General features: G+C 38.4%; 112 protein-coding genes (2 of these 112 cut by a window edge). 65 read left to right on the top strand and 47 right to left on the bottom strand.

What is annotated here, in order from left to right; genetic code table 11:
* The 3 genes in view from mutL to EHR07_RS18910 are tightly spaced (at most 59 nt apart) and all read left to right on the top strand, a layout consistent with a single transcriptional unit that may run on beyond the window.
* On the top strand, positions 1 to 125 hold the final stretch of the coding sequence (gene mutL / locus EHR07_RS18920) for a DNA mismatch repair endonuclease MutL (protein WP_135746586.1). It extends 1,705 nt beyond the left edge of the window; the window shows 125 of its 1,830 coding nt (coding positions 1,706-1,830); the start codon falls outside the window, past its left edge; its stop codon occupies positions 123 to 125.
* A 59-nt stretch (positions 126 to 184) separates the two neighbouring features.
* On the top strand, positions 185 to 790 hold the full coding sequence (locus EHR07_RS18915; RefSeq protein WP_409035750.1) for an RNA polymerase sigma factor: 606 nt from the start codon (positions 185 to 187) through the stop codon (positions 788 to 790).
* Positions 791 to 794: 4 nt separating this feature from the next.
* Positions 795 to 1,349, top strand: a complete 555-nt coding sequence (locus EHR07_RS18910; protein ID WP_135746610.1) for an LIMLP_12425 family protein — start codon at positions 795 to 797, stop codon at positions 1,347 to 1,349.
* Positions 1,350 to 1,352: 3 nt separating this feature from the next.
* Here the strand turns inward: EHR07_RS18910 and EHR07_RS18905 are convergent, their stop codons facing one another.
* Both EHR07_RS18905 and hpf read right to left on the bottom strand, forming a co-directional pair.
* Positions 1,353 to 2,225 (bottom strand): hypothetical protein, encoded by an 873-nt coding sequence (locus EHR07_RS18905; protein WP_135746584.1) that lies wholly within the window; start codon positions 2,223 to 2,225, stop codon positions 1,353 to 1,355.
* Between the two features lie 8 nt (positions 2,226 to 2,233).
* Entirely contained in the window at positions 2,234 to 2,521 is a 288-nt protein-coding gene (gene hpf, locus EHR07_RS18900; RefSeq protein WP_135568664.1) for a ribosome hibernation-promoting factor, HPF/YfiA family, read from the bottom strand.
* A 103-nt stretch (positions 2,522 to 2,624) separates the two neighbouring features.
* On the opposite strand from hpf, the gene EHR07_RS18895 reads away from it, so the two are divergent.
* From EHR07_RS18895 to EHR07_RS18885, 3 genes are all read left to right on the top strand, one after another.
* Positions 2,625 to 3,380, top strand: a complete 756-nt coding sequence (locus tag EHR07_RS18895) for a hypothetical protein (protein ID WP_135746583.1) — start codon at positions 2,625 to 2,627, stop codon at positions 3,378 to 3,380.
* Entirely contained in the window at positions 3,380 to 4,966 is a 1,587-nt protein-coding gene (locus EHR07_RS18890) for a glycoside hydrolase family 57 protein (RefSeq protein WP_135746582.1), read from the top strand. Before EHR07_RS18895 ends, EHR07_RS18890 begins: the two co-directional genes overlap by 1 nt.
* 68 nt (positions 4,967 to 5,034) lie before the next feature.
* The gene (locus tag EHR07_RS18885; protein WP_135746581.1) at positions 5,035 to 5,241 is read left to right on the top strand and encodes a hypothetical protein; all 207 of its coding nucleotides are present in this window, start codon (positions 5,035 to 5,037) and stop codon (positions 5,239 to 5,241) included.
* 66 nt (positions 5,242 to 5,307) lie between these two features.
* Here EHR07_RS18885 and EHR07_RS18880 read toward each other — a convergent pair whose 3' ends face one another.
* Positions 5,308 to 5,745: an SET domain-containing protein gene (locus EHR07_RS18880; protein ID WP_135746580.1), complete on the bottom strand. Its 438-nt coding sequence runs from the start codon at positions 5,743 to 5,745 to the stop codon at positions 5,308 to 5,310.
* 106 nt (positions 5,746 to 5,851) lie between these two features.
* Here EHR07_RS18880 and EHR07_RS19125 point away from each other — a divergent pair, with 106 nt between their 5' ends.
* The 11 genes from EHR07_RS19125 to EHR07_RS18830 all read left to right on the top strand — a co-directional run bounded on the left by EHR07_RS19125 (position 5,852) and on the right by EHR07_RS18830 (position 16,633).
* Positions 5,852 to 6,004, top strand: a complete 153-nt coding sequence (locus EHR07_RS19125; RefSeq protein WP_167483398.1) for a hypothetical protein — start codon at positions 5,852 to 5,854, stop codon at positions 6,002 to 6,004.
* Between the two features lie 23 nt (positions 6,005 to 6,027).
* Positions 6,028 to 6,495, top strand: a complete 468-nt coding sequence (gene ribH / locus EHR07_RS18875; protein WP_135568674.1) for a 6,7-dimethyl-8-ribityllumazine synthase — start codon at positions 6,028 to 6,030, stop codon at positions 6,493 to 6,495.
* On the top strand, positions 6,492 to 6,914 hold the full coding sequence (nusB, locus tag EHR07_RS18870) for a transcription antitermination factor NusB (RefSeq protein WP_100743287.1): 423 nt from the start codon (positions 6,492 to 6,494) through the stop codon (positions 6,912 to 6,914). The genes ribH and nusB overlap by 4 nt, the downstream gene beginning before the upstream one ends.
* 8 nt (positions 6,915 to 6,922) lie before the next feature.
* Complete coding sequence (locus tag EHR07_RS18865) at positions 6,923 to 9,025, top strand: tetratricopeptide repeat protein (RefSeq protein ID WP_135746579.1); 2,103 nt, start codon at positions 6,923 to 6,925, stop codon at positions 9,023 to 9,025.
* Entirely contained in the window at positions 9,022 to 9,825 is an 804-nt protein-coding gene (locus tag EHR07_RS18860; RefSeq protein WP_135746578.1) for a class I SAM-dependent methyltransferase, read from the top strand. Before EHR07_RS18865 ends, EHR07_RS18860 begins: the two co-directional genes overlap by 4 nt.
* A gap of 8 nt (positions 9,826 to 9,833) precedes the next feature.
* Positions 9,834 to 11,444: a DEAD/DEAH box helicase gene (locus tag EHR07_RS18855; RefSeq protein WP_135746577.1), complete on the top strand. Its 1,611-nt coding sequence runs from the start codon at positions 9,834 to 9,836 to the stop codon at positions 11,442 to 11,444.
* A gap of 80 nt (positions 11,445 to 11,524) precedes the next feature.
* Positions 11,525 to 12,520: an N-acetylmuramoyl-L-alanine amidase family protein gene (locus EHR07_RS18850; RefSeq protein ID WP_135746576.1), complete on the top strand. Its 996-nt coding sequence runs from the start codon at positions 11,525 to 11,527 to the stop codon at positions 12,518 to 12,520.
* A complete protein-coding gene (locus EHR07_RS18845) occupies positions 12,495 to 13,322 on the top strand; it encodes an LIC_10740 family protein (protein WP_135746575.1) in 828 nt (275 codons plus the stop codon). The genes EHR07_RS18850 and EHR07_RS18845 overlap by 26 nt, the downstream gene beginning before the upstream one ends.
* A gap of 386 nt (positions 13,323 to 13,708) precedes the next feature.
* The gene (locus tag EHR07_RS18840; protein ID WP_135746574.1) at positions 13,709 to 14,554 is read left to right on the top strand and encodes a flagellin N-terminal helical domain-containing protein; all 846 of its coding nucleotides are present in this window, start codon (positions 13,709 to 13,711) and stop codon (positions 14,552 to 14,554) included.
* A gap of 174 nt (positions 14,555 to 14,728) precedes the next feature.
* Positions 14,729 to 15,577: a flagellin N-terminal helical domain-containing protein gene (locus tag EHR07_RS18835; RefSeq protein ID WP_100743280.1), complete on the top strand. Its 849-nt coding sequence runs from the start codon at positions 14,729 to 14,731 to the stop codon at positions 15,575 to 15,577.
* A 201-nt stretch (positions 15,578 to 15,778) separates the two neighbouring features.
* Complete coding sequence (locus tag EHR07_RS18830) at positions 15,779 to 16,633, top strand: TIGR04452 family lipoprotein (RefSeq protein WP_135746573.1); 855 nt, start codon at positions 15,779 to 15,781, stop codon at positions 16,631 to 16,633.
* A gap of 106 nt (positions 16,634 to 16,739) precedes the next feature.
* Here the strand turns inward: EHR07_RS18830 and EHR07_RS18825 are convergent, their stop codons facing one another.
* From EHR07_RS18825 to EHR07_RS18815, 3 genes are read right to left on the bottom strand one after another with little or no spacing between them, the layout of a single operon-like run.
* Positions 16,740 to 17,753: a tRNA wybutosine-synthesizing protein 4 beta-propeller domain-containing protein gene (locus EHR07_RS18825; RefSeq protein ID WP_244288978.1), complete on the bottom strand. Its 1,014-nt coding sequence runs from the start codon at positions 17,751 to 17,753 to the stop codon at positions 16,740 to 16,742.
* A gap of 1 nt (position 17,754) precedes the next feature.
* Positions 17,755 to 18,693 (bottom strand): LA_0442/LA_0875 N-terminal domain-containing protein, encoded by a 939-nt coding sequence (locus EHR07_RS18820; protein WP_135746572.1) that lies wholly within the window; start codon positions 18,691 to 18,693, stop codon positions 17,755 to 17,757.
* A complete protein-coding gene (locus EHR07_RS18815; RefSeq protein ID WP_135746571.1) occupies positions 18,690 to 19,385 on the bottom strand; it encodes a hypothetical protein in 696 nt (231 codons plus the stop codon). The genes EHR07_RS18820 and EHR07_RS18815 overlap by 4 nt, the downstream gene beginning before the upstream one ends.
* A 298-nt stretch (positions 19,386 to 19,683) precedes the next feature.
* On the opposite strand from EHR07_RS18815, the gene EHR07_RS18810 reads away from it, so the two are divergent.
* The 3 genes from EHR07_RS18810 to EHR07_RS18800 are packed head-to-tail and all read left to right on the top strand — an operon-like array spanning position 19,684 to position 22,222.
* Entirely contained in the window at positions 19,684 to 20,970 is a 1,287-nt protein-coding gene (locus EHR07_RS18810; RefSeq protein WP_135746570.1) for an adenylate/guanylate cyclase domain-containing protein, read from the top strand.
* Entirely contained in the window at positions 20,967 to 21,824 is an 858-nt protein-coding gene (locus EHR07_RS18805) for an alpha/beta fold hydrolase (RefSeq protein ID WP_135746569.1), read from the top strand. Before EHR07_RS18810 ends, EHR07_RS18805 begins: the two co-directional genes overlap by 4 nt.
* Complete coding sequence (locus EHR07_RS18800) at positions 21,821 to 22,222, top strand: DoxX family protein (protein WP_135746568.1); 402 nt, start codon at positions 21,821 to 21,823, stop codon at positions 22,220 to 22,222. Before EHR07_RS18805 ends, EHR07_RS18800 begins: the two co-directional genes overlap by 4 nt.
* A gap of 46 nt (positions 22,223 to 22,268) precedes the next feature.
* Here the strand turns inward: EHR07_RS18800 and EHR07_RS18795 are convergent, their stop codons facing one another.
* The gene (locus tag EHR07_RS18795; protein WP_135746567.1) at positions 22,269 to 23,867 is read right to left on the bottom strand and encodes a DedA family protein; all 1,599 of its coding nucleotides are present in this window, start codon (positions 23,865 to 23,867) and stop codon (positions 22,269 to 22,271) included.
* Positions 23,868 to 23,962: 95 nt separating this feature from the next.
* Between EHR07_RS18795 and EHR07_RS18790 the strand changes: the two genes are divergently transcribed.
* Positions 23,963 to 24,505 (top strand): NAD(P)H-dependent oxidoreductase, encoded by a 543-nt coding sequence (locus EHR07_RS18790; protein WP_135746566.1) that lies wholly within the window; start codon positions 23,963 to 23,965, stop codon positions 24,503 to 24,505.
* Positions 24,498 to 26,351: a monovalent cation:proton antiporter-2 (CPA2) family protein gene (locus EHR07_RS18785; RefSeq protein ID WP_135746565.1), complete on the top strand. Its 1,854-nt coding sequence runs from the start codon at positions 24,498 to 24,500 to the stop codon at positions 26,349 to 26,351. The genes EHR07_RS18790 and EHR07_RS18785 overlap by 8 nt, the downstream gene beginning before the upstream one ends.
* Positions 26,352 to 26,360: 9 nt before the next feature.
* On the opposite strand, the gene EHR07_RS19120 is transcribed toward EHR07_RS18785, so the two are convergent.
* Positions 26,361 to 26,525, bottom strand: coding sequence for a hypothetical protein (locus tag EHR07_RS19120; RefSeq protein ID WP_167483397.1), 165 nt, complete (start codon positions 26,523 to 26,525; stop codon positions 26,361 to 26,363).
* 39 nt (positions 26,526 to 26,564) lie between these two features.
* Positions 26,565 to 27,077 carry a peptidylprolyl isomerase gene (locus EHR07_RS18780; protein ID WP_135746564.1) on the bottom strand — a complete coding sequence of 171 codons (513 nt, stop codon included), beginning with the start codon at positions 27,075 to 27,077 and terminating at the stop codon, positions 26,565 to 26,567.
* 100 nt (positions 27,078 to 27,177) lie between these two features.
* Here EHR07_RS18780 and EHR07_RS18775 point away from each other — a divergent pair, with 100 nt between their 5' ends.
* The 3 genes from EHR07_RS18775 to EHR07_RS18765 are packed head-to-tail and all read left to right on the top strand — an operon-like array spanning position 27,178 to position 29,406.
* Entirely contained in the window at positions 27,178 to 27,711 is a 534-nt protein-coding gene (locus EHR07_RS18775) for a rhodanese-like domain-containing protein (protein WP_135746563.1), read from the top strand.
* 46 nt (positions 27,712 to 27,757) lie between these two features.
* A complete protein-coding gene (locus tag EHR07_RS18770) occupies positions 27,758 to 29,026 on the top strand; it encodes a sensor histidine kinase (RefSeq protein WP_135746562.1) in 1,269 nt (422 codons plus the stop codon).
* Positions 29,023 to 29,406, top strand: coding sequence for a response regulator (locus tag EHR07_RS18765; RefSeq protein ID WP_135746561.1), 384 nt, complete (start codon positions 29,023 to 29,025; stop codon positions 29,404 to 29,406). The genes EHR07_RS18770 and EHR07_RS18765 overlap by 4 nt, the downstream gene beginning before the upstream one ends.
* A gap of 8 nt (positions 29,407 to 29,414) precedes the next feature.
* On the opposite strand, the gene EHR07_RS18760 is transcribed toward EHR07_RS18765, so the two are convergent.
* Complete coding sequence (locus tag EHR07_RS18760) at positions 29,415 to 30,641, bottom strand: lipoprotein LipL46 (RefSeq protein WP_135746560.1); 1,227 nt, start codon at positions 30,639 to 30,641, stop codon at positions 29,415 to 29,417.
* 51 nt (positions 30,642 to 30,692) lie between these two features.
* On the opposite strand from EHR07_RS18760, the gene EHR07_RS18755 reads away from it, so the two are divergent.
* From EHR07_RS18755 to ychF, 6 genes are read left to right on the top strand one after another with little or no spacing between them, the layout of a single operon-like run.
* Positions 30,693 to 31,937 carry an exo-beta-N-acetylmuramidase NamZ family protein gene (locus tag EHR07_RS18755; RefSeq protein ID WP_135746559.1) on the top strand — a complete coding sequence of 415 codons (1,245 nt, stop codon included), beginning with the start codon at positions 30,693 to 30,695 and terminating at the stop codon, positions 31,935 to 31,937.
* Between the two features lie 7 nt (positions 31,938 to 31,944).
* Positions 31,945 to 32,538: an LIC_11883 family protein gene (locus EHR07_RS18750; protein WP_135746558.1), complete on the top strand. Its 594-nt coding sequence runs from the start codon at positions 31,945 to 31,947 to the stop codon at positions 32,536 to 32,538.
* A 3-nt stretch (positions 32,539 to 32,541) separates the two neighbouring features.
* Positions 32,542 to 33,417 (top strand): DUF2797 domain-containing protein, encoded by an 876-nt coding sequence (locus EHR07_RS18745; protein WP_135746557.1) that lies wholly within the window; start codon positions 32,542 to 32,544, stop codon positions 33,415 to 33,417.
* On the top strand, positions 33,401 to 34,090 hold the full coding sequence (locus EHR07_RS18740; protein ID WP_135746556.1) for an RluA family pseudouridine synthase: 690 nt from the start codon (positions 33,401 to 33,403) through the stop codon (positions 34,088 to 34,090). The genes EHR07_RS18745 and EHR07_RS18740 overlap by 17 nt, the downstream gene beginning before the upstream one ends.
* A 10-nt stretch (positions 34,091 to 34,100) precedes the next feature.
* Positions 34,101 to 34,592, top strand: coding sequence for a hypothetical protein (locus EHR07_RS18735; protein WP_135746555.1), 492 nt, complete (start codon positions 34,101 to 34,103; stop codon positions 34,590 to 34,592).
* A gap of 48 nt (positions 34,593 to 34,640) precedes the next feature.
* A complete protein-coding gene (ychF, locus tag EHR07_RS18730; RefSeq protein WP_135746554.1) occupies positions 34,641 to 35,738 on the top strand; it encodes a redox-regulated ATPase YchF in 1,098 nt (365 codons plus the stop codon).
* Positions 35,739 to 35,873: 135 nt separating this feature from the next.
* Here the strand turns inward: ychF and EHR07_RS18725 are convergent, their stop codons facing one another.
* Genes EHR07_RS18725 through EHR07_RS18700 form a run of 6 tightly spaced genes read right to left on the bottom strand, consistent with a single transcriptional unit; the run spans position 35,874 to position 41,737 of the window.
* Positions 35,874 to 36,410 (bottom strand): hypothetical protein, encoded by a 537-nt coding sequence (locus tag EHR07_RS18725; protein WP_135746553.1) that lies wholly within the window; start codon positions 36,408 to 36,410, stop codon positions 35,874 to 35,876.
* A gap of 18 nt (positions 36,411 to 36,428) precedes the next feature.
* Complete coding sequence (locus EHR07_RS18720) at positions 36,429 to 36,998, bottom strand: RNA polymerase sigma factor (protein WP_135746552.1); 570 nt, start codon at positions 36,996 to 36,998, stop codon at positions 36,429 to 36,431.
* Positions 36,995 to 38,023 (bottom strand): hypothetical protein, encoded by a 1,029-nt coding sequence (locus EHR07_RS18715; protein WP_238778050.1) that lies wholly within the window; start codon positions 38,021 to 38,023, stop codon positions 36,995 to 36,997. The genes EHR07_RS18720 and EHR07_RS18715 overlap by 4 nt, the downstream gene beginning before the upstream one ends.
* Positions 38,020 to 39,363: a CHAT domain-containing protein gene (locus EHR07_RS18710; RefSeq protein ID WP_135746551.1), complete on the bottom strand. Its 1,344-nt coding sequence runs from the start codon at positions 39,361 to 39,363 to the stop codon at positions 38,020 to 38,022. Before EHR07_RS18710 ends, EHR07_RS18715 begins: the two co-directional genes overlap by 4 nt.
* A 9-nt stretch (positions 39,364 to 39,372) precedes the next feature.
* Positions 39,373 to 40,503 carry a cysteine desulfurase family protein gene (locus tag EHR07_RS18705; RefSeq protein WP_135746550.1) on the bottom strand — a complete coding sequence of 377 codons (1,131 nt, stop codon included), beginning with the start codon at positions 40,501 to 40,503 and terminating at the stop codon, positions 39,373 to 39,375.
* A complete protein-coding gene (locus EHR07_RS18700) occupies positions 40,481 to 41,737 on the bottom strand; it encodes a hypothetical protein (protein ID WP_135746549.1) in 1,257 nt (418 codons plus the stop codon). The genes EHR07_RS18705 and EHR07_RS18700 overlap by 23 nt, the downstream gene beginning before the upstream one ends.
* Positions 41,738 to 41,775: 38 nt before the next feature.
* On the opposite strand from EHR07_RS18700, the gene EHR07_RS18695 reads away from it, so the two are divergent.
* The 3 genes from EHR07_RS18695 to EHR07_RS18685 are packed head-to-tail and all read left to right on the top strand — an operon-like array spanning position 41,776 to position 45,729.
* Entirely contained in the window at positions 41,776 to 43,776 is a 2,001-nt protein-coding gene (locus EHR07_RS18695) for a tetratricopeptide repeat protein (protein ID WP_135746548.1), read from the top strand.
* On the top strand, positions 43,773 to 44,561 hold the full coding sequence (locus tag EHR07_RS18690) for a hypothetical protein (protein ID WP_135746547.1): 789 nt from the start codon (positions 43,773 to 43,775) through the stop codon (positions 44,559 to 44,561). The genes EHR07_RS18695 and EHR07_RS18690 overlap by 4 nt, the downstream gene beginning before the upstream one ends.
* Positions 44,562 to 44,580: 19 nt before the next feature.
* Complete coding sequence (locus tag EHR07_RS18685) at positions 44,581 to 45,729, top strand: CapA family protein (protein WP_135746546.1); 1,149 nt, start codon at positions 44,581 to 44,583, stop codon at positions 45,727 to 45,729.
* Here the strand turns inward: EHR07_RS18685 and EHR07_RS18680 are convergent.
* On the bottom strand, positions 45,684 to 46,466 hold the full coding sequence (locus tag EHR07_RS18680) for a hypothetical protein (RefSeq protein WP_135746545.1): 783 nt from the start codon (positions 46,464 to 46,466) through the stop codon (positions 45,684 to 45,686). The genes EHR07_RS18685 and EHR07_RS18680 overlap by 46 nt on opposite strands.
* A gap of 92 nt (positions 46,467 to 46,558) precedes the next feature.
* Between EHR07_RS18680 and rpsF the strand changes: the two genes are divergently transcribed.
* The 14 genes from rpsF to EHR07_RS18610 all read left to right on the top strand — a co-directional run bounded on the left by rpsF (position 46,559) and on the right by EHR07_RS18610 (position 60,214).
* Positions 46,559 to 46,834 carry a 30S ribosomal protein S6 gene (gene rpsF / locus EHR07_RS18675; RefSeq protein WP_135746544.1) on the top strand — a complete coding sequence of 92 codons (276 nt, stop codon included), beginning with the start codon at positions 46,559 to 46,561 and terminating at the stop codon, positions 46,832 to 46,834.
* A complete protein-coding gene (locus tag EHR07_RS18670) occupies positions 46,827 to 47,267 on the top strand; it encodes a single-stranded DNA-binding protein (protein ID WP_135746543.1) in 441 nt (146 codons plus the stop codon). Before rpsF ends, EHR07_RS18670 begins: the two co-directional genes overlap by 8 nt.
* A gap of 72 nt (positions 47,268 to 47,339) precedes the next feature.
* Positions 47,340 to 47,624 (top strand): 30S ribosomal protein S18, encoded by a 285-nt coding sequence (gene rpsR, locus EHR07_RS18665; RefSeq protein WP_012389070.1) that lies wholly within the window; start codon positions 47,340 to 47,342, stop codon positions 47,622 to 47,624.
* A gap of 9 nt (positions 47,625 to 47,633) precedes the next feature.
* The gene (gene rplI, locus EHR07_RS18660; RefSeq protein WP_135746542.1) at positions 47,634 to 48,080 is read left to right on the top strand and encodes a 50S ribosomal protein L9; all 447 of its coding nucleotides are present in this window, start codon (positions 47,634 to 47,636) and stop codon (positions 48,078 to 48,080) included.
* 21 nt (positions 48,081 to 48,101) lie between these two features.
* On the top strand, positions 48,102 to 49,445 hold the full coding sequence (gene dnaB / locus EHR07_RS18655) for a replicative DNA helicase (RefSeq protein ID WP_135746541.1): 1,344 nt from the start codon (positions 48,102 to 48,104) through the stop codon (positions 49,443 to 49,445).
* 12 nt (positions 49,446 to 49,457) lie between these two features.
* A complete protein-coding gene (gene aspS, locus EHR07_RS18650) occupies positions 49,458 to 51,263 on the top strand; it encodes an aspartate--tRNA ligase (protein WP_135746540.1) in 1,806 nt (601 codons plus the stop codon).
* A 1-nt stretch (position 51,264) separates the two neighbouring features.
* Complete coding sequence (locus EHR07_RS18645; protein WP_135746539.1) at positions 51,265 to 52,272, top strand: PhoH family protein; 1,008 nt, start codon at positions 51,265 to 51,267, stop codon at positions 52,270 to 52,272.
* Positions 52,269 to 54,635, top strand: a complete 2,367-nt coding sequence (locus EHR07_RS18640) for an HD family phosphohydrolase (RefSeq protein WP_135746538.1) — start codon at positions 52,269 to 52,271, stop codon at positions 54,633 to 54,635. The genes EHR07_RS18645 and EHR07_RS18640 overlap by 4 nt, the downstream gene beginning before the upstream one ends.
* The gene (gene ybeY, locus EHR07_RS18635; protein WP_135746537.1) at positions 54,632 to 55,099 is read left to right on the top strand and encodes an rRNA maturation RNase YbeY; all 468 of its coding nucleotides are present in this window, start codon (positions 54,632 to 54,634) and stop codon (positions 55,097 to 55,099) included. Before EHR07_RS18640 ends, ybeY begins: the two co-directional genes overlap by 4 nt.
* A complete protein-coding gene (gene recO, locus EHR07_RS18630) occupies positions 55,100 to 55,849 on the top strand; it encodes a DNA repair protein RecO (protein ID WP_135746536.1) in 750 nt (249 codons plus the stop codon).
* Complete coding sequence (locus EHR07_RS18625; RefSeq protein ID WP_208739881.1) at positions 55,846 to 56,100, top strand: hypothetical protein; 255 nt, start codon at positions 55,846 to 55,848, stop codon at positions 56,098 to 56,100. Before recO ends, EHR07_RS18625 begins: the two co-directional genes overlap by 4 nt.
* Before the next feature lie 2 nt (positions 56,101 to 56,102).
* Positions 56,103 to 57,878 (top strand): arginine--tRNA ligase, encoded by a 1,776-nt coding sequence (gene argS, locus EHR07_RS18620; RefSeq protein ID WP_135746535.1) that lies wholly within the window; start codon positions 56,103 to 56,105, stop codon positions 57,876 to 57,878.
* A 10-nt stretch (positions 57,879 to 57,888) separates the two neighbouring features.
* Positions 57,889 to 59,145, top strand: coding sequence for a nicotinamide-nucleotide amidohydrolase family protein (locus tag EHR07_RS18615; protein WP_135746534.1), 1,257 nt, complete (start codon positions 57,889 to 57,891; stop codon positions 59,143 to 59,145).
* Between the two features lies 1 nt (position 59,146).
* Positions 59,147 to 60,214, top strand: a complete 1,068-nt coding sequence (locus EHR07_RS18610) for a hypothetical protein (RefSeq protein WP_135746533.1) — start codon at positions 59,147 to 59,149, stop codon at positions 60,212 to 60,214.
* Between the two features lie 84 nt (positions 60,215 to 60,298).
* Here the strand turns inward: EHR07_RS18610 and EHR07_RS18605 are convergent, their stop codons facing one another.
* From EHR07_RS18605 to EHR07_RS18555, 11 genes are all read right to left on the bottom strand, one after another.
* Entirely contained in the window at positions 60,299 to 61,315 is a 1,017-nt protein-coding gene (locus tag EHR07_RS18605) for a response regulator transcription factor (RefSeq protein ID WP_135746532.1), read from the bottom strand.
* Complete coding sequence (locus tag EHR07_RS18600) at positions 61,312 to 62,469, bottom strand: LIC_12097 family sensor histidine kinase (RefSeq protein ID WP_135746531.1); 1,158 nt, start codon at positions 62,467 to 62,469, stop codon at positions 61,312 to 61,314. The genes EHR07_RS18605 and EHR07_RS18600 overlap by 4 nt, the downstream gene beginning before the upstream one ends.
* Position 62,470: 1 nt before the next feature.
* Positions 62,471 to 63,139: an LIC_12096 family protein gene (locus EHR07_RS18595; RefSeq protein WP_135746530.1), complete on the bottom strand. Its 669-nt coding sequence runs from the start codon at positions 63,137 to 63,139 to the stop codon at positions 62,471 to 62,473.
* Positions 63,099 to 63,431, bottom strand: coding sequence for a preprotein translocase subunit SecG (secG, locus tag EHR07_RS18590; protein ID WP_002974121.1), 333 nt, complete (start codon positions 63,429 to 63,431; stop codon positions 63,099 to 63,101). The genes EHR07_RS18595 and secG overlap by 41 nt, the downstream gene beginning before the upstream one ends.
* A gap of 9 nt (positions 63,432 to 63,440) precedes the next feature.
* Entirely contained in the window at positions 63,441 to 64,190 is a 750-nt protein-coding gene (gene tpiA, locus EHR07_RS18585) for a triose-phosphate isomerase (RefSeq protein WP_135746529.1), read from the bottom strand.
* 1 nt (position 64,191) lies between these two features.
* Positions 64,192 to 65,382 carry a phosphoglycerate kinase gene (locus tag EHR07_RS18580; RefSeq protein ID WP_135746528.1) on the bottom strand — a complete coding sequence of 397 codons (1,191 nt, stop codon included), beginning with the start codon at positions 65,380 to 65,382 and terminating at the stop codon, positions 64,192 to 64,194.
* A gap of 1 nt (position 65,383) precedes the next feature.
* Complete coding sequence (gene gap / locus EHR07_RS18575) at positions 65,384 to 66,391, bottom strand: type I glyceraldehyde-3-phosphate dehydrogenase (RefSeq protein WP_100727225.1); 1,008 nt, start codon at positions 66,389 to 66,391, stop codon at positions 65,384 to 65,386.
* A gap of 349 nt (positions 66,392 to 66,740) precedes the next feature.
* Positions 66,741 to 67,679: a DUF4401 domain-containing protein gene (locus EHR07_RS18570; RefSeq protein ID WP_135746527.1), complete on the bottom strand. Its 939-nt coding sequence runs from the start codon at positions 67,677 to 67,679 to the stop codon at positions 66,741 to 66,743.
* Positions 67,676 to 68,602, bottom strand: coding sequence for a DUF2157 domain-containing protein (locus EHR07_RS18565; protein WP_135746526.1), 927 nt, complete (start codon positions 68,600 to 68,602; stop codon positions 67,676 to 67,678). The genes EHR07_RS18570 and EHR07_RS18565 overlap by 4 nt, the downstream gene beginning before the upstream one ends.
* Positions 68,580 to 69,110 carry a signal peptidase I gene (lepB, locus tag EHR07_RS18560; protein ID WP_135746606.1) on the bottom strand — a complete coding sequence of 177 codons (531 nt, stop codon included), beginning with the start codon at positions 69,108 to 69,110 and terminating at the stop codon, positions 68,580 to 68,582. Before lepB ends, EHR07_RS18565 begins: the two co-directional genes overlap by 23 nt.
* On the bottom strand, positions 69,103 to 71,607 hold the full coding sequence (locus EHR07_RS18555; RefSeq protein ID WP_135746525.1) for a methyl-accepting chemotaxis protein: 2,505 nt from the start codon (positions 71,605 to 71,607) through the stop codon (positions 69,103 to 69,105). Before EHR07_RS18555 ends, lepB begins: the two co-directional genes overlap by 8 nt.
* Before the next feature lie 65 nt (positions 71,608 to 71,672).
* On the opposite strand from EHR07_RS18555, the gene uvrC reads away from it, so the two are divergent.
* The 4 genes from uvrC to EHR07_RS18535 are packed head-to-tail and all read left to right on the top strand — an operon-like array spanning position 71,673 to position 79,431.
* The gene (gene uvrC / locus EHR07_RS18550; protein WP_135746524.1) at positions 71,673 to 73,514 is read left to right on the top strand and encodes an excinuclease ABC subunit UvrC; all 1,842 of its coding nucleotides are present in this window, start codon (positions 71,673 to 71,675) and stop codon (positions 73,512 to 73,514) included.
* Positions 73,515 to 73,550: 36 nt separating this feature from the next.
* Positions 73,551 to 76,385: an LIC11755 family lipoprotein gene (locus EHR07_RS18545; RefSeq protein WP_135746523.1), complete on the top strand. Its 2,835-nt coding sequence runs from the start codon at positions 73,551 to 73,553 to the stop codon at positions 76,383 to 76,385.
* 26 nt (positions 76,386 to 76,411) lie between these two features.
* A complete protein-coding gene (locus tag EHR07_RS18540) occupies positions 76,412 to 77,809 on the top strand; it encodes an LA_2168 family protein (protein WP_135746605.1) in 1,398 nt (465 codons plus the stop codon).
* On the top strand, positions 77,806 to 79,431 hold the full coding sequence (locus EHR07_RS18535) for a phospholipase D-like domain-containing protein (protein WP_135746522.1): 1,626 nt from the start codon (positions 77,806 to 77,808) through the stop codon (positions 79,429 to 79,431). The genes EHR07_RS18540 and EHR07_RS18535 overlap by 4 nt, the downstream gene beginning before the upstream one ends.
* 4 nt (positions 79,432 to 79,435) lie before the next feature.
* Here the strand turns inward: EHR07_RS18535 and EHR07_RS18530 are convergent, their stop codons facing one another.
* From EHR07_RS18530 to EHR07_RS18510, 5 genes are all read right to left on the bottom strand, one after another.
* A complete protein-coding gene (locus EHR07_RS18530) occupies positions 79,436 to 79,621 on the bottom strand; it encodes a hypothetical protein (protein ID WP_004783670.1) in 186 nt (61 codons plus the stop codon).
* Positions 79,622 to 79,664: 43 nt separating this feature from the next.
* Complete coding sequence (locus EHR07_RS18525) at positions 79,665 to 80,906, bottom strand: MFS transporter (protein WP_135746521.1); 1,242 nt, start codon at positions 80,904 to 80,906, stop codon at positions 79,665 to 79,667.
* 58 nt (positions 80,907 to 80,964) lie between these two features.
* Positions 80,965 to 81,948 carry an LBF_2017 N-terminal domain-containing protein gene (locus EHR07_RS18520; protein ID WP_135746520.1) on the bottom strand — a complete coding sequence of 328 codons (984 nt, stop codon included), beginning with the start codon at positions 81,946 to 81,948 and terminating at the stop codon, positions 80,965 to 80,967.
* A gap of 7 nt (positions 81,949 to 81,955) precedes the next feature.
* Positions 81,956 to 82,744: a FecR family protein gene (locus EHR07_RS18515; RefSeq protein WP_135746519.1), complete on the bottom strand. Its 789-nt coding sequence runs from the start codon at positions 82,742 to 82,744 to the stop codon at positions 81,956 to 81,958.
* Positions 82,745 to 82,902: 158 nt separating this feature from the next.
* On the bottom strand, positions 82,903 to 83,445 hold the full coding sequence (locus EHR07_RS18510) for an NUDIX hydrolase (protein ID WP_135746518.1): 543 nt from the start codon (positions 83,443 to 83,445) through the stop codon (positions 82,903 to 82,905).
* 121 nt (positions 83,446 to 83,566) lie between these two features.
* On the opposite strand from EHR07_RS18510, the gene EHR07_RS18505 reads away from it, so the two are divergent.
* The 5 genes from EHR07_RS18505 to EHR07_RS18485 all read left to right on the top strand — a co-directional run bounded on the left by EHR07_RS18505 (position 83,567) and on the right by EHR07_RS18485 (position 89,482).
* A complete protein-coding gene (locus EHR07_RS18505; RefSeq protein ID WP_135746517.1) occupies positions 83,567 to 84,163 on the top strand; it encodes a glutathione S-transferase family protein in 597 nt (198 codons plus the stop codon).
* Between the two features lie 68 nt (positions 84,164 to 84,231).
* Complete coding sequence (locus EHR07_RS18500; RefSeq protein WP_208739895.1) at positions 84,232 to 86,247, top strand: ATP-dependent helicase; 2,016 nt, start codon at positions 84,232 to 84,234, stop codon at positions 86,245 to 86,247.
* Positions 86,247 to 86,939: an LIC12587 family lipoprotein gene (locus EHR07_RS18495; RefSeq protein WP_135746515.1), complete on the top strand. Its 693-nt coding sequence runs from the start codon at positions 86,247 to 86,249 to the stop codon at positions 86,937 to 86,939. Before EHR07_RS18500 ends, EHR07_RS18495 begins: the two co-directional genes overlap by 1 nt.
* 57 nt (positions 86,940 to 86,996) lie before the next feature.
* Positions 86,997 to 89,129, top strand: a complete 2,133-nt coding sequence (locus tag EHR07_RS18490; RefSeq protein ID WP_135746514.1) for an LIC_12586 family protein — start codon at positions 86,997 to 86,999, stop codon at positions 89,127 to 89,129.
* The gene (locus EHR07_RS18485; RefSeq protein ID WP_135746513.1) at positions 89,114 to 89,482 is read left to right on the top strand and encodes a hypothetical protein; all 369 of its coding nucleotides are present in this window, start codon (positions 89,114 to 89,116) and stop codon (positions 89,480 to 89,482) included. Before EHR07_RS18490 ends, EHR07_RS18485 begins: the two co-directional genes overlap by 16 nt.
* Here the strand turns inward: EHR07_RS18485 and lpxB are convergent.
* The 11 genes from lpxB to EHR07_RS18430 form a co-directional block, all read right to left on the bottom strand.
* A complete protein-coding gene (lpxB, locus tag EHR07_RS18480) occupies positions 89,456 to 90,667 on the bottom strand; it encodes a lipid-A-disaccharide synthase (protein ID WP_135746512.1) in 1,212 nt (403 codons plus the stop codon). The genes EHR07_RS18485 and lpxB overlap by 27 nt on opposite strands.
* On the bottom strand, positions 90,636 to 91,502 hold the full coding sequence (locus tag EHR07_RS18475) for an LpxI family protein (RefSeq protein WP_135746511.1): 867 nt from the start codon (positions 91,500 to 91,502) through the stop codon (positions 90,636 to 90,638). The genes lpxB and EHR07_RS18475 overlap by 32 nt, the downstream gene beginning before the upstream one ends.
* Before the next feature lie 9 nt (positions 91,503 to 91,511).
* Positions 91,512 to 91,742, bottom strand: coding sequence for an FmdB family zinc ribbon protein (locus EHR07_RS18470; RefSeq protein WP_135746510.1), 231 nt, complete (start codon positions 91,740 to 91,742; stop codon positions 91,512 to 91,514).
* Positions 91,743 to 91,753: 11 nt separating this feature from the next.
* Entirely contained in the window at positions 91,754 to 93,208 is a 1,455-nt protein-coding gene (locus EHR07_RS18465; protein ID WP_135746509.1) for an SH3 domain-containing protein, read from the bottom strand.
* A 21-nt stretch (positions 93,209 to 93,229) separates the two neighbouring features.
* Positions 93,230 to 94,771: a TolC family protein gene (locus EHR07_RS18460; protein ID WP_135746508.1), complete on the bottom strand. Its 1,542-nt coding sequence runs from the start codon at positions 94,769 to 94,771 to the stop codon at positions 93,230 to 93,232.
* Between the two features lie 56 nt (positions 94,772 to 94,827).
* Positions 94,828 to 95,718, bottom strand: a complete 891-nt coding sequence (sucD, locus tag EHR07_RS18455) for a succinate--CoA ligase subunit alpha (protein ID WP_135746507.1) — start codon at positions 95,716 to 95,718, stop codon at positions 94,828 to 94,830.
* 12 nt (positions 95,719 to 95,730) lie between these two features.
* Positions 95,731 to 96,900, bottom strand: a complete 1,170-nt coding sequence (sucC, locus tag EHR07_RS18450; RefSeq protein WP_135746506.1) for an ADP-forming succinate--CoA ligase subunit beta — start codon at positions 96,898 to 96,900, stop codon at positions 95,731 to 95,733.
* Positions 96,901 to 97,056: 156 nt separating this feature from the next.
* The gene (locus EHR07_RS18445) at positions 97,057 to 98,970 is read right to left on the bottom strand and encodes a PAS domain-containing sensor histidine kinase (protein ID WP_135746505.1); all 1,914 of its coding nucleotides are present in this window, start codon (positions 98,968 to 98,970) and stop codon (positions 97,057 to 97,059) included.
* A gap of 77 nt (positions 98,971 to 99,047) precedes the next feature.
* Entirely contained in the window at positions 99,048 to 100,307 is a 1,260-nt protein-coding gene (locus EHR07_RS18440) for an NHL repeat-containing protein (protein WP_135746504.1), read from the bottom strand.
* Between the two features lie 144 nt (positions 100,308 to 100,451).
* Positions 100,452 to 101,153 (bottom strand): hypothetical protein, encoded by a 702-nt coding sequence (locus EHR07_RS18435; protein ID WP_135746503.1) that lies wholly within the window; start codon positions 101,151 to 101,153, stop codon positions 100,452 to 100,454.
* Between the two features lie 129 nt (positions 101,154 to 101,282).
* Positions 101,283 to 103,583: a PP2C family protein-serine/threonine phosphatase gene (locus EHR07_RS18430; protein ID WP_135746502.1), complete on the bottom strand. Its 2,301-nt coding sequence runs from the start codon at positions 103,581 to 103,583 to the stop codon at positions 101,283 to 101,285.
* Between the two features lie 135 nt (positions 103,584 to 103,718).
* Here EHR07_RS18430 and EHR07_RS18425 point away from each other — a divergent pair, with 135 nt between their 5' ends.
* Both EHR07_RS18425 and EHR07_RS18420 read left to right on the top strand, forming a co-directional pair.
* Positions 103,719 to 104,477: an SDR family NAD(P)-dependent oxidoreductase gene (locus EHR07_RS18425; protein ID WP_135746604.1), complete on the top strand. Its 759-nt coding sequence runs from the start codon at positions 103,719 to 103,721 to the stop codon at positions 104,475 to 104,477.
* A 120-nt stretch (positions 104,478 to 104,597) separates the two neighbouring features.
* Entirely contained in the window at positions 104,598 to 107,177 is a 2,580-nt protein-coding gene (locus EHR07_RS18420) for a PAS domain S-box protein (RefSeq protein ID WP_409035756.1), read from the top strand.
* Here EHR07_RS18420 and EHR07_RS18415 read toward each other — a convergent pair.
* Entirely contained in the window at positions 107,174 to 107,584 is a 411-nt protein-coding gene (locus tag EHR07_RS18415) for a response regulator (RefSeq protein WP_135746603.1), read from the bottom strand. The two genes, EHR07_RS18420 and EHR07_RS18415, sit on opposite strands and share 4 nt — an antisense overlap.
* An 84-nt stretch (positions 107,585 to 107,668) precedes the next feature.
* Here EHR07_RS18415 and EHR07_RS18410 point away from each other — a divergent pair, with 84 nt between their 5' ends.
* Positions 107,669 to 109,684: an oxidoreductase gene (locus tag EHR07_RS18410; RefSeq protein WP_135746500.1), complete on the top strand. Its 2,016-nt coding sequence runs from the start codon at positions 107,669 to 107,671 to the stop codon at positions 109,682 to 109,684.
* 8 nt (positions 109,685 to 109,692) lie between these two features.
* The gene (locus EHR07_RS18405; protein WP_135746499.1) at positions 109,693 to 110,526 is read left to right on the top strand and encodes a TrmH family RNA methyltransferase; all 834 of its coding nucleotides are present in this window, start codon (positions 109,693 to 109,695) and stop codon (positions 110,524 to 110,526) included.
* 24 nt (positions 110,527 to 110,550) lie between these two features.
* Here EHR07_RS18405 and EHR07_RS18400 read toward each other — a convergent pair whose 3' ends face one another.
* Entirely contained in the window at positions 110,551 to 110,745 is a 195-nt protein-coding gene (locus EHR07_RS18400) for a hypothetical protein (RefSeq protein WP_135746498.1), read from the bottom strand.
* Positions 110,742 to 111,857 carry a lysophospholipid acyltransferase family protein gene (locus EHR07_RS18395; protein WP_135746497.1) on the bottom strand — a complete coding sequence of 372 codons (1,116 nt, stop codon included), beginning with the start codon at positions 111,855 to 111,857 and terminating at the stop codon, positions 110,742 to 110,744. The genes EHR07_RS18400 and EHR07_RS18395 overlap by 4 nt, the downstream gene beginning before the upstream one ends.
* A 514-nt stretch (positions 111,858 to 112,371) precedes the next feature.
* Here EHR07_RS18395 and EHR07_RS18390 point away from each other — a divergent pair.
* The 4 genes in view from EHR07_RS18390 to EHR07_RS18375 are tightly spaced (at most 45 nt apart) and all read left to right on the top strand, a layout consistent with a single transcriptional unit that may run on beyond the window.
* Positions 112,372 to 112,713, top strand: coding sequence for a MarR family EPS-associated transcriptional regulator (locus EHR07_RS18390; protein WP_135746496.1), 342 nt, complete (start codon positions 112,372 to 112,374; stop codon positions 112,711 to 112,713).
* A 45-nt stretch (positions 112,714 to 112,758) separates the two neighbouring features.
* Positions 112,759 to 113,706 (top strand): GDP-L-fucose synthase, encoded by a 948-nt coding sequence (gene fcl, locus EHR07_RS18385; RefSeq protein WP_135746495.1) that lies wholly within the window; start codon positions 112,759 to 112,761, stop codon positions 113,704 to 113,706.
* A 3-nt stretch (positions 113,707 to 113,709) separates the two neighbouring features.
* On the top strand, positions 113,710 to 114,717 hold the full coding sequence (locus EHR07_RS18380; protein WP_135746494.1) for a phosphoglycerate dehydrogenase: 1,008 nt from the start codon (positions 113,710 to 113,712) through the stop codon (positions 114,715 to 114,717).
* Positions 114,718 to 114,720: 3 nt separating this feature from the next.
* Positions 114,721 to 115,343, top strand: partial view of an NAD(P)/FAD-dependent oxidoreductase gene (locus EHR07_RS18375; protein WP_135746493.1) — the 5' portion only. Its footprint extends 457 nt past the window's final position; the window shows 623 of its 1,080 coding nt (coding positions 1-623); it begins with the start codon at positions 114,721 to 114,723; the stop codon falls past the right edge of the window.

Genomic DNA, 115,343 nt, shown 5'->3' with positions numbered 1-115,343 from the left:
CCATCATTGGAGAACTTTTACAAAGATTGTCGTATTGTGAAAACCCTTCCCTTTGTCCCCACGGTCGGCCCACTCTTATCAAACTCACAAGAAAAGACTTAGAAACCATGTTTCATAGGATCTAAGCCAGAAGAAAGAACCGAAAAACATTGATAGAATTCTCGGATTCGAAATTCTAGGCCTCATGCCACGCCCCCTAGAAGGCAAAAATATGACCCTGCGGGAGAAGGAAAAAATCCTCCTCCAAAAAATCAAAGCAGGGGATCCGACTGCCTACATGACCTTAGTGTCCCCATTTCGAGAACGATTGTTCCGCAAAGCTGTTTCCATGGTAAAAGATGGAGATGATGCGGAGGATATTGTCCAAGACGCCCTGATTTCTGGTTATAAATCCATCCAAAACTTCCGTGCGGAGGCAGGTGTTTATACCTGGCTCTACCGCATTGTGGTAAATAAGTCCAAGGATTTACTTGCCAAGAAGAAAAGAGGTAGGGAAAAACCCATGGATGACTCGGGAGAGAACCAATTTGTGGATTCTCGTGTCGGATATGAAAAAAAATTGGAACTTTCTGAAGAGTCTCGTTATCTAATGGATAAGATTGCACTCTTAGAAGATTCCTACAAACAAGTTTTGGAACTTCGTTATTTCGAAAATCTTTCGTATAACGAAATTGCCGAAATCATGGAATGTAATGTAGGTACGGTTAAGAGTCGTCTCTTCAAGGCCAAGGAGTTTTTGAAGCACCTCATCCAGAAAGACGAAAAAGGAGAAGGGTTCTTTGAAAAATAAGTTTATGAGTTTAAAAGATTGGTTTCGTTCACAATATCCGGGTCTCTTTTCTGAAGAGACAGACAATGTGGTTTTGGAAAATAAGATTTGTTCTCTTTTCCAAAAGGTAAAGGAAAAGGAAGACACCATCCTTCCTCGAATGTCAGAAGACTTCGACACCCGCCTCCTGAATCTCTTAGAGTCCGTCACCTTTGACAAACCCAACCAAAAGATCTCCTTCACCTTCCGCGATTTGATCGAAAACAGAACCGTTCAATATTCGTTTTCTGCTGTAATGGCAATCAGCCTTGTGTTTGTTCTCGCTAGCCGCAATTCCCAAGAGCCAACTCTTGCGGGAAATGACAGTGCTGGTGTTGTGATCGAACAAAACAACTACCAAAATGAACCTACCAGTCTTGATCTCAATGAATCCTATCAAAAACGAGAGTTACTCGATCATTTACGTTCGGCTCCAGGCGCAGTGTATGGGCTTCGTGAGTTAGAATTGTATTATGAAAAAACAGGAAGGGAGTCTGCTGCAGACGAACTTCGTCTTTTGATTGAATCTGTCGAAAGATAGATTCTAAACAAATCCCTTTGCAAATTGGACGGCGTCCCGAGAACGGATGTCGTCTGCCGAATGCAAAATGGCTAAAGCAAACTGCTCCATCCTTGCATCCAATCGAAAACTTCCCCCACTTCTTTCTTTGCTATCCGCCAGTCTCTTCAGTTCAGAAAACCAAATTTGGATCGTGGTTTCGTCTTTTTTAACAAGAGGACGAAAGATTCCTTCTCTCCAAGCAAGGACAGGAACCAGTTCCTTCATTTCGTCTTCTTTAGAAGTGATTTCACTGGCTTTTTGGATGAGAGTGAGGAGTGGTGGCCAACGAACAATGGTATGAGGAAAAAGTTGAGGATCATTTAAAAAAGCAGTGCGGTAAGTTTCGATTCCTTCTTTTTCATTTCCCGTCATCACTTGGGTTTCTGCTAAATAATACTGAAGCGCAGGAGAATGTTTATTCCCTCCATAGAGTAACACTTCTAAGGCCATACCATAATCTTTGATTTTGATGAGACAAACCGCCAATTCACGTAACAAATCTTTGTCGAGAGCATTGGCACCTTCCCATTGGTAGGCAAGTTTTAGGTGGTCGCGTGCTTCTTTTAAGATACAATCTTGGGTAACAGAAAAACTTTCTGTATTTTGAAATCCACGTTTGCGGATTTCGGATTCAAAATCGGCAAAAAATCCAAGGAGGAGTTTGCCTCTTTCTTTTCCTTCTCTGGTTTTTAGAATTAAATCGAGCCTGTGGTCCCAAAAACTGGCAATATAATAACCACTGATGGTGGCAAGATCCTCTGGATCTCGATCCAGAAGTACGGAATAAAGAGATTTTGCAGTTTCAAACTCACCATTGGAAAGATAGGTAAGTGCTTCTTCCGACTTCTGAATCATGTTAGAGATTAGTGTTGGCTTTTTTTATCGTGGTGTTTGCTTACTTGAGAAAGGATTTTGTCTTCCAATCCATCGATACAAACATAAACATCTTTGTCTTGGTTGTGAGCGTTAAAATTGGTCCCATCAGCGTGTAACTTTAAGTTAGAGCTAATTTCTCCATGAATGGCTTCAAATGATACTTCGCAGGATACGATTTTTTGAACGTATTTTGTAACTCTTTCTAGTTTTTCGTCCGCATATTTTTCAGCGGCTTCGGAGCGGTCTAAGTGTTTCCAGGTATAATTGATTTTCATAGTTTGTCCCAATTTGGTATGGATTGATTGTATTTTGGAAAAAAAGCAAACGTCAAATAAAAAAGAATTGAAGGTGAGTGTTTCTCATCTTTAAGCTTGGAACATGGCAAATGAAGAAAAGAAAGTTGGCGCCAAAAAAAAGTCCGCCCCTAAGAAGAAACAGTCAGTTGTCAGCCCAAAAGAAAAACCAGTAAAAACTGGTGCAAAGATTGCCGCAAAAAAAACGGTAAAAAAAACAGAACCTCTATCTCATTCCACTCCCCCAGTTCTTATTTACAACGATTCCAAATTTACAAAACATCCAGAAATACCTGGTGATGATCTTATGAGGGTTCTCATTCGGACTCCCAAAGAAGCTTTTGTTTTTTGGAAATTTTCAGAGAAAACACTAAAGAATGTTTTGAACGATTTAGAATCTCCTTCTACTGAAGGATTAAAATTCCGATTGAAAGTAGAATACAAAAATATATTCGGAAGCGAAAGGATTGAATTTTATGATCTTCTTCCATTTACAGAATCTTATTATTTGAAATTTATGTTTCCCGTTAGGGAAATCCAAACTTCCATCCTTGTTTCTTTTCAGAAAAAAGAAGTTTCGGCTCTTCATACAAGTGGAAAAGATTTCCCGGGCGGATCCGAATCCTTTCGTTTGGATAAAGAATGGATTCATCCACAGTGGATAGAGATGGGGCTTGTTGCCAAGTCTGCCGATAGTGATGAGTATTATTTTAAAGATGGAGATCCTTCTGCGTTTTTTGTGAACCCTAGGAAAACGGGTGGCCCAGAAGGACAATCAAATCTAAACCAAGCACCTTCCTCTTTAGGGAATGGATCGGGGTCAGGAAAAGGACTTTTGTAATGAATCATTTTGTAAAAGGGCATTTGGTTTTTGTATTACATGCCCACCTACCGTTTGTTAGGCATCCTGGGTATGTGACTCCTTTTATCGAAGAAAACTGGTTAAACGAGGCCATCCTAGAAACCTACATCCCTCTTATCAGAGTGTTTCGAAATTTAAAAAAAGAGTCGGTTCGTTTTCGAATCACCATGTCGTTTACACCTACACTCTCTTTAATGTTAACAGATCCGTATTTGCAAAATGGATTTCGAAAGTACATAAAGAATTTAATTAGTTTAGCAAAACACGAAACCAAACGAACAACATACGATCCACATCTCAATTATCTTTCGAAACGTTATTTGGAACATTTTTTAGATACAGAATCTATCTTTGAAGAAACGAATGGTGATTTAACAAAAAGTTTTCTTCCCTTTATCGAATCAGGTGAATTGGAAGCCATGACAAGTCCTGCCACCCATGCCTTTTTACCTTTTTATGATTCGGAAAGTTCCATCTTTCGTTCCCAACTAAAGAATGGTAGGCGGACCTTCCGCCGTATCTGGGGAAGGGATCCCAAAGGCATTTGGCTTTCCGAATGTGGATACACACAAAAACTAGAAGAGGAACTGGACCGGGAAGGATTTCGGTATTTCTTTGTGGACACACATGGAATCACACATGCAAGCCCGAGACCCAAGTTTGGTGTGTATGCACCGGTGGAAGTGGGGCGTGGGGTTTTTGCTTTCGGTAGAGATCCAGAAAGTAGCAACCAAGTATGGAGTTCTATTGATGGGTATCCAGGAGATTTCCGGTACAGGGAATACTATCGTGACATAGGCCATGACCTCCCTTGGGAAGATATCTCCCCATACCTTCATTCCAATGGAGTGAGGATCAATACCAGTATCAAATACTTTCGGATCACTGGGAAAACTCAGGACAAAGGATACTACCATCCTGACTGGGCGATGGAGGCGGCAGGAAACCATGCGGAAGATTTTTTACGAAACCGCATCCGCCAAGCGGAACATTTATTTGAAACAAACAAACAGCCAGCAATCATCGTGTCCCCGTACGACGCTGAGTTATATGGTCACTGGTGGTATGAGGGCCCGCAGTTTATCGAATTTCTTTTCAAAAAAATCCATTTTAACCAAAACACCATTATGCTTTCCCATCCTATGGAGGCAGCCCGTGGCATTCCGCGCGTCCAGTCAGTGGAAATGAAAATGTCTAGTTGGGGGGAAAATGGATACGGTGAGGTATGGCTCAATTCCACCAATGACTGGATTTATCCTCTCATCCATTCCTTAAGCATAAGAATGCACAAAAGGGCCCACGAATTTGGATCGGGAACCGATTTACAGAAACGGATTTTGAAACAAATGGGAAGGGAGCTCTTATTATTACAAAGTAGCGACTGGGCCTTTATCATGAAAACGGGAACTATGGTCGATTATGCGGTGCGTCGTACCAATGTGCACGCCAATCTCTTTTTGACTTTAGAAGGGATGTTAAACGGTCCCGTGGAGGAAGGAATCCTTGCGGCCGCAGAGAATGAAAACAATGCTTTTCCCGACATTCGAATCGAAGATTTCTATTAGAATTCTTCTAAAAATTTCTTGCCTGGGAAGAGGCGGGTAGGAGGCTTAGTCTTAAGTCGGAGGGTTTTATGTCGAATGCATTTCGTTTTCCCTTGGTTCTTACATTGATTTTCTTTGCCGCCAATCTTTTGGTTTGCCGTTTAGGCCATAAAGAGAGTAGTGAAGGAGTGTTTCGGATGGATGATTCTGTGATCCGTTACGTCGAAGCCTTAGAAGCTGCCGATGTCCATAAAACATCATCCAAACCTGCTTTTGGAAATAACGATCTCCTCTAAGAGATTGTCCTATTTGTATTCTTATTTGAAATTGGGCCAAATTGGTTTTGGCCCCATAACTCAAACTTATTTCGGTTTGAAGTCCACGTTGTCCCAGTAGTCTTTTCCGTAATCGAAGAAAATTTCTGCTCCCGCAGGGATTGTTTTTAACACTTTGAACCTAGCGGTTTTCCATCTGACAGAGGTGATGAGTTCCGCATTGGGTTTTGAAGAATGGTTGATGTAACGGGTGTAATTCGATTCCTTTCCTTCCCCATAAATCCACCAGTCTTTACAGATCCAAAGTAGGTATTTTGAGTCTACGTATTTGTTTGATTCCGCTTGTTCATCGGTAATGATTTTACCCATGTAATAACCTACAGTATCACCCTTGTATAATGTTTGTTTGGTGAATAGTCCCATTCCAATATTAGGAATAGAGGAAGGTTTTACAATAAAGTCACTCTCGGTATAGACTACCGGTTTTCTTTTTTTGACCTTCTTTACAGATTTCTTTTTCTTCATTTTCTTCCTATATGACATAAGAGGAAAACAATTCTACCTTGTAAAGTCATTGGCATTTAAGATTGGGTGGTTTGGCTTCCGAACTTAAAAAGGATAGGGGGGCCAAATGCACCAAGAACCACAAAAACCGAACGATGACAAAACCAATGTGGTGAATCTGGCAATCTACCGAGCCAAAAAAGCTCTCGAACGAGACGGGTTTGAAGTAGTAGAAAATCCAGACGGAAAGATTACCCTTGTCATTCGTCTTGCGAAATAACACCCCCTTAGGATTTTGGATACATGACAGCTACACTGGAAGGCACACGCATCGGAAACGGACAAAAACATTGTGTCATCGTTTCAAAGTTCAATGAATTTATCACCGAGTCTCTACTCAAAGGAGCCAAAGATGCCTATAGACAACATGGAATCGCAGATTCCGATGTCACTGTCATCTATGTTCCCGGTGCCTTCGAACTTCCACAAACCGTAAAACGAGTTTTATCATCCAAAAAATACCAATTCTCTGCCATCGTATGCCTGGGGGCAGTAATTCGTGGTGCCACTTCTCATTATGATTTGGTTTCTGGGGAAGCCGCCAAAGTAGGGTCAGTGGCAGACGGATCCGTTCCTGTGATTTTTGGAGTCATCACTACAGAATCCATTGAACAAGCGATCGAAAGAGCCGGTACCAAAGCAGGAAACAAAGGATACGAGGCAGCCACCACAGCCATCGAAATGGCAAATCTTTTCAAAGAGATCGGATGAGTTCTAGACACCGCGGGCGAAGTCTCGCCTTAATGTGCCTCTACCAAATTGACCTGGTCGGAACCGATCCGGATCGGGCTATGAAATTCGATTGGTATGACAAAAAAATCACTCGTGAAGAAAAGGATTATGCTGTCTTTCTTGTGAAAGGAGTGGTCGAAAATCGAAAAGCGATCGATACTCTAATCAAGAAGTATTCGGAGAATTGGGAACTTTCGCGTATTTCCGTGGTCAACCGCTGTATTTTACGTTTATCAATTCTTAGTTTGCAAAAGGAACCTTTCCTTGCAGCCCCCGTTGTCATCAACGAAGCGGTGGAACTCACAAAAGAATTTGAAACGGACGAATCGGCACAGTTTATCAACGGATTACTTGATGCCTTCTATAAGAAGGAGATCGTAGCGAACAAACCCCAGTAAGAGATAGAATGGATCCCATCCAAAAAAACCGGTTTCGTATAGAGGAACAATCCTCACAGCCAAGTTATTACCAGGAAGATCCATACTTACGGAACCTGGGTCGTGAAAAAGAAACCACTTACGAATCAGAAACTACGGCCCGTCGTCCTGTTTTATCCTTTTTATTTTGGTCCTTCCTAGTTGCCCTCGTTCTTGGATTTTTATCCGCCGGGTATTGGTGGTATCTGGAGAAAAAAAAGAATCCAGAAGAGATCGCAAAAGCCTTAAAGAACCTTCCCACAGATAAAAAGGCCCTAAACCTTCTTGTGGATAAACCTTACCTTCCAGATGATTCCGTAAATCCGAAACTCGCGGCCTGTCTCAATGCCTATCACAACCGTTATGTGAACCGCGTTGGAAATGTTTGTGAGGAGTTTTTAAATTCACCAGGCTCAGACGAAGACAAATCCATTGCCCTCACCGTTCTTGGGGTGATGTATGATGAAGCTGGTCGTTATATCAATGCGATCGAACGATTGGAAAAAGCCATCCAATACGATTCCAAAAACTATTTTGCATTTTATAATTTATCTCTCGCATTCAAACATGCGGGAAAATTTGAAGAAGCAAGACGGGCCGCAGAAAGGGCCAAAGAAATTGCTCCGAACGATTACCGTGTGGCACTCCTCCAAGGAAATTTATTCCAAGAGATTGGAGATCCGGCCAGTGCCATCGAAGCCTACAAAGAAGGGCAGTCTTTGGCACCCACAGATGTCACCCTTACATACAACTTAGCCATAAGTTATTTGAAACAAGGAAATATTGCAGAAGCCATTGCCGAATTCCAAAAAGTAATACAGACGGCACCTAATTCCCAAACAGCCGTTTTGTCTTATGGCCATCTTGGTACCATCTTCTACCAAAGAGAAGATTATGATAGGGCTGAGTTTTATTTCAGAGAAGTGATTCGTTTGAAAACAAACGATGCCAAATCTTACTATAACTTAGGTTTGGTGTATTTGAAAAAGAAGGTGCCAGAAGAAGCGGCCAAGTACTTTCAAAAAGCCCTCGATTCCAATGCCAACGAACCCGAAGTTTATCGTTATATTGCTGATGCCTTTTTATCCATGGGCCAAACCAATATGGCCATTACTGCCTTAAAAAAAGCTTTGTTACTGAAACCCAGTGATGTGGATTCTCTTTTTGCTTTGTCGGAACTCTATTATAAAAAAGGGGAACTTGTCGAAGCTGAAAGTTTGTTTCGCAGGATCATTCGCCTCACGCCAGGAGATACGTATTCGGAAACCGCTTATGTAAACCTTGGAATCATTTTGGATGAGATGGAACGGTATTCGGAAAGTATCACCGCTTTTGAAGGGGCACTTTCCTTAAATCCGAAAAACCAATCGGCATATTACAATTTGGGCCTAACTTATTTGCATGCCGGAAAACCTACAATGGCCATTGAGTCCCTTCGTAAGTCACAAGCCCTAGATCCGAACCATGTGCCACCACGACTTGCCATTGCCGATTATTATTTAGAAAATAGATTTTATTCAGAAGCAATCGCCGAATATGAAGAAGCTATTGCTTGGAAACCGGAACTGTATGAAGCAAGACTGAAACTGGCAGACGTATACATCCAAACCAAAAACTTTCCGGCCGCAGAAAAGATGCTCGTTTATGTTTTGGAAAATTCCAAAGACCCAAAAGAAATCAAACTCGCTCACAGAAAACTGGCACTGAATTATGCAAGTAGCGGGAACTCTGGGCTTTCTAAAAAGGCCAAAGAAGAAGCATTTCGTGCAAGCCACATCGATCCTGAAGATATGGAATCAAGGTTAGTTCTTTCTAAAATTTTAATTGATTCCGGTTCCCTTGTGGATCGTGAAAAAGCGATTGAAGAACTAACGGTCATTACTCGCTCTGATGTGACACCTACCATTTCTTCCAAAGCACATAATTATTTGGGAGTTTGTTATTTTAAAAATGGGGAATTTAAAAGAGCACTTTCTAGTTTCCAAACAGCCATTGACTTAAACCCAAGCCTTACGGAAGCTTATGAAAACAAAAGGGCAGCTCGGGCTCAGTATGAAAAATCTCTCGAATCCAAAAAGAGAACTTATTTTTGAGTTTATTCGAATTTTCACCCCATAAAAAATTCCCTGAGTATTATGAAGAATGCAGACTTACAGGTGTTCTTCGGTATCTTCCTGCAAAACAGAGAGAGTATGGGGACAGTTACTTTATGGAAGAGTATAAGTCCCAATACAAAAAATCTTATTATGATGATGAACCAAACTTACGGGGTATGGCAAAACGGAGGCTCCACAATTTAGAATCGGTGGGGGCAAAACCAAAAGGAAGTTCTCTTTTGGAAATTGGATCGGCTGCTGGTTTTTTTTTGGATGAAGCAAGGACTGCCGGTTACCACACACGGGGTCTCGAACTTTCTCCGAAAGAAGTGGAATATTCTAAATCCACACTGGGCCTCGATGTAGACCAAACTTCTGTTTTGTCAGTGGATAGTCTTTTATGGAAACATTCTTTTGATGTCATTGCTGCCTTTTTTGTCATCGAACATATTGAAGACATTGAAGGGATTTGGAAAAGGCTAGGGGATTGGATTTTGCCCGGTGGGCATTTGTATTTAGCGGTTCCTTCCAGTTTTGGCCCCAGTTTCCAAACCAATCCCAAGGAATGGTTTTTAACCCATCCAACTGACCACTTTTTTGACTACTCTGTTCACTCTTTGAAAAAACTCTTGTCAATCCTTGGCTTCGAGGTGAACTATGTAAGACCTATGTCGTATCACTCCTACCGGGATTTAGGGCCTAGAGGCAAACTCCCCGAATGGCTGTATCGCCTCTATGCAAACCAATTTGCCTATGGTGATACCATCGAACTAATCGCCAGAAAATTAAAACACTGAAATCCATTATGAAATTTAACGAATTACCCTTTCACGAGTCACTCTCTAAAGCCCTAGATAAAATCGGCTACACAGAACTCACCCCCATCCAAGCCAAGTCCATTCCATTCGCGATGGAAGGAAACGACCTCACAGGCCTTGCACAAACAGGTACTGGAAAGACTATGGCTTTTTTACTGCCCACTCTCCACAGGCTTTTATCTGCCGAAGAAGAGGAGGCTCTCCCTTATGCCCTAGTCCTTGCACCTACAAGAGAACTCACCATCCAAATTGCCGAAGAAGCAAAAAAACTTTTAGAGTTCACGGACCTCGGAGTGGCTACCATCATCGGGGGAACCGATTATAAGTCCCAAGAACAGGCGTTAGGAAATAAGGCTTGTCTGATTGTCGCAACTCCTGGACGACTCATTGACTTTGTCAAAAATCACGGCCTCTCTTTGGAAAATATCAAAGTGGTGATTTTGGATGAAGCGGACAGAATGTTCGATATGGGATTTGTCCAAGATCTCAAATACATCTTTCACAAATGTAAAAACAGAAAACAGTCTCTTCTTTTTAGTGCAACTCTCAGCTACGAAGTGGTTCGTCTTGCGAGTAAGTATTTGAACGATCCAATTGAAGTCCATATCAATCCAGAAAAAGTCATCACCGAAAGAATCGACCAAAACTTACTCCATTTAGGAAGGGAAGAAAAACTCCCTTACCTTGTGAATTCACTTTTGCATAATGAGATCGAAGGCCTGGGCATCATTTTTACTAACTACAAAATGAACATCCCAAAGATTGTTTCTGTACTTAGAAAGTTTGGAATTACGGCAACAGGACTTTCTTCGGAACTCGACCAAAAAAAACGGATTCGTTTGTTACGTGATTTCAAAGCGGGAAAATACAAATACCTGATTGCCACTGATGTTGCTTCTCGCGGGATCGATATCGAAAATATCGATGTGGTTTATAATTATGATCTACCACAAGATGCAGAAAACTATGTGCATCGTATTGGACGTACTGCCCGTGCGGGAAGAAAGGGAATGTCGATTGGATTTTGTTCTGAAACAGATTATACCGAACTCGAACGAATTGAACGTTACCTAAATTCCAAAATTCCCATGGGAGAAATCCGGGAAGAGTATTTGGAATTTCCGAAGGGAGAGTTCACTCCTGTATTTGCCGATGAATCCATTCCTGGTGAAAAAAAATACCAAGACCGGGAAAGGGGAGAACGCGGCGGTCGTGGTGGAAAACCAAGACATGGGGGAGAGCAGAGAGGCGGAGAACACAGGTCAGGTGACAGAAACGGGAACCGTTCGGGAGACCGTGGACGTGGGAAAGGAAAAGGGGAAAAACACCACCCGCCAGCAAAGATGTCACACCCGCACCAACATGAGGGAGAAGGTGATCATAAACACCCGGCCAAAATGACCCACCATGAATTCAAACATGGCCATCATCCTAAGGATGGAAAAGGCAAAGGCCAACATAAGAAAAACCAGTCAGGGAAATCTTACCAAAAGAATGATCCAAGAAGAAATCTCTTCGATATCAACGAAGTGAAAAAATCTAAAAAACAGAAACAATCGATTTGGCAGCGAATTCTTTCTATCTTCAAAAAAGATTAGTTCTCTTTTGTTTTTGTATTTTCCCGAGTTTCCTAGGAGCTGAGGTCGCCAAACTTCCGCTCTATGGGAAAGGAAACTACGTGGCATTTTCAGATTTAAAATCGATTCTGCCAGAACTCTCCACCAAACTAAAAAAATTCACAAGAGTTGGTTCGATTTACACTCCCCAAGGCAATTTACAATTTCGACTAGGGTCCAGTTTTTATACTCTGGATGGAAAAATTTACAAAATCCCGAAAGCCATTTTGAAAAAAGAAGACGATGTGTTTCTTCCTTTGGATCTAGTGGAAGCCGTTTTACTGAACTTAATCTCCTATGATGTTCGTTACCAATTCAAAGAAACGGAACTTTGGGTTCTTATCCCCAAAGAACCAGTCCCCAAACGAAACCTAAATGTAAAAGCCATTGTGATTGATGCAGGACACGGAGGAAAAGACCCGGGCACTTCGGATCCTACAGGATACTTTGAAAAGGATGTAAGCCTTGGTGTAGCCCGTTACACTTATTTGTACTTACGAAAATATTACCCAGAAATTCGGGTGCAGATGGTTCGTAAAAATGATAGTTTTGTGGAGCTCGAAGATCGTTCGAAGCTTGCCAATCAAGTTTTGCAAGATACAAGGGATGTGGTTTTTATCAGTTTCCATTGTAATGCCTCCCTTTCGGATAAGGCAGCTGGATTTGAAGTCTATTATCTTTCCCAAAGTCCAAGTACCGAAGCGGCCCGTGAAACGGCCCTATTGGAAAATCGGTATGTGGGTAAACATAAGAACCCAGTTGTCTCCCAGATCCAATCCCAGATGTTGTCTAGTGTCACCCAAAGGCGGTCAAAGAAATTGGCAACTGCCGTTGCAGAACAATATGAAAGGGCCTTAAGCCCAGAGATTCCGTCCCGAGGTGTGAAAAAGGCAGATTTTTCCGTCTTGCGAGGAAGCCTTATGCCTGCGGTACTTGTGGAAATGGGGTATCTGACAAACCCTGAAGAGAGTAGGAAATTACGGGATAAAACCTACCAAAAGAAAATTGCACGCAGTGTCATCAAAGGAATTCATGAATACGCATCTTCAAAAGATTAAGGATTATCTACTTTCGCTAAGCCAAACGGTAAAAATACTCGTCATTCGATTTTACAAAATCGGAACGGGGGAAACGAAACTCACTCGAGATTTTATTTTTTTGTTTGCCTCTTGGTTTTCTCTTCTGATCTTTTTTAGTTTTTTTATTTTAGCAGAACAAAATCCATTCAGGTTACTTGTTCCTTTCCAACTCTATTCTTATCCCTCCCTTGACCATAGAGAACCTATTGTGATTTACATATCCAATGGAGAAGGGGAACAAATCCCCATCCACAGAAAAGTTTTAAAACAGGAAGAAACAGGGGATTTTATCTATCAAATCGTAGGTGAAGTGGGTTCACCACCTTACTTTGATTCAGTGGAAGCTTTGGCAAAAGATGGAAAACTTTTTTCTCCTAAAAAACTTTTGGACATTCGATATGCTCTAAAGCAGTCCTGGTTTTTGGAAAAAGATTCGAAACTTGTGATTGATTGGAATGTACAAATTCTACAAGACGTAATGGAGAAATATAGACTCCCTCGCACAAAATCTGAGGAAACTAGCGATTCAGAAGAGGAAAATCCGAACGCACCAGTGGACACTATCACCTATTATTCAGGTGGTACGGAAACTGGTCCCAAAGAACCAGAAGAAGTCACTAACAAACGTAAAATTCTAGCAATGGAATCCACCATACGTGCGTTAAATGCAAGCCTCTTTGAAAACTTTAAAAACATAAAATCAATCGAACACCATTTTTCTGGAGAAGCAAGTCCTGTTTACCACTGGGAATCCTTGTCTTCGCAAGTGAGCCGACCTTAATAGACTCAATAGGGCCTTTTCTTTCCGGAAAGAGGCCCCTCTATTAACTCGTAAATCAGGGATATTCCTATAGATTTCCCCCTTTTTCAAAATTTGCTTATGGAAAATGGGGAATTGCCGATCATCGTATGGGGGAAATTAGAACTTTTTTTTAAAAAAAATAAAACGCTAAAGTCACCAAAAACTCATAAAAATCGCCAAAATAATCCAATAAAACGCAAAAACACCTCCAAATCTTCGAATTAATTTCTCCTGTCCGATCACCGACATACAAAGGGAACAAATAGAGATTTTAGGCACCATAGGGGCCTGAAAGCCAGACACAAAAAAACCAAAGAGAGAAGGGATTCTCTCTTTTGCCAGATCAAGTTTCAAGGAGGAAACCAATGATCATAAACCACAATTTAGCCGCGATCAACTCACATCGCGTCCTCAAGTTCCAAAACGAGGAAGTCTCCAAAAATATGGAGAAACTATCCTCTGGTATGCGAATCAACCGAGCAGGTGATGATGCATCAGGCCTAGCCGTTTCGGAAAAAATGAGAACGCAAGTGAATGGTCTTAGACAAGCAGAGAGAAATACCGAAGACGGTATGAGCCTTATCCAAACAACGGAAGGTTATTTGCAAGAATCGAATGATATCATTCAAAGAATTCGAACTCTTGCAATTCAGTCGTCTAACGGTATTTATACTGACGAAGACAGACAAATGATCCAAGTCGAAGTTTCACAACTTATTGACGAAGTAGACAGAATAGCTTCTCAAGCTGAATTCAATAAAATGAATTTGCTTCAAGGTGATTTTGCTCGTGGATCTAGAGCAACCTCTATGTGGTTTCATATCGGACCCAACCAACACCAAAGAGAAAGAGTGTTCATTGCAACAATGACTGCACGTGCACTTAATCTTAAAGGTCAAAGTGGAGATCTCTTGTCTTTGTCCACAGCTGACAAGTCAAACGATGCGATCGGAACTTTGGATGCTGCGTTAACTCGCATTAGCAAACAAAGAGCAAACTTAGGTGCTTACTTTAATCGTCTTGAGCATGCTGCAAAAGGGCTCATGAACGCTTATGAGAATACCCAAGCCTCCGAGTCTAGGATCCGTGATGCGGATATGGCAGAAGAAACTGTGGCTTTCACAAAGAACCAGATTTTAGTTCAATCTGGAACTGCTATGTTAGCTCAGGCGAATGTTCGTCCACAAGGAGTTCTTTCACTTCTACGTTAACATTAGTTAACGGAGTGAGTGGTTAGTGTAACTGACGAGTTGTAATTAGATAATCAGCCGGCTTTCCCCTGCCAGGTGGCAAAATGAAAGCTCATCCTTGACACCGGACAGGGATTGTCCGGCTAAGAACGCAATATATATCGTTCTTGGTAATACACAAAGGAGTGTAGGCCAATGATTATCAATCACAACATGAGTGCGATCCAATCACATCGTGCTCTCAAGTTTACACAATGGGATGTAGATAAGACCATGAGGAACCTCTCCACTGGGCAAAGGATTAACCTTGCCGGTGATGATGCTTCTGGTCTTGCTGTTTCGGAAAAACTACGAACACAAATTCGTGGTTTACGTCAGGCCGAAAGGAATACGGAAGATGGACTGAGTTTCATCCAGACTGCAGAGGGTTACCTTGACCAGTCGGCTGAAATCATCCAACGAATCCGCACCCTAGCGATCCAGACTTCGAACGGAATCTACACACCGGAGGACAGGCAGCTCGTGCAGGTAGAAGTATCTGCGCTGGTGGATGAGATCGATCGAATTGCTTCCCAAGCAGAGTTCAATAAAATGAAACTGTTTGAAGGAGACTTCGCTCGAAAGTCAACGAAGGCATCGATGTGGTTTCACATGGGAGCAAACGCAAAGCAAAGAGAGCGTTTCTACATTGGAACTATGACTTCGAAAGCTCTAAAGATGTCAGAAGGGGCAAATAAAATTGCACTCTCTACACCTGGAAAAGCAGATGAAGCGATTGCTAAAGCGGACTTCGCCTTGAACAAGATCATGAAGCAGAGAGCAGATATGGGAGCTTATCAAAATAGGCTCGAAAGTACTGCTAAAGGCCTCATGGGTGCATACGAAAATATGCAAGCATCCGAATCAAGGATTAGGGACGCAGATATGGCGGAAGAAATGGTAGCGCTCACGACGAAACAAATTCTCGTGCAAAGCGGTACGGCAATGTTAGCGCAAGCCAGTCTTCGGCCAAATTCTGTATTACGACTTTTGAATAACGCTTAAGTTGTAGTAAGGCAAGAGTTGCCTTAAGACGGTTGCCTCTTTTCGAAGAAAACTTCGGGAAGGGGCTTTTTTCTTTTCCCTCTCATTAAAAACTTTAATATTCCATTCTGATGTAAGTTTGAAGTGTAATTTAACAAGAATTAATTGACAAAAAATGTATTCGCAAATTCATAGTTTGTGTTATCAATAAGCAAAGGTTATATGAAAAAAATACTGTTTCTAATAATGGTTCTATTTTCCGTTCATTGTTCCAATATTTATTCCCCTTCAGGAGTAAAAGGAAAAGATGCAAAAAAACAAATTAAGGATTTAAATAGCAATTTAGGATTATTATCCTTTCCTCTCCTTCTTTCCACGGCAAGTTCATCCAGTTCCAACACAAATTTTATATGTCCTACCGAATCAAATGCCAATTTAGGTTCTGCAAGTGATTCAACTGCAGCAAATTTTACTTTGCCTGCAGCTAATAAATATGTTGATTTAGATGCCAAAGCGGGTGGTACATTATATTTTAGATCGAATGCCTCTGCATCAAGTTCTGCTTACATAGTTAAAGTGTTGCAGACTGCAAATACGAGTTCTACTGCCTCTTGTACTTATGTGTCAAGTGCGGGTGCTTGTGCAGGTGTGATTTCTGCAGTCCAGACTTTAACGACAGCTACTACGACAATTTCTGCATCCAATTGTCTTGCGGTCAAATGTACTACTGCAGCCTATATCAGAATCCAACCGTCAGCAACTGCCACTAGTATTCCCTCCTCTAGTACTAATTCATTTTTGTCTTTAGCACTAGCACCTGAAATATTAAATTCAGTTTCTGGTATTGAGGATGATAAATATTATACAAAGGAATCTTTAGATAAATGTAAAGAAGGTCTAACAAATATTTCTTTGCTTCAAACTGCCACATTAAGTTCTACTTTCGATAATTTGAAAGAGGTTTCGTATTGTAATAAACCTATGTCTGTCATTTCTTCTGGAATTGATGGTAACAGTATCGCTGCCCTACAAGGAAACGAGTGTAAATTAGAGGAAGTGAATCCTATCGGTTTTTAGTTTTTTATTTTAGATCTCTCTTGGCTGAAACAAAAGTAGGAGAGGTCTTCTGATAAAGAAAGTGATTCACCTGCAAATCCAAGTGAATTACTTTTTTCTATAAATTTCATTCTAAATCAGTATAGGCATTTTGAGAATTATAACTAGATGTTCCATATATAAACAATCTTTTACCTACTAGGACAGCTCTATTGGAAATTGTATTAGTTCCCGAATAATAAGCATTATAACTTGGGTTAGTACACTGCCAACTTTTTCCATCTTTACTTTGTAAGAGGGCTAAGTTATTTCCTATCACGTGGTATTTGTATTCTGTTTCTTCTGAGTAGGCAAATCCCATGATTTTTGCGTTACTAAAATAGTCACAGGGGCGATTAAAACCACTGTTTCCTTCCGGTTTCACCGCAGACGAAATTTGAGTCCAGTTGTTACCGTCAGTAGATTCCCAAAGATCAAAAAAATTCGAATCGGAACTTTGACCACCGAATAAGAAGATCTTTCCATTTTTATAAGTACAGAGTCCAGAGGACCTAGAAGGAAAACCAGGGCTACCTGTAACTAAGGTAAAATTTGCACCTTCATCGACTGTTTTGTTTACGAACCCATTTCCCAAAACATAGGCACTTGTATCTGAATCTTTCACCATACAAAATCCACTGATCGTGGTATTAGAATTCCATATACCACCAGAATTGTTGGAGTAGTTGTCAGACAATTGTATTCTTGTGTTAAATACTGAAAAAACATTGGTGTTTGCTGTATTTACCGTTACACCTAACTGTGAGAAATTGGTTCCATCGTTGCTTGAATAAACAATGGAAGTATTGTTAAAGGAATTAACATAGAGTGCATAGGTTGTTTGGTTTTTTCGATCAAGTGAAAGTAAATCCGACGGATTGGTGCTTGTAAAGGGTGTGGAAAAACTGGTCCAACTTCTCGTAGGTCCTTTTCTTATTATTTCAAATAAGGCACTGGTGATAAAAAAACCTTCTGGAGTCCCTTGGTCGAGTAAACTTCCATTTGGTTTTTCATCAACTCTGCAGTTCTGCGAAAAAAGCATACAGACTAAATAAAAACTGAATGTAAGTTTATGTTTGAAAATAGAGTTAAGAAATTTCATTTTAAAATACCCATGTATAGCCAATTTTATATTCTACATTTCCTGATGAGATGTTTTGTGGTTTAGAAGACAATGCAAATGGATCCATTTGGTAAACTTCCGCTTTCAAATTTAATCCAGTTTTTTTACCATCTGAGGTAAGAACCGGATCTTTATCTGCCCGGTATAACAAGGAATCAATTAAATTAATCAGAAATACTCCGACTAAAACATCAGCTGCTGTGTTAAGTGATTTTGCAGTTTTTTTATATTCCGATGATAAATTGTTTTTATCAAGAAAATTAAAAACAATGCCGGCATTACCAGTGTTTAAAATCATTAGTGAACGGAAATCATTTTGATAATCCGATTTTGCTTTTTGGAAGTTATTTAATGAATTATTATAATGTACTAATGCACCTAAAAAAGTGGTTAAGTAGACAGACCCCCAAATAGGTTCATCCCAATGGTATTGCCCTAATCCTGGTAAAATGGCAGACCTTGCTACAACTCCCCAACGGATTCTTTTAGGAGCCACTTTGAAAGTTTTTTCAATCGTTTCAATTCTTTGATTTTGTTTTTCGAGTTCTCGGCTTAAACTTACCACTTCGTTTGAAAGAGCAATAATTTGTTTATTTTGTTCCATCAATCCGGTGATTAAATCATCATTTAATTCATCACTTGCATTAGCCGAGGATTCTGATTTTTGGTTTGCGACATCAACAATTTTATTAACTTCTTTTTCGTCCAAATCTCTATAGGTTACTTTGTGGATATCATTCCTTTGAAATTGTAAAACATTTCCTTCCTTATCCTTAAGTTTTAAATAATCTATATTTTGATCGATGACACTACCTTTGAATGATTTTCCTGATTTTAAAATTACAGTTTCAGGAAAGATAGAGAGAGTTATGATCAAAAATAATAGTAAAGAGAAGTAAAGTTTGATATTTAAGTTCAATTTTTTTTCCTAGAAGAAAGATAGTTTTGAAAGGTGGTTAGTTTTTCAATTCCAGGTAAAATTCGATTTTCGGTCATTTGACTATTAGAATATTCCGGAATTAAGTTGTCCGAACCTTTCTCATTTATATTTTTTGATATGAGTTTTTGGGATTTATATTCTTTCGAATTTACCATCGATTGTTTGGAATTGTTTCCATCCAAAGAAGGAATTTTTTCTGTCGTATTGTCATTTTCTAAATTTGCAAATTCGGTAGAATCTGAGGATTTTAAATGATTCAAAAGGTTGGTTAGCTCTCCACTCAGTCCACCCAAGTCATTGACGGTAGAACTTAAATCGGAAAGTAAATGGGGAAGACGTATGGCTTTGGGACCAACAAAATCGTCTTTTGCTTCCATCGATAATTTTTTACCTTGTTCCACCAATATATCGATTTCGGTTTTTAGATTCGGAAGGTCCGTTGCAAACTCCTTATAAAGAAACGCATTATCTACTAGGCTTAGTTCTAGTTTTTCGTGGTTAGTTTTAAAAAACCGGGAAGCAAGGCGGAGTTTTACGATGATTCTTTTCGAATTTTCCAAATAGGCATCGTATTTAGGTAACTGACTTGAAGGTTTTCCTATAGGTTTATCCACTAAGGGATCTATTTTTTTTCCTTCAAATTTCGAATAGGCAGGTAAAATCTCTGACAATTTGTAATTCTCTGTCGTTATACATTGACTAAAGTTAAATAGAAAAAAGAACATTGCCGTATAAATTCGAATGGCATTTGATATACAAATCAACCAAATGCACCGAACCTTTGTTTCTTGCAAGACAAACACTTGTTTTGTTGTGGTTTAATGATCAGATTTTTATGAATGCTATATTACTTTTCGTTTTGGTGTTTCTTTTCCTTTTGGAACTCTTCCGAAACTCAATTCACCTCCTTTCTTAGGTAGAAAAATGGTTGAATCCGGTTAGTTTCCAAGGGGATACTTGGCAATTACAATGAAATGGATATACCTCTTTCTCGGAGATCCTAAAAAACACTCTCTCGAACATAGACTGTTTAATACAGTATCTCTAATCAATGGGTTATTGAACTTACTAGGTGTATTTGGTGTTCTTTATTTAGAAAACTACCAAATTCTCATCTCACTGAATGTTGGTTCTGGACTCCTAATGCTTGCCATGTACTACTTAAGTCGAGTCAAAAGTATCTATTTTTCATTGTATTGGCCATTCAATTTAACAATCCTATTTTATCTTGCATCCATGTGGTTCTTTAACGGTGGTTCCGTCGGAGGTAACCATTATTATTTGATTCCATCTCTTGTAATCGCATTGATACTCATTCGGAATCACAACATCTGGGTGGTTTATTCGATTTACATCGGTGTATCGGCCTCTCTCTATATAGCGGAATACTTTCATAGAGATTGGATTGTTGGTTACGCAAATGAAATGGATCGTTACCTAGATGCGGGTGGTAATTACTTATTTGTTCAAATATTGACAGGGATATTGATTTTCATCTTAAGTAGAAATTTAAATATAGAAAGAAAAAAATCGGAAACATTACTTTTGAATATTCTACCGGAATCCATTGCGGAAGAATTAAAGAGAGAAGCTCGTGTTATACCTAAAAGGTACGAAGTTACATCCGTTTTGTTTTGTGATATGGCAGGTTTTACAAAGATTGCTGAAAAGATGAATGCAGAAGAATTAGTAGGCGAATTGGATACTATTTTTCGTGAATTTGATCGTTTATGCAAAGAATACAAGTTAGAGAAAATTAAAACCATTGGTGACGCCTATATGGCAGTTGGTGGAGTACCGGAAGAAAACCAAACAAATTCCGTTGATGCAGTGTTATGTGGTTTAATGTTTCAACAGTATATGGCAGAACAAAAAGAAATTCGTTCTTTGCATGGCCGTGAATTTTGGGAGATCCGTTTAGGAATTCACAGTGGTCCACTCGTTGCGGGAGTTGTGGGAACTGATAAATTTGCTTATGATGTCTGGGGAGATACTGTCAATACCGCAAGTCGTTTGGAAAGTTCGGGTGTAATTGGAGAGGTGAATATTTCTTCCCAAGTGTTTGAAGAGGTAAAGTTTTACTTTGAATGTGAACCTAGAGGGTTTGTCTCTATCAAAAACAAAGCAGATATTGAAATGTATTTAGTAAAAGGTTTTTTACCGGAATACGCGGATCCAAACAATTCTAAAATGCCAAACGCACTTTTTAAACGTTTATATGAATCGGGTGCCTTATTTACAAGTAGTGACGAATGACAAATCATCAAAAACAAAAGAAGGACTTGAGAATTGTATTATTTCTACTTCCTTTTTTTGCATTAATCTTTTGTTCCAACGATTCTTTAGAAGGGGAAGAACCCATTCAAAGTGTCACTTTACCTTGGAACCAATTCAAAATTCATTTTTTATCTAATAAATGTAAGGATAAAAAAAGGCTTTTGGTTTTAGTGCATGGATCTCCTGGTTCCTCTTCGGATTTTATAACTTATTTGAATAATAAAGAACTTCAGGACCAGTTTTGTATTTTTGTCCCTGATCGATTAGGTTATGGTGATTCCACAAACGAAAAATCTTTTCCTAATATTTTCCAACAAGGGAATGTATTGGCAAAGGTTTTTGAAACCTATATAAGCAAACAAAGTTTTTCTTTTGAAAAAGCGATCATTGTAGGTCACTCTTATGGTGGTCCAATTGCCATTGTATTGTCTATGGCAAAGGTTCCAACCTTTCCTAAGAATATACAAACAATTTTACTTTCGAGTCCTTCCGACCCTAATTTGGAAAAACTACATTGGTATAACCATTTAGCAAATATCCAAATTTTTCAATGGTTCCTTCCTAAGTCTTGGATTTTTAGTAATGAAGAAATGTTTACTTTAAAATTTGATTTAGAACAACTAACAACGACTTTAGGAAATAGTAGTTTGAATATTTTATCGATTCATGGAGAAAATGACCAATTAGTCCTTGTAGAAAATGTACAATACTTTACGAAATCGAAACTGAATATAAAACATAGGTTTCAAATCCTAAAGGGAGAAAATCATTTTATACCCTGGACTAGTTTTGCAGAAATCAAATCAATTTTAATAGCGGAAGGTTCTAAATGAGATTACCAAACATTCAATCCATTTTGTTTCATTTGGCCCGGTTTGTTGCAACATTTATCATTGCACAAACCTTGTTTTTTAAATTTTCTGGTTCCGATGAATCTAAGTTTATCTTTTCCACTTTAGGTATGGAACCTTGGGGAAGATACGGGCTTGCTGTATTGGAATCATTTTGTGTTTTGTTTTTACTCATCCCTTCTTTTGTATGGCTTGGTTCTCTTCTGAGTTTAAATTTGATGTTAGGTGCTATTTTATCACATTTTGTTTTTTTGGGAATCGTTGTACAAGGGGATGGTGGATTGCTCTTCTTTTTGGCCATCGTTGTATTTTTACTTTCTAGTTATCTTTTTTATGTAGAGAGAAAAAAAGTGCCTTTTCTAAAAGATTATTTAGGTTAGTTTTTTTTAGGAAAAAGGAAAGAGTTGTTTTCTTGTTCACGATCTTTTAACAGTTTGTGGAGTATTTGTCTGAGAATTTTTCCTTATACTTTTTATGGTTTTTTACCAAGTGATAGAGTTTATTGTAAGGATATAACTTTACACCTGTTTTATAGTTTTCATATCCGATTTGGAAAAGAATCTTCCATTGACCAAATAAAATTGAATAACTTTTATATATTGAAAATTTTGGATCATAAAGATTGGTTGATTCACTGGTGGCACCATTGAGTTCAATGATTTTAAAATCTTTTCCTTCTTTGAATTTTTCTGGCTCGGAAAATCGAATGTCAAACCTTCCAAAATAAAATCCTGGGATTGAATCGCCGATTTGAATGATTTTTTTTTCTAACTGACTTGTCCGCCAATGGTTTCCGTCTTGGAACATACAACCTTGGATATGATTTCCTATAGACCCAATGGAAATGGATTCACCTAAAGACAAAATTCGATTTAGTTGGTGTTTGTTGTGGTCTAAGTGGGTTAATTCTTGAAAACGATATCTTGGATGGTTTGCAATTAATGTTTTTAAATCCGAAAAACCATCACCTATAATTTTTGGAAAAATTTTATCTGTGATAGAAAAGATATGACCCTGTTTGTTTTTTGGAAAACGATAATAAAAAATCCCCAATTCATACGGCCCTCTTTCATATTCTTGAAAAAGCCAGTCGATGGGATATGTTTGGAGAAGTGAAATAGATTCTTCTAAGGAATTTATTTTTTTGATTAAAAACCCACGTTCGCCTTTATCTGGTTTGGCGATGATGGGAAATTTTATTTTATTTTCTATCATCCAATTTTTGATTAGAGAAATCGAATTTTCGGTTTCTCTTGGAACTAGTAAAAAACTAGATACTGATTCTTTCGGAATTAAATTTAGAATCTCCGCCTTGGATTCCCCGGCAATTCCTGAAGCTAAAATCCCTGGGTTGACAGTTGTGATATAACGAATCCCTCTGTAACGTAAAATCAAAAAAAGTAGATAGGGCAAAAGAGGAAGATAAAATAGGGAAGCCGGCCAAAATTCCAATTTTAAAATTTTGGACGTAAAAAGGAAAAAATTCTTCCTTTCTTTCTGAAAAATAACCAATCGAAGGAATTGATAAAGAAGATAAAAACTAAGGCCTACTGTCAAAGTTAAAAGGATTGTATTGTTTGTTTTCCAGTATACGCTTACTAAATTTCCATAAATAAAAACGATACCAACTAAGATCGTGGTCCATAGTGAGACAGCAAATAGGCTAGTATATAAAAAAGGAAAGAAGGGAAGGCCAAAAAAACCACTACTTAGATAGAGTGGTAATCTTGTCCCAGGTAAAAATCTGGAAAGAAAAATTGATTTCCGGTAGTGATGGCGCCAGTCCGTAAATATTTCTTTGGTCTGCCAGATTGAATGTTTTTTTTTAAAAAAATCGAAATGAAGAAACCCCCGCCTAACAATATTCCCTAGTAAATATAGTAGGCAGTCTCCTACAAAAATTCCAAGACCTGTCACCAAAATGGCCAAAGAAAGATGAATTTTTCCTTCCTTGGCTAGAAGTCCGGCGGCAATACAGGTTAGGTCTTCTGAAAGGAAAGTAGAGAAAAAAATCGTTAGAATCATCACTACGGAAATCTGAAAGAAATTTACCTCTTAGGTCAATGGAAAACTTTTTTAAAAAGGTTTTCCTATCTTCTGATTTTGTGAATTTGACGCGTATGCCTAAAATTTTGATTTTATTAGTCCACCCCGTACTTGAAAAGTCGAAAGCCAACCAGATGCTCTTGGATTCTCTTCCTTTTTCTGAAAATATCACCTTACATGATTTATATGAAGAATATCCTAATTTTTTTATCAATGTAAAAGCCGAACAGGATTTACTATCCAACCACCAAATCATTATTTTTCAACACCCACTGTATTGGTATAGTTGTCCTCCGCTCATGAAATTGTGGATTGATATGGTTTTAGAAGACGGTTGGGCTTACGGTCCGGGTGGGGAGAAACTGTTGGGAAAAAAGTGGATCCAAGTCATTACTACGGGAGGTTCAAAGGATGCTTATTCTAAAGGTGGATTTCATGGTTATTCTACAGAGGAGTTTTTGTTACCATTTCGCAGAACAGCAGAACTTTGTGGTATGGATTATTTAAATCCTTTTTTGGTTCAGGGAACGTTTCAATTAAACGAGGAAGATCTCCAAAAAGAATCCAGCAGATATTCTACTTTTATTAATCAATTGTTAGGCGGAAATTATGAATGAACTAGGTTTTTTTGTTCAAGCTTTAATTTATCTCACAAGTGCTATCATTATTGTCCCTATTGCAAATCGATTAGGTCTTGGGTCTGTTCTTGGTTACCTGATTGCAGGAATTGTCATTGGGCCATTTGTGTTCGGATTTGTCGGAACAGAAGGTAAAGATATGTTGCACTTTGCCGAATTCGGCGTAGTAATGATGTTATTTGCTATTGGTTTAGAGCTTGAGTTGGATCTACTTTGGCGGTTAAAGTTTTGGTTACTTGGTCTCGGTGGGTTACAAATCATCCTAACTACAGCAATTACCGCAGGTTTTGCTTTTGGATTTGGATTTCATTGGAAACCATCGTTGGCACTCGGACTAATTCTTTCTTTATCTTCCACAGCCATTGTTTTACAAACTTTGAAAGAAAAAGGACTGATGAAATCGGTTTCTGGACAGGCAGCCTTTTCTGTGCTTTTGTTCCAAGATATGGCAGTCATTCCTATACTTGCCATCTTTCCTATGTTAAGTGATTCTGATGTAACAACATCCGCGCAAGGACATTCTCTAATTGAACATTTACCTGGTTATGCAAAAACTTTGGTAGTTTTGTCTGTAGTGATCGGAATTATTTTAGTAGGAAAGTATTTACTTAGCCCATTTTTTAGATTACTTGCCAAGTCGGGGAATCGGGAGATTTTTACAGGGGCAAGTTTGTTACTTGTAATCGCCATATCGGTGTTAATGGGGGCTGTGGGTGTGTCTGCTGCACTCGGAACTTTTTTAGGAGGAGTGGTCCTTGCTAGCAGCGAATATCGTCATGAATTAGAAAGTAATATTGAACCGTTTAAGGGACTTTTGCTTGGTTTGTTTTTTCTTAGTGTTGGCGCTTCGATGGACCTTCCAGTAGTTATACATAGTCCAAGCAAAATTTTAGGAATTGTCTTTGGTATCATTTTTATTAAAGCATTGGTTTTATTTTTTCTAGGATTTATTTTTCGAATACCTCTAGACCAAAACCTATATTTTTCCTTAGCACTTTCTCAGGTGGGGGAGTTCTCATTTGTATTGTTTGGATATTCGGAAGGTTTGGGACTTTTTAAGGAAGAATCGATTATCATTTTGGTGGCTTGTGTGGCAGTAAGTATGGCTATCACTCCCGTACTTCTTTTGTTATATGAGAAAACTTTTTTTGGACTTTTAGAATCTAAAATCTCAAAAACGCAATCAAACCAAAATATTCATAAACAAGAGAATCCAGTAATCATTTGTGGATTTGGTAGGTTCGGTAATATGTTGGGACGTTTTCTAAGGTCTAACGGAATTCCCATTACCATTTTGGATTTTGATGCAGACCGTGTAGAGATGTTAGGTCGTTTTGGATTTAAGGTGTATTTTGGTGATCCTACCCGTTTGGAGTTATTAGAATCGGCAGGTTTGGAACATGTTAAGGTGTTGGTGGCCGCATTGGACAATTCGGAAAAACAAACAGAACTCATTCGAAACGTAAGTCAACATTATCCACAAATCAAAATTGTTGCAAGAGCTGGAGACAGGGAAGACGCCTACAATTTAAAGGAAATGGGAGTGACATACATCTATCGAGAGACAAGGGAAACCGCAGTCCAAATGGGAAAGGATGTATTAAAACTTTTAGGAACAAGAGCACATACTGCCGAAAAAGCAAAAAATCTATTTTTAAAACATGATGATGATACCTTCCACGAATTGTTTGCACTGAGAGCTGACAGGGTGCAATATATGAGTCTTGCAAAACAGAGAAACGCAGAGTTAGAAAGGTTGATGTTTGTAGACTTAGGAAAAGAAGAGGAACTAGGAAGAGATCCTTGGAGTGAAATGGAGAGGTAGGTGAGTCTTTTAGAAAAAGAGAGAAAGTAAAAACCCTATTCCCGAATGATCTTCTTTTTTCTTTCGAGAATAGAGTTTTTTAGATGGTTTCACTTTGGTTGGTTTCATAGAAAAAATCATTCTAGAAGCCGCTTTGATTTGGGAGATCTGTTTTGGTTTTCCTTTTGTCTTCATGATCCTTAGACTGCTGAAAACAAAAGGAAGAATCAATTCTTATTTTTTAGAATCGAGAATTTGGTTCCACTCATCCAAAAAGGGTTTTGCCACCGCTAACACAGAGGAAGGATCACCTTCGATCGTGATTGTTTCGATGACATCACCTTGTCGAATGGCATTCACTACTTGTTGGTCTGTGTCATCGACTACAGCACCAAATACTGAATGTTTTCCATCAAGCCATGGAGTAGGAACATGGGTAATAAAAAACTGACTTCCATTGGTTCCAGGTCCTGCGTTGGCCATAGAAAGAATTCCAGGTTTGTTGTGTTTTAAACTAGAATCAAACTCATCTCGGAATTTATAACCTGGTCCACCAGTTCCTGTTCCTTGTGGGCATCCGCCTTGGATCATAAAGTCTTCAATGACCCTGTGGAATTTGAGTCCATTGTAAAAATTCCTTTGGGCAAGGTTTACGAAGTTGGCTACAGTATTGGGTGTTTTGTCAGGATACAAATCAATGCGAATTTCGCCTTTGTTTGTTTTGAGAATTGCTCTAAGTACGCTCATTCATGCATCACAATCTCTTTAATTCCCCTGGCAAGTCGAAAAAAGGTTTGAGTTCTCGGAACCTTCCTATACAATTTTTGTTTTCTTATGGAGGATTTTTATGAAAAAAAACATAATTCTTTTACTTATCATTTTTACAATTCCACTTTTTTCCGAATCCTCCAAAAAGAAAAAAGTAAAACAGGTTCCGATTGAAAACAAACTCATTAACTACGGAGAATTTAAAAGAATCGTCAATCGTTCCGAAGTAGAAAGGGAAACTCATCGCCTAACAGAAGAACAATTTTTGAATTTGATGAACGAAGAAGGTGTTATCATACTTGATGCAAGAAGCGAAAATCGTTTTCATATTTTGCATATAAAAGGTGCAAAAAATCTTCCTTTTACCGAATTCACTAAAGAATCTTTGGCAGAGATCATTCCTCTGAAAAATACAAAAATTTTAATTTACTGTAATAACAATTTTGAAGGAAACCAGGACGCCTTTGCTGCCAAAAGTCCTGCCGCTTCTCTCAATTTATCCACTTACAATTCACTCAAAGCTTACGGTTATGAATCGATTTACGAATTAGGGCCACTGCTTGATGTGAAAAAAACCGTTCTTCCTCTCGTGTCTGACAAATCGGAACCTTGATTTCGATTGACCCACGATTTAATTTTGAATTACTAGAAATAAATTTATGATTCAAGGTGAGCTTCTTTCAGACATCATTGAAGCCGTTTCCAATACCTATGGAAACGAATTTTTAGATAGGCTTACACTCAAATTAGCATCCATCATTCAAGCGGATTATACTTTCATCGCCATTTTTGATAAAGAAAGATATGAATCGAAAACGATCTCCCTCGTCGCAAAAGGTGAGATCACAGAGAATATGGCTTATTCTCTAAAAGATACACCCTGTGCCCAGGTGTTTGATAATTCAATTTGTTATTATCCAAATGATGTTCAAAAGTTTTTTCCCCTCGACCAACTTCTCATTGAAATGAAAATCGAAGGATACATTGGTTCTCCTTTACTCAATTCCAAAAAAGAGGTGGTAGGCCTTATTGTAGGATTATTCGAAACGGAAATTCCAAACAAAGACCAAATCCTAACCTTATTCCAAATTTTTTCCGGACGGATCGCCGCTGAATTAGAAAGATCCGAATATGAAGCACGATTGGAAAAAAATAACCACGAATTAGAAACCCTTGTGGCATTGAGAACCAGTGAGTTAACAAAAACATTAGAGGAACTTCGGGAAAGGCAAAACCAACTGATTGAATCTGAGAAGATGGCAAGCCTTGGATTCCTCTCTGCAGGGATTGCCCATGAAATCAATAATCCCTTAAACTTTATTTTAGGTGGATATTTCGGAGTCCGTGGGATTTTGGAAGGTTCGGCTCTGGAATCAGAAAAAACAAAAATGTTTTTAGACGCAATCAAAGAAGGGGTAGAGCGCACTTCCAAAATTGTCAAAGGATTAAACCAATTTACTCGCAGTGGAGATTCTGCCGAAGAGAGGTTTGATTTACATGATATTTTAGAGAATTGTTTGGTGGTACTCACTCATTCTCTTCGGGATCGAATCCAAGTAGAAAAAAATATGTTTCCGCAACCCTTGGTAGTAAAGGGGAACTCCGGAAAAATCCATCAGGTGTTTTTAAATATTCTCACAAATGCCATCCAAGCCATGGAAGGAAAGGATGGAACCTTAAGTGTTCAGTCGTATCGAGATTCAAATTTCGGAATCATTGTGATTACTGATACAGGTGTGGGAATTCCAATAGAACACCAAAACAAAATTCGAAATCCCTTTTTTACTACCAAAGACCCAGGGAAAGGTGTTGGACTTGGTTTACCCATTGATTATAAGATCATCCAAGACCACAATGGTTCCATTGAGATGGAATCAGAATGGGGAAAGGGAACCACCTTTCGAATCAAACTTCCAATACAAGTATGAAAGAACAAAACCACAAACAAAAGCTATTGTATGTGGACGATGAAATTCTAAATTTATATTTGTTTCGTGACTATTTTAAAAATGAATTTGATGTGATGATCGCTCAATCGGGAAAAGAAGCTATGGATGTATTGTCCAAAAATGAGGATATCAAATTTGTAATCAGCGATATGCGAATGCCACACATGAATGGATTGGAATTCATTTCAAAAGCACAAGAGATTCGTCCCAAGATTACTTATTGTATCCTGACTGGATATGATCTGACTCCGGAAATAGAAAAGGCAATAGGTGAAAAGAAAGTGGCTCGTTATTTTTCTAAACCACTAGATCCTACAGAGATTTTATTATTTCTCTCTGCAGGACCAAACAATGAATAAACGATATTTTATTTGTTTTTAAAATCGATTTCCACAACACCACGTTTGGAACTATTGATGTTTAAGGTTTTGCTGCTTAAAAAACGGAAACTAGAATCTTTTTTATACATCAACTCTTCGGCAAACATAGATTCTTTTCCTGGATAAGTCAGTTCCCATTCCGATCCATTCATTTCTGTTTTACGATCATTGATTTGTTTGACTGAAGTGTATTCCATCAAATCATTTTTGAAATTGATTGCGTCTTCTAGGCCAAGGCCTTTGAATTTTAAGATCACCGTGTTTTGTTCTGTGAGTTTGAACCATTCATCTTTGATTTGTTTTCCCACTTTGACGGACACAAGGTTTGCCCAGTCTTTGACTGCTTGTTCTCTCGAAACTTCTTGGGTGATATCAGCACCACGTCCTTCCAAACTTCCCGAACCAAAAATTTTTCCATCTCCCCAGAGTTGGATGATGCGGTACGGACCAGTCGCTGCCGAACTTAAAAAATCAGTTTTTTTTCCACCAGGTAAAACCACTGGTTTTTGGTCTGTTGTGGTGACTTTGGCAATGATCAAAACTTCGGCTCCAGAATCTTGTGCCAGTGTGAGAAGAGGGCTTCCTTCTTCCACAGACGTGAGGTCAAGTTTGGCAAGGCTTGGATTTTTTTTGAGAAGGGCTGTGAGTTGGGAACTATCCACAACTTTGTTACCTTTGGCTCGGAGTTTTTCAATGAGTTCTGCTTCTGCGATATTGGTTGCCGATCCAATCGGATAAGATTTTCCGTTGACGACTGTTTGGACTAACACTGCAATTCTTGGATTTCCTACGTCATCCAGGAGAGCATCCACTGCCGTAGAAAGTTTGGTTGCTTCCACTTCACAACGAACATTCAAACGAATCATGTCTTGGGTGTCCAATTTCCATTGTTCTTCACTGATGATATCGTATTTTTTTACGAAACTATCTGTTTTCCCGTAGAGTTTGGAGCCAAGAGACTGGCCATCGGATACTCCCGATTTTTCTGTAATTTGTTCTCCCACGAGTTTGCGGATGGCATTGAGTTTGGCATCTTTCAAAGCTTTGTTTCTTGCGAGAGCCAAGTCTCCTTGGTAAATAGGTGCCTCACCCATAGCTGTCACCACATTGTCTGGCAGCGTAGGTTGTTTCTGGGCTGAATTGGATCCGGCACATGCCAAAATGGTTAGGATGAGAACTCCGGTTAAGGGAGCCAAACGAAGTCGGTTGAACATGAAGGACATTTCTCCTTGAAGATTTGCTATATTATAGAAACATATACTTACATGACCAATTACTTTTTTAGGTTTTCTCTCTGCTTTCTTGTCCTTGCATGCCACGGGAATACGGTTCCCCAATTTCGTGTCCATCCGAATGATTCCAAGTTGCGAATTTCTCAGGACATTTTTTATGAAAAAATCCTTCCGACCATGGCCGGAAAAAAATTGATGCTTGCGACAAACCCTTCGGGGATTGGAACAAACCCCAAAAAGATCATCACCTCTTTAGAAAAATATAAAATCACTCTGGAACATTTGATTGGCCTCGAACATGGCTTTCTCGGTTTAGAAGAAGAGTTTAGCCAAACACCTGTTACTATGGATTCTACCTTCAATCGTCCATTGTATCATATTTACCGAATCAAAGATTCTGAATTAAGAGATCTAGTCCGAGAAGTGGATTATGTTGTTTTTGATGTCCAAGATGTAGGGATGCGCTGTTATACATATTTAAGTGTATTAAAAAGACTGATGGATGCCATGAAGAATACTAAAACCAAACTGATCGTCCTCGATCATATTCATGTGGCCATGCACCTTCCACCTATGGGTGAAAAAATGAATCCAAGGAATTTAAATTTTGCAGGTGAGTTTCCCTCTCTTCTCATCACAGGGATGACAGTTGGTGAGGCTTCCAGGTTCTATAACAAAGAATATTTAAAAGAGAGTGTCGATGTTTTAGTAGTTCCAGTGGAAGGATACCGCCGCGGAATGTATTTTGAAGATACAGGAATTCCTTGGACCACTCCTTCACCAAACTTGCCTATGGTGGACTCAGCTAGAAATTACCTTTCTTTGGTTTTACTTGAAGGTGTGAATGTTTCTGTGGGCCGTGGGACCCAAGCTCCTTTTGTTTATTTTGGTGCCCCTTGGATGACAAATCCAGAAGAGCTTGCAACAAAACTTGGTAATCTTGGAAACAAATCTTATTATTTTTCGCCAGTGTACTTCAAACCAACCTTTGGTCCCCATAAAGGGAAAATTTGTTCTGGGCTTCGGATGAATTTAGTTCGTCCGGATTATGATCCTATCCAATTAGCTTATGATTTGATTCGGCTTATGAAAGAAACTTACCCCAATGATTTTAAATGGAGTAAAGGTTCGGCAAATCATTGGGTAGACCAACTTTGGGGGAATGAACATTTCCGCACTTCCATTAATGAAGGGAAAAGTTTTTTAGACTTTCATAAAACTTATATAACGGAAGAAGAATCGGAACGTAAAAAAATCGCTCCTTATTTGTTGTACTGAGGTTATGATGAAACGAATAATATTAACATTTTTAACTTTTCTATTTGCATTATCAGTTTTGGCTTCTGAGAAAGAACCAAAAACTGTTCCCAAAAATAAAACAGCAAAAGTTTTGAAATCTGTGGCCTTTGCTACCATTCGTTCGACACTTCTTGTCACCTACGGAGAGGGGGAAGAAAAACAATCTGCCTATACTCCTTGTTCGGAAAATTTTCCGAGTATGCCAGGTGACTTTCCATGTAACTATTTAGATTACGAGGGGACCACTATGGAGGTGGCTACGCAGTCCACTGTAAACGAAGGAGAATCAACAGAAGGTTCGGATCCGGAAGATGTATTTCCAGGTGGAAAGATTTTCATCAAACTCATCAAACAAAAATCACCAAACCTAAATGGGAAGGTGGTATTTCTTGGTGAGGGAGAAGACCAACTCAAACTTTTTTACGGTCCCAAAGGACAAATTTCTCACTATCTCTATCGTCAAACTCTCGTTATTTTTAAATGGGATTGGACCCAGTCAGAACCAAGCCTTACCGGTTTACTTTTTGTAAATGTCAATCACGAATATTTTCCTGTAGAAGTAAAAGAGTATTCATTTTAATCTATGCCAACCATCCAAGGTTATGTAAGAAAAATGTCGCACAAAGGTATTTCGCCTGTTTCTTATTTTTGGGAAACAGCTAATTACAATGAGGTGGACAAAAAAGATTTAACTGCTAAAGCCTCCACTTCGACAAGCTCAGTGGAGGCTTGGATTGGGAAAAAAATTACGTTATCGACGAATGATATAATTAGGTGTTTGCACTGTGGTAAAAAAACAAAGAAGTCATTTAGCCAAGGTTATTGTTTTACTTGTTTTACTACTTTAGCAGAAAACGATCTTTGTATTTTAAGGCCAGAAACCTGCCATTTTCATAAAGGAACATGCCGGGAACCCGAATGGGGAAAAACTAATTGTTTTAAAAAACATACGGTCTATTTTGCAAACTCCAGTGGATTAAAAGTGGGAATCACAAAAGAAAATCCTGTCTCCAATCGTTGGGTGGACCAGGGGGCAACCTATGGGCTTCCCATTTTAGAAGTGGAGTCAAGAAGAGATGCAGGAATATTAGAACATTTTTTGAGTCAGTATTTGCCCGATAAAACTACTTGGCAAAAGATGGTGGCGGGTGATCCACCTGACATAGATTTGGTGCGTGAGGCTAATAAATTTTTAAATCATTTAGAAAAAAATGAATTCAACTCACCAATGGATAGCAAAACAAAACTTGTTTGGAAAAGGTTGGATCTGAGTGGTGGAGTCACTACCATAAATTATCCTATTGAAACATATCCAGAAAAAATCAAATCCCTCAAACTCACAAAAGAAACTCCCATCACCGATACTCTTGTGGGGATCAAAGGGCAATATCTTTTATTTCGATCAGGTGTGATCAACATTCGCAGTCTCAGTGGTCTTTGGATTGAAGTCTCCACTTAGGCAGATCCGACTAAAAGGTGGGTTTACCACCAAGATTCTTTTTGAATGTGAGGAATTTTTAATCGCTGAAAAACCAGAAGGACTTCCTGTTCACGAAACCAAAGATCCAAATCGAAAAGACTTTACTCGACTTCTTGCAAGTTACTTACATTTACAAGACTTACGTACTGTAAACCGATTGGATTTGGGAACCAGTGGGATTGTCCTCCTTGGAAAAACGCAAACCAAAAATAAGGAAATTGATTCTCTATTAAAAGAGGCGGAGAAGGAATATATTTTTTTATGTAATGGAATTCCCGATTGGAAAGAGAAGAGGTTTGAATGTTTTATTCGAGATGGAAATAAAGAAGTACAAATTGTACGAAGTGGTGGGAAAAAAGCCATTACAGAATTTCGCATCTTAAGTCATTTCCCAGAGGAAGGATTGACTTTTGGAATGGCAAAAATTTTAACGGGAAGGCGTCACCAAATTCGCGTTATGCTTAAGGAGTTGGGTTTTCCTATCCTTGGAGATCCAGTTTATTCCGATTCCCAATCTGGAAAGAAGGAAACTAGGATGTATTTACATTCCTTTCGATTGTGCTTTACCGACTTGCAGGGAAAAAAACAGTGGGTGGAAACGGAGATCCCTTTGGAATTTTCCAATCGTGTGGGAAAAACACTCTCCCTATAAACTAAATAGAATGAAAAACGAATTATTTCATAGTTTTATCAAAGAACAAAAACTATACAGAATCTTTTCTCAGATCGCAAAGTATGTTTCCATAGTTTTTCTTATCATTTATTTATACTTATTGTTTAGCTCTAGTTATACGGCAAGTCCCCTCATTGTCGTCATCAATTACTTGGCCATTCTCACAAGTATTTCCGGGATTATCACTTTTAAATACTATGAAATTCCAAGTATCCTTTTGGCAGTATTTACAGAAGGAGAGTTGTCTCCCTTCTTTCAATTGAACTCGGAGGAAAGGCAATTCGTTTGGAGAAAGGCAGGCCGTGAGGATTTGTTACCACAAGATCCAACTCCCGATTATATTTCAAATCACCTGCATTTGTATGATCGTTATCCTTGGAAAAAAATTGGAAAAATTTATGCAGTCATTTACTTGGTTGTCATCCTTTCCTCCATTTTCTATTTAACTTCCGTATATATCGAGACCGGATTTCAAAACTAAGAAAGCAATTTTCCTTGTCTTACGGTCTCTGGATAAAATCCTATCCCTATGGCTTTGAATTGTGGAATTGTAGGTCTCCCGAACGTCGGTAAGTCGACTATTTTTAATGCTCTCACGAAGGCAGGGGCACAAGCTGCCAACTATCCGTTTTGTACGATTGAACCCAATACCGGTGTGGTAGAAGTTCCTGATGAAAGGCTAAATCGTTTGGCCGAAGTTTATAAACCAAAACGAACCGTTCCCACAATGATTGAGTTTGTGGACATTGCGGGCCTTGTGAAAGGGGCAAGCCAAGGGGAAGGACTTGGAAACCAGTTTTTATCTCATATCCGTGAAGTGGATGCCATCTGTCATGTGGTTCGTGCTTTTCAAGATGAAAATATAACGCATGTTCACGGGAAAGTTGATCCCATCGAAGATATCACAGTCATTAATTATGAATTGATCCTTGCCGATTTGGACAGTTTAGAAAAACAACAACAACGTGTGGCAAAAACTGCGAAAACGGGAAATAAAGAAGCTGCAGAGATTTTATCGGTGATGGATAAAATCCTAGATACTTTAAAAAAAGGAAACCGTGCATCAACAGTAGAACTCAGTGAGGAAGAAGGTAAAATTGCTAAAAAATTCAACCTCATCACCATAAAACCAGTATTATATGTTGCTAATATTTTAGATTCCGATGTAAAAACAAGTGAGAATCCCCTTGTCAAAACAATCGTCGATTTTGCTTCCAAAGAAGGGGCACCGGTGGTTGTGTTATGTGGCCGTTTTGAAGAAGAAATTTCTGGTTTAGAAAAAGAAGACCAAATTGCCTTTTTGGAAGAGATTGGCGAAAAAGAATCGGGTCTATCGAGAATGATTCGTGCCTCTTACAAACTTCTTGGATTAATTACTTTTTTTACAGCGGGTGTGGAGGAAGTCCGAGCTTGGACTACCCACCAAGGAAGCACAGGGCCCGTTGCTGCCAGTGTCATCCATTCTGATTTTGAAAAGGGTTATATCCGCGCAGAGGTCATGAGTTACGAAGATGTCGACAGAACGGGGGATGCAGCCAAGGTCAAAGAAGAGGGCAAACTCCGAGTGGAAGGAAAAGAATACATTGTCCAAGACGGGGATGTCATTTACTTCCGAGTGAACGCTTAAAAAAAATCCCGACTTTCGTCGGGATTCTGAAGTGTGAACTAGTTTGGAAAAGAAAGTAGGTTCCTAGAAGTAGGAACATTTCTCAGCTAATTAATGGCCTCACACTTCCTTTTTATTGCATCAGAATCAAAAAAATTACGATTGTAACATAAAATGATAACGGCCAATTTCTTTGCCAGACTCAAAAATTGCAAGTTCGGGGCTGGAATCTAAGGTAATCGGAGAATCAAACATGGACTGGGATCCCAGTTTGGGTAGGGTTTCCACCGGAGCACCATCTAAGAATAACTTGGCAGAGAGACGGTCGCAGTCGGATGCCTCAACCGAAAGGAAAACCTGGTTTTTTTCAGCACTGGGTTGGAAGATAAAGTCCAAATCCCGACCCCCCACTTGACGATGCACACGAAAGGCACCACCACTTGCGTTTCCTTCCCCACGGAAGGCAAGTTCCGGAGAAAAGAGGCTCATCTCCAATAGTTCACTGGATAGAACCTTGAGTTTGTCGTTTACGAATTGTAAACAGATTTGGATGGTAGGGCTCTCTTCCGGGAGAACCGTTTTTAAGATCCGGTCGACCGTTGGTGAGTCCGCCTCTTCCCCTTGGGACATGAGGTATAGAGCTTCTTTTAATTTGAGTCGGTTCATAAATTCGTTTGGATCTTTTGGTTCCATAGTATTTATTTCCCCCCGCTAAGGCTTTATTTCCTTTGTAAGGATTTTTTTTATCTTTTCTTTGGCTCGATTGGCCCGTGCGAGCACTGTCCCTAGGGGAACATCGAGGATTTCCGCGATTTCTTTGAATTTATATCCCTTCAAACGTAAAATGAGAATTTCTTTATGGATCTCATCCAAAGCCTCGATGAGATCATAAAACTCTTGTTTTTCCTCAAAGGCAAAATAGACATCTTCTTGGCTTTGTCTTTCATCTAAAATGTCTATACTCATATCCAAAGAAATTCCTTCCCGATACTCATACCGACGAATGGATCTTGTCTGAGACATACTTATATTTTTAGAAATTTCACTTAAATAGATAATAAATGCGGGGAGACTGTCTCCTTTGAACTTTCTAAGCAGATGGTAGTCGTTTTCTGTGAGTTTTAAATAAACTTGCTGTGAAGTATCGGTGACTTCTTCTCTGGGAACATAGTGTGCACAAGTACCAATGATGAGCCTGTGAAACTTATGGATCAACTCTTGCCAAGCGGTACGGTTTCCAAGCAGGCAATTGTCGATTAACTTCCGAATGTCTTCACTCATAAATCTTTTAAGGATTGGACGGAATTTTTACAAGAAGTTAGGACATTTTCCATTCTTTTTTGGAAATGATGGGAACGAAATAAAGTTTGGCGAATGAACCGAACGCGAGTTTGGTTTGATTTTGAGAAATTAAGTTGGTTTTTTGTAGTAAAACGTCCATAATCGTTAAAAAAACCAAAAAAACCGAGTAGGCGAATTTTCTCATGGTTCACTGGGATTTCTTCCAAACAAACTTGAAATTCTTTTAACAACGGTTTGTTTTCTTGTGAAAAATCAGAATCTAACTGCCATTCTTCGACTAACGATAAAAAGAATTTTTTTGCTTCAGAATTTTCTTCCTTTAAACTGGAAACCGCCCAGGGGTTTTGTTTTGAATAATAAAATAATTGGTAAGAACTTTTGTTCTGTTGTTTCATATCTTGCAAAAGTCTTAGAATTAATGTTTTCCTTCTAGATTCAGGCATTTCGGAATACAAAACTCGATTGATGGCTAACGTGTATTCTTTCTCCTTTCCAAGTAGTAGTACTTCTTGTGCTTTGTATAAATTGGAGAATATATAAACTGTTTTTTCCCATTCCTTTTGTAATTCTGCGACAAGGGGAATTAAATCTGGGTTTGTGATTTCCGATTCTAAGATTTCCAGTTTCGGTAATACAATGAGATCAAAAATCTTTTTTTTGGTTTGTTTCTCTAATTGAAATAACTCTTCTTTATTGAATTCAGTACAGTGTTTAACGGTAAGGATGGCATCGTAAAAAGATATATATCGCAATATTTCGGTTAAATCTTTGATTTCTGATTGAGAACAAAGTTTCCAGTAGTACAAAAAATCTTCTTCTTCTTGGATCGTTTCTGTTTTAATTATATCTCTAGTTTGAATTCCGTAAGCTTGGCTGATTAGGTTTTGGTTGGAATCAAAAGCACTCCAAACTTCATCAAAGGATTTGGATTTAGGGAACCATTCTGCGAGTAGGGGAAAGGTCACCACTAAAAGTAGAATTAAAAACTTATTGAATCGTTTCAATATCCACTCCTAGTTTTGAATTCGTAATACATTTTTTCTTCTGAAATGTTTTTGGATAAGATGGATTCGATGAGTTCCTTTTTTTGTGAATCATCCAAAAATTCATGTTCGGTTTTTAAAAACTGTTGAGTCATCTTACGAAATTCTGGATTCTTTATGCGAGAAATTTGAAGAGAAACATCGTCTTTCGGGGAGTTAGTTTCTTTTTTCTTCTTTTTGGATTCAAACCTAGGGAGGGGAGAATCCTCCATACTCTCTAGCTTGATAGGTTCATTCTTTTCACCTAAAAAGACAATGAAAAAAAATAAAGCCGCAAGTACAGAGATTACACCTAATATCTGTCTGAATTTAGGTTTTTGTGTATTTGTTGAAAAATGAACTAAACTAATTGCTGTGATAATTTCATTAGAAGAACCATTATATAATGATTTTCTAATTTTTGCCAAAGATTTACGAGAGTTTTTGTTTTTTAAGTAAGTATCCCAAAATTTGATCCCAATTTCTTTAGCTAAGTTTGTTTCGACAGGAAATAAAAAGCCGATTACCTCTTTTACTCCTGCTTTTAAAAATCCTGTTGTAATACCTGAATGTTCAATGGAGTCAAAAGAGGAATGGCAGCTATTGAAAAAAACAAGGTCTAAATTAGTGAAAGAATGTTCTGCAATTTCATTCGCATAAAAAAAGTCACTTGGGCCGATCGGGATTCCATTTTTTTCCGTATGACCTGCATAGTGCAAATACTTTGCAGAACTAATTTCTTCTATAAGTCTTACTCTCGTTAAATGGTTTTCGGTTAGAATTCTTAAGTTTAGTTTTTTTTCAAAGATAGGAAATAGGGTATTACATTCTGCTTTGACCGTTGCAACCAAGTTAGGTTTTACTGGGTTACAGACAAGTAATGCAGTATTTGTTTTTTGTTTGTGGTCTTTTTGAATGGTATCGATTCTGATCCCTCTGCTGTATTCTAAATCTTGGAATAAAAATCCTTTATGTGTGCGAAGGATTTCCCAAGGAATCGGAGAAAATTCGGGATCTATCAAAAGTTGAATGGAATCCAAAAATCCTGGTTTACGCCAAAAGGGGAGAGTTTTCCCAAATACAATTTGTTCTAGGTTATCTGATTTTTTTCCCAGTTTTTCTAAAAACTCTTCTTGGTTCGGTTTCTGTGATAAAACTCTTTCTACAAAAAGGGCCCAGTCCGTTAGAAACTCATTAAGGTGTTTTCCAGAGAATTTTGTAGTTTTTTCGACATTGCCAAAGTAATCTTGTTTTTCTTCCCAAATACATTCACCATCAGTAAAATTCTCTCTAGAAAATTTGGCTATAATTCTAAGTTTCATTGTTTTTGGTTATTGGAACTTGTGGATTAAATCTTCCATGTTTGAGAGTAATGTTTTTACATCCTCTTCTGTTGTGAAATAACCTGTAGAGATGCGGATACAACTTAGGGCTTCTTCGTCCGAATATCCCATGTGTAATAGTGACTTAGAGGCTTCTCTGGCTCGGGACTTACAAGAACTACCTGTGGAAACTAAAATACCTTTTTCTTCCATCCCGAGTAGAAAAAAGTCTACTGCCTGAATGGGAAGAATGAGAAAGGTTGTGTTCGGAAGCCTTGGAGACAGTTTTGCAATGATTTTGCAACCTAAAGATTCTAACTTTTCCTCGATGAGAGATTGAAATGCACTAAGTCTTTTGTTCTTTTTTTCCAAATCTTTCATTTGGATTTCAGCCACTTGTTTGAAACATTCTATGGCAAAAATATTTTCCGTGCCGGCTCTATGGTTATTTTCTTGGTTTCCGCCACCAAACAGGTGAAAGCTGGGGTCTGATTTGGGAAGGTAAGTGAGAGCGGCTCCCATTCCACCTCCAATTTTGTGACCGGAAAATGTATACCCGTCAAAAACGGAAAAAGGGACATCGGTTTTACAGAAACCTTGCATTAAATCACTATAAAATAGCTGGTCGTATTTTTTTGTTAATTTTGAAATCTCTTCTGCAGGTTGGATGACACCAGTTTCATTTCCCGCATAAAGGCAAACCACAGGTCTCGGATTTTCCTTTAGTTTCTTTTCTAAATCCTGTAAATCGATGATTCCCGAATGGTCAGTATGGATGAGATCTGACGTAAATCCGTAAGATTCTAAAGCGGCATACATACTAGAATGTTCCAATGGAGAAACAATGACTGAATCTAAGTTTGGGTAGAGTGCACGTAAACTTTGGATGAGTAGGTAATTTGCCTCTGTTCCTGTTGCAGAAAAAACAAATTGTTTTTCTTGGCCATTAGTAAGATTGGCAAAAAACTTTCGTGTTTGTTCGATTTTTCCTTGGTTTTTTAAGGAAAATCGAGTGATACCAGAGGGATTATAAAATCCAGAAAGATAATCTGCCAAACAAGTTTCCAAAATTTCTGCAATTGGAGGGTGTGTGGCATTGTAATCAAAATACTTTATTTCATTCGTTAAAGGGGATTTCATCTGCTTCTTCGTAGCGACCCAGTTTGCGAAGAACGGATCTAGTTAAATTATGATACGATTTTAGAATATCGTCTTTTTTGCCACCTACGCTTCGTTCATCGACATTACGAAGTTTTGGTTTTAAGGAATCTAGAATCTTTAAACTTTTTGAGTTTTCTTTAAGTTTGTGATATGAATCTGCTTCCTTCATTTTTGATTCAAATTCATGAACAAGAAGTGCAGGTAAATTGATATCTTCGATTTCCGATGCCAGTTGGATATTGGAGGCTTCTTTAAATTCTGTGGCCGCACGTTTGTAGTAAGTATCTTCTTCCTGACCCAGTTGGAAAAATAATTCTCCTCTTCTGAATTTAAACTTTAGATACTCTCTTTCATCGGCTCCCACAAAATATAGAATCCTTTCATAAATATCATCCATCTCTCTTGGAGAAAAGTTTTTCATCCCAGTAAGTAAAATTTGTCTGAGAAGGGATTCCAAATAGTCGTTAGCTGATACTTCCGAAAAGTCACTTCGTTTGATGGAAGATAAAACGACACTGCGTTTTTGGACAGCGCTTAGGCCACTCGGAACCTTTTCTAAGTCAGTAAGTTTTTTTAGAACAAAGTTTTCTGTTTCCAGCATATGGGTTTTATAACCGAGTAGGATCTCACTTGGCCTACAACTTGCCCAAGCAACCGATTCAATTTTTTTGGGAGCTAACAGTTCTGGGCCAGAGAAACGTAACGCGCGTTTGTAGTAGTCAAGTGCCGTTAAAACGGCTTCAATATGAGAATTCCAATAATCTTTAGGATTGGGACCGAGGGTGAGTTCTCCTTGAGGTGCCATTCTAAGGAAAAGAGGGGATCCCCATTCTTTGGCTTTTTCACGCCAAGTCAGTTCTAAAAAATGATCCTCCACATGTTCCTTACTACGAAAGTACAAACATGCCTTTTCCATGAGAGCCAAATCCAAAGGCAAAATACTACCTTTGGTATTTTCTTCGGAACTGAAAAATTGGTTTATGGTTTGGAGGATATCTGTTCCACCATCTTTACGTCCCTCAAGGACAGCATCCCCTTTGGCTATGAGTTGGTGTGCAATTCGGGGATTGGGATAACCAAAAAACGAATTGTAGGCGAGTGTGAATTTGGCAAGGATTGTGTCCTTGTTTCTCAGAATCCATGGGAAAGTGATTGCCCACACGATGAGAACGGCCAGGATGTATTTTAAATTTTCTCGGAAGATTTGGTTCAAGGATTGTCCCTGTTCCCGATCTTTGCCGGAATCTACTGATGTTTCAAGCAATTAAAACTCCAAACCGTCCCTTCCTCTTTGTTTTCTTTTGTTTTCTTTCGCTTTCTCTCTTTGCGGTAGAACCTGGGACACGAACGAAAGTATGTTCTCTGTTAGAACCGGGTGTCCCGGCTGATTATTTCCTTTCTCGAGCCTTTCGAGAACAAGTGGACGGATTTCAATCGGCCCAAAGGCGAAAAGCCGAGGATTCCAAACTTTCTTTTGAGCGCTCTGTGGGTTTTTTAGATTCTTACCACAGTTGCCTAAAGGAAGTGGGAAAGGAACCAAGTGCCCTCAGTGCGGAAACCCAAAGTTTAAACTACTTAGAACTGGGAAATTTGGAAAAGGCTTGGGAATGGTCGGAGCTGGCAACGGGTAAATCCCCGGAAGTTACCAAAGACTTGGTTCTTTTACAAACAAGGATCCGCATCCGTCAGGGAGAGTTGGCAAAAGCTTCCGAGGTTTTGGAATCTTCTCTCCATTTGTTTCCCAATGATCCAGACTTTTTATACTTACTTGGTAATATTAATTTTGAAAGAAAAAACTGGAATCAGTCCATTTTGTATTATACGGCTCTTTCCTTTGTGATTGAGAGAAGGGATACACATTCCAAATACAAATTCCTAACCGCAAAAGCACTAGGTGAACTCAATTATAAACTCGATTACCCAAAGATATCCATCAAACGGTATAACGAATACACGAACGCCTATAAAAATGATATGGAAGTTCTATTTCGTTTGGCTCAAATATATTTTGTGTTAGGTGATTTTAAACATTGCCGAATGTATTTGGAACAAATCCGAGAAAAAAATCCTCGTGATATTGATGCATCCCATATGCTTGCAGAAATTTATTTTATGGATTCGCGTGATACTGCTCCAATTTATTTTGCAACTTTAAAAAAAGAGAAAAAAATTCCTAAAGATGGAATCATCTTTTATCTCTATCAACTCATTTCTGGTTCGAATGAAGGCTTAGAAACCAAATTAAAAACCTATATCCAAGAAAATCCAGGAAGACTTTCTCCTCGAATCGCACTTTTGGAACTTGCAGAAAAGGAAAAAAATCCCGATTACCAAACTCTCAATGCAGAAACGGCTCAGTATGCTTATGAGTATAGGCAGTATTATACGGCAGAAAAAATTCTACGTAAGGGACTATCAGAAATTAACTTAAAAGAAAATTCTGACGAAGAAAAAACTTTGTTTTATGAGAAAATTTCTTCCTGCCAAGAAATGTTGGGACAATGGAATCATGCAGTGATGTCCACAAAAGAAGCATTACGATTAACAAAGGAAACGGAGAAAACTTTTCGTTTGCGTTTTCGTTTAGCTTATCTTTATCTCCAAGGCAATTTAAAAAAAGAATCTCTTTCTGTTTCGGTTTTATCGGAAACATTAAAAGAAAATCCAACACCAACTCATTATTATCTGAGAGGACTTGCGTATTTCCAGTTGGAAAAATACAAAGAAAGTGTAAAAGATTTTTCAGAAGCCATCAAACTAGATTCTAAAAATTACAACTATTATTTTTATCGTGCCACAGCATTTGATAAATTAAAACAATTTAGCGATACAGAATCCGACTTAAAAACCACAATTGCTTTAAATCCGAATGCATCCAATGCTATGAATTATCTTGGATATTTGTATGCTGAAAAAGATATGAACCCAGAGGAAGCAAACCAACTTCTAAACCAAGCTGTTTCTTTGGAACCAGATAACCCAGCTTACCAAGACAGTTTGGGTTGGGTGATGTACAGAAAAAAAGATTTTAATCGTGCCTTACTTCATTTAAACTTTGCCACTTCTTTGGCTTTGGAAAGAGGATTTGAAGATCCAGTAATTTATGAACATTTAGGTGATGTGTATTTGGCAAAAAAAGATCCTGTGAATGCTTTGCAGTTTTATAAATTGTCAGAATCAAAAAGAAAGGTAGATCCAAATAAAGACCTCACAGCAAAAATTAAAAAAGTGCAAAAGGAAATTTCAGAATGAAAGGAAATACCATCCTTCTTAGTGTTTTATTTTTTATCTTTTCTTGTCAGTCGGCGGAAGTGGAAGATCCCAATTTTATTGGTCGAGACAAAGAAAAATACATATCTGCAAAAGAAAAAGATTCGAAAACTTTACTCAAAGAAATCTTAGAAAAACAAACTGATTTTTCTGGTTTTAAATCTGATTTTAGTATGCAAATCCAAACCTTTGTTCCTAAAAAAGACAATCTCCACTTAGACGGAAAAGTGTTTTTTTCGAAAGACACAAAACAAATAAAAATCCAGTTGATGGATAGTTTTTTTGGAATGATTTTTACTGAACTTATTGCGGATCCAAATCAAATTCAAATTAAACCCACAAATACAAAAGAAGTCCAAACTTTACCGATGGGGGACATTCTCATCCAAGACCCAAATACTGGTAAAAAGTTTGCAGTGCCTTTTCCTGTCATTTATGAATACCTCACTGGATCTTATATTACCGAAATCCAAAATCCAAAAGCAAAATTCAATACAAAGGACGCTCGTATCATTCTTTCCAAACCAGATGGTGAATACGAATATTTTTTTAAAGATGGAAACTTGGATCGTTTGGAACTTTCTAGCGCCAAACGTGGGTTAAAAGCCATTGCCATTGTAAAAACCAAGCCGGAACAAATCCATCCTCCAAAAGAAATTACCACCAAGGTCATTAGTTTAGATACAGAAAAGGAAAATGTTCTGATTCTTATCAAACTAAAAAAATCACAGATGACGGAACCTCAGGCAAATACGTTTCGTTTTTAGGTCAAACTTTAGTTTCTAAATGAATCGATTTCGAATTGGTCATTCCATAGTTTTTGTTTTGCCATTTTTATTATTTGCGGCAGACTTTCCCGAATCGGTTGAGCCAAAACTGGATTTACCCATTCAAAGCCTTTACCATTTTCGAACAGAAACAGGAGAAACCATCCAATATCCAAAATCCACTAAACTATGGTTTGGTGGAGATGTGATGTTCAATTGGGGAGTTAGGGATTCTATGCGAAGTGAGGATCCATACTTTCCGTTTCGCAGTTTTTCTAGTTATTTGAAAAACTTTGATTTTCGTTTTCTTAATTTAGAAACTCCTATCTTACATAAAACTCCCACTGCAGACCAAAGAAAGTCTTATGTATTTTTTGGTGAAAAGAGAGACTTAAACGTTTTACGCCATTTGGGGATAGATGGGGTGTTTCTTGGAAATAACCACACAATGGACTTCGGAGAAAACGGGCTGTTTGACACCTTGGAGTTGTTAGATGAATTTGGTATCCGTCATACAGGAGCTGGGAAAAATACCGATGAGGCTTTGGTTCCGATCACAGTCTCCAAACAAAATACGGAGTATCGGATTTTTTCTTTTTCGGATACGGGAGAAACGAGGTTGTTTTCGGGAACCAAATCTCCTGGGGCAGCCTACTTCCGAGTGGGGACAGCGGAGAGACTCATTAAAAAAACAAAACCAAACCAAGTAAACATTCTCTCCGTTCATTGGGGTGTGGAATATAATCCCTTGCCAATGGATACAGAAAGAAATGCCGCCAAATATTTGGTAGGTGCTGGTTATCAAGTAATTCTTGGTCACCACCCTCATGTTCCCCAAGGAATCGAGGTATTTCCGAAAGGGGTTGTTGTTTATTCGCTCGGAAACTTTTTTTTTGGATCAAAAAACCAGTATTTAAAACACAATATCTCTGTGGTTTTGCATTTTGATGGCGACAAACTTTTGTTTCTGGAAGTGGTTCCTGTTTTTGGAAAACACCAAACTCTGCCGGGAGATCATTATTTTTTTCCTTTGGGGCCCAAGGAGGCAGAAAGTTTTTTAAAAGAATATGCGATCCTTTGTAAACAACTCGGAACTGATCTTGTGATTTCTGGGGGTAGGGGTTATGTTTTTTTGGACAAGGAACTAAAAGCCAAACTAAAACCGTAGTGAAACCAACTGCAAGTAAGTCCCAGTGCAAAAAATGGAAAACTGAGTTCTAACAAATTGGTTTTGTAAATCGAAAACAACTGCAAAAAAAATCCTGTAAAAAAAAGAACGGATGCTGTCCTTAAAATCCAACCCTTTTCGTATAACCAAAAGTAGACGGAAACAATGGCCACATAACCAAATAAACAAAACCATTTGAGTTGGGATGTGGGTTTAAGGTATTCCAGAGAAGGTGCCATTTCTTCCGCTGTTTTTGCATCCAGAACATTTAGGATTAAAATGTTTTCGATTAAGTCCGCAAAACCCGCAATCACAAGGAGTAAAACCATTCCCATAAAAATCTTTAGGAAGATTGGTCTCACCTTTCTTCCCGCATAATGACCTGTATAGGTAAGGAAAGCCAAATAACAGAAGATAAATCCGAAGTCAAAATAGTGAACCTTTCTGTATTCCGCAGATAAATGAAAAAAATCAATGGTGTCTGGGATTCCCACTAGGTCTTGGACTTGTTTGGGGGTTTCTGCCATTTCCAGGCCGAGGAGGGTGGATTCAAATCCTGAGTGGTTGTCGAGGGCAGGTTCTTTGGGGGTGATATGGTTTAGAAACCCAGCATACAGTGCTAAAAAGAGACCCAGGCCCAGGCCCCAGACTTCTGGAAAATTTGATTTTTCACCCATAAAAACGTTAGAAATTCCATAGAAATGGAAGGGTTTGGGAACTCCAAGAAGAAATTCCATTGACCCAAGGCCCCATTGGCAAAACCCTTGTGGAAACTAACAAATTCTTCTACCTACAAGTGTTTCTATGTAGGTATACCCATAGGAGAAATATGAGAAACTACGAAATCACGAATATTCTTCGTGAAGGTAATGTAGAAGAGACTAAGTCTGCAGTTAAAGACTTACTCTCCAAATACAACTTCACGATCCAAGGCGAAGAGGATTGGGGTTCTAAAAGACTCTGGCATCCGGTTGGACAAGACGAACAAGGTCACTTCACACTTATCAAGTGTTCCGGCGCTCCATCTGAAGTAGCAAAGATAGAACATGAGTTTAAACTCAATGGAAATATCTTAAAATCCCTAGTAATCAGGGCCAATGGCTAACGATCTAAACAAGGTACTTATAATCGGTCGAATGACCCGTGATCCGGAATTTAAATCGGTGAACGGAAGTTCTGTTGTCAATTTTTCAATTGCGAATAACAGAGTTTATGTGACTAACGGCGAAAAAAAAGAGGAAACTCATTATTTCGACTGTGTCGCATGGGGCCGACTTGCTGACATTTTAAAACAATATGCTGGCAAAGGAAAACAAGTAGCGATTGAAGGTCGACTGCAACAACAGTCCTGGGAAACTCCTGAAGGCAAAAAAGCTTCTAAAATCCGCGTTTATGTCGAGACCGCACAACTATTAGGCGGCCAAGGACAGGGTGGTGGATCAGGTGGTGACCGTTCTGACAGTTCCAATTCTTATGATTCCGGCGTAAGTAGTGGTTATGATGATTATCCTGCCGGTGATGACGACATTCCTTTTTGATAGGTTATGACAATGAGCGAAACGACAAATATTGATGATACAAGAGTAGATTCCCGCGAGAGTATGGACGGGATGGAAGACGACGAAAAAGGCGGTTTCCGTGGTAAAGACGGAGAAGGCAAATTCGGTCGTAAAAACGCAAAATATAAAAAGAAAGTATGTAAGTTCTGTGCTGACAAAGCCTTACTTGCAGGTCTTGATTACAAACGAGTAGACATCTTAGAAAGATTTGTTACCAACCGTGGTAAAATCATTCCAAGAAGAATCACTGGAACTTGTGGCAAACACCAAAGAGCCCTTGCTCGTGAAATCAGAAAATCCAGATCTATCGGTTTATTACCGTTTAAAGTTCTGTAGGAGTAACGGATGAAAGTTGTATTACAAAAAGACGTATTAAATCTTGGTGATGCTGGTGATGTAAAAGAAGTTGCTGATGGTTATGCACGTAACTTCCTCATTCCTAGAAGATTTGCTGTCCGTGCGAATGATGGAAACACAAAAGCTGCTCTCCACCAAAAGAGACTTGCAGAACTGAAACGTGACAAACGCGTAAAAGTGATGAAAGAACTCTCTGCTTCGATTGATGGTAAAACATACGAAGTAAAAGTGAAAGTGGGCGAAAACGACAAACTTTTTGGTTCTGTAACAGCGAACGACATTGCACTTGCAATTAAAAACACTGGAGTAGAACTCGACAAACGTAAGTTAGATTTAGGTGAGCCAATTAAATCAGTTGGCGAATTCAAAATCAAAGTTCGTTTGGCTGAAGGTGTTGTACCTCAAATCGTAGTTAAAGTCGTCGGCCAAGCATAGTCTTACACTAAAGCTTTTTCGATGAATTCTAACCCCCTTCAGGAGATAGAGTCTGAGAAGAATTTAATCGGTTACCTACTCATGAGAGGGGTAGCCGGGCAGGAAGACTTAGGTCTAAGCCCGGACGACTTCTATATGGACACACACAGGCGTGTCTTTGAAGCCGTCACAGATCTCATCAATGAAGGGATCAATATTGACCTAGTTACGGTCACAAACCAAATGCGGGAAAAACGTCTTTTTAAAGACGAATCTCGCGACTTGGAATACATCACTTCTCTTTACAAAGATACTGTTCCTTTCCAACCACTAGAATACTATGTGCGGCGTGTGAAACGTGTTTCGGACAGACGTAAGTATGTCGAAGCACTGAATCAAGCCATTGACAAAGTTAAAATTGAACCTGGTGAAAACGATTCTGTATTCAGTCTCGTAGAACAGTCGCTCATGGATATTTCTCGCCAAGAGAGATCCAAAGGTTTACGAAAAGTAAAAGATGATGCCAATGCACTCATTGATTACATTAAAAATGTAGTTGCTGCCAGCCAAAACGGAACGGGTGGAATCAATGGATTAAAAACCCATTTTACGGGCCTTGATATGGCAACCACAGGTCTTAAGTCACACGAACTTATGATCCTTGCGGCCCGTCCCGGAAATGGAAAAACTACGTTTGCTTTGAATATCGCTGCCAATGCTGCTTTGAAAGAACGCAAAACGGTTGTTATTTTTTCCCTTGAGATGAGCCGGATCGAACTCCTACTCAAACTCATCAGTGCCGATGCTAGGATTGATTCCTATGCCTTAAAAGCAGGAACTCTGACTTCAGCACAAATGACACAATTAAAAGACAGTATTGGGAATATCACTTCGGCTAGTCTTTACATTGATGACTCAGGGTATTTGACGATCCAAGAGTTTTCGGCAAGACTCCGCCAACTTCGTACCACAGAAGAAGTGGGTCTTGTGATTGTGGATTACTTGCAGCTCATGAGTGATCCCAAAGCCGCTATGGGTGGAAGGCAACAAGAGGTTGCTAATATTTCCCGGGGACTCAAACAAATGGCAAGGGAAGTGGGTTGTCCTATCATCGCTTTATCGCAGATGAACCGTTCCATTGAAAATCGCTCCAAAGACCAAAGGCCGCAACTTTCCGACTTACGGGAGTCAGGTGCCATTGAGCAGGATGCGGACATTGTATGTTTTATATATCGGGAAGAAATGGTGAAACCTCCCGAAGAGCTTGACCCAAACAAAAGGGGAATGGCTGAAATCATTATCGCCAAAAACAGAGCGGGTGCTACGGCCGATTTTCCATTGATGTTCAATCCGAAAATCAGCCGTTTCGACAACGTTCCATTATAAAGAGGTTTTCCATTGAATCAGTGGGTCAGTTCCGAATACAAAAATAGAATTAGCGCAACAAGTGTCTCCGAGGCCTCTGTTGGTAAAACTTTATTCCTTTCCGGTTGGGCATTTCGTTACCGCGACCAAGGGGGAGTGATCTTTATCGATCTTCGTGATCGTTCGGGAATTTTACAAATCGTAGCACGTAAAGAAATCCTTGGAGATGACTTTTCTAAAGTAGAAAAAATTCGTTCTGAGTTTGTGATTGCAGTCAAAGGAAAACTTTCCCTTCGCGATGCTGAATCGGTAAATCCAAAGATGGAAACCGGTAAATACGAACTGATCGCAGAATCAGTAGAAATTTTAAATACTTCTAAAACGCCTCCGTTTACATTGGATGAGTTTGATCCTTCGGGTGAAGAGATTCGTTTGAAGTATCGTTATCTCGATATGCGCCGTGAAGAACTTCGGGATCGATTGATATTACGCCACAAACTAACCTTTGCTTTGCGTGAGTATTTGGATAGTAAATCCTTTTTAGAAATTGAAACTCCGATTTTAAATAAATCCACACCGGAAGGAGCACGTGATTTCCTTGTTCCTTCTCGTTTGAATGCCGGAGAGTTTTATGCTCTCCCGCAGTCCCCACAACTTTTCAAACAAATCCTTATGATTGGGGGAATGGAACGGTATTTCCAAATCGTAAAATGTTTTCGAGATGAAGACTTACGTGCAGACAGACAACCGGAATTCACGCAGCTCGATATGGAGTTTTCTTTTGTCACAGAAGAAGACATCCGTTCTGAAATTGAAGCTATGTGGGCTTTCGCTCTAAAAAAAGTGTTTCAATTAGAAGTGAATGCACCTTTTGCAACCATGCCGTATCATGTGGCGATGGAAGAATATGGTTCGGACAAACCAGACATTCGATTTGGAATGAAACTAGTCAATGTATCCGAGATTGTCAAAGACTCAGACTTCCAAGTGTTTAGTGCTGCTGTCTCCGGTGGTGGGGTGGTCAAAGCCATCTGTGTTCCGGGTGGGTCTGTGATTTCTAGAAAAGAAATTGAAGACTTAACTTCTTGGTTGTCACGCGACTTCCGAGCTAAAGGTCTTGCGTATATGAAACACGGTGCCAATGGCCTTGAATCTACCATCACCAAACGATTCACACCAGAAGCTCTCGCTGCCATTGCCAAAGCAGTTGGATCCAAAGAAGGGGATATGGTATTTTTTGGGGCCGACTCCTCTAAAATTGTAAATGCTTCCCTTGGTGCCCTTCGATTGAAATTATCGGAAAAATATGATCCACCTAAGGTTCCTTATAGTTTCCATTGGGTAGTGGACTTTCCTATGTTTGAACTGGATGAAACCACAAAAACATGGACCTTTCTCCACCATCCATTCACGTCTCCCAAAGAAGAAGACTTTCAGAAACTAAGAGATTGGAAGGCTGGGAAAGAAGTTGACCTTTCTTCGATTGGTGCTAAAGCTTATGATCTAGTTCTGAATGGTACAGAAATTGGAGGTGGTTCCATCCGGATCCACAACCCAGAAATCCAAAGTCTTGTTTTGGAAGCCATTGGAATTGGGGAGGAAGATGCAAAATCTAAATTTGGATTTTTACTCGATGCTTTATCGTTTGGGGCTCCTCCACATGGGGGGATTGCCTTTGGAGTGGATCGGATTATGATGTTACTCACGGGGGGAACTTCCATTCGTGATGTCATTGCCTTCCCAAAAACGCAGAAAGGCACTTGCATGATGAGTGAAGCACCAGGTCCTGTGGAAGCAAAACAACTAGAAGAATTAAAACTCAGGGTAGTCACTATCTAATATGGATGAAAGTTTTACATTTCAGGAAGAATCCCTATACCAAACGGTATGTGGGATTGGAGACAGCAAACTCCCGTTATGGGAAAGTCGCCTCAATGTAAAACTCATCCCTCGTGGAAAATCACTCATCATCCAAGGAAGTGAAGACCAAGTCCAAGTGGCCCTGGATACTTTTCATAAAGTGGAAGAAAATTTCAAACGTAGACCAGATAAAGCCGAATATTCATTTTTTGATATCGATTATCTGGTAAATAAAGTCAAGGATTCCAGTGGTGGTTGGCCGACGCCTGGTTCTTCTGACTTTCAAAAAGAAGGGGAAACTTGGACACCAAAAGATAAAATCTTTGTTACCTTCAAAGGAAAACCTATCTTTCCTCGTACCAAAAACCAAGAAAGTTTTGTAGATAGCCTTCATAAAAACTATATCACCATTGCTATGGGTCCTGCAGGGACTGGGAAAACGTTTTTATCCATTGCCACAGCATGCCGAATGATGCAAACGGGAGAAGTGGAAAGACTGATCCTCACAAGGCCTGCCGTGGAAGCTGGGGAAAACTTAGGTTTTTTACCAGGAGACTTAACACAAAAAGTAAACCCATACCTTCGGCCCATCTATGACGCGTTACACGAATGTATTGGTTTTGAAAAAACCAGTGAGTATCTACAAGTGGGAAAAATTGAAATAGCTCCCATTGCCTTTATGAGAGGGAGGACACTTTCTCATTCCTTTATCATTTTGGATGAAGCCCAAAACTGCACTTTGCCTCAGTTAAAAATGTTTCTCACACGGTTTGGTAAAAATTCCAAAATGGCAATCTCTGGGGATGCCACACAAATCGATTTAGCCCACGGTCGTTCTGGGCTAGAAAAAACGGTTTATACTTTGCGAAATCTAAATGGAATCGAAACAATTTTCTTTGGAAGAGAAGATATCACACGCCATCCGATCGTCGAATCGATTGTAAGGCGATTTGAAGAAAACGAAAGTCTCTTTTCGAAAAAACCATGAAAGCAATTTTAGATTCCTCCATGACTAGGCTCACAGATTTTCTTACAAGAGTAAGACCTGTTTCTGTCGTTCGCAATATTCAAATCATCTTAGTATCTCTGACTCTTTTGTTTGTGACTTATGTGCTTTCGATTCCTTTTTTTGGGCAAACGAGAGTGAATACAGACCCTGACGGTTTATTTTCAGAAGGAAAAATTGCTCCAGAAACCATTCAATCGGTGAAAGAATTTTCCTACGAAGATACAGAAAAAACAAACGCAGAAAAACAAAAAGCGGCAGCAAACGTTCCTTATGCGTTTGATAAGGATTTTGGAATTTTGGTTGTTGGAATTGATACCAATCTTTCAGAAGATGTGGAACTTCTTCGTACCATTTTAGCGGAAGGAAAAGCCACTCCCAGTATAGTAAAAGATCGAATCCCTAGATGGCGTAATCGTACAAATGAAGAAATCCAGGCTATTTTAGATTATCCCAGAAAAGATAAATTAAAGAACTTTATCCAACAATATACGAATTTGATTTTTTCGAAGTATTGTATTGTCAAAGAAGATTTGCCATTTGCAAAAGATTTGGACAAAGCAGGTGCAAAAATTCGTAACATTGGCACACAAGACCAAACTTCTATCATTGATGGAAATCTGGTAATTCCAAGATCACAGATTTATAAAGATGGTCCCGTAGCTTCCGTTTTATCAAAGTTAGCTTCTGAGAAATTACCTAATGTTTCTGATTCACTACTAAAGGCTGTTTCTAGGATCGGACTTTATTATGTATATTCTTATCCGGCTTGTAATTACAATCCAGAAGAAACAGAAAATGCAAGGATGCGTGCTACCAATGCAATCGCAATTCAAAAAAGCCGAATCCAAGCCAATGAAGTGATTGTTCGCGCAGGAGATGTGATCACTCCAGAAGTAAAATTAAAATTGGAAATGATGAACCGTTATGCTACTCGAGCAAACTTGGCATCCATAATTTCTATCTTTCTTACTCAATGTGTTTTGATTGTAATTGTTGGTTTTTACCTCATTCGGTATCGGCCAAACCGATTAAATGATCTTTCGAGTAATCTTATTATCTTTTTTACCCTTTGGATTGTGATAGCTTCCATTTATCTACTTTCAAATGTTTTTTATGCAACTGACAGTGATTTGTCGGGAGTGTATTATTTTGGAATGTTTGTTCCTGTAGGGATGCTTTGTTTACTTCTTGGTTTTGTTTATGATGAACAACTTTCGATTGCGATTGGATTCTTTTTAGCATTTGCCGTATTTTTTGCCTCTAGATACAACCCAACTTCGTTTATGTTGGCATTCACTGTTGCCGTTATGAGTTCCATTTATGGAAGGCGACTTCTCAAACGAATCGATTTTTTAAAGGCTGGTTTTTTACTTACCTTTGTTCAGATTTTAATTACCACAGCAGGCTATTTATTTGATGGACGAGAGTTTTATGTTTCAACGGGAGTCGGATTTTTTCGGGATCTAACCAATTCAAATCTCTTTCGCATCACGGTAATGTGTTTTGTGAATGGATTTGCCAGTGCAACGGCAGTTCAATTTTTACTTCCAATGTATGAGTATATATTCAATATCCCAACGCGTTTTAAACTGATTGAACTTGCTGATACAGGCCATCCACTTTTACAACAATTATTAACGAAAGCTCCTTCCACTTATACTCATACCTTTATGGTGGCAGCATTGTCTGAACGTGCAGCTCAAAATTTAAATTTGGACAGACTTCTTGTTAGAGTCGGTGTGTATTTCCATGATATCGGGAAAATTCCTAACGCTGGTTTTTTTGTAGAAAACCAACATTTGATTCCTAAACCGGAACATATTGATAAAAACAATCCTGCATTGGCAGCAAAAACAGTCATCGATCACGTGTTAGATGGGATTGAAATGGCAAAAAAAGCAAGATTACCTAGAGAAATTATCAGCTTTATTCCGGAACACCACGGAACTTCCACTATGGCATTTTTTTACCACAAAGCGTTACAGGAAATTTCTCCATCTGCCAGAAAGAATATTAATAAAAAAGATTTCCAGTATCCTGGTCCAAAACCACAAAGTAAAGAGACTGGAATCGTTATGATTGCCGATTCTTTGGAAGCAGCCTCTCGTTCTCTTGAAGAAGTGTCACCGGAAAGTTTGGATGAACTCATCCGAAAGATCATCAATTCAAAATTGGCAGAAAACCAATTGGATGAAAGTGGACTTACTATCGGGGATTTAGAAATCATTAAAGCTAGTTTTAAAGAAGTATTACTCTCAAGTCTTCACCAAAGACCTAAGTATCCAAAACCAGAAGATACAAAAGCTTTAGAAGCTGCTGGAACCAAAAAAAACAAAAAATGAATTCTTCTCTTGTGGTGATTACCCATTGGAATGACCAGTTGGGCGGGAAGTCAGAGGTTAAGTCCGATCTAGTAATCAAAAATGCGGAAATCATTTTAAAATTTTTGAGTCCGAAGTTTTTGCAGTCTCTCGAACTTTCTATTCTTCTTGTGGATGATGGATTGATGAAAGAAATTAATTTGGAAAGAAGGGGCTTAAACAAAACAACCGATGTTTTGTCATTTCCCCTTTATTCGGAATTTCCGCCAATCCCCTATCAGATATTAGGTGAAGTGGTTATTTCTATGGATACCTGCCAAAAACAAGCTAAAGAAATTGGCCATTCGATCATTGATGAGTTTTATCGCCTTCTGGTACATGGAATTTTGCATTTGTTTGGATATGACCATGAAACAAACGAAGAAGATGCCCTTCGAATGCGCGCCAAAGAAGATGAATGTTTGGAATTGGTTTTTGAAAGTTAGATGGCCATTCGCAAAGAAAGAGGGATCGTCATTCAAAGTCGGGACATTGGGGATAGTGATCGAGTGATCAGCCTTGCAGGTGAATCCCAGGTTCGTATGAATTTTTTGAGTAAAGGGATTCGTAAGTCCAAACGACGGGCCATCATCACTACGGAACTCGGCTCTCTTGTGGAACTTGATTATTATGACCAAACAGAGAAAGATTGGAAATCCATAAAAGAAGTCCATTTAGTAAAACGTTATGATGAATTAAAGTCAGATTACCTTGGCACTTTGTTTGTATTATACATTACCGAACTTACATCCATGATTTATCCAGAAGGAGAAACACATCCCTTTCTTTACCAACTGCTTTCGGGTAGTTTGGAAACTTCGAATGAAAAAGGATTCCAAAAACAAATTCTCCCTTTTTTTAAACTGAGAGCCCTCTCTCATATGGGCCATTTCCCTACCGAATTTTATTGCCATACTTGTGGGGAAGAGGTTCTTTCCAAACCTGCTGCTTATTTTGCGGTGGCAGAACGTGAATTTTTATGTTCGGACTGCCATCCTATTCCTAAAGATCATTTGCCTGTTTTGAAACTATTTCATACTATGTTATCAAAGAAATTTTCGAACGTATTGAGTCTCTTTCCTAGGGAAACCGAATATAGGGATGGTGATCTAATTCTAAATCAGTTCCTCAGGTCTCTTTTTGGAAAAGAATTAAAATCATACTTCGAGTTTTATAAGTCGATAGGGTATTTATGAATGCGATTACCAAAACAGTTTTACTTTGTATGACTTTTTCTGTTTTTTTTGCTTTGTTCCAACTTTTATTAAAAGGTGAGAACTTTCGTAAAGACAGGAAAAATGTTTTGGTGAAAGAACAATCAAATACCTTCCAGGCGACTCTACGGGAAGAAAAAGAGAGTATCCCTCATTTTATAACCAGATTCAAAGAAAGAAGTTTTGAACTTTGGCAGAACTCAGACAAATTAAAAATGGAAATTAAATTTTAGAAATGAATGTGAATCAATTATTAAAGCAACTTGTGCTTTCCGAATTAGAGAAAGCAGTCGAAACCTATTTAGAAAAAAATAATCTAACCTCTGTTAGAGAGAATTTAAAAATCCGCATTGAATATTCTAGAGATGAAAAATTTGGAGATTACTCTTCTCCTTTTGCATTAGAAAACAAAAATATTCTGAATAAAAATCCAAAAGAAATTGCAGAAGCCGTTTTGGCAGAGATTAAAAATGAATCTTTTTTCGAATTTGTAAGTTTTTCTCCGCCTGGTTTTATTAATTTCAGAATTCAAACGCAGTTTTTAATGAATTACGTAAATTCCGTAATGTCTCCAAACGTAGTTTTTGCAGAGACAAATAAAAAAGAAAAGATCCTGCTTGAATTTGTTTCCGCCAATCCAACGGGACCTATGAATATCGTTTCTGCAAGATCAGCGGCCTACGGAGATGCCTTAGCTAATTTGTTAACAAGTCTTGGGCATACTGTGAAACGAGAATTTTACGTGAATGATTATGGAAACCAAGTATATTTACTTGGGGTAGCTGTTCTTCTTCGAATTTTTGAATTTAAAGGTGAAACCATAAGTTTTCAAGTAGAAGAATCAAATGAACCTGTTATCGATTTAATTAAAAAAAGAGTTCTTCCAAAAGAAAGCTATCGTGGGGAATATATTAAAGACATTGCCATTCATTGTTTAGAAGATGAAAAAAGAGCCAAATATGTGTTAGATTCTGTATTTGCAGAAAAATGGGATGAGGTGATAGATTTCCTTTCTCGTTATGCAGTCGAATACAATCTTAGCCGTCAAAAAGAAGATTTGGCGTTATTCGGTGTAAACTTTGATTTGTTTTTTAGTGAACGTAGCCTTCACGAAGCAGGGGATGTCGAAAAGGTTCCTACTATTTTAAAGAAGGAAGATGTGACCACAATTGATGGAAAACTTCATTTTTTATCCACTCTTTATGGAGATGATAAAGACCGTGTGATCCGAAGGGAAGACGGAAGGCCCACATATTTGATGGCAGACATTGCTTATCATTATAACAAATTCGCACGAGGGTTTGATACACTCATTGATATTTGGGGACCAGACCATTATGGTTACATCGCACGTTTAAAGGGAGCTGTAAAATCATTTGGGAAGTCTGATGAAAGTTTCCGAGTTCTCATTGCCCAACAAGTAAACTTAATCGAAAACAAAGAAAAGGTGAAAATGAGTAAACGTTTGGGAATTTTCCAAACCATGCGCGACCTTTTATCTTATTTAGGAAAACAAGGAAAAGATGTGGGACGTTATTTCTTTTTAATGAGAAGTTCTGATGCTCCCCTTGATTTTGATTTGGATTTAGCCAAAGACGAATCAGATAAAAATCCAGTGTTTTATATTCAATATGCTCATGCTAGGATCTGTTCTATATTTCGTGAATTACAAGTTCCCATGGATTTCAATCACCTGAAGGCTGGAGTATCAGAAGATTTTTTAAAACAAGAAGAACGTACTAGACTTCTTTTCTGGGTAGCAAGACTCCAAGAAGAAGTATACGACACGGCTACTAGTTTTGAACCACATAGACTTACCAACTATTTGCAATCTTTAAGTAAATCCTTTACAAAGTTCTATTCTCAAAAAGACAACAGGATCAAAGATAAAACTGGAAACGAAAGAGATACTCTTCTTTCACTTGTGCTGTATACGAAGTTCGCCTTAGAAAATGGGCTAAAACTTCTTGGAATTTCTGCCCCTGAAAAAATGTCAAAAGAAGAATCCTAATCATAAAAGAATGGAAACACCATACATAGTCATTATTGCCACAGGTTCTGAGATTACCGCAGGTCGTAGTTTAGATACGAACTCGGGTTGGATGGCGAATCAATTGTTTGAATTGGGTTGGAAGGTAAAAAAGTTTATCGCATTACCTGACGATCCAGAAATCATTTTATCGGAACTCCAAACCTTAAAAAAACTAGCAGAATCGCGACCGGTGCTTGTTTTGATGACAGGTGGACTTGGGCCTACAGAGGATGATTATACTTTAGAAACAGTGTTAAAACTCACCGGGAAAAAATCTTATTCGGTGGAAAAGGCAAAGATTCGTTTAACGCGTGTATATGAATCTAGAGGAAAACAATATAGCGATATTTTGCCTACAGTGTTACGCCAAACGTTTGTTCCAGAAGATTGTAAAATTTTAGACAATAACGTTGGAATTGCAGTAGGTTTTGTAGAGCCCATTGGTGTGGATTCTTATTTAGTTTGTATGCCAGGCGTCCCTTCGGAGATGAAGGAAATGTTTACAAGAAGACTCACACCAGAATTAAAAAGATTATACCCTCGAGAGAATTTAGTCCAAAAAACAAAATGGTTATGGAACATTGGTGAATCCCTTTACCAAAAAGATTTTGTAGAAAAATACAGAGAAGACCTATTTTCGGAGGTAGAATGGGGAGTAACAGCAAATAGAGGTTACATTAAATGTATTTTTCAATCGAATGAAGTCACTAAATTGGATAAAATTATAGAAAAATTAGAATTACAATATCCTAAAATTATTTCTGATGATGTATTCTCTTATGTTCATGAAGAATTGGTTTCAAGAAAACATACCATTGCCGTTGGTGAAAGTTGCACCGGCGGACTTCTTGGAAAAAAACTGACAGACTCTCCTGGATCAAGTTCTTATTTTGTGGGTGGTTTTTTAACGTATTCGAATGATCTAAAAGAATCATTGTTAGATGTTCCTAAAAATATATTAGAAGAATTCGGAGCCGTGAGTAAAGAAACTGCTGAAAAAATGGCAAACGGAATTTTTGAAAAAACAAAAGCTGATTATTGTATCTCCATTACAGGGATTGCGGGGCCAGAAGGTGGAACCGATTCAAAACCAGTTGGCACCGTTTGGATTGGTTTAAAAACACCAGATGGTTTGATTCAAACTCACTCCTATATCTTTCCTGGAAATAGGGACGGGATTCGAGAAAACGCAAGTAATACCGCTTTATTTTTATTATACCAGTCTCTCAAACAAAGGAACATTTAACATGTGGCAAACGATTGTTTATTCAATTGGTTTTTTTCTTTTATTCTATTACGGATGGGATGTTGACCTAAACCTTGTTCCAAGTATCAGAGAGACTTGGGTTTGGAACAGTGAAGGCCGATTTGGAACTTCATCCCCAAAACTGGGAGAAGATCCTTTAAAAACAATGAATGGATATAAAGTTGGGGGCAGGTATTATTCGTTTCGCACTGGAAAATTTTTAGAAGCAGATCCCAAATATTTAATTGATTTCCCGTTATTAACGAATGGTTACCTTCTCTATGAAAAAATTGGAGATGAGGTGAATTTTTTCTCGGATGTTGGGGAGTTATTTTGGAAAAAGCCAATTAATTCGTATCCAAGGAGTGGTTATTTTGCCTCTCCCGTATTATATTTATCCGGTGATAATAATACAGTTTTTTTAATGGATGAAAGTGGGAACCGAGTCGGTAAATCAGAGTTAAACGGAAGATTTTTAACCGACTACCAATTTGATTCAAAGAATAAAGGTGTGGTTGTATTGTTTTCCGGTGGAGAAATTTATAGGTTAGATGAAAAAGGCAATTCATTGTTTGAAAGTGATCTTTCCAAGGATAAAAAGGATTCATTTTTTAAATCGGTGGCATTATCTCCTAATGGAAAATTGACAGGTATCCACTATTCTTTGTTAGATAAAGATTTTGTTTTAGTTTTAGATGAGGTCGGTAAAACTATAGAGGAATTTTCATTGCCTAAGTTTTATCCTCACAAACTCTATTTTGTCATAGGAAACGACGGATCTATTCTTTTTAACTTACCTGACAGTTTGTCTTTTTATCAGGAAGGAGAATTGATATGGGAAAAAACAAAATCCAAACAAGGTGGGGTATACCAATCGGTTTTTGTTACTGATTCTATTTACGTAGCTTTGTTTGAATCTGAAATCCAGTTTTACAATACGAAGGGTAGTTTGATCCGAACCAAACGAATTGCACCATCAGAGTTACCTCTACGTTTTTTTCCAGGTAAAACTGATTCTGTTTTTTATATGCAATCCAAATCCGATTTAATGCAGTTTCAAATTTTTTAAATTATTGCTTACATTGGTGGTATGGTATGTATTACCACCTTTGGTTTTGTTGAAATTTATAGATATTTATTGTTTCTGTAAGAGTTATTGATTTGCTTCGGGCTTTGGTTCCACTTCATAGATAGAAAGAGATTTAAAACCAGTGCGTCCTTCTCTGTTGATCATGGCAATTGTTTCTGTACAAACACCTCGTTCAATATTAAAGATGAGTTGGTCTGAAATTTCACGGCAAATATAAAGTCCACGACCATGACTATCTTCTAAACCTTTGGGAAAACCAGTGGATTCATCGATGCTGATATGACGGTCCAGTCTATGTAGAATTTCTTCTTTTCGTAAAGAACCAAATTGGTCTCGAACAACAATAAATATTGTACTTTCTGTGGCACCGTAACCAATTAAAAAATAATCATCGGGCATTAGTTGGATATTGTCTAGTGGAACGACCATATCATGGCTTGGAATTTCAAATTGATATTTGTAATCACCTTCCTGAGTACGAGGGGCACGAATCATGGCATTAGAAGTGAGTTCTTCGAGCACTTGTTGTATGGCTTTAGGTGCTCCCAATTGAATTAAGTTTTTAGAAATTTTTCCACAAAGTATAGATCGATCCTGATCAGATTTAATCTGTTTATAAATGATTCCATTGTTCGGGGCTTCTTCAAATTCACTATTAATATTTTGATTATAAACTTTAAAGTCACTGTTGAAGTATTTTTCAATTCCAAAAATGTCGTTAGATAAAAGTTTCTCTACCATAACTTCGATTAAGTGAATGTCTAAGAAACTATATTTAGGAATGATATTCCAAATATGAAGGTCTTTTGCATATTTAATGTATTCGTTGATATTGTATGCTGTCATAAGTGCATACAATACATGTGGAAATTCTTTTTGGATGAGTTTGACTAAGTCAATACCAGATTTTCCGGGAAGACGAATGTCGGTAATGGTTAAGTCAATTTTTTCATTGGTTAAATACCAAACTGCTTCCTCGAAATGTTCCGCACCAAACACATTAAACTTTGTGCTGAGTAAATCCATGATTGCTTCGCGAATGGAATGGATGTCTTCCACTATTAAAATGGATTTTTTCATGGACTTTGCTCCGTGATATCATTGGTGAGAGGGAAAGATATGGTAAATCGTGTTTTTTGTTCACTCGACTTCACCGAAATATTTCCATCATGTTCTTTGACAATGGAATGGCAGATCGAAAGACCAAGACCAGTTCCTGTTCCTGATTTATTGCTGGTGAAAAATGGATCAAATATCTTTTGAATGATGGAGTCGGGGATTCCACCTGCATTATCTTCCACAATGATATGAATCCAGTTTTTGGTTTTTCTTAGTTCGATTGAAATTTCACCCGGCCTATAATCAAAAGCTTGCAAGGAATTTCGAAATAAATTCATAAACAAACGTTCCATCTTTCCTGGATGAAAAGGGAATTGGTATTCGTGATCGCAGGATATGCGCCAAACGATATTTTTACTTAAATGTGGATACAATCGAATCACTGTATCTTTTGCACGGTTGATGGTTTCCACTATATCCCCTAAGGTAACTTTTACTTTGTCCGTTTTTGCAAAAGATATAATGTCGGAAACAATGATGGCAGCCCGAGAGATATCGTTTTTAATCATATCTAGGCGTTTTTCGATTTGTTCGGGAGGTTGGTTTTGCCAATTGGCCTTTAGATTTTGAAGTGTTAAACTAATGCCTGTTAACGGATTATTTAATTCGTGAGCAATCCCTGAAATCAAGATTCCCAGTGAGGCAAGGTTACGCATTCGAAACGATTCTTCTTCTTTATCTCTTTGTTTGGTAACGTCTGAGATTTTTTCTACCATCCAAAAAAGATCTTCTTGTTTGGGATAAGGATAAAATTCTAAAAAGAGAGTTTGTTTTTTGTCCTCTGATCGAAAAAAAATTTCTCTTGTGATGGGAGTAGAGTAGGTTTGATTTTTGTCTTTTGATTTTACATTAATTTTGGGACAATAAGGACAAATATCAGTTCGTTGGTATAAAACTTCGTAACATTTTCGGTCCAATAACTCATCGTATTTGTTGTTTTTTGCAAATAGAATTGTGGCTAGGTTTGCTCTTTGGATATTAAAATCAGAATCGATAAGAACTAACGGGTCTTGGACGACATCATAAATGGCTTCAAGTTCACGAGCTTTTTCGGCAACTTTTTCTACAGAAGCGGAATCACCATTATTGCTACTACTGGGAGTGTTCGTAGACAAACTAATACCCCAGGGACTGGTTCAATTGTTTGAACATAGACTTTTGGTTTTTGTTTCCACCTGTTTTTTGTAAGGCGACGATCGATGCTAATTGACTATGAAAATCCAAAAGAAATTTAATATAAAAATCCTTTTTAAAATCGTTTCTTTCCTGTTTGATATCATCATTACGAAGAGAAGAAAGTTGAAAACTATCAGAGCCGTCAATTCCAGAAAAACTAATCACCATATCATTTAAGGATGTATCGAGAGGAGAAGTATCTGTTATTTTAGTTTTTGTTTTTTGTTCAATTTCCGTATCTTCTGTGACTACTTGTACTTCCACTTTGGAAAGTACCGAACCATTAAATTCGAGTAAAATTGATTTTTCTTCGGAGTGTTTGATTCGGTTTTTGTTTTGTGGATCAGGATCAACTTTATATTTACGAATACGAATACCAGTTCGGTTGGGGTAGGTTCCAACAAAATTTATGGTGGTATTTGCTGGAAGGGAGGAAAGTGTTTCGTAAGACATAAGATCCCTAGCTTTAGCGATTTCTCGGTAAAGGCTAAGGATTTCTTTATCTAACCTGCTTTCTTTTTCTGAAATCTCGGACTCAGGATAAAGACCGAGATTGACCCAGAAAAAACTAAGGAGTAGTAGGAGCCGGTACTTCGGAAGGTGTTCCATCAGTTTCTACCGGAGCTTCTAAACTTGGTTCAACATCGGGAACCAAAACTTCGTCTTTTTTCGCAAATACAAAGGAAAGAGCAAGGGACAATACGATAAAAAGTATAGCCGCAACTCTTGTTGTTTTTGTCATTACATCCGCTGTGGATGCTCCAAATACAGATTGGCTAGCGGTAGATCCACCGAGCATTCCTGCACTTCCGCCTTTTCCCGTTTGGATCATGACAAGAAGGATGAGAAAAAGTGAGAGTAGAATAAAAAGTGTGAGGATGGTTCCTGCAAAAAATCCCATAATGTTTCCTTATTTTAAAAGTCCTAAAAATGAATCTAATTTTTGACTGGCTCCTCCTACGAGGCCACCGTCTATATTTGGTTTGGCGAGAAGTTCTTTAATATTGTCTGGTTTCACAGAACCACCATAAAGAATTTGAATGTTCTCCGCGATTGAACCCGCTCCCACGAACAAATTTCCAATCTCTTTGCGGATAAAGGCATGTGCTTCTTCTGCTTCGACAGGAGTCGCAACCTTTCCTGTTCCAATGGCCCAAACTGGCTCATAAGCAATGACAAGGTTTTTGAATTGGTCACTGGTAATGTCTTTTAGACCTTTTTTGATTTGGTCTTCTAACACAGAAAAGGTGTTTCCTTTTTCTCTTTCTGCCCAGGTTTCCCCCACACAATAAACAACACGTAGTCCCGCTTTTAAAAAGTAGGAAATCTTAGCATTGTCTAATTCAGAAGTCTCCCCGAGAAATTGACGTCTTTCTGAGTGCCCTACAAGGACAGTGGAGATCCCAAACTCTGCCAGTTGGACAGGGGAAATCTCGCCAGTCATGGCAGTGAGTCCGGATTGGTAAGCGTTCTGCGCACCTACGATCAGTTTGGATCCTTTGGTTAGGGAAGACACGGTTTCCAAATGCAAAGCACTTGGGAAAACCATGACTTCGTAGGAAGAGGAGTTAGTTGCGGAAACCAAACCTTTGGTGATGGCCGAAGCTTCCGCCAAGGTTAAATTCATTTTCCAGTTTCCCGCAATGATCTTCTTTCTCATCTTATTTTCCTTCCTTAGGGAGTAAACATTCCACACCAGGGAGTGTGCGTCCTTCTAAAAATTCTAAGGATGCACCACCACCAGTGGAAATATGAGTGATTTTGTCTGCCACACCAGCTTTGTTCACGGCAGCGATGGAATCACCTCCGCCCACAACGGTTTTGGCTTTGGATTTACTGATGGCTTTGGCAATCTCAATGGTTCCTTTGGAGAATTTGTCCATTTCAAACACACCCATCGGTCCATTCCAAAGAATGGTTTTGGCTTCTTTGATGGCTTTGACATAATTGTCGATGGTTTTTGGACCAATGTCCATTCCCATCCATCCGTCTAAAATTCCCATTTTGTCCACAGACTTGGTTTTGGCATTGGGATCAAAATGATCAGCAATGATATGGTCCACAGGAATTTGGAGGTCCACACCCTGCACACCCGCACGGTCAATCAGTTGGAAGGCTTGGGATTCAAACTCTGGTTCCACAAGGGACTTACCCACAGGAACGGCTCTGGATTTGAGGAAGGTATAAGCCATCCCCCCACCAATGAGGAGGTGGTCCACTTTTTCGAGAAGGTTCTTTAAAATCGCAAATTTGGAACTGACTTTTGAACCACCTACGATCGCCACAAACGGACGTTCTGGTTTGGCAAGGAGTCCACTGAGCACTTCAATTTCTTTGCGCATGAGGAGTCCCGCAAAGGCAGGAAGCAAGTGAGCCACACCTTCTGTGGAGGCGTGGGCACGGTGCGCGGTTCCAAACGCATCGTTGACATAGACATCAGCTAACTTGGCCAGTTCTTTACAGAAACCGGCCTCATTTTCCTCTTCTTCCTTATGGAAACGAAGGTTTTCTAAAAGGAGGATTTCCCCTTCCCCAAGTTCATTCGACATTTTGACCACGTTTGCTCCAATCACAGAGTCAGAAAAACTGACTTTGGTTTTGACGAGTGTAGTTAGAACATCAAACACAGGTTTCATGGAATACTTCGGCTCAGGGCCACCCTTTGGACGACCTAAGTGACTGCCCAAAATGATCTTTGCCCCTTTGGAAATGAGAAGTTCCAAAGTAGGGAGGGTTTTTTCAATTCGAGTTTTGTCCGTGGCTTTTCCGTTTTCCACAGGGACATTGAAGTCCACACGAACAAAGACACGTTTTCCTTTAAGATTTTGTTCTTCAAGAAGAGGTAATTTCATCTTAGCCTTTTTTTGCCATGTAACGTACGAGGTCTAATACTCGGTTAGAGTATCCCATTTCGTTGTCATACCAAGACACGAGTTTGAAAAAAGTAGGACTTAGTTCAATACAAGCATCAGCATCAAAGATAGAAGAACGAATGTCTCCAAGGAAGTCGTTGGAAACTACCATATCTTCTGTGTAACCAAGGATTCCTTTCATAGAACCTTCACTGGCTTCTTTCATTTTCTTTTTGATTTCTGCAAGACTTGTTGGTTTTTCTGTGCGAACGGTTAAGTCCACAACCGAAACATCCGGTGTCGGAACTCGGAAACTCATACCAGTAAGTTTTCCGTTTACTTCTGGGATACAAAGTCCAACCGCTTTGGCAGCTCCTGTGGAAGCCGGGATGATGTTTTGGGCAGCACCACGTCCACCACGGAAGTCTTTTTTAGAAGGTCCGTCGACTGTCGGTTGGGTTGCTGTCATCGCGTGGATGGTGGTCATGAGTCCTTCTACGATTCCAAAGTTGTCAAGTACCACTTTTGTGATCGGAGCCAGGCAGTTTGTAGTACAAGATGCGTTAGAGACAACATTGTCTTTTCCGGCATCATACTTCTCATGGTTTACACCCATGACAAAGGTAGGGATGTCTTTGTCTTTGGCAGGAGCTGAGATCACCACTTTTTTGGCACCAGCTTTGATATGTTTTTCAGCACCCACTCGGTCTGTAAAAAGACCAGTAGATTCAATCACGAAGTCAACTCCGAGTTCTTTCCACGGAAGTTTTTCTGGGTCTCTTTCGGAGAAGGTTTTTACTTTTTTGCCATCGATAATGATTTCATTGTCTGTATGAGAAACTTCACCGTTGAAACGGCCATGAGTAGAGTCGTATTTGAAAAGATAAGAAAGGTTGTCTGGGGTCACTAGGTCGTTGATGGCAACAAATTCTAGATTGGGATCTTTGATTCCGGAACGAAGTACAAGTCGTCCAATGCGACCAAAACCATTGATTGCGATTTTTACCATGAGGTTCTCCTAAAAGGCTCGTATCGAGAGATGAAACGATTTTTTAATTACAGAATTTCGAATTCGGGGTCTCTGTCACTCATTTTAAGGGCAGAAGGTGCGGAATAAGCCTTAAGAAATTCCCTTTTTCCTTTGTTTTCGGCTTGCTTCTGGTTCCTTTTGCTGGTTGTGGCAGGCCGGAAATAAACTGGTTCGGTCAACTCCAGTAAGGCATACTTGTGATCATTGAACCTTATACAAAGAAAACCCTGGGACAAACTAGGACTTTTCTTTTTTTACCATATAGAATATGTAAAAAATCCAGTGAAAACTAAAAAGTTCAGGAAGAGTAAAACTAACCAGTTAGATCTCATCTTCTTTTTCCCAAAGATGAAAATCTTAAAAATAGATAAGCCACAAAAATTAACATAGAAGAGGCGATCATCAGTTTTGCTTTTTCCAAGAGAGTGGTTTCTAAATCATAATAGAATCCGAAATAGAAGAGAAGGAAGCTAACCCAAGCCAGATAAAATAAAACGGAATACCCTCTTGCAAATCCCAAAAGGAAAAGAAATGAGGAGGTGAGGATCCCTGGTGTTTGGATCGTTGGAAAAAAAATCAAAATATAGAAAATAAAAAAAAGTAAAAAGGAAAAATTACTAATTTTTGGAACAAGTTCTTTGTATAATAAATAACTTCCCGCTAACAATAAAACGATGGATTGGGATTTGGAAACCCAAGGGATTTCTTTTAGTTCAGGGAAAAATGAAAAACCTACCAATAAAAGTAAAGAAATGCCGAGTGAGTAGGGAAGGTGATGGAACGGTTCGGGTGCTTTTTTTGGTAGGCTAAAATATAATAACAAACACAAACAAACAGTGGTAAGGAGTGGAAAAAAATAGAGTAATTGATATTCGAAAAGTAAAACACTGGCAAAAACAAAGAAAAGAATCGGGGAAAGAAATCTTTGGATGGGATTGGATACAAAGAAAAAGAAAATCAGTTGGAAAAATAGGAATAGCAAAAGAAAAGAAGTATCTTTGGGTTGAAAGGTTTTCTGTACACCAAAAAGAAATAAACAAAATCCTTGGTTTAAAAAAGAAAATACAACTGGTCCTAATGTTTCTCGTTTCGAAACGTTAAAAACAAAAGAGACTACAAAAACCAAAATCATCAGAAACAAACCTAAATACAAATCGACTTCATAGTGATTTAATAATCCAAGAACAAGTAAACAAAGTAGGAAAAAACCGCCTGCAAGCAGGGACCCAAAAAAACTCAAAATCTCTATGTAAAAGTAAGATTTCAAAAGATTCTCTCTTCCGTAACATTTGTTCTACGCAATCGGTTTAGGTGGGACACAGCCCAGACCGTATAAATGGTAATCAAAAGTGTAAAGAGCAAAAAATTTACCGCAGAACCATAAGCCCAAATTCCAAAGAGATCTGCTGTTTTCAAAAGGACTTGGCCTAACCCAAAGAGTAAAATTAAACTTAAGTTTAAGTGACGAAATCGATACCACCGGTAATACACATAAAGGAATCCATAAAAAAGTAGAGGGAATAGAATATGAAAAAATCCATAAATTAAGGTGGTAGTGAATTCGGAATGAATTCTAAAAAAGTTCCAATGGATTAAATTCAAAAAACTAAGTGCAAAAAATATGCTTAAGGCGGATAAAGAGGATTTTGTTTTTTCCGAATAAAACTCTGTTTTTTGCCAATCCAGTATGGTTCCGAGTAAGCCGAAGAAAAGCGAAGTGGAAGCGAATAGAAAATGATTTTCTTTTTCTGTTGTGACCTGAATCGAATACAAGTAAACAGTGGATGTGAGTAGGACCATCCAGAATCCGGCCACCACACCAGAACGGGAAATGGGAACTAAAAGAAAGGTAAATACCGTCCAACCCAAAAAAAGATCATAAACATCGACCCCCGTTTGATAAATTTGGCCAAACACAAGTAAGGCGGAACCTGTTAGAAAAAATAGAATGGTGAGCCCAATTTCGAAAAGAAGTTCTTTTTTACGGAAAAAAAAAGTAAAAAGATAAAAAACAAAGTTTAGGAAATATATGATTCCTAATTTTGTGAAGTGGTCAAGTAGGTGCCAATTAAAGGCAATTAAGAAAAATACACCAGAAATTAGAAGGGCGGACCCTATGATGAGTAGAGAGGATTCAAAAAAATGAATCCAATCTTCTAAATCTTTTTTACCATAAGGTAGCGATGACATGACTTTCTTGCACGACACCTAAAGTTCTCGAATCCACACCAAGTTCGCGGTTGTCAGCAAGTAAGAAAAAAGATTTTTCGGGAACAGTTACTTTTGGCATATCATCCGATTCTGTTTTTCCGGGTGGGATCATTGGGATTTCGTTCGATGAGGATTCGGGAAAACTGGTAGGATCAAGGAGGGTATCATTACGAAATACCATTCGTTTCTGAACATAAATGGTATCACCAGGTTTTCCCACAATCCTTGCAATGAGAACTGAATTTGGATCTAGGGGAGAACGAACCAAAACAACATCACCAATCCCCAAATGTTTGGACCGAAACAAACGGTTGAAATAAGCAGTGGATCCAATTTTTAAAGTGGGTTCCATAAACTGATTGGGAATGTGTACAGGAGTGAATACATAGTATTTAACAACAACTGCAGCAATAAGGCCTACAAAAAGAGGAATGGCAAATGTTAGGAGTCTTGTTTTGAATGGAACTTTGTTTTTTGCTTTAGACATGGAAGTAGTTGATCTCACTTCTGAGGTTTTCTGAAAGTTGGTTCATGGTTTGGGAACTCGATTTAGTTCCTTCACTAGACATAGCTGTGGTTTGTGCATGGTTATTGATTTCTGCCATGGATCTAGAAATTTCGAGCATTGCCATTTTTTGTTCGTCGGTGGCTTCTTTGATCATTTCTGAAAGTTCACGAATTTGAGTCACACCTTCGTTCACTTCTTCATTCGTTTCAATTTGTTTTCTGACAACAGTACGAATCTCTTTTGTCATTTGGTTGATTGAGTTTACACCAGAGATGGTTTCACTTAATATCACAATGGACTGGTCAATTTTCTCTTGGCCTTGTTTGATCTCACCTTCATTCTGTTTGATGAGTTCTTCGATATCGTAAATGGACTTGGCAGTTTTATCGGCAAGTTTGGAGATTTCGTCCGCAACCACAGCAAATCCTCGTCCACTAGCTCCCGCCCTTGCCGCTTCAATAGCTGCGTTTAATGCGAGTAAGTTGATTTGTTCTGAAATGTTATGTATGATTTCGACAACATTGATCATTTCCGAAGAAGACTGGTATATTTTATCCATAGAGAGTTTCATCTCTCCTAGTGATTTTTCACCTAACTTTGCATCGTTAGTGATTTCTTCTACACGAACATCGGCAATTTGAAATTTTTTGTCAATTTCTGAAACTGCACTGTTTAGCTCCGTCATTTTTTTCATTAGGGATGCTAAGGTAAAGGATTGGGTTTCCGTTCTTTGGGCCACACTTTCAATTCCCGCAGTAATTTCTTCCACAGATGCCGAAATTTCTTCGCTACTAGCCGCTTGGTTTTGGGCCGCATCGGAAAGGGATAACATAGATTCATAAATTTCGGAACTTGTGTTTGTTAGTTCATTGGAAACTGATTGAGTTTGGTTTACGATTTGTCGTAACTTAGTTTGAAAATCAAACATAGCATTTGCCATACTACCAATCTCATCTCTACTTGAGTCATAAAAATCAGATTTTAAATTTCCTTTCACCATTTCTGCAATTCTCACTCGAATCCTTTCTAATGGTTTTAATTTAGATTCGATGACAAATACTGTGATGAATCCTATGAGTAAAACAACGATAATCGAAATTCCAAGAGTTGTGAAAAGACTAGTCAAAGTTTTTTCATACAACTCTGCATTTTCAAAAATACAGAAGATGATGTAATTAAACTCAGGGTTTTTTACATAAAAAATTCTTTTTAGAGTACCATCTTCCGTGGAGTCAGCAAATCCAAGAGCTTCTTCTCTTTGAAAGGGAATATCGAAAACTAACCGTGCTTTGGCGTTAGTTTCAATTTCTTTTTTATTAGTGTAATAAACAATGGTTCCGTCCCCATCAAAGAATCCCACTTTTCCTGAGGTTCCTATTTTGATATTTCCTAATATAAAACTGGATAGTTTTCCAATATTTAAAAAACCACCTACGTAACCTAAAAACTGATCATTTTGATACACAGGTAGTGTATAAGGCGAAACGATATCACCTGATACCCTTGAGCGAATGCTTGTATGGCGAACAGGACCTTGTTTGGCAAGAGGAACGTCTTCAATAAAAAATATGGATCCTGATTTGGAGCGGTCGTATTCATTGGTGGATACAAAAATCCCTTCGTCGGGTTTATAAAAGAAGAGTGCTTCCACCGCATGGTTTGTGCTTTTTAATTGAATTTCATTGAGTACGGCCCGAATTCCTTGTTGGTTATTACGAATGATTTGGTCTTTTAATTTGTTTTCCGCAAAGATAGAAAGCGTAAGCCTATCTCGAAAATCAACTAAGGTGATTCTCATCAAAGTTTCGGAATCCATAACCGATTGTTCCATACTGGAATGCACGAGATCCAGCTCTTGTTTAAAATTCAATCGATAGTTGATGATAAACAAAACAAGGATGGCCGCAAGAAAAGAAAGAACTGTTTGAAAACCTAAATTTCTTGAAAGTTTTCTTGTATTGATTCTTTTGTTATGGTCAAGGCGTATGGAAAGAAGGATTCCCTTGATATTAAATTTGTTTTCTACATAATCAATGAAAATGGATTGGAAGATAACGGTAAAGGCAAGGGTGAGGCAAAGTCCAATGGCCATTTCACTCATCAGAACAAAATTTTTGGAGTGAAGGTAAAAATACAAAGATCCAATAACAAAGAAAAATCCAATCGAGTAGCGAATGATTACATCCAACATAGCTACCTTTGCCAAATGATCTAACCAGAAATAGGCTTTGATTTGGTCGCGTTTGGTGCACTCTGGTTTTCCGATTCGACTGATGGAGGCAAATCGAATCCAATAGAAGGAAATAGCGAAAATGACAATAAAAAAGACGGCAATAAAAGCAGAAATTAGAATAGTTTGAAATTCTTCTCCCGACCATTCTGTGAAAAAGTAAATATAAACAAGCAGAGTGGGGAAGCCTATTCCGTAATTAAAACCCTCTAGACCAAAAATTATAAATTTGATCAATTTACGCATATCCATACCCTAGGGATACAAATCGTCTAAGAATTGTAAACGTAAAATTCCCGCTGAAAACCAATATGAAAGACTCGCTAGTTCTAAAAACGATCCAGGAAAAGATTAAAAACTTAGGAAGTCTTCCCGGATGTTATCTTTGGAAAAATATGAGTGGGGAAGTGATTTATGTAGGAAAGGCATTAAAACTCCAGTCGCGAGTCAGGTCTTATCTAAATCCCAACCAAAAAGACCGAAAAACGCGAGCCCTTTATGTGGAACTATTCGATTTGGATTGGATTGCCACCAGTACAGAAAAGGAAGCCTTACTCCTTGAAGCTACCCTCATTAAAAAATACAATCCCAAGTTTAACGTTAGGTTAAAGGATGATAAAAAATATCCCTTCCTTTGTGTTTCCACAAGTGAAGATTATCCTATGGTATTTTTGACAAGAAAGGTCAAAGACAATGGGGACAGGTATTTTGGTCCATTTACAGATGTAAAAGCTGCTCGGGATAGTTTAGAATTGATCCATAGAATCTTTCCAATTCGCAAAACAAAATTAAAACTCCCGCTGGCAAAACCACAACGTCCATGTCTTAACTTTCATATGGGACGTTGTCTTGGTCCCTGCCAAGGAAATGTTCCCAAGGAAACCTATTCTGAGTTAGTTGATGAGATTCTTAGTTTTTTAGAGGGAAAAAAGGAACGATTGGTTTCTGGATTAAAAACAGCGATGGTCCAAGCATCCGAAAAAATGGAATACGAACGTGCTGGATTTCTAAAAACTCGCATTGAAAAAATTATCCAAATTCGAGAAAAACAAACTGTTGTTAGTATGGATGGTGGAGACGAAGATATTCTTGGAATTAGTAAAAGGGATGATGAAGGTCAAATGATCATCCTTGAAGTGCGAGGGGGAAGGTTGGAAGGCAAAAAAACTTTTCCTCTCAAAGGGCTTTCCTTTTCCGATGACGATGAAGTGTTTGCTTCTTTTTTACGTGATTATTATTTAAACGCCACTCTACTCCCCAATACCGTTTTTTTACCACCTTCTGCGAAAGGAAACTATGATGTGTTTTTGGAAGCCATCACTGAAAAATTTGGAACTTCCATCAAACTTAAATTTCCAGAAATGGGACCTAAAAAATCACTCCTTCGTTTGGCAGAAAAAAATGCCGATCTTAGTTTGACCGAAAGAATTCTTGCAACGAAACTTCGTGACCAAACGGTAGCGATGAAAGAACTGCAAGAAAAACTAAATTTGCCAGTTTTACCAAGAACAATCGAATGTTACGATATTTCTCATTTCCAAGGTTCTTCCCCTGTGGCAAGTGGGGTGATGTTTGTGGATGGAAAACCGTATAAGGCAGGTTATAGGCATTATAAAATGCGTGGATATGAAGGGATCAATGATCCTGGGATGATCCATGAAGTCATTGCAAGAAGGCTTAGTCACTTGGTGAATGAAGAGGAACCTCTTCCCGATCTCATTGTCATCGACGGAGGTTTAACTCAATTGTCTCGTGCTGCCGAAGCAGCGAATGCCTTGGACCTTGGTCACATACCTATGGTAGGCCTTGCTAAAAAAAGAGAGGAAATTTATTTTCCAGGGGAAAAACATCCATATAGTTTTGATATTCATTCTCCTATGATGCGCCTTCTTCGTAATTTACGAGATGAGGCCCACCGTTTTGGAGTTACCTTCCAACGTGTTCAAAGAAAGAAAAAAGCCTTAAAAACGATTTTAGATGATTTACCTGAGATTGGTGCTAGCAGAAGAAAAAGTATTTTATCCTATTTCCAATCCAAAAAAAAGGTAACCGATGCAACGATAGAAGAATTAAAAGAGGTTCCAGGCATAGGTCCTGTCCTTGCGGAAAAAATTCATTCAGGCATACGAAGTTTAAAAAAAATAGAACCATAAATTTTATTTCCCCACCTAAATCCGTCGAGGTGGGAGATGCAAAAACTGGGTTTTGTCTTTTTATTCGTTTTTCTCGGTTCCTGTCACAATAAAGAAAAATCTCCCTTTTTACTGTATGGTGATGGATACAGTGAATCACCAAAATTTGAATTTCAATATGGAATGGCTGAAGAGGAGGGAAACTTAATTGAAAATACAAGTTATACTCAGTTTGATTCAGGTGTAATTTGTCTTTTTTCCCTTCCTATTTCATTATATTTACGAGAGTTAGGTGCAAAATTCAGGATTTGTTGGAAAACAGATGAAGAGGGTGCAAACAAGTGGAAACAAGGGTTTTCACTCCTGACGGGAGATAAAAACGAATATCCTTCTTGGAATTGGAAAGGAAAAGGGGGAGATGCTGTACTCACAGAATATGGAAAATGGAAAAAGGAATCTGACAAAGAAGGATATCTTTTAGAATGGGAAACCCAAATTTGGTCCAGTGGTCTTACCACCTATCAGACGTTTGCCCTACCTCATCCATTATTTTTACAAAGAACAAAAGACGTTTGTGAGGTTGTATTTTTTAAACCAAGTATCGATGGAACTCGAAACCAACTACCCGTTCTTTCCTTTGATTTTCCTTGTCCTGATTTAAATGAAATTTCAGACCAAATCCAAACACAAAATGACAAGTGGTTCCGAGAGTGTGTTCCAGGAGAACCGAAAGTATCAGAACTTTTTCGACACTCTGAGTCTTCCTTCCAAAGATTTTTAGAATGGGAAAACCCGAATGAGTTTGTGATCTGTCCTAGTTCCGATTCTTTGGACCTGGAAAAAGAGGGTGTTCATAAAACTTTTTTTTCCGATCTTTTTTCCAAACGAACCAAATTAATCTTACCTCATGCGACTACAGTTTTCTCTGATGAAACTGGCTATTTTAGCATACCCATTCCCAAAGAATTCCTTGCTGATTTAGGAACAGAGACGTCTGTTCGTTGGGGAAATTCAGAATACCAAGATTCCGAATTTATCTTCCGCCAGGGAAATGAATTTTTTTCCAACCAAACAAATCCCACCTCTTGTCGTAACCAATATAAGTTTTGGAATTCTAAAGATCTTTTTTGTGGGAATCCGGGACTCCCCAACCGATTGGAGAAAAAACTCAAAGAAGGTAGTCCGCCTGCTTGCCTGGCAAACCAAATCCAAATCACTGAATTTTACCCAGGCAATCATTATGACTCCCAACTTCCATTACCTGCTTTTTTTGAATTTCAAAATATGGGAGCTACTTGTGATGGATCTTCCCTCCAATGGATTTTCGAAAATACCGTTTATCCCTTGTCAGCGGATGAGTGGATTTTAGAGAAAGGTGCTGTCTTTCTTATCACAAGAAAACTTTGGTCTGGATGGAATCTATTAGAAAAAGAAAAACCATTTTCTATCCCCAAAGTGGTTTTTCAAATTCCCAGTTTCCTTTGGGAAAATCGAAAAGAGAAAGAACAAGTATCTTTTATTTCTAATATATCGCTTTATCATTTGCTTAGGTTTCAATCTCAAAACCGATTCTCCATTCAACTCAATGCACTTGGTGCGCAGTTTCCTCATGTTAGGTCAGAAGCCTCACTGAATTTTTTACCTTATGGATTTCAAATCAGTCCTGGATCGGTAAACAATACTTTGGTGGATAATTTATATACAGATTTACTTGAATATAACCCAAACCAATCTCCTTTTTTAGATTTTGGATTTACTGGTTTTGAGGAAGGAGTGGTTTCTTTCCAAAGAGAAAATGGTAATACTTATCAATTTTGGAAACCCAAGGGAATTCAGTTCCAAACTCTGGCAACTCTTCCTTCCACATGTAATGGTGAGGATTTTTACCAACTGCCCGATGGATTTTTTTCTGAGAATTTCCATTCCCTTCGTTATCTAAGCAAGGAGAAAGGTGAATCGGTTACCTTTTCTTGGGATCCCCTGTCTATCAAGGAATGGACAATCGGTGGGACACGTTCCTTACATCCAGAGCCAAGTCCCATTCTTTTTTCCAGATCGACTATTTCATCGAACCATTGTTTATCTGACTTTCGAAGTCCTGGAAGTTCGAAACTTCGCAGTTTGGAAATTAGAAAAGGGGAGGGTGAGTTTCATTATTTTACCAATGGTTCCCTTGGTAATCCAACAGAGGTTAAATTAGGAAATGGAAATGGCACAATTCCTCTTTTATTACAGCCAACAGGTGTAAATACATATTCTGTAAATTCACAAGGTCCTTTCCCATTTTCACCAGAAGAACAACTTTATTCTTATTTTACCGATCCTTCCTTGATCCAACCCAATAGTTTTTTAGAACGTAAGGGGCCAGTTCAAATCGAAGCCATTTTTCCTAATCCTAAAGATTCACAAAACGAGTGGATCTATCTATGTAATCGTTCTGCAAATTCCGAAGATTTAAGTTTTTATCTAGTCGAAGACGAAACGAGCACAGATGATCTCGTATCGTATCAATCTCGGTTTCCGAACCTTATTCCCTCTACAATCGGAGGAAAAACTTTTGTATTAAACACAACCGTTTTGCATCCGGGGCATTGTGCTTGGATTGTAGATCCGGACGGTAAGGATTGGTTTTTCCCCATTTTCCAAAAGGATTCTGACTTACTTCTTACAGTTAAAACCACACAAACCATAGGCAATGGAATAGCTTCAGGTGAATCCATCCAAATTAGAAAAAAAATAGGACAAAGTTCTAAGTTAATTTCTTCTTTCGGTCATAAAGAAAGTTTTTCTCCCTTTCGCATCTCTGTGGCTACCGGTGAGTTTCTTTGGCTGAAAACAGGATCTGAAAGTATGTCTACTTCTGATTTTGAAATTTACCGTGAGGAATTTTGAATCGGTCGTCGGCTCATCTTATTTTCATGATTTCTTTGTTAGTGGGAAGTTCTCCCAGGTTCGGAGTAGGAGTTGAGGTTGGAATTTTAGGTTATGAATTATTTTTAAAAGAAACTGTAAGTAACAAAAAAAATCAGACTCCTGGTTGGGATTTTCAAACATCCCAAGTTGGTTTAGATTTTCAAAATGTTTCTTATTTAAACAGGATATCCGGCAAATCAATGTTTGTCGGCCTTAAGGATAAAAACAAAAGAGAACAAGTTGTTTGGGATTTAGACATCCAATTGACTACGGGAAAGGAAACGGGACTCAGGCCATTCTATTTAGGTAAAAACAATTATATTGGGTATGAAACCTCCAAATTTCTCTTCGGAGTAGGTCGTCGGGAACATAAGTTTCGGCCCATGAGTTTTCAAACAAGTTTTGATGGCGGTGATGGAGTTTTTTTAGAATTCCAACCTCAATCAAATTTGACCTTACAGTTTTTTCTCTGGGACCAATATTCAGGTTCTTTGTTATTTCAGAAAGATAGGTTCCATTCTCTACTTGCCCATTCCCCAAAGGAAAAGTCCGATCATTGGGAAGAGTTAGAATCAAAGGAAGAAAAACAAAGCCATCATCGGAGGCATTCCTTTGGATTTGTGTATGGAAATGATTTAAATTTACGATTGGGAATTCAGTATATAGAATTAGGAAGTTGGGGACGACATGTAAAAGATAGTCCAAGAGAAACGAAAAGTTCTGGTGCAGATGGTGATTCAATCATCAATGGAAATGTGGGTTTCGGCTGGGATCTTTATTTTGTGGATGTTCAATTTGATTTTTTATGGGCCAAGGGTAATGACAGATCCAATTCCAAAATCACAAATTCCCCAGGATCGATTCCGATTTCAGGAGAAGCCATCCAATGGGGGGCCGAACTTCAGTTTGGTGGATTTTTATTCAGAAGTTCTCACTTTTTATCGGACAGAGAAGAAAGAAATTCTAAAAACCAAATCATCCGCGAAGGTTATGTATCCTTGGGATCCCATCCTGGACAAACCCCTTACATATCCCAAATATTCAGGATTTTTCCTTCTGCTGCGGTTACGGATACTGGGTATGATAAAAACTTTGCCTTAATTGATGGTAAGTGTTTTGGATATTTGACCGAACTCGTTTTGCAATTCACCTATCAAAAGTTTGTTGGTAAGTTTGTAGGTAATTATTTTTTACCTTACAAGGTTGGCGGTTCTTCCGACGGAAGGATTAGTTTTCAAAAAAGAGATTTTGAAGTGTTTTCTATTGCGGAAGGGTTATTGGAACTATCTTTAAAGGAAGATTCATCTTTTGAACTGGGAATCGGATTCTCTCAGGTTATTTTACCTGAATCCATTGGCATTAAATCAAATTTTGGGTATGTGTTTGGAAGATTGGAACTATGAAGAAACACAAACGGATTCGATTTTTGTTATTCGCATTGTTGTTTCTTTTTTGTCATAAACCAAAACAAAAAATAGATCTTTCCTGGTTACTTCTTCCGACTTCTCCTATTTCAGATTTATACTTTTCCTACCCTGGTCGGCATGTAGCGGAAGATAAAAAACGAATTGTAAAAGAGGCTCTGATCTCTGAGATTCGGAAAGCTAAAGTGTCAATCCATGCCTATTTGTATTCGATCGATGATTATGAAATTCTTTCGGAACTATATTTAAAAAAAAGGATGGGTTTGGACATTCAACTGTATGGTGATAAAGAGGAAGAATATTCAGAACTCCAGTCTTTCGGACTTGAAATCAAAAGATGGTCTGGATCAGGGATACATCATACAAAGATTTGGATTTTTGACGGAGCTCGTTTATTTACTGGAACTGGAAATTTTACCACTCACGGTTTGTATACGGATCATAATGTTTTTTGGGCGCAGAATATTTCGAAAGAAGAAGTTGAATTCATTCATTCCACACTTCTTGGAACCAATCCAAGAGGTTTTTTTCGGATTGGTTCCTTATTTTACTGGGTTTCCCCGGAAGCGGGTTTGGAAATCCAACAAGAGTTAATCGATGCCGTGGTATCGGCAAAACATTCGATTAAATATTTGATCTATTCTCATTATGATCCTGTCCTCAGTTTAAAGTTAATAGAAGCAAGTAAACGGGGAGTGCGAGTGGAAGGAATTTATAATGCACCTATCAAGAGCTCCAATCCGGAAGGTGTTTTTCTTAGCCAAAACTTAGAACCTCCTTCACAAATTTATGAAGATGGGAATGTTGATTTTATTTATAAAAATGATCGTTATTTAGGGGGACTATTACACCACAAAACAATGATCGTTGACGACCGGATCGTTTATACTGGTTCTTATAACTATTCAGTTTCAGCAAGAGATAAAAATAAAGAGATCTTTGTTAAAATGGACCATCCTTCCATAGCAGAAGAATTCCTCGGGGAATGGAAAAGGGTTTTATGGGAAGCACAACCAATTTCTAAATCTTTGGGAAGTTCTAATGACGCGGATGGAGAGAATGAAAATAGTTTGCGTATGTACTCTCTTCGGCAGTATCAAAATTCTCTATTTCAAACTAACATTCTTTTTAATAGCGAAGGTATTTTTGATACGAATTCGAATGCTTTGTCAAATGCGTATAAACAATCTTTGGGACTTGTCGGTGTGACACGACCAAAATGGGGAAATCGTTTTGAATCTACTTTTATTGGCGAAGATCCCATCTGGGAAGAGAGTGAAGGGGAAAACCTCCACCTCTATTTCCAAAATTATTTTTTGGGAACTAAGGTGAGTCTTTCTAGTGGAGAAAAGATTCTTTCATTTTCAATTTGGGACGGATCTCATTCCAAAGAGAATTTTGTTTTAGATTCAAATTCGACATTAATCGGGAAAACTGACTTTTGGAAGGGAAAAAATTTATGGATATGGATTCAGACAGAAAACCGAAAGATTTCGTTTTGTCAGGTAAAAGGGAAAACAAGTCCTCCCGAATGGATGGTCTTTTTAAAAAATCGACTAGAAACTTTAGGGAAAATTGTGCCGATTTGTACCAGTGGTTAGGTGGTCATTCCATTTTGTCTTCAATCACTGGGACAAGAATCTTAGCTATTTCATCTTGGAGTTTCATATAATTATTGATACCTAAATGAGTGATTTGTTTATTCACATCGTTTAACATCGTTTGTATGAGAAGGATGAGAGTGTGTTTTTTATCTGCAGGAATTTTTGAATCATGGATCAGGTCTGACATGGCTTGTCCAGTATTCCCGAGAAAAGAGATTTTCCAAGCATTTTTAGACCCAATTTTTCAGTTCTAACTCTTTTAACTTAGGAGAGAACCGAAAGGTAAAAAATACTATGAGTAGGGTCATGGTAGCGCCAAAAACAACGGAACCCACTGGCCCTAGGATTTTTGCGGAAAGTCCTGATTCAAAGGCTCCAATTTCATTGGAGGAACCAATAAATACCTTATTGATAGCGCTTACTCTTCCTCTCATTTCTTCTGGAGTCATAGTTTGCATAATGGTGGAACGAACCACAACGGAAACACTATCAAATACTCCTGATAAAAATAAAGCAAATAGAGATAATACAAAGGATTCAGAAAGTCCAAATATCAACATACAAATCCCAAATCCAAAAACACAAAGTAACAAAACCCTTCCCGATTTTTCTAGAGGAGGTTTGTATGTGAGATAGTATGCCATAAGAAGTGCACCAAGTGATGGGGCTGCTCGCAAATATCCGAGTCCTTCTGAGCCAACAAAAAGAATGTCTTTTGCATATACTGGTAGAAGAGCCACCGCTCCACCGAAAAGAACCGCAAACATATCTAGTGCCATCGCACCTAACATGATTTCATTTTTTAAAACAAAACGAAGACCTTTGAGCAGGCTATCTTTTAGAGCTTCTTTTTCTTTTCGTTCGGGAAGACTACGTTTTGTTATCCAGAAAAAAAGTAAAAAGGGGAGTCCGATACAAAATGAATCCAGTGCATAAGCCGCTTGCATTCCAAAACTACCATAAACAATCCCACCGAGTGCCGGGCCAATGACTGCTCCTGCTTGGAAAGAAGTTCCCATCCAAGCTGCCGAATGAGGGTAATGTTCTCTCGGAACCAGTTGGGTCACAAAACTAAAGATAGCTGGTGAAATAAAACCTCTGGCAATTCCAGAAACTAAAATTACTAAAAAAATTGGATAGGCTTTGTATTGCACAAGTAAAAACCCAAGTGGGCCTGTAAAAGCATATAAAGTTAATGAACAGAGAAGTAAAAAGAATAAACAGATAACAATGATATTGCGTCGATCTCTAAGATCCGCTAAATGTCCTGCATACAGAGAAACTACAATGGAGGGAACGGCCTCAAAAAGACCAACGAGTCCTAAGTCTAAAACACTTCCCGTAAGTTCATATACTTGCCAGCCAACGATCGTGGCTTGTATATTGATCGCAAGGACCATAAAAAACCTGGCAACGATAAAAAAACGAAAATCGCGGTGTTTGAAAATGGCCAAAGAAAGGTTTTTCTTCATCTCTTTGGCCAATGTTTCTATGTCTTAATTTTGGGGCAATTCACAATCAATGAATCTTTTATTTCGATTCACTCCCCAATTGAAAATTTAAAGTTTTGACTGCTTCTTCATTTCCCACTTGGTCGACAGCATAATAAAAAAGTTGAAAAGAACCCTTACAAACTGACTTTAAATCGGTTACTGATATTTCTGCAGTGTAAGGTTTAAACTCTGTTTGTGTACCCGACTGACAAGTGTAAGCAACGAGTATATCTTTTGTTCCACTCAAGCGGTCTTTTGCACTTAACTTGATTTTGGTTTCTTGTGAAATATATTGTGCTCTACCTTTACCTACAGAACTTGGGCCTACCCATTCCAATTTAGTTTCCGGTGGGGTAATATCTTTAATAAAATCCAATACTTGCATTGGTTCTTTATTGCCCGCTTGGTCTAGAGAAAAATATAATAATTGGTAACTACCTTCTTCATTCACAGGAATCGATGTGAGGGTTTTTGCAGAATTCCAATGTCCATTTCTGAGCTTGTATCGCACTTCCGCAACACCTGAAGCATCATCTGAAGGATTCAGTGTTAACTGGTTCTTGATCAAATACCTGACAGACTCTTCCTTTTCTTTTACGATGATAAAACTATCTGTGCTAACCACTGACACAACTTTTTTCGGTTGCTCTTTGGGGACAAAAGTCTTTTTGGCTACGAATTCTTTCGGAACTGAAAGCGGAGATCCTGGATCAACATTTGTAGAATAAACTTGAGTCCAAAATCCTTTGGCACCATATTCGCCTAACCTCCGAACACGAAAGTATTCAAAGTCATCTTTAGGTGTGACGGTGATTCTGTTTCCTCTAAACTGGATGGTTTCAGGAGGTTTTGGAGCAATAGAATCCCCTGATTCATTTGGTTTTTCTTGCCAAAGTTCTAGTTCAAAATTTGCATCTGCCTCTGCATCAATGACAATACGAAGTTCTCTCGTTGGTTTGGAAACAAGAGATCCAAATGTTAGAAAAACGATTCCAAGGATGAGTATTAAATTTCGATTCATATTCCTACTATTCTTCTTTTAGGCGAGGTGCTTCTGGAATTTTATAAGGTTGTACAGGAGACTTTCCTTTTTCCACAAATGTCGCCATCCCTTGTTTCAACTCGACAGTTTTTCCTTGTGCCGCAACATCAACCACTCCCTCAAAACAGGAAATGGTGGAACTTAGTTTATCATCTAACTCTACACGAAACTCGGTTCCCCTAACACCCGCAGTGGAAGAGGGGCTAACTATATTGAACTTATGTTCGGTGGTAGGTGGATTGGATTTATTGACTTTTGCATCCAAACTTCCTTTAAAAAGTGCTACGGTGACCGGGCCACCTTTTTTTTCTTCACCCTTCACTTCAAAGTGGCTATCGTGCAAAATCCTAACCATACCCACATTATTAATATGGACATCAGTTTTTCCTTTGCCTGCAGTTTTGATTTGGTCATTGGGATGGAGTTCTTGTCCCAGTTTCAATGGAACCCAAGGTCCTTTTCCACCAGTTCCATTCCATTCCACTTGTCCCATTACAAATTCAGTGACACCAACAACAGCCTTACGTAGAAACACCGGAACCACTAGAGAAAGACCAGGTTTGATTAAGTTTGGATTGGGAATTTTATTGTGTTTTAAAAGTTCAGGCCAGCGTTTAGGATCAGAAAGATGTCTTTCTGAGATCAAAGAGAGTGTTTCACCCTTTTGGACTGTAATCGTGATAGGCTCTAAGGTCTCCCCACTTTCTGCAAAGAGGGAAAACGAACAGAATGTTATGATAAGTACTAAGGTTGAATGTAGAATGGACTTTCTCATATACATACTCTCTCAAACTTATGTTAAAATTTCCAGCGATTTCGAAAATCTTGGGGATTTTTCTAAGGAAAGTTTTTTTCATTTTTTTAGAATTCGCTAAAGAATGAATGTGATTCTCCGAAGGTCCTTTAGCAAAAAACTCTACAATCGTTAGGTTATCACTGGTTTTGCAAAAAATAAATTCCTAGAGCGGCAGCCATTTGTGGATGATGGATGGTTCCTTCAATTAACAGGCGTTTTACTTCCTCTGGTTTTTTTATAACAATTTCAATATCTTCCCCTTCATCAAATTCTACTTCATGGATTGGTTCTACATCGTAGGCAACATATGAATAGGACCAATTAGTGAACATAGCTGGATTACCAGAAAACTTAGCGAGTAATTTGTATTTTGCCGGATCTGTGGCATAACCTGTTTCTTCTCTTAATTCTCTTATGGCAGAAATCAGTTCGGATGCGGGTTCATCCTCGTCCACAATCCCTCCTGGAAGTTCCAAGCTGTCTTCGCCAATCCCGTACCTATATTGTTTGATGAGTAAAATTTCTCCTGTTTTGGTGACAGGCACTACGTTGACCCAGTTTTTCGATTTTAATACATAGTAGGTTTTTTCTTCCGTTGAGCGGGGGAGTTGGATTTCAAAACTTGCGAGAGTATAGACAGGTGTGGGGTAGAGGTCTTTCCAGTTTTTTCTTTCTTTCACTTTTATACCAAGGGTCACAGGAATTTTTGTTTCTAAAGACTATATAGAGAATTTCCTTCTTTTTTGGAATTATAAAAAACTTACTCTTGAAGGATGGAAGCATAGATAAAACTATCTACTTATGAAATTATATGGTAGCATCACTTCACCTTTTGTAAGAAGGATTCGATTCATCTGTTCGGAAATGGGTATTCCCTTTACCTTAGTCGACACGATGACGGAAGCCGGTCAAAAAGAACTTCGGGATAAAAACCCTCTCTGGAAAGTTCCCTATGTGGAAATCGACGATGTAAAAATTTGGGATAGCCATACCATCATCGATTATCTTTTTGAAACCAAAGGGTCAGGCAATTTTAGACCAAAATCGGGTCCTCACCACTACCGGGAAGCTAATTTACAGACAGCCATTGACCAAGCCTTAGATAATGCCATTTTGATTTTTTATTTAAATAAAGAAGGAATCAAACCGGATGCTGCACCGTATCTCACAAAAAATGCCCTTAGAATCAGTTCCATTTTGAATTACATTAAACAGGAGTTAAATGGTAATTTTTTCTTTACCGATGGCAAAGTAGGACTTTCTGAAATTGCTCTGTATACAACTCTCGATTGGATTCGGTTCCGTTCTGTTTTACCAGTCGAGGAGGACCCCATTTTTGCCGGTTTTCTCAACTTCCACGGGCAAAACAAATCTTGGAAGGAAACCGCTCCTAAGTAATAAAGAACAGCCGTTTTTCACTCGACCGGATCGGATTTCCTTGGATTATGTCCCTTACTGGTCACCCTATGAAATTAAATGCGGCACAAATGGAAGCAGTTTCTACCATCCAAGGTCCACTTCTGGTCTTTGCCGGTGCCGGTTCGGGAAAAACCAGGGTCATCACCAACCGAATCGCCCATATGGTGGAAGGGGTAAAAATCCCTGCCGGCAAAATTGTAGCTCTATCATTTACCAATAAAAGTGCTAAAGAGATGGCAGAACGCCTTAGGAAAATGGTTCCCCGGGAAAAACTCAAAGGGATCACCCTTTCCACCTTTCATTCGTTAGGTTTAAAGATTTTAAAAGAACATATTACCAAACTTGGTTATAACGAAACTTTTTTATTATTCAATGGAACCGACCAAGAAGCCTTTGTTTCGGATCTTTTAAAGTCCAAACGTCTGGATCCGAAAAAAGTTCCTCCAAAAGAAATCCTTCGCCGCATTTCCTATGCTAAAAATACCCAAGTGCATCCAAAGGACAATGGGCTTACAGGTGAGTTTGATCTTGTTGCCGCAGAAGTTTTTTCTATGTATGAAGAAGGCCTTAAAGAAAAAAATGCCATCGATTTTGATGATCTGATTCTTCTTCCCAAACGTCTGTTAGCTGAATTTCCTGAAATTGCTGCTTATTACCAAAGAAAACACGAATACTTTCTTGTGGATGAATTCCAAGACACAAACCAACTCCAATATGAGTTTTTATCATTATTTCGTGGGAAAAGTGACAACCTTTGTGTGGTAGGGGATGATGACCAAAGTATTTATGCTTTCCGTGGCTCCAATGTCCAACTCATCCTTAACTTCGAAAGAGAATTCCCTCACGCCAAAGTGGTGAGACTTCTCGAAAACTACCGTTCTACATCACTCATCATCCAAGCCGCAAACTCTCTCATCCAAAACAACAAAGGCCGTAAAGAAAAAACCCTCTATAGCCGGATCCCTTCTGCAGAACGAGTGGAATATTATGAAACTGCTGATGAAAGGGAAGAGGCAATTTTTGTCGCAGGAAGGATCCAATCCTTACTCATCAAAAATGAATTTAAGGGAAAAGAAATTGCCATCCTTTTTCGCACCAATTTCCAATCCCGGCCTTTTGAAGAGGAACTCCGAAACCGCAGTATCCCTTATAAAGTCGTGGGTGGATATAATTTCTTTGATCGGAAAGAAATTAGAGATTGTATTTCTTATTTGCGGTATGTAGCCAATCCTAAGGATGATTATTCACTTCTTCGCATCATCAATTACCCAAAACGGGGGATTGGTCCAGGCACCATGCAAAAACTCCAAGAGGAAGCCTTCACTCACAAACTTTCACTCTACGAGATCTTTCATAAAATGATTGAGAGTCCTGACTATTTACCCGAAATAAAAGCTAAGGTCAGACAAGAAATCTACCAATTCGTAGAAATGGTGGACGCTTTTAAAAAGAAATTTGCCATGTCACCGAAATTGGCCCCAGTGCTTAGGGAAATGATCACCCAAATCGGTTTTGAGAGGGAAATCTCTCTAGAAGAAACCGAAGAGAAAGTGGTCAAAGCCCGGATCTACAACCTAAGTGAACTTGTGAACATGTTGTCCTTTTTTGAAGACGAAGAGGGCCGTGAGGGCAAGGCTACGATTTTTGACTTTTTACAGAGGCTTGTCCTCCTCATGGAAGATGAACCCAAAGAGGACGAAGAAGATCGTCGTGTGCAACTTTTGACCATGCACCAGTCCAAAGGGTTGGAATACGATTTAGTTTTTTTAGTGGGACTGGAAGAGGGAATTTTACCGAACTCACGTGTTATAGAAGAAGAAGGGGAAGTAGTCGATGAAGAAAGACGGCTTCTCTACGTGGGTATGACTCGCCCAAGACGAAAATTGTACTTGACTTCGGCTCGTACAAGACGCAAATTTGGGGAGCAAATCGAGAGTGCCCCCTCTCGGTTTTTAAATGAGCTGTCTCAGGACGCTGTTCTTTTTTTCCCTATGGAAACGAAGGATAGAGACACGGAAACTAAGAATTTCTTAGAGGAATTAGACAAACTAAAGGTAGGCTAATGAAATCGATTCTCCCACTAACCCTCATTTTGGCGTTGGTAGTGGCATTTGAAAATTGTGCATCAAATCAAGGAAACCAAAAACTAGGAGTTTCCAAAGTAAATACCGGGTCTCATTTGGCCCAAATCGAATCTATCGATGCTGATCTCAAATCCCTCTCCCTATCTGACGAATCCCGAGACAAATTAATCATCCGAAAAGGAAAACTATTACTCGATCTTGGAAAATATGATGAGACCATTGCCACTCTCAACCAAGTAAACCAAGCAAAATCGAATCCAGTCCAACTCTCTGAGTGGAATCTCACTATGGGGAAGGCCTATGTGGGAAAAAACGAATACTCAAAAGCCATTCAATTCTTAAACCAATCAGAGCGTTTGGATAAAAACACAAATCTGATGGAACGTAAAAAACTAGTGGTGCAGTCCCTAGTGGCAGAAAGGGAATATTATCCAGCACTTGCTACCCTTACAAAAACTTATACCAAAGGGAACCAAAAGAAAGATGAATTCTATTTTGAAACTGCTGCGAAAACTTATTTAAAGATGGGTTTCGAGTATAAGAATACAGGATTTTACCAAAAAGGTTTGCAAGTTGCCAATTTAGGATTAGAAGAATTTCCAAACAATGAAACTCTGAAGTCCATTCAGAAAGAATGTTTGGAAGTGTTGCAGCCGGAGGGCAAACTCTAAGTTCTTTTGGAACGGATTTTTTCATTACAACGCCTATTCGTTTATAGGCAATCCTTGATGAACCTACTATATAGAATCCGTGAAAACAAGCGGGTTCTATTTTCATTTTTGGCCCTAGGTTTCATTTTTTTTGTTTTTCTACTTGGTTATTATGGTTTGGAGTATTACCTCCGAAACTACCGCATTCCACTTGTACAACTACGGAAAGTAGTTTCCTATACGATCAACAAAGAACTTGGTAAAGCGGTTGATATTGGGGTTCTTGATTTTTCACTCCGTGAAGGGCTTATCATTGAAGACCTCGTGGTTTCCAATGAAGAGGACTTTTCCTTTAACGACCATATGTTGAAGGTAAAAAAGGTTACCTTTCGACTCTCGAGTTACTTTAAAGAATCTCCTACTGTAGAACAAATTGATTTTTATAGTCCTCATTTGGTTTTAAATGAGAATGTGAGTTTACGAAACCAACTCATTGAATATGCACAAAAGAGCAAACTAAAAGACATTCGATTTCATGATGCAAGACTTACAGTCAAACAAAACGATTCCACTTTGGTGGATTGGAAAGAAGGTTGGGATATTGTTTTAAAACGAAAGAATAAAAAACTATATCTTTCATATAACAATGGTTGGTTTTGGATTCCCAATACAACTCGCATTAAAGGTGAAGGTGAGTTTTCAGAAGCCAGTTTGGATGAATTCCAATTTGAGTTTAAATGGAAAAACTATCCATCAGAAGAAGCCATTATCCTTACCAATTACTTATTTGGTTCCAATGTCCATTCTGCAGTTCTTTCGGGGGAAGGAAAAATATTTCGGGATTCAGTCTCTGGTTTTACAGCCAGAGGGGATGTGGAATTTGAAAATTCCTTTATACCCATTCCTTTTTTTGAAAATTACATTTTAGATGGATTTCGATTTCGCGAAATATTTTTGTTCACACCAAACAAAGAAGAACGGGAATTTTTAGGAACTGACTTCCGAATCAAAACCACTGTAAAAACAGAAAATATCAAAGAACCTTTATTAGACCGTCATTTTGAATTCCAAATCGAATCTCTTGAAAATATTGCAGAAAGGATTTCCGATTTGTCGGGTAATTTTTCTCTTCCATTGTCCGGTGTTTTAAAAGGAAATTTAGATCTTTTAGAATCCGGGGACAAAAACAAATGGTTTCAACTTCGAGGAGAAATTTTGGGATCAGAAATTCAGTGGGATTCCAAACTTTTACAGTTAGATAAAGGTTCTTTATCTTTGAAACTAACCGAAGGAAACGAATGGAGTTTTAACTTTGATTCTTTACTTTTTGGCAAACCTTCTCATCTTTCTGGTTTTGGATCGAGTGTTTGGGGACGTTCCAAAAAAGCAGATGGATCTTTTTATTATCCTATGACTTCCAAAACAAAACTAGTTTTTCAAACACCTGACCTAACTGGAAGTGAATGGAAACCTTTGTATGAGGATTGGAAAAAGGAAACCTTAGAAGAAATTAGGGAACGCCAAGAGAAGTTGATTCCAGAGGAGTATTTTTACCAAAAAAAGATTTATAAATACTTTTTAGAGTCTATGAATTTAGATTTTGGAATTCAGATTTCTAATTTTTATCCTTTTGACGGATCGAAATCTCTAGGTGAATCGAAAGGTAACCTTGTGGTTAAGGATGGTAGGATGAATCTTAATTTGAACCTCGGAACAACAGGTTCGAAGGTTTCCATGGTTTCCTATTTCGCTAGTAAAACTCCAAATTTTGGTTTTAGTTTGGTTTTGAATGAATACCCTTGGTCCGATCCTTGGATGAATTTTTGTGGTACGGAACTTAGGCCAACCCATGTTGGTTTAGATTATAGTTTTAATAGTATTGGAAGCGATTATTATAGTTTGCATAAGGATGCTCGAACTTCTTATACATTGAAGTTATTTGGAGTTCACTTAAAAGAGGCGGATTTGGTTTCCAAATTAGAAATGAATTTGGACCCTTTGAAAAAACCATTCCAAATGGAATTTGATTTAAGTCGTTATTCGGATATGGATTATATTTCCAATTTAGTGGTTTCTAGTGATTTGTTGGACTTGAAGGGTTATGGAAATAATAAAAATGGAAACTATGCCTTTACAACTTATGGAGTTGTTGGGGAATCTAGAGGAAGTTTTAGTTTCATTGAAGAGGAAAATAAATGCGTTATCAAATAGTTTTTGTTAGTGTTTTTGCAGTTCTATTTTTCTTTTTCCAATGTAAAGAATCCAAAAATCCTGCAGATATTGCTCCGGAGATATCCAAATTACCTGCGTTTGGCGGTGAGTGGATTTTGGAATGGGAAAATCAAACTCATTCTTTAGACATTTTACCTGAAGAAAACAAGGTTCTTTGGAATGGGACAAACGATCTAAGTTTAGAATTGGATTCTGTGGGAATTCGTTTAAAACCGAATGATGAAGAAACCATCAAAGGTTATTTTTTGTATTCGGATTTAAAACCCAAGTCCTGGATTGGGACTTGGGAAAATCGAGTCGTGCGTTTAATTCGGAAGGGATCTAAGGAGTGATTGGATTTCCTTTGCTGCCTTTTTGGAAGCATTGGTAGTTCCTAGTTCTCTTTCTTTTGTTTCTCTTAAAATCCCTTTTATTTTATTCTTTAGTTTCGAATTAGAAAGGATCTTCCATGCTTCTTGAAAGATATACTTTGGTTGGCATTCGTTTTGAGTGATTTCACGACAAACTTCTTCACCTGCAAGTATATTGGCAAGACCAATGAATTTGGATTTTATCAGTAAAGATCCCAAAAAATAAGTAAATAAACTTACTTTATAAAGGATCACCATTGGAGTTTCAAAATAAAGTCCCTCTAAGGTTGCCGTACCCGAAGCAATGAGTAGGAGGTCACTTGTTTCCATCACACGAAGAGAGGCATTCCATAGATAATGAATTTGGATGTCGGGATGGATTTGTTTCAATGTTTTGATTTTTTCTAAAAGAAAGGTTTCTTCTTTGGCATTGATATTCGGGAGAAGAAATACAATTTTCTTTTTTTCCAGTTTACACTGTTCGTGGAGAAGGGCAGCCGTACCGAGGAGGGGATCAATTAACCTATGGATTTCGCCCTTTCTGGAACCAGGAAGAAGTCCGACTGTATATCCATGGTGGGCATCAGGAAGTTTCTCCGTGATGACTGGTTCTTTTTTTAGTTTTTCTGGAATTCGTTTGGTGATGGGATGACCCACAAACTTAGCATTTACACCGTATTCAGTATAAATTTCCTCTTCAAATCGGAAGAGGGTAAGCATTAATGCAATCTGTTCTTTGATAAAATAAATCCGATTGAATTTCCATGCCCAGATTTGTGGGGAAACATAAAATACAGTAGGGATCCCTCTTTGTTTTAATTCCTTCGCCAAACGTAAGTTAAAACCTGGATAGTCTATTAAAATAGCAAGTTTTGTTGGTCGAAAATTGGTTTCTTCTAAAACCCGATAAAACACTTTCTTTAAAAAACTATATTTTTTGATAGCTTCTGAAAATCCGATGACACTCAAGTTCTCCAACTCTTCTAATGAATCGAGGCCTTGTTCCATCATTCCTTCTCCACCAATTCCGTAGAATTTGTAATCAGGTTCTAATATTGATAATTCATGTAATAGATCTGCTCCTAGTAAATCACCGGAATGTTCACCAGCGATGACCAAGAAATTTTTGTCAGACTCATGTAGATGGGATTTTTTTTTGGTTACCATTGAGAACCTTACTTCCGTTTTTTCCTACAACACAAAAGTTAAGTTTGTGTTTGGTGGCAAATTCGATCACTGCTTTGGGATCCACCACTAAGGTTTCCCCTTCACGAATGCAGAGTGTTTTACATCCACTCTCAAGCATTACCTGAAAGGTGTGTATTCCAATGGTAGGGAGGTCAAAACGATTGTCTTGTTTGGCTTTGGGACTTTTACAAACAACGGCATCACCTTTCTTTTTGGTATAGGCCCCGCCTCGTTTGATGGTTTCGTCAGTTCCTTCTACCGCTTCGACAGCAATCACTGATTCGTCACAAACCACAACCATTTGTCCGATATCTAAATCGGCCATTTTTTCTGCATAAAACATCCCAAAGTCGATGTCTTTTAATTCTTGGGTATTGAATTTTTTTGGAGTGTATCTGCCTTCGGGAAGAAGGAGGGATTGTAAATAGATTTTCTGAGAAATGACCTTGACTCCCATCGCTTCGAACTCATCGGCAATGGCTAAAAAAATCGGATAATCATTTCGATTGATAGTACGGGCAAGGATGGCAAGTGCTTTGAGATCAAATTTCAATTTTTGAAAGAGGAGATCTTTACGCACTTTCCCAAGCATCAAAATTCTTGTGATCTTTTCTTTTTGGATCGTTTTTAGAATTTTGCCAATTTGAGTGATGTGGACTGGGATCGTGCGGGCACTATGTTCTCTAGGTGAAAAGTCAGATTCAATGAGACCAAGAAATAGGGGATCCTCACCGGCAGCTAATGCTTCCTTCATTCCAATATGAGGTAACTCCCCACCCCCAGCTATAATGGCTAATCGGCCTTTCGGTGCCAAAGAAAAACCTTACGTAGTACCTGAATCCGTATTTCCAGAAGACGGAGCAGAACTATCTTTTTTATAATCGGTTACATAAAACCCAGAACCTTTAAAGATGATTCCTGCACTGGCAGAAATTCGTCTTTCGACAGATCCATTTTTACCACAAAGGCAATGGGTGAGTGCATCCTCTTTCATTGACTGAACGTGTTCAAAGTCTTTTCCACATGTATTACAATGGTAGTCATAGGTAGCCATAGTTTCCTCCTCTAATGGATTCCTGTTCTAATTTCAAAGAGTAGTACTTTTTCTCTGCTCGGTTCTTTCGCCAAAGGTAAACAAATCTCCCAGGAGAATCTTCTCGAGTTCAGTGCCGATTCATCCAAGGGAAGGGAACGAATCGATTGAATGAGTCCTGTGTTTCGCCGCCAAAGGCTTGCGTTCCATTTGTCCCCCTCTTGGGATTCAATATGTAAGGACAGGTTTTCTCTTCTTTTTTCTCCGTCGAGGACATATCGATTTTTATTTACCCAAATGGATTCTTTATCTAGGGAAAGGGAATAAGCAAGATGTTCTTTGTTATCGTAATTTAGATGTAATTCCAAAATGGGAATCGGTTTTTCTGCCTCGGTTGGTTGGAAGGAAAACTCAAAATAGTTTTTGTCACCTGATAGTTTTTTACAGATTCTCTCGAACGATTTAGTGTTTTTTGAAAAACCATAAATGGGAAATCCGGTTTCTCCAGAAATGCGGATCGAATCACGAGCGATATAGTTACCAAAAAAAGTAGAGGGAATTTGGTTTCCGTTCCAACCTTCAAAATCGATTCGAATTTCATTGTCTACAGACTTAAATCTTTTTTCAAACTCTGCTATGAGATTTGAATCCGGTGGAACTTCCGTCAAAAATCCAGAAAAAATCCATGCCGATTTTTGAAGATTAGGAAAGTAACAACGTTTCCAGTGCCCTATATTTCCAACGATGGTCTCCGATGTTGGATCTTCTTCCAAACAAAAGGTTCTTTCTGGTTCGCTGATCTTTCCAACTTCAGCATTTTCGCGCCCAGGGCCACTGCGAAGATTTACATTTTTCCCTCGTAGTATGGCTGTTTGGTGATATAAGTTGGTGTTGGATTGATTCGATAAAAAATGTAAGGTCTGCACAAGAAAATCTGATTCAATTTCACCAATGGATTCAAAAGGAAAACTGAGTAAATTGGATAAGGCTCGACTATACTTTTCCTCGATACCCCTTGGATCTTCCAAAATGAGTTTTAAGAGTAGGTTTTTGACTTCCGATTTTGGAATGGGTTTCGAGATCGTAATGATTTTTGTGATTAAAGCTCTTTTGTAACCGTCCCCATGTTTTTTCAAATTGGGAAGATAAGGATCTTCCACATGGTAATAGGTTCCTCTTGTGGTTTCCCATTCTACAAGTTTTGTTCCCGAACGTTTTTGGAAAAAGATAAGAAGGTCTTTCGTTGTTTCCTTTTCGTTTAATTTTTTTTCTAACTGGGAAATGGACTCTGAAAGAAGGGTAAGTTCAAGTTCACTTGCAGGAATTTCGTTTTCCTGATAGAGGCCAAGTACTTTGAGATAAGCCTCAGACTTATAAAGATCATAAGCTTTGTCTTCTCTCTCGCGAAAGTCAACAAAGGCATAAGTAATTAGGACAACAAAAAGAAAAAGGAAACTTACTGCGAGAAATACACGGGAGCGTATCAAATGGAATCTCCCGTTTTTTTCTTAAAGATTTTCAGGTAGGAGTTTGGATCTTTCCACTCCGTATTCTTCAAATAAAGCATTTTTAGCAACATAGTATCTATGTAAGTTAATGTTGAAATCTACTTTGGCACGAACAAGAGACAATTGGTCCTGGACATGAGTGTCCAAGGCATTTTTTACAGCAAGTGCGTTGAAACGTCCTTGTTGGAAGGATCGTAAAACACCGTTATAGTATTTTTTAGATTCTTCTTCGGTTCGTTTTGCATTTTCCATTACTTGGAAAGATGCTTTTAAGATATCAATTCTTGTTTTAACATCATCAGCAACTGCTTTGACAAGGTCTGATTCTTCCAAGGAAACCTGACGTTTTTGGATTTCTGCATCGCGAATTCCTGCTTTCACCCCTTTGTCCATGATTGGATAAGAAAGATCCAAGGAACCTTGCATCACAGGGTATTGGTAAGAAAATACACCAGCCCGATTGTCCGAATAGTTGTTTTGAGGACTAATGGTATTTTGCGCTTGGTATCCGTAAGTTCCCGCCGCTTTCAAAGAAGGAAGGGCTTCATTTTTTGCTGTTTTCATAGAGAGCTCTGCGTTTTCTTTTTTTCGCGCAATGGCTTTAAAATCTGCTCTATGTTTGTAAGCATAATCGATATCAGCTTGGTAATCCAATTTTGTTGGAAGTGTCTCCGAAAGAGGACTTGTCTTTTGGAAGATTGTGTCTTCCGGAAGATTAAGAGAACGAATGAGTTTACGACGAGCTTCTTCTTTTTCAGCGGCTGCCTGAGCCATTTGTCCTTCTACTTGGGAGAGAAGGGCGTTCCATTGGTTAACTTCAAAACTTTCAGAAAGTCCAAGACCTTGTTTACGGATGGTTAGATCCCTGACGTTTTTTGTGTTTTTCAAAAGTTGTTCGAAAGTTTGGTATCCTGATTCTTTGACAGAGTAATTCCAATAGTCAACAAGAGTGGCTACTACTTTGTTTGCCACTTGGTCTTCCATTTGCTCACGCATGATCTCTGTTTGGTTCTCGAGGATTTTTTCCATATTCCTTTCGTTGGCACCAAAGGCATTTTTTAATAAATCCTGAGCAATAGTAATGGAAAGAGTATCTGTATATAAGGGAGGAAGTCCGAGAGCGGAAAATCCTGCAGGAGTTTTATTCGGATCTTCAAAAGCGTTCGAATCAAAACGTTGTGACTTAGCTTCTAATTTGAAATAAGTTCCTGTTGTAAAAAGTTTTTCGAGACCCGCACTATAAGTATTGGTTTGGGTTTTGGTTCCCGTAAAGATATTGTTTTGGTTGAAAGGGAATTTTTTCTCATCTATTTCCGCTTTAGAAAGTGCGCGCCAAGAATACTTACTCTCAAACTTCATTAAGTTTGAATCTGCTTTGACTAATTCCAAACGGGCCTGCATGACCTCGCGATTGTTATCAATGGCATACTTGACTGCATCTTGTAAGCTAAGTGTAAAACCCTTATCTCCAGAATCCGCAGCCAAGAGGCCGACGGAAACGAGGAGGATCAATGTACTTGAAACCCATGAACGTTGTTCCATACTGTTAATTCAGACTCCCCATTTCCTTTGAATAGCCGTTTTTTTTGAAAGATCCCTTATTTTTTAATGGCAACTTTCATTTTTTCGCCCACTTCACCAATATGTGCACAGATGCTGACACCAGCGTCTTTCATGGCAGCAATTTTAGAAGTGGCAGTTCCCATTCCACCGGAAATGATCGCACCGGCATGGCCCATACGTTTTCCTGGAGGAGCAGTTTGCCCTGCGATAAAACCTACCACTGGTTTTTTGACATGGGCTTTGATGTAAGCGGCCGCTTCTTCTTCCGAAGTTCCACCGATTTCACCAATCATGACAATACCTTCTGTATCTGGATCTTCATTCAAAAGACGGACTGCTTCTGTATGGTTCATTCCAGGAACTGGGTCTCCCCCGATTCCGATACAAGTAGATTGACCAAGACCGGCTGCCGTAAGAGCCGCCACTGATTCATAGGTTAATGTTCCAGAGCGGGAAACGATTCCGATATTTCCTGGAGTGTGGATAAAGCCAGGCATAATTCCCATCTTTACATTGTAACGAGGGTTAATGACTCCTGGGCAGTTTGGTCCCACTAGTTTTGTTTTAGAATTACGGAGTACACTATATACTTTTAGCATATCGTGAGTAGGAATTCCTTCTGTGATACAAACCACAAGTGGGATTTCCGCAAAAATTCCTTCCAAAATAGCATCAGCAGCAAATGGAGGCGGAACAAAGATTACAGCAGCATTGGCACCGTCTTCTTTCATCGCATCTTTAATGGTATTGCGAACGGGTGCTGTTTTTCCGGTTTCTGAGGTCCAGATTTGGCCCCCTTTGCCTGGAGTCACTCCAGCAACTACTTTTGTACCATATTCCAACATTTGAGTCGCATGAAAGGATCCTTCCTTTCCGGTGATCCCTTGGACGACTACTCTTGTGTTTTCATCAACTAATACAGCCATGTTTTATAGTTCCTATTTTTTGATTAGGGAGACAATTTTGTCTGCCGCGTCACGGAGTCCTTCTACTCCAACAATGTTCATACCGGATTCGTTAAGGATTTTTTTCCCTTCTTCTGCATTGGTTCCTTTCAATCGAACCACTACTGGTACAGTTACGTTTACCTTTTTAGTAGCTTCGATAATTCCGACAGCCACTCGGTCACAGCGAACGATCCCACCGAATACGTTTACAAAGATACCTTTTACGTTTGGATCAGAAAGGATGAGTCGAAAGCCGTTTTCAACGGTAGTAGGGTTTGCCCCACCTCCGACGTCCAAAAAGTTAGCAGGTTCAGCACCAGCCAACTTAACGATGTCCATAGTTGCCATGGCAAGTCCGGCACCGTTCACCATACAGCCAATGTTACCATCTAACTTAACATAGTTTAGGTTGTATTCTTTTGCTTTTACTTCATACGGATCTTCTTCTGTGATATCACGAAGAGCTTCGTTCTCTGGATGACGGTAAAGAGCGTTTTCATCTAAGTCCATCTTGCAGTCACCCGCAACGATTTCGTTTTGTTTTGTGAGAATCAGTGGGTTAATTTCAAGAAGAGCTGCATCTTCTTTGATGTATGCGTTGTAAACTGAATTTACAAGAGCTGTAAAAGACTTTTGTGCTTCTGCTGGGATTCCTAAAGCAAATGCGAGTTCACGCACTTGAGAACCTTGGATTCCAATACCCGGATCAATCTGAATTTTGATGATTTTTTCTGGGTGAGTTTCTGCTACTTCTTCGATTTCCATTCCACCTTCAGTGGATGCCATAATGATGGTTTTGCGAAATGCACGATCGAGTAAGATGGAAAGGTAGTATTCTTTTGCAATTTCAAGACCTTGTTCCAAATACACTTTCAGGACTTTTTTTCCTTCTGGACCGGTCTGAGGAGTGATGAGTTGCATTCCGAGAATTTTCTCTGCTGCTGCTTTGGCGTCATCTTTTGTCTTTGCGACTTTGACCCCGCCACCTTTTCCTCGTCCACCAGCGTGGATTTGGGCTTTTACCACCACAACGGGTGATTTTTGGACAACTTCGCTATATGCCTTTTCGAACTCACCGACAGTGTCGATGACCTTTCCGAAGGGAACGTTGGCATTGTGTCTACGTAGGATTTCTTTGGCCTGGTATTCGTGGACTTTCATGGATTTCCTTATGTCATTGGTACGTCCGTAGGCTAGGCCCACGGATCACTAGGATAAGGCTCGTGTGGTAGGGGAGATTGTCAAGACCGAATGCTACGATAGGACACTTGCCTTGGGTAAGATTCGAAATTGCTTAATTTTTTAGCAAAGTTGGAGTTAGAAGGGAACCACCAGGTTGGGATTTTCGGGAAAGAATACTGTAAATTTAGAACCAATCCCTTCCTTACTCTCCACAGATATGGTTCCGCCAAGAACTTCCACTTGAGATTTGGTGATAAAAAGCCCAATCCCTCGAGCGTCTTCGTTTTTATGAAATGTCTTAAACATTCCAAAAATTTTGTTACCGTGTTTCTCTAAATTGATTCCAAGCCCATTATCCTCGACAGTCAACTGCACTTGGCCTGGTAACTTTTTGGAACTAATTTTAATGAAGGCTCCTTTCTTTAAACGCACATACTTAACCGCGTTGGAAACCAAGTTTAAGAGAATACTTTCCAAATAAGCAGGAATGATTTTAAGTTCTAAGTGATCTTCCAAATCCAAAAACACTTCTATGTTTCGTGATTCAATAGATCCCTTTAGTATGTTTAAGGTTTTTTGAATTTCCTCTTCCATGGAACAAAGTTCCACTGGTTTGTTTAACATTTGGTTAATCGAAATAATGTCGTTTAGGTGAGTGATGGTTTCATTTAGTTTCTCTGAAGATGCATGTAACATTTTGACAATGTTCTTTCTTTCTTCCTCTGTTGGACTCTCTTCTAATAAGTCGATTAAAGAGGTAAAGTTGGATGAATGTTGGCGTATGTTATGAGATACAATATAAGCAAAGTTTTGTAATTTACTATTTTGGATTCCAGTAAAATGTAACATCCGATTTGTATTTTCTAGTGCTTCCACTTCTTCAGTGATATTAAACCGTATCGATAAAAAAGATTCTATTGAATTATTGGAATCGTACAAGGGATGGATGAATGTTTGTAACCAGAAAAAATTACCGTCTTTGGACTTGTTACGAATGACTCCTTCCCAAGGAATACCAGATAGAATGTCTTTCCACATTTTTTCCCAAAACTCTTTGGGATGAAATTGTGAATTGAGTTTTCTATGGTCGAAACCTACAAGTTCCTTTTCTGTATAACCGGAGATTTGTATAAACTTTTGGTTTACTCTTTGTATGATACCTTTTGTGTCAGTAACACTGACTATCGCAGACCTTTCTATGGCATCGAGGATGGCTTTTAGTTTTTTATTTTTGGATTGGATCCTATGTTCCGTGTTTTTTAATTCTGTGATATCAAGAAAACTCGCTGTAGCCCCTTCTAAATTTCCTATTTCGTCAAAAAGAGGAGCTGCATTGATACTTAACCATTTGATCTTTTCTCCATCGGAGACAAGTCCGTGTTCGAAATTATATACTGTTTTCTGTTTTCCTAGTGCCTCGGCTAATGGTAGTTCTTCCTTTGGCAAAGGAGAACCGTCATCACGAATTTGACGCCATTCTTTACCTGAAAAATATTTGTTTTGAATATTATCGATACTTAGGGATAAAATATTAGCCGCACTTTCATTGGCATAAATGATTTGTCCTTCCAAGTTTGTTACAACAACTCCATTGATCATTGTTTTTAAAACATGGTTTAACCTAAATTCGTTTTCATAAAAAGATTTTTCAGCAAACGATCGTTCTGTGACTTCTTGTATGATAAGATGAAAATGGTTTTCTGAAAGTTCTTCTGCAAAAAGTGAGTAGAGTTTTTTGTTTTCGAATTTTTTGTTCGTTAATAGTTCCGCATTCAAATATATTTTTGAATTATTCTTTTTGGATAGGCCAGAGAGAATTTGGGAAAGGAATCCTTCTTTTTGTAAGTTTGGGAAAATTTCCTTTATCGAAGGTTGGATTTGGTTCACTTTGGGAAGTGCAAAGAAGGTTTTTGCGATTGGGTTTGTATAAACTAACTTACTTTCTAACGAAAACTCGGAAGTCGGAGAATGGAAGACAAGGATACCAAAAGGTAGTTTATCAGCAAATTGTGCAAAAGATAAACTACTGTTTTGAGTGAACGATTCCATTGATTGTTTTGTCCGCCGTAGAAAAACTACAGTTTATCGGACGAATGGAATCTGAAAATTATGGGACAAAATTTAGCTTAGAGTTTGTTCCAATAGGGCGAGAGCCGTAGCGATTGACAGAACCTTCCCAGGGAACCCGTTTGGATTAAATCAAATCGATCGGTTGTATGGGGTGCTAAATAAATTTCCCCTTCGGGACCCAGGGCCCCCCCACGATAAGAGCCTGTGGGTTTAGGAAAGAGTGTGCTTATCGTATGGTCTTTGGTATCAAAGGAAATAAAATTTGGATAGTCCTCTGGGATGGGATAAATTTTCCCATTGGGCGCAAGGACGGCTCCATTAAACATACTAGAGCCTGGCGAGGGAATATTGCCTGCTAAAACAATTTCATTCGATGATATGTCTAGATAAAGAACTTGTGTAGCGGAATGAGGTATCATATAGATTCTCTCATTGGGAGTGAGAATACCTGAAATATAAGCACTTCCTCCTGGATATACATAGGGATGAATGGTGACAGAATCATCTTTTGTATCTAAGATATACATCCTTGTGCTTGTAAGAGGAATGAAATAAATTTTTCCCTGTGGGGTGAGAACCCCCGTGGAAAATCCACCGCTTGTGGGTGTAGTTACCTGACCAATGGTTTTTGTGTTCGTATCATAATAACGAATGATGGTTTCTGAGCTTGGTACATAGTAAATTTTTCCATTCGGAGCATAGATAGCTCCGTTATATGCAGCTGTTGCCAAAGATTCATTCCCAAGTATTGATATGGAATTGTTGTTTGTATTGAATGCGTAAAAATCCGCCACTAAGTGTGGTGCAAAATATAGGATACCCGCAGGGCCAAGAGCTCCTCCAATCCTTTCCACTGATTCAGAAAAAGACCCCATAATAGAATAGGATTTAGAGATCGGATTCACTTCTAATATTTTAGGTGAATAATAAGGAACAATATAAACATTCCCATTCGGAGCGTTTAAGGCTCCTTGGAAGGCAGGAAAACTTGAACTGATGACAGCTCCAATAGACTCTGGACGATATTGGATTAAGGATTCTGAGGCACCAGATCCCAAGAGAAACTGGGATTCCATTTCTTTTTGGATGGCTGGCCAATTCACATCCAAATGAGTTTCTTCATAATTGAGTTCACAGGCAGGTGGATTTGAATTCACTTTGTACCCGCATTGGTCACTTTTATCTTTGATAAGAAAGCGAAATAACAAATTCGAAATGAATTTTGAATTTTCTGTGTCACAAAGATTTTCTGATTTGGGAGTGGAGCAGGAAATGAAGAAAACAAATGCCAATAGCGAAATAAAAAAATGATACATAAAACTTTCTGTTTGGATGTTACAAAAAACGGGAGGACAAAAGCAAGTCCAAACTAAACAGAAGTTGATTCGTAATTGTCTGTAGCAAAAATTAGGATGTGGGTTTTATCCTTTACAATAGATGTCAGTCTTATGAATCAGAATTTACTCGTTGTTAGGGTAAGATAAAAATTCTGGTCTGGTTAAGATTTTTTTTCCACTCGTGGTGATGACCGGGAAAAAATGGGGATCTCGATTGGGGTCTGACAGAAGAAGTTTCACATTTCTAATTCTTTCATAACATTCTTTCATAAAAAGTTGGTGGCCACATCCTAGAAGATGATATCCTTCATGGATGAGGGTGGAATTAGGGCTAGTGAATAACATTTGTATGGTGGAAATATACTTGGCTTTGATATATCCTCTCGTGTTTGTTTGACCTTCTACTGCACCTTGGACTTCTAACTTTAAACCCACTCCCACAAAAATTCCCAGGGTCAAAATTTCAAAACTAATATCCCCCCAGGTCCTTCCTTTTAAATACAATAACCGATCACAATCTTTTGTTAATTGGCGATCCATCAAATAACCTAAAATATCTGTACCCCAAAATCCTGGCCTTTCTACTACTTCTAATAAAATTGGTTCTGCTTTGAGTTTATAGTATAAGAGTTCTTCGTTCCAAGCAGTAAATAAATCGGAGATTTCTTCTTTTGTGATATCGGGTTCCGTGACTAGACAAACTCGAAACTTGCTTTCTATTCCAAAATCCATAGTTTCTCTGATTTTTTTTTCATGAAATCCAGTGGTAGTACATTGTAAAACAACGGTTAGGAAAAAGGTAATATAGAAAAAGCGAGCAAACATTAGTGACTTATGAAATCTATTTTATGATTTTAGGTATTTTTCGCCAAACGTTAAAATCAGAAACAAAAGCGTTACGGTAATTTTTTTAGTGTTTCTTTTTGTCGGAAATCCTGCTAACTTGGAATCCATTTAATGAATCACTTTCTTTCGCAAGGTTTCAATTTCTGATTTTAAACTAACCAGTCTTTTGGAATCAGCTGCGAGAAGGGAGGCCAGGTTTAAGGTTTTTTCTGCTTTTGATACATTTCCCACTAAAAGATAAAGTTGTACTAGACGAAGTAAATTTGCAAGGTGACCTGGATTTCGTAATCGAATCCTCTCACCCATATCAATGGCCTTTCCGTATTCTTTGGTTTGTTTGTAGGTGAAGGATGCTAAATAAATTAGGTCTGTATCTCCTGGAAATTCTTCTATATATGTATTAAATTTTTCAGAAGCTAATTTGTAATCTTTTATCCGCACTAAAAGACGAATGAGTGCTCTGAGTATTTCTTGGTTTTCGGGATTAATTTTGTTTGCTTCGATTAAGTAATCTTTCGCATTTTCAAAATGATTTTCTTTAATACTAGATCTTGCTTTTCTCATGAGTTCATAAGATTCTTTCCTGATGGACCTAGGTGGAAGTGAAATATGTTCTTTAAAGGAAATCCTCATTAAACTTAAATCATCTGTTAGTTCTCCCATATCTAGAATTGATTTGTAAATTTTTTCTAAATCTCCTTTTCCATTTTCCACATGATGTAAAAATAATTCTTCGTCATGATTGATTTTTCTGTATTCTGCTTGTGAAACAAATTCAATATCATCGCGGCCGTCAGAACCAAGAATGAGGATATCACCGGGAATCAATTGTAAGGTGGAAATCTCTAAAGCATTTTCTTTAAAGGGAGTTCCTAATTTTCTAAGTTCTGAGTTTGTTTTGATAAATTCTGATTTTTCGTTACGATATAATACGGACCAAGGATGTTCTGCGTTTATATAATATACCAAGCCTGTTTCGTCGTCAATAAGTCCCATTACCATAGAAACTAACATCGAACAGTCGAAACTTTCAAAAATATGGTGAAGTTCTTGGAATGAGTTTTTAATCCATCGTTCTGCATACAATTGTTTTACTGACTCTACGGCTAAAGACCTTTCTAAAATGGACTGAACAGCAGCACCGAGGACAAGAACCCCTCCAGCACCCTGCAGAGACTTCCCCATTGCGTCTGCATTTAAAAAAAATGTATAATCTTTGCCACGAAGTGAAACAGTTCTTGTTATACAAATATCTCCACCAATTTCGTTTTCTCTTCCATGGAAGGTGAAAGTTTTCTTTTGTTTGATAAAAAAATCAGTTTTTACATTGGTTCCTAGAGTTTTGTTTAAACTTAAAGGTTTAATTAATAAAGAAGTTAAAAAATAATCCCCGTCTTGTTGTTTTTTTAAAAACTCAACAGTTTCTAAACTGTTTCTTAGTTCGGATGTTTTTGCCTCGACTAATTCCTGTAAGTTCTCCCTGATTCTTCCTACCTCTCTTGTGGCTTTTTCAAAATTTTCTGCAAATTGGATGAATTCTTTATCGATCGATAAAATAGGCAGAGATCCGCTTCCACCGCTAGCCAAACTATTGGCTGATTCATTGATTTGTTCTAACGTTAAATTGATGGATTGAAAAAACATAAAGATAAGGATGACGGCTTCAAAAAATGTCATAGTAATGAAGGCTGAAATTTTGATAAGGCTTGCGTTACCAAAGGAAATAAATACAGCAAGAACACTAAGGGAAAGTAAAATTAGAATTAATAAGAAAATGAATTTTCCTTTTAAACTCATGATTCCATAATTTTTATGAATGGTAACATCGCGAAACGATAGAATTTTTTTAATCTCTACTCGTTTGGCTCCCGTAAAATAATCGGAGATGATATAGGAAAATCCTCCATAAACAAATGCTGCCGTTAGCCAACCTACAAAAATAAGAGCAAGTTCGTATAATGGATGTTTGTAGATGAAATGAGTAATAGAAACTGAAATAAAAATAAAGAGTGCGTATCGAAAGGCTGCATACATATTTTCTTTGGGGAAATTGATGATTGTATTTAGTAAACTTTCCAAAACTAAAATATCTTTGTGCCGAATCGTTTCGTTAGGTTTTAAGATGGTATTAAGTTTCTTTGTATCAGAACGGAAACCGAAAAACCCAAGAGGGCTAAGAATTCCAAATTCGACACTATGGCCAATTGCTGCAATTCCAGTTGTGATTAAAAAAACCCAAACCACTTGGGGATGGTTTTCTGTGGTAAAGTCGGGAATGAGGGCGGAACCAAAAAAATAGGCGTAAAACGCTCCAAAAAAGGCACCCAAAAGAGAAAAGAATACGATCGCAAAACTATAGGAGATATACTTATAGATGAATTTGAAAATACGATCAAAAATCATGGCCATATGGATTCCTCAGGGAAACAAAGACTACCCGCCAAAAATGCGCAGTAAAGATATTTTATGGAATGGTTCCAAAAAAAGTTAGATGTCTTATTAAAAAGAACTTTATTCAATATCTCTTTGTTTTATGTTTCGCCAATGGAACTAAAAAACAAAAGAATCGTGATCACTGGCGCAGGGTCTGGAATTGGCAAAGAAACCGTTTTGCAGATGTTAAAGTATGATGGCGTCAAGATTCTTGCCTGTGATTTAAACGAAAAAAATATACCGGTCCATCCAAATGTAATTCCTTACCAAGGTGACGTTTCCCAAAAAGAAAGTTTAGACCAACTCTTGACAACGGCAGATAAAAAAATTGGTGGAATTGATATTTTTTATGCGAATGCAGGTTTTGCTTATTATGAGGTCATAAAAAATGCGGATTGGGATCGAATTGATCGTATCTATCGAACAAACGTTTTCTCACCACTATATACATTGGTTACATTAAACTTAACGAGAAAAGAACCATTTTTCTTTATTGTAACCGCCTCGGCAATGAGTCATTTGGCCTTACCAGGTTATGCTACGTATTCTTCCACAAAAGCTGCGGTACGTTCTTTTATCGACGCCTACCGTTTTGAATTAAAACCAGGAAATCGGGTGATGGTTGTGTATCCCATAGCAACAAGAACGAAGTTCTTTGATTCAGCTGGCAAACAAGTTCCCGTTCCTTTTCCTAGCCAATCAGCGGAAACTGTGGCCAAAAAGGTGGTGAAAGGGATCAGGTGCAATGCGAAAGAAGTATATCCTTCCTTTTTATTCCGATTCATCCAGATCTTAGATCGTTTTTTGTTTTTGATCCTTCCGATTTACCAAAAAATCGAGGCAGGTAAATTGGATTCCCTAAAAAAATAAGTCTATTTGTGCGTGGAATCTAAGTTTACAAAGGGAGAGTCAAAAGAAATCGGAAAGCCGGTAGAACGCCATTTGTCTGAGGAGGAAACCTTTTTCGAAGTCGAGCTACTGACAACCATCATGAATGTCAGTTCTACTGCTATGATCGTTCTCAATCCTCTAGGGCAGATTCGGTATGCCAATCCTGCTTCAGAATCGGTCCTTGGGATTAAATTAAATGATATTCTTTCCAGGACCTATGATGCCCCTGAATGGAAAAATACTTCTTTGGATGGAGGGCCTTGGAGAGAGGAAGACCAACCTTTTAATGTTGTATTAAAGACCAAAAAGCCTGTCACAGACATTCGCCATGCGATAGAAGATGCCTCCGGTAACAAAAAATACTTATCTATTAATGGTTCTCCTGTTTTTGACAAATCAGGAGAAATTTCCCTTCTTGTTTTTTTAATAACAGACATTACAGAAAATGTTGTAAAACAAAAAAAAATAGAATATGACGAATCCAAATACAGGACCATCACCGAACTTTCGTTAAGTATGGTATATGATATGGATGTGCAGACTGGAGAGAATATTTGGGGTGGGGCGATCCAAGAAATCACAGGTTATTCAGAAGATGAATACCAAAAATTCGGATATAAAGAATGGTTAGATTGCATTCATCAGGATGATAGGGAGACAACTTTACAAGCCTTCGAGGAAGCTTTATCTAACCACAAAAAATTCACAGTAGAATATCGTTATAAGACTAAAACTGGAAAATATATTTATATAGAAGATAATGGTATTTTTCTCTATAATGAGAAAGGGGAAGCCTATCGCATGTTTGGTGCCATGATTGATAGAACCAAACAAATAGAAGCAAATATTGCCTTAAAAGAATCAGAGTCTAGACTTGTGATGGCGCTCGATGCTGCCAAAATGGGAATTTGGAGTTGGGACATAAAAGCAAAAACGATTTATTGGTCACCTCAAACCTATCGTATCTATGGATTTCCTGGCGAAAATTTTGAGGTTACAGAGAACCTATTTTTAGAACTTACTCACAAAGATGATTTGGAGTTATTAGCCAAAGAAACATCACTTCTCATGGAAGATTTAGATCGTACTGCTTATCGTTTGCGAAATAGAATCAATCATCCTGATGGGAAAGTACATTGGGTGGAAGCCCTTGGAAAAATTACTAGATCCGAAGATGGTACACCTATCAATATGAGAGGTACTGTTCTCGACATAACAGAGATAAAATTAAATGAAGAGGCGCTACGAATTTCGGATGAAAGGTTTGAAGCTTTTTATCAGTTTTCTACAGAAGCATTTTTGATTTTTGATGAAAATGGACTAATCGCAAAGGATTCAAATTTTGCATTCCAAAAGTTATTTGGTTATGACTTGGAAGACACATCTAAATTAAAAATTCGAAATCTTTTGTCGATCTCCTCTCTTCGCAAAATTCGTGAAATGATTGCAGCTAACCGAACCGGCTCCATTGAAATTGTTTGTCGTAAGAAAAATGGAGATTTTTTTCCAGCTCTGGTTTCTATCAAAAGGTTTCTGTATAAAAATAGTAATTCAATTGCTTATAGTATTTTTGATTTGAGTCCATTGAAAGAGGTGGAGGAACTACGCCTCATCAATTCGGAAATAAGAGATAAAAACGATTTAATCGAAAAACAAAAACTAGAATTAGAATCCGCTTTTGAAAATTTAAAAAGAACACAAGAACAGCTCATCCAATCAGAAAAACTTGCAGCTTTAGGTCAGCTCATTGCAGGGATAGCCCACGAAATAAATAATCCTATCGGTGCAGTAAAAGCCTCGAATCAAAATATGTTGGATTGGCAAAAACGTTATGGTCTTGCCTCCCAATTGTTTCGGGAAGCCATACTTTCTGTGCCCCAAACAGAACAAAAAATTGTTAAATCGATACTTGCCAATCTGGATCAACCGATTGAATTTTATACGGGTAGAGAAGAACGTTTACGTAAAAAAAGAAACAAAGAAATATTTTTGGCAGATGGTTTTGATTTGCGAAGTGCGGAAGAATTTGCAGAAAATTGGGTGGAACTTGGAATCGGAGAAATTGATCCGAGTTATTTACCTCTATTTCGATCTCATTATATAAAAGTATTTTTAGATTATTTATCACTGGAAATTCAATTTAGAAGAAACACAAGATCCATTCAATTGGCAGTGGATCGAGTTTCTAAAATTATGTATGCTTTGAAAAATTTTTCACATTTTGATACAACAGGAAAAAAGAATCTAGCATCCATTCCGGATACCATTGAAACTGTACTCACGATATACCAAAACCAATTAAAACGAGGAATCAATTTAGTTAAAGATTTTGATCCAGTAGCACCTATTGAATGTTATCCGGATGATTTATTACATGTATGGACTAATTTGATTTATAATGCCTTACAAGCAATGTCATTTGATGGTAATTTAGAAATTGCCGTGAAAGATCGAGGTTCGGAAATTTTAGTATCATTAAAGGATTCGGGGCCAGGAATTCCGAAAGAAATCCAATCAAAAATATTTGAACCTTTTTTTACTACCAAAGCGCCTGGGGAAGGAAGTGGACTTGGACTTGACATTGTGAATAAAATAGTCAAACGCCATGCTGGGAGGATTGAGCTAACATCCGTTCCAGGTGAAACTATATTTTTTATATATCTGCCTAAACAGAGTTAGTCATGCATCGCGTGGGAGATGGTTGAAATTAACTCCTCTTCATCCCAGGGTTTTTTCAAACAAGAAATAGGACCAATTTCTGAGTTCAAATCTTCAATCGATTTTTGGTCTGCAAATCCGGTGATGATGACTTTTTCGATCTGTGGATAAGTTTTGTGAACCTTTCTTAAAAACTCATCGCCATTCATCCCAGGCATGGACCAGTCAGAAATAATGATCGAAACTGATTTGCCTTCTCCTTCCAACTCCTGAAGCAATTCCCAAGCCTCATTTGCGTTTTCGGCAGTTAGATATTTATATCTTTCTCCGAAATGTTGTTTTACTTGAGACTTCATACTTAGTAATATTATGGATTCATCATCTACAAAGAGAATCGCATTTTTTTTATTTTTAGTTCCAGTCTCAATTACCACAGGAGATTGTTTTACCTGTTCTTCTTTGAATTGCAAGTAAATCTTGCCAAATTCTTCCATTTTCTATTCTTGTACGATATGACATCTTATCCCAATCTTTTGTCCCCTTTATCGCTTGGATTCACGACGTTACGAAATAGGACCATCATGGGTTCTATGCACACGGGTCTTGAGGAAGCTCCCAACGGTTATGAACGAATGGCTGCCTTTTACGGAGAGAGGGCCAAGGGAGGAGTTGCACTGATCGTCACTGGTGGAATTGCTCCCAATGAAGCGGGCCGAGTTTCCCGTGGTGGAGGGGTGATGGATACGGAAGAAGAGGCAAAACACCATAGAGTGGTGACAGATGCTGTCCACAAAGAAGGTGGCAAAATTGCCTTGCAGATCCTTCACACAGGCCGTTATGGTTATCATGATAAAATTGTAGGGGCTTCCAACTTAAGGGCTCCTATCAATATGTTCAAACCTCACCCCTTAACAGAAGAGGAGATTTTTCAAACCATAGAAGATTTTGCCCGATGCTCCGAATTGGCTAAGTTAGCTGGTTATGATGGAGTAGAGATTATGGGGAGTGAGGGTTACCTCATCAACCAATTCATCGCAAAACGAACCAATAACCGCACTGATGGATGGGGGGGAAGTTTTGAAAATAGAATTAAGTTCCCTATTGAAATTATAAAGGCAGTTCGTAAACGTGTAGGGACTGATTTTATTATTATATATCGTTTGTCTATGTTAGATCTAGTTGAAGAAGGTGGTAATATCGACGAAGTTCTTTTTTTAGCGAAGGAAATCGAAAAAGCAGGAGCAACGATTATCAATACAGGAATTGGCTGGCATGAAGCTCGGATTCCTACCATTGCTATGATGGTTCCTCGTGCGGCATTTACATGGGTAACTGCTAAAGTCAAAGGCCATGTGAACATTCCTTTAGTTACTTCAAACCGAATTAACACTCCTGAAGTTGCGGAATCTGTTTTATCTCGTGGAGATGCAGATTTGGTTTCTATGGCAAGGCCATTCCTTGCGGATGCTTTTTTTGTTAATAAAGCTGCCGCAGGAAAAGCTGCCGAGATTAATACCTGTATTGCTTGTAACCAAGCTTGTCTCGATCATATTTTCCAAGGAAAAATCTGCAGTTGTTTGGTGAACCCAAGAGCCTGTCATGAAACGGAACTGGTGATTGAGAAAACCTCCCATCCTAAAAAGATTGCGGTAGTGGGAGCAGGTCCTGGAGGAATGGCTTGTTCTACAACACTTGCAGAACGTGGACATTCTGTAACTTTGTATGATGCCGGTGAGGAACTTGGTGGTCAATTGAATATCGCTCGTCGAATCCCAGGTAAAGAAGAGTTTAAAGAAACCATCCGTTATTTTGGTGAAATGGTAAAAAAACATGGAGTGCAACTGAAACTAAATACTTACGTTTCTGCGGAAGACCTCATTAAACAAGGGTTTGATGAAGTTGTTCTTGCCACTGGTGTTATTCCAAGAACTCCTGAAATTCCAGGAATTAAGGGAGAAAATGTTTTAAGTTATGTGGATGTGGTTCTGAAAGGTAAACCGGTAGGAAAAAAAGCTGTCGTTATGGGAGCTGGTGGTATTGGTTACGATGTAAGTTTATTACTAACTGATGCAGGCCATCCCTTTACTAAAGAAAATTATTTAAAAGAATGGGGTATTAACCAAGAGATCACAAAGGACGGGGGGCTCGGTACGAAAGAAACTCCACGTTCAGACCGTGAAGTGACAATGTTGAAAAGGTCCAATAGTAAATTTGGTTCCACTCTTGGCAAAACGACTGGTTGGATTCATAAAACCACTCTAGAAGATCGTAAGGTAACCCAAATTTCTGGTGTCAGTTATAAATCAATAGAAGCAGATGGAATTGTCATCGAAGTAAAAGGTGAAACCAAAAAAATTCCATGTGATACAGTTGTGGTTTGTGCGGGACAAGATCCAAACCGAACCCTTTTGGAACCACTGCAAAAAGCCAATATCCCCGTCCATTTAATAGGTGGAGCGGATTTAGCTTCCGAACTTGATGCGAAACGTGCCATTGACCAGGGAACAAGGCTTGCTGTTACCATTTAACCATTGTTATGAGTGGTAAACGACCTATTAAAATCAGCGTCAGAAATGCTGAATTTCAGGTTCTATCAGCTTTACGAACCAATCGTTCCAAACGAAGCCAAGAAAAAGAAGTTTTTGTTGAAGGAACGGAAGGCATAAAACAGCTGATAGAGGCTGGTTGGGAAATCACTCGTATTTTATTTAGCGATGGTATGAAGTTATCCCATTGGGGAGAATCAGTGTTACAGAAATTTTCTTTTGCCAAACAAATCGAAATATCTCCCGATTTGTTTGGAGAACTTTCTGAAAAAGAAAACCCATCGGAGTTGATGGTGACTGCAAAAATCAGACAGTATGATTTTTCTGATTTAAAATTTGAAAAAAAGGATAAACCTTTTTATCTACTTTTTGATAGGCCTAGCGACTTGGGTAACTTTGGTTCCATTTTACGTTCTGCCGATGCTTTCCAAGTGGATGCTGTTTTTGTTTTAGGACATTCCATTGATGTTTATGACCCCAAGGTAGTTCGTGCAAGCCTAGGGAGTTTGTTTCACACAAAATTAATTTTTGTGGAATCACTTTCCAGATGGGAGACTTTTCTCAAAACAGAAAAAGAAAGGTGTGGTCTTCAGGTTGTTGGAACCGATTCCTTGGGATCTCAATCTTTAGGAAATCAAAATTTAAAACCACCGATTCTTATCATTTTAGGAAATGAGGCCAAAGGAATGAGCGTTCACTTAAAATCTTTATGTGACACAATTGTCAACATACCTATGTTTGGTGTAGTGAATTCGCTCAATGTCTCTTGTGCAGGTTCTATTTTACTTTGGGAAGTAAGAAAAAACGCCAAAAGTCTTCAGTAAAGGAAAAGATATCTATTTTGTATATTAACGACAAGTGGCCACCGTGCCATTGGGATTGTATTTTACGCTGGCTCCTGAAGTAAACTGGATATATTTCACGCCATCCACACATACTTCATCGTAACCGAAATACTTGGCACAACCTCTCGAAATTGTCCCGCATCCAACAAAAAACAAACTAAGAAATAAAACGAAACGGATAGGCTTCATGGATTTCATTGGAAACTCCTTGGTTCTAAAAAAAGACCCTCCCAAACTTGTTCTAAATGATTAAGATGGGCTGTTAGCTGATTTCTGTGATACAAGACAATATTTGTCTTTTTTAAATTATGATTTGATTTTGGAAAATGATACAAAATTTCTTTTGTTTGTACTGAATCTTCTTCCCAATCAACAAGTTTAAACTTTTTTAGTTTGGTAAATAAAGATTCAAGTTGTGTATGAAAACTTTCTTTTTTTAATTCGGAAGCTACAGTGATTTCGGGAAACTTAGATTCTATCTGTTTTTTGATTTTAATCAGTAGATCGATCAATTGGTCCTTTTTGATTTTGGTTTCTTTACCGAACTTCAGTAGTATAAAGGAAGTTAGGTTCCCAAGTGTAACTGTGTAATTTTTTCCAAGTTTTTCACCTACAAGTCGGACCACTTGGTCTGCCGTCTGGTTTGATTCAATATGGAAGGGTTTACCATATTTAATGTATAGTTTTGTCTTTTGATAGGAGAGGTGGTCATAAGTCAATGTGAAACTATTAAAATGCAAACTATCTATTTTTGATCTGATGTAGTAGGCACCACGTTTGATTTGGTTTAAAAAACCGTCATGGCTATAGGTACCCTCAGGAAACATAAATAAATTGCGGCCCCTTTTGATATTTGCGACTAGATCTGTCCATTCGCTGTCTACCTTATCCCTTAGCTCTCCAGATTTTAAAAGTGCTCGGGCATTATCTCGGAAAGGACGTTTGATCGGTACAGCACCAATGTATCGTAATAAAAAAGGAATGATTTTGGATGTATCTATCAGTCGCAAAATCCATTTTAAAATTCCTTTGGATCGAAATTCTTTTTGCAGAAATCCAGGTTGTAAGATGTCTTCTCTTGCGGGAATGATCATTTTGATTTTGGGTTCGAGTCTACGATAAACCATAGAAAGAGACACAACGTCCGCTTCAGAAACATGGTTGCAAAGTAATGCAGACGGGTAGGGTGTTTCAAAATGTTCCACATTGTCTGAAAAATTTTCTTCTACAGAATGGAAAACCACCCCTTTTCCTAAACTTACTAATCTGATAAGGAAATCATAAGGAACCGTATGTTTTTTTGGTTTCATTGCGAATGGTATCTCTTTTGCCTACCGAAAAGTCAATTGCAATCTGATTGGAATCACTGCCGATTTGTAGTCAAAGGAATCGGTAAATCCGAAATTTGTAGTTTTCGAAAATGAGAACAAAGATTAAAAAACCTAATGGAAGTTTTGTGTGAAAAACGTTTCCGTCCAAGGGTGATCGATTTACAATTTGTAAATTTGGTAAGTGAATAGAGGAAACAGTTTTGAACTGTGGACCAAAGTTTTGTTTCTATATCTATCTTAGTTGGTGTTCCAATGGTAATCTGATTGGTATTTCAGTGAAGAGGAATGTTTCCTTGAAGAGAGGGGCTCTCGAAGGCATCTACGTTGGCATTTTTGGTTCAAATTCTGAACAAAAAAATTTCTTTACTTTGTTCAAATACTGAACACATTTTGTAAAAACAATGGGACTCAGGGGGCGAAGCTATGCCTAGGGTTCCCTTTTCGTAAGTGCCATTCCCTTTTAGGGAATCCCCAAAGGGCACAAACCACCTCCATGAAAGAAAATTACGAATACAGCGACCACCACCTCAAATTACTTCAGTTACTTGAGGAGAATCCGCATTTGTCCCAAAGAGACGCATCGGATGTTTTGGGCCTTAGTTTGGGAAAGGTGAACTATATTTTGAAGGCATTTTTAGATAAGGGCCTAATCAAAATGAATAATTTTCGTAATAATAAAAATAAACTTTCTTACACCTATTTACTGACGCCGCGAGGAATCGAAGAAAAGGCTCATATGACTCTCCATTTTTATGAAATTAAAAAAAGAGAATACGAAGCCCTTCGTAGCGAAGTAGAAAAGTTAGGTGGCAACTTAGAAAGTTTGGAAGCATAATGCTCGTATCAATGAGAAAGTTAATTATTTTTAAGGCAGGGTCAATTGAATCAAGATTCCAAAATATATATAGCTGGGCATAAGGGTTTAGTCGGATCTGCACTGGTTCGACTACTCAAACAACAAGGATTTAAGAACATCATTGGTAGGACTCATGCAGAGATGGACCTGGCAGATCAAACGCAAGTGTACGATTTTTTTGCAAAGGAAAAACCTGAATATGTTTTTTTAGCAGCTGCTAAAGTAGGCGGGATTCATGCAAATAACACTTATCCTGCAGAGTTTATATTTTCAAACCTACAAATTCAAAATAATATCATTGATGCCGCGTATAGAAACGGTGTGAAAAAATTATGTTTTTTAGGTTCCTCCTGTATTTATCCAAAATTTGCCAAACAACCTATGGATGAAGGGCAATTAATGGATGGTAAGCTAGAACCAACGAATGAACCTTATGCGGTAGCAAAAATTGCCGGTATCGTTATGTGTCAATCCTACAATCGTCAGTATGGAACAAATTACATATCCGTAATGCCTACAAATTTATATGGTCCAGGAGATAATTATCATCCAGAAAATTCTCATGTATTACCTGCTCTCCTTCGTCGTTTCCACGAAGCAAAGATTCAAAAATTACCAGAAGTTGTAATTTGGGGAACAGGCAAACCATTACGTGAGTTTTTGTATTCTGATGATATGGCTAGGGCCTGTATTTTTCTGATGCAAAATTATGATGTAACCACAGATCCGAAAGGTGGGGAACATGTAAATGTTGGTTCTGGAATTGAAGTAAGCATTAAAGAATTAGCAGAAACTGTCAAAAGTGTAGTTGGTTACGAAGGCAATTTGACTTTTGATCTAACGAAACCAGATGGAACTCCTAGAAAACTATTGGATGTTTCTAAACTTCACAAGATGGGTTGGAAACATGAAGTGGAATTAAAAGACGGAGTTCGAGCAGCCTACAATGACTTTCTAGAAAACGGAAAATAAACATTGGCTAAAGTTTTTGTTTCTACATTTCCATTTTGTCGCACAAGTAAAGTAGCTCTCGATATTTTAGTATCTAATGGGCATGAGGTTATGGTAAACCCGCTTGGCAGAAAGATGAAACCCATTGAAGTATCTGAGTCTGCCCGTGACTTTGATGCATTGATTGCTGGTACAGAGGATCTAACGGATCTCGTCACCAATTCGAAATCTATAAAATTGATTTCACGAGTCGGTGTGGGTCTCGATAGTGTTCCTCTTGGTCTTTGTAAAGAAAAGGGAATTGCCGTTGCTTATACTCCCGATGCAGTTTCACCAGCAGTATCGGAACTAGCAGTTTGCCTGATCGTAGATGCCATGCGAAAGGTTACGTATGCAGATAGGGAAATCCGAAAAGGTGAGTGGACAAGACCATACGGCGAGCGAATCGGTGGAGCTACGGTTGGGATCTTGGGATTTGGAAGGATTGGAAAGCGAGTTGCTTCTCATCTTTTAGGTTATTTACCAAAAGAAATTCTAGTTTGTGATTTAATCGAAATGAAAGATTCGATTCGTTTGCTTAGTGATGTCGCTTCTAACCTTTATCAGGTGAACCGTGATTTAGGAAAAAATTGGGACGCAACTACTATTAAACAAGTTGATTTAGATAGTTTGTTAAAAATGTCTGACGCGATTACGATTCATGTGCCTTTGACTGCACAAACAAAAAACCTACTCAATTATAAAAAGATGTCACTCATGAAGTCGAGTGCCGTTTTAATCAACACCGCAAGAGGTGGAATCGTAAATGAAAACGATTTATATAAAGTTTTACAAGAGAATTTAATTTCCGCTGCTGCTATGGATGTATTTGAAGAGGAACCATATAAAGGGCCGTTATCTACTTTAGAAAATGTGATTTTGACCCAACATATGGGTTCTTGTTCCAACGATTGTAGAGAAGATATGGAAAGAGAAGCATCAGAAAATGTTGTTGGGTTTTTTAATGGTGGGCGTTGGGAGAGAGTGGTTTAGGGGATGGTGATTGTTGTTGGTTCTGGAATCATCGGTTCATGGATCGCTTATCTTTTTGCAAAAGCTGGTTTCGAAGTTTATGTATTTGAAAAATCGGAAAATGCAGGTGATGGCATTAGTGGTCGCAATTCAGGAGTGTTACATTCCGGTATATATTACGATTCAACCTCATTAAAATCAAAGTTATGTTTTCGCGGTTATGAACTTGCTGTTCCTTTTTTTGAAAAAAATAAGATACCTTTTTCCATTTGTGGGAAAGTCATTACCACTGGAATATCAGATACATTAACAGAAGAGAAAGACAAACAAAATGAAATTGAAAAACTCTTTGCCAATGGAAAAAGCCTCGGAATCCCAAATTTAGAACTAAAGTCAAATCCCGGAAATTATTGGAAACATGTATTGGGAAAATCTGCACTTTGGATTCCAAAAACAGGAATTGTGGATGTCCCTTCTTACTTAAAAGTATTGTGGCAATTGGGAGAAGAGGCCGGCGTTAAAGTCTTGAAAAACAAGAAGGTAGTTAGAGAAAACGATGAAGTTTTTGCATTGGACTTACAATCAAATGTAAAAGAAGAAATTGAAGCTGATATATTTGTAAATGCATGCGGCTTATATTCGGATGA

This window comes from Leptospira bandrabouensis (genome assembly GCF_004770905.1).
In the GTDB taxonomy this organism is placed as follows: Bacteria; Spirochaetota; Leptospiria; order Leptospirales; family Leptospiraceae; genus Leptospira_A; species Leptospira_A bandrabouensis.
This window is presented reverse-complemented; position numbering and strand designations above follow the sequence as displayed.

Excerpts from the sequence above, each read along its gene's own strand:
- EHR07_RS18915 (WP_409035750.1), top strand. The coding sequence starts at position 185 with ATGCCACGCCCCCTAGAAGGCAAAAATATGACCCTGCGGGAGAAGGAA.
- EHR07_RS18910 (WP_135746610.1), top strand. The coding sequence starts at position 795 with ATGAGTTTAAAAGATTGGTTTCGTTCACAATATCCGGGTCTCTTTTCT.
- EHR07_RS18905 (WP_135746584.1), bottom strand. The coding sequence starts at position 2,225 with ATGATTCAGAAGTCGGAAGAAGCACTTACCTATCTTTCCAATGGTGAG.
- hpf (WP_135568664.1), bottom strand. The coding sequence starts at position 2,521 with ATGAAAATCAATTATACCTGGAAACACTTAGACCGCTCCGAAGCCGCT.
- EHR07_RS18895 (WP_135746583.1), top strand. The coding sequence starts at position 2,625 with ATGGCAAATGAAGAAAAGAAAGTTGGCGCCAAAAAAAAGTCCGCCCCT.
- EHR07_RS18890 (WP_135746582.1), top strand. The coding sequence starts at position 3,380 with ATGAATCATTTTGTAAAAGGGCATTTGGTTTTTGTATTACATGCCCAC.
- EHR07_RS18885 (WP_135746581.1), top strand. The coding sequence starts at position 5,035 with ATGTCGAATGCATTTCGTTTTCCCTTGGTTCTTACATTGATTTTCTTT.
- EHR07_RS18880 (WP_135746580.1), bottom strand. The coding sequence starts at position 5,745 with ATGAAGAAAAAGAAATCTGTAAAGAAGGTCAAAAAAAGAAAACCGGTA.
- EHR07_RS19125 (WP_167483398.1), top strand. The coding sequence starts at position 5,852 with ATGCACCAAGAACCACAAAAACCGAACGATGACAAAACCAATGTGGTG.
- ribH (WP_135568674.1), top strand. The coding sequence starts at position 6,028 with ATGACAGCTACACTGGAAGGCACACGCATCGGAAACGGACAAAAACAT.
- nusB (WP_100743287.1), top strand. The coding sequence starts at position 6,492 with ATGAGTTCTAGACACCGCGGGCGAAGTCTCGCCTTAATGTGCCTCTAC.
- EHR07_RS18865 (WP_135746579.1), top strand. The coding sequence starts at position 6,923 with ATGGATCCCATCCAAAAAAACCGGTTTCGTATAGAGGAACAATCCTCA.
- EHR07_RS18855 (WP_135746577.1), top strand. The coding sequence starts at position 9,834 with ATGAAATTTAACGAATTACCCTTTCACGAGTCACTCTCTAAAGCCCTA.
- EHR07_RS18845 (WP_135746575.1), top strand. The coding sequence starts at position 12,495 with ATGAATACGCATCTTCAAAAGATTAAGGATTATCTACTTTCGCTAAGC.
- EHR07_RS18840 (WP_135746574.1), top strand. The coding sequence starts at position 13,709 with ATGATCATAAACCACAATTTAGCCGCGATCAACTCACATCGCGTCCTC.
- EHR07_RS18835 (WP_100743280.1), top strand. The coding sequence starts at position 14,729 with ATGATTATCAATCACAACATGAGTGCGATCCAATCACATCGTGCTCTC.
- EHR07_RS18830 (WP_135746573.1), top strand. The coding sequence starts at position 15,779 with ATGAAAAAAATACTGTTTCTAATAATGGTTCTATTTTCCGTTCATTGT.
- EHR07_RS18825 (WP_244288978.1), bottom strand. The coding sequence starts at position 17,753 with ATGAAATTTCTTAACTCTATTTTCAAACATAAACTTACATTCAGTTTT.
- EHR07_RS18810 (WP_135746570.1), top strand. The coding sequence starts at position 19,684 with ATGAAATGGATATACCTCTTTCTCGGAGATCCTAAAAAACACTCTCTC.
- EHR07_RS18805 (WP_135746569.1), top strand. The coding sequence starts at position 20,967 with ATGACAAATCATCAAAAACAAAAGAAGGACTTGAGAATTGTATTATTT.
- EHR07_RS18800 (WP_135746568.1), top strand. The coding sequence starts at position 21,821 with ATGAGATTACCAAACATTCAATCCATTTTGTTTCATTTGGCCCGGTTT.
- EHR07_RS18795 (WP_135746567.1), bottom strand. The coding sequence starts at position 23,867 with ATGATTCTAACGATTTTTTTCTCTACTTTCCTTTCAGAAGACCTAACC.
- EHR07_RS18790 (WP_135746566.1), top strand. The coding sequence starts at position 23,963 with ATGCCTAAAATTTTGATTTTATTAGTCCACCCCGTACTTGAAAAGTCG.
- EHR07_RS18785 (WP_135746565.1), top strand. The coding sequence starts at position 24,498 with ATGAATGAACTAGGTTTTTTTGTTCAAGCTTTAATTTATCTCACAAGT.
- EHR07_RS19120 (WP_167483397.1), bottom strand. The coding sequence starts at position 26,525 with ATGAAGACAAAAGGAAAACCAAAACAGATCTCCCAAATCAAAGCGGCT.
- EHR07_RS18780 (WP_135746564.1), bottom strand. The coding sequence starts at position 27,077 with ATGAGCGTACTTAGAGCAATTCTCAAAACAAACAAAGGCGAAATTCGC.
- EHR07_RS18775 (WP_135746563.1), top strand. The coding sequence starts at position 27,178 with ATGAAAAAAAACATAATTCTTTTACTTATCATTTTTACAATTCCACTT.
- EHR07_RS18770 (WP_135746562.1), top strand. The coding sequence starts at position 27,758 with ATGATTCAAGGTGAGCTTCTTTCAGACATCATTGAAGCCGTTTCCAAT.
- EHR07_RS18765 (WP_135746561.1), top strand. The coding sequence starts at position 29,023 with ATGAAAGAACAAAACCACAAACAAAAGCTATTGTATGTGGACGATGAA.
- EHR07_RS18760 (WP_135746560.1), bottom strand. The coding sequence starts at position 30,641 with ATGTTCAACCGACTTCGTTTGGCTCCCTTAACCGGAGTTCTCATCCTA.
- EHR07_RS18755 (WP_135746559.1), top strand. The coding sequence starts at position 30,693 with ATGACCAATTACTTTTTTAGGTTTTCTCTCTGCTTTCTTGTCCTTGCA.
- EHR07_RS18750 (WP_135746558.1), top strand. The coding sequence starts at position 31,945 with ATGAAACGAATAATATTAACATTTTTAACTTTTCTATTTGCATTATCA.
- EHR07_RS18745 (WP_135746557.1), top strand. The coding sequence starts at position 32,542 with ATGCCAACCATCCAAGGTTATGTAAGAAAAATGTCGCACAAAGGTATT.
- EHR07_RS18735 (WP_135746555.1), top strand. The coding sequence starts at position 34,101 with ATGAAAAACGAATTATTTCATAGTTTTATCAAAGAACAAAAACTATAC.
- ychF (WP_135746554.1), top strand. The coding sequence starts at position 34,641 with ATGGCTTTGAATTGTGGAATTGTAGGTCTCCCGAACGTCGGTAAGTCG.
- EHR07_RS18725 (WP_135746553.1), bottom strand. The coding sequence starts at position 36,410 with ATGGAACCAAAAGATCCAAACGAATTTATGAACCGACTCAAATTAAAA.
- EHR07_RS18720 (WP_135746552.1), bottom strand. The coding sequence starts at position 36,998 with ATGAGTGAAGACATTCGGAAGTTAATCGACAATTGCCTGCTTGGAAAC.
- EHR07_RS18710 (WP_135746551.1), bottom strand. The coding sequence starts at position 39,363 with ATGAAACTTAGAATTATAGCCAAATTTTCTAGAGAGAATTTTACTGAT.
- EHR07_RS18705 (WP_135746550.1), bottom strand. The coding sequence starts at position 40,503 with ATGAAATCCCCTTTAACGAATGAAATAAAGTATTTTGATTACAATGCC.
- EHR07_RS18695 (WP_135746548.1), top strand. The coding sequence starts at position 41,776 with ATGTTTCAAGCAATTAAAACTCCAAACCGTCCCTTCCTCTTTGTTTTC.
- EHR07_RS18690 (WP_135746547.1), top strand. The coding sequence starts at position 43,773 with ATGAAAGGAAATACCATCCTTCTTAGTGTTTTATTTTTTATCTTTTCT.
- EHR07_RS18685 (WP_135746546.1), top strand. The coding sequence starts at position 44,581 with ATGAATCGATTTCGAATTGGTCATTCCATAGTTTTTGTTTTGCCATTT.
- EHR07_RS18680 (WP_135746545.1), bottom strand. The coding sequence starts at position 46,466 with ATGGAATTTCTTCTTGGAGTTCCCAAACCCTTCCATTTCTATGGAATT.
- rpsF (WP_135746544.1), top strand. The coding sequence starts at position 46,559 with ATGAGAAACTACGAAATCACGAATATTCTTCGTGAAGGTAATGTAGAA.
- EHR07_RS18670 (WP_135746543.1), top strand. The coding sequence starts at position 46,827 with ATGGCTAACGATCTAAACAAGGTACTTATAATCGGTCGAATGACCCGT.
- rpsR (WP_012389070.1), top strand. The coding sequence starts at position 47,340 with ATGGAAGACGACGAAAAAGGCGGTTTCCGTGGTAAAGACGGAGAAGGC.
- rplI (WP_135746542.1), top strand. The coding sequence starts at position 47,634 with ATGAAAGTTGTATTACAAAAAGACGTATTAAATCTTGGTGATGCTGGT.
- dnaB (WP_135746541.1), top strand. The coding sequence starts at position 48,102 with ATGAATTCTAACCCCCTTCAGGAGATAGAGTCTGAGAAGAATTTAATC.
- EHR07_RS18645 (WP_135746539.1), top strand. The coding sequence starts at position 51,265 with ATGGATGAAAGTTTTACATTTCAGGAAGAATCCCTATACCAAACGGTA.
- EHR07_RS18640 (WP_135746538.1), top strand. The coding sequence starts at position 52,269 with ATGAAAGCAATTTTAGATTCCTCCATGACTAGGCTCACAGATTTTCTT.
- ybeY (WP_135746537.1), top strand. The coding sequence starts at position 54,632 with ATGAATTCTTCTCTTGTGGTGATTACCCATTGGAATGACCAGTTGGGC.
- recO (WP_135746536.1), top strand. The coding sequence starts at position 55,100 with ATGGCCATTCGCAAAGAAAGAGGGATCGTCATTCAAAGTCGGGACATT.
- EHR07_RS18625 (WP_208739881.1), top strand. The coding sequence starts at position 55,846 with ATGAATGCGATTACCAAAACAGTTTTACTTTGTATGACTTTTTCTGTT.
- argS (WP_135746535.1), top strand. The coding sequence starts at position 56,103 with ATGAATGTGAATCAATTATTAAAGCAACTTGTGCTTTCCGAATTAGAG.
- EHR07_RS18615 (WP_135746534.1), top strand. The coding sequence starts at position 57,889 with ATGGAAACACCATACATAGTCATTATTGCCACAGGTTCTGAGATTACC.
- EHR07_RS18610 (WP_135746533.1), top strand. The coding sequence starts at position 59,147 with ATGTGGCAAACGATTGTTTATTCAATTGGTTTTTTTCTTTTATTCTAT.
- EHR07_RS18605 (WP_135746532.1), bottom strand. The coding sequence starts at position 61,315 with ATGAAAAAATCCATTTTAATAGTGGAAGACATCCATTCCATTCGCGAA.
- EHR07_RS18595 (WP_135746530.1), bottom strand. The coding sequence starts at position 63,139 with ATGGAACACCTTCCGAAGTACCGGCTCCTACTACTCCTTAGTTTTTTC.
- secG (WP_002974121.1), bottom strand. The coding sequence starts at position 63,431 with ATGGGATTTTTTGCAGGAACCATCCTCACACTTTTTATTCTACTCTCA.
- tpiA (WP_135746529.1), bottom strand. The coding sequence starts at position 64,190 with ATGAGAAAGAAGATCATTGCGGGAAACTGGAAAATGAATTTAACCTTG.
- EHR07_RS18580 (WP_135746528.1), bottom strand. The coding sequence starts at position 65,382 with ATGAAATTACCTCTTCTTGAAGAACAAAATCTTAAAGGAAAACGTGTC.
- gap (WP_100727225.1), bottom strand. The coding sequence starts at position 66,391 with ATGGTAAAAATCGCAATCAATGGTTTTGGTCGCATTGGACGACTTGTA.
- EHR07_RS18565 (WP_135746526.1), bottom strand. The coding sequence starts at position 68,602 with ATGTCATCGCTACCTTATGGTAAAAAAGATTTAGAAGATTGGATTCAT.
- lepB (WP_135746606.1), bottom strand. The coding sequence starts at position 69,110 with ATGTCTAAAGCAAAAAACAAAGTTCCATTCAAAACAAGACTCCTAACA.
- EHR07_RS18555 (WP_135746525.1), bottom strand. The coding sequence starts at position 71,607 with ATGCGTAAATTGATCAAATTTATAATTTTTGGTCTAGAGGGTTTTAAT.
- uvrC (WP_135746524.1), top strand. The coding sequence starts at position 71,673 with ATGAAAGACTCGCTAGTTCTAAAAACGATCCAGGAAAAGATTAAAAAC.
- EHR07_RS18545 (WP_135746523.1), top strand. The coding sequence starts at position 73,551 with ATGCAAAAACTGGGTTTTGTCTTTTTATTCGTTTTTCTCGGTTCCTGT.
- EHR07_RS18540 (WP_135746605.1), top strand. The coding sequence starts at position 76,412 with ATGATTTCTTTGTTAGTGGGAAGTTCTCCCAGGTTCGGAGTAGGAGTT.
- EHR07_RS18535 (WP_135746522.1), top strand. The coding sequence starts at position 77,806 with ATGAAGAAACACAAACGGATTCGATTTTTGTTATTCGCATTGTTGTTT.
- EHR07_RS18530 (WP_004783670.1), bottom strand. The coding sequence starts at position 79,621 with ATGTCAGACCTGATCCATGATTCAAAAATTCCTGCAGATAAAAAACAC.
- EHR07_RS18525 (WP_135746521.1), bottom strand. The coding sequence starts at position 80,906 with ATGAAGAAAAACCTTTCTTTGGCCATTTTCAAACACCGCGATTTTCGT.
- EHR07_RS18520 (WP_135746520.1), bottom strand. The coding sequence starts at position 81,948 with ATGAATCGAAATTTAATACTCATCCTTGGAATCGTTTTTCTAACATTT.
- EHR07_RS18515 (WP_135746519.1), bottom strand. The coding sequence starts at position 82,744 with ATGAGAAAGTCCATTCTACATTCAACCTTAGTACTTATCATAACATTC.
- EHR07_RS18505 (WP_135746517.1), top strand. The coding sequence starts at position 83,567 with ATGAAATTATATGGTAGCATCACTTCACCTTTTGTAAGAAGGATTCGA.
- EHR07_RS18500 (WP_208739895.1), top strand. The coding sequence starts at position 84,232 with ATGAAATTAAATGCGGCACAAATGGAAGCAGTTTCTACCATCCAAGGT.
- EHR07_RS18495 (WP_135746515.1), top strand. The coding sequence starts at position 86,247 with ATGAAATCGATTCTCCCACTAACCCTCATTTTGGCGTTGGTAGTGGCA.
- EHR07_RS18490 (WP_135746514.1), top strand. The coding sequence starts at position 86,997 with ATGAACCTACTATATAGAATCCGTGAAAACAAGCGGGTTCTATTTTCA.
- EHR07_RS18485 (WP_135746513.1), top strand. The coding sequence starts at position 89,114 with ATGCGTTATCAAATAGTTTTTGTTAGTGTTTTTGCAGTTCTATTTTTC.
- lpxB (WP_135746512.1), bottom strand. The coding sequence starts at position 90,667 with ATGGTAACCAAAAAAAAATCCCATCTACATGAGTCTGACAAAAATTTC.
- EHR07_RS18470 (WP_135746510.1), bottom strand. The coding sequence starts at position 91,742 with ATGGCTACCTATGACTACCATTGTAATACATGTGGAAAAGACTTTGAA.
- EHR07_RS18460 (WP_135746508.1), bottom strand. The coding sequence starts at position 94,771 with ATGGAACAACGTTCATGGGTTTCAAGTACATTGATCCTCCTCGTTTCC.
- sucD (WP_135746507.1), bottom strand. The coding sequence starts at position 95,718 with ATGGCTGTATTAGTTGATGAAAACACAAGAGTAGTCGTCCAAGGGATC.
- sucC (WP_135746506.1), bottom strand. The coding sequence starts at position 96,900 with ATGAAAGTCCACGAATACCAGGCCAAAGAAATCCTACGTAGACACAAT.
- EHR07_RS18445 (WP_135746505.1), bottom strand. The coding sequence starts at position 98,970 with ATGGAATCGTTCACTCAAAACAGTAGTTTATCTTTTGCACAATTTGCT.
- EHR07_RS18440 (WP_135746504.1), bottom strand. The coding sequence starts at position 100,307 with ATGTATCATTTTTTTATTTCGCTATTGGCATTTGTTTTCTTCATTTCC.
- EHR07_RS18435 (WP_135746503.1), bottom strand. The coding sequence starts at position 101,153 with ATGTTTGCTCGCTTTTTCTATATTACCTTTTTCCTAACCGTTGTTTTA.
- EHR07_RS18430 (WP_135746502.1), bottom strand. The coding sequence starts at position 103,583 with ATGGCCATGATTTTTGATCGTATTTTCAAATTCATCTATAAGTATATC.
- EHR07_RS18425 (WP_135746604.1), top strand. The coding sequence starts at position 103,719 with ATGGAACTAAAAAACAAAAGAATCGTGATCACTGGCGCAGGGTCTGGA.
- EHR07_RS18420 (WP_409035756.1), top strand. The coding sequence starts at position 104,598 with ATGAATGTCAGTTCTACTGCTATGATCGTTCTCAATCCTCTAGGGCAG.
- EHR07_RS18410 (WP_135746500.1), top strand. The coding sequence starts at position 107,669 with ATGACATCTTATCCCAATCTTTTGTCCCCTTTATCGCTTGGATTCACG.
- EHR07_RS18405 (WP_135746499.1), top strand. The coding sequence starts at position 109,693 with ATGAGTGGTAAACGACCTATTAAAATCAGCGTCAGAAATGCTGAATTT.
- EHR07_RS18400 (WP_135746498.1), bottom strand. The coding sequence starts at position 110,745 with ATGAAATCCATGAAGCCTATCCGTTTCGTTTTATTTCTTAGTTTGTTT.
- EHR07_RS18395 (WP_135746497.1), bottom strand. The coding sequence starts at position 111,857 with ATGAAACCAAAAAAACATACGGTTCCTTATGATTTCCTTATCAGATTA.
- EHR07_RS18390 (WP_135746496.1), top strand. The coding sequence starts at position 112,372 with ATGAAAGAAAATTACGAATACAGCGACCACCACCTCAAATTACTTCAG.